Here is a 114,446-nt window from a genome sequence, read left to right as displayed (position 1 = left end):
TCCGGCTCGCAGTCATTCTGTGCCTGGTCCGGCCAAACTTGCGGTGAGGCCGAATGCCATCACTTTATCGGCTGCGGAGAATGCAGCGTTTCCTGGGAGAATCAAGTTTATGGCCTATCTTGGCGATCACGTGGAATACGAAGTCGAGACGGAATCTGGCACGCTCTTTGTCGTCGATCCGGCGGTAGATCAGCGCTTGGAACCAGGGACCAATATTAGCATCGGATTTCACCACCGTGGCATAGCACTCATCAATAGTTGAGCGACCACTATTTATATCAGGGGAACAGATAATGACATCGCATGCCGCCCATCTTGAAGACCGCTTGGATTTGGCCCGAAAGATGGCAGTTGAAGCCGGAGTGCTTGCACTGAAATATTTCAATGCGCGAGAACAGTTGATTGTCGAGACAAAAGCCGATCCTCAAGATGTGGTGTCCATCGCAGATCGGGAAGTAGAAGAGCTTATCCGGTCCCGGATTATCGGAAGCTTCCCCGATGACGCTATATTGGGCGAAGAATACGGTGTTAGCTCCGGTACATCTGACTATACGTGGGTTATCGATCCGATCGATGGTACCAGCCCATTCGTCAATGGCATGCCTAGCTGGTGTATTTCGATTGCTGCGCTCCACGGCGAAGAAATCGCCATCGGCGTAATCTATGTTCCATGCAATGACGAGCTATATGCGTCAGCGGTGGGAATGGGCGCGCGACTGAATGGCAAGCTGCTGACGCTTAATGGCGAGCGAACAATCCGTGACGCGGTCACAGGAATAGGTGCGAACCATCATGTGAGCCCGGCAAGTGTCGCTCTTATTGTCGAAAAGCTACTGGATGCTGGTGGAAACTTCATCCGTAACGGTTCTGGTGCGCTGATGCTTGCCTATGTGGCAGCCGGTAGACTGGTAGGCTATTACGAACCCTACATGCACGCTTGGGATTGTATGGCTGGATATTGTCTCGTTAAAGAGGCTGGTGGCTGGCATCATCCATTTCCGGTCAAGGGTGACGGGCTTACAAAGGGAGCGCCCGTCCTTGCCGCTGCCCTGGGCGCCGTTAATGATTTGCGGGAAATTGCAAACCTGTAAGCGATTCGATGCTCGTTAGTTTTCCTGAATGGAAATCCCGCTCTCATTGATCTTAAGCTCGATGCCATCGGGCTTTGACTCTTTGTCGTAAATGTAAAATCCCAAACCTGCGACCAGAACGATCAGCCCGCCGATGACCAGTAAAAGCATATTGCGATTCATGAATATTCCTTCCTGCCACAATTATAGATCATCCGACTGTTATGGTGGCAATAGCACCCGCCCTCAAATTTGAAAGCATGTCGCCATGAAGATGTGTTATTGGTCTGACATTAGGCAGGTGATACGCTCAAATAGGCACAAAAACCTCTTTAGATGAAGTAATTCTGCCTTCAAATTGAGCACGTTAAAAAAGTACGGTTTCATGATGCGCGCATGGGGCGCAAATCATTGACTTATCACGGCGAATAACATCGATTAATGTTGGTGTGTGGGTCACCGGTTTTGGAAAAGCTGGATATCATGAAGTTTGTGCGGGATTTACTTTGGGCGCCGACAATTGGCCTCTCTTGGCTTTGGGGATTGGGATTCTTTTATTCCATTCATGTCACGCTGACATATGGCTGGCTGGGCTTCTTTGGATTTGCAATAGCCAATGTCGGGGGGCTTTGGTTATTCGGTTATATTCTAGGGCGTACCAAACGCTCGCCGGACCAGATTATCAAAGATATTGAAGGCCGCTATGCGGGCGTTTTCCTCCTGTTTCAGATGGCCGCGCTGGTTGTAACAATCTTCGGATTTGTCGCCTATCTCTGGCAGCCCGTCGTTGGTGAAGGTTCCGGTCTTGGTGTCGCTCTTCTGCTTCTGTTTGCCTGCGCTATTGGCCATGCACTGAACTTGCAGCAATTGAAGTTGCTGCACATTGTTTATACGGGGGTTGGTGTGACCGCCGGCATAGTGCTTTACTTGGGGCTGGCAAAAACCTCGTCTTATCCTGGCGTTCCATTGCAAAGTTTTGATGCGCGTTTCTATGGCCTGATTATGCCAACGCTGATCGGCTTTTTACTCGGGCCATGGTTGGATATACAGCATTGGCAACGTGCTGTGACTATCAAGCGCGAAGGCGGAAATGTTGGCCTCGCTTATGGCATGGGAGCCTTGCTCTTTTTTGGGTTTCTGTTTCTCAATGCACTGACGGCGTCAGCCGTAGGCCCTATTGGCAGCATTCTTTCCATTGATGGTTTGCCAAGCGCGCAAGGGGCAGTTTCAGCAGCAACGGTACTGGCTGCTGAAAATGGCCAGCCCTATCTTGCAGTGGCCTTCGTGATTTGGACAACGATAGCCATGGCGTCGACCGTTGACAGCTTTTACTGTGCAACTTCGTGGTTTTTGAAGGGAAAAAACCTGCGTAGTAACAGTCCGTTGCTTGCGCTCATTCCGGACAACATTGCGTCTTCACCGCTCTGGCTGCTGATTGGAGCAACATGGGTTTCCTATGCTGCCGTGCCAGCAAATTTTTCGCTGATGTATTTTATGATGCCGTTTGCGACACTGTTTGTCAGCGCGTCGGCAAATCTTGTTTGTGAGGCTTTGGGAGCGAAGGCGCGCTTTGATCCGGTTTTGAGTTTCATGATTGGATGTGGATCATCGTTGATTTTTGTAATTGGCTATGTCGAGCCAATTCCGGGTTTCTTGGTGATATCGCCATTCATTGGTCTTATCGGTGCTCTTCCAGTTATTATCGAGCTGGTCGGGCCGCGCTCTAAAGCCATCCCCGTGGACATTGTCGATCAACCCTTGCGTATGGCGATGTCTGCACCTTTGATGTCGTCGGGTAATGAAGAAACAACACCTTCACATGGCTTCGATGGGGAGTGGTTCGTTATGCAGCTTGTTCCGACCTACGATGATACCAACTCGGTCGGTAATGTATATTTTGCAAATTATGTACGCTGGGTCGGCAAAGCGCGCGAGTTGTTTTTCAATGTCTGCATGCCGGATTTTGATCTTGCTACCACTCGCTTCTATATTCTTACCCGTTCCTTCACGCATGATTACCGGCGGGAGTCGAAAGAGTTCGAGCAGATCACTGTCAGGATCAAGATTGCTCGTCACAATCGAAAGTTCGTGACTTTAAGTCACGAGATTCACAGCCGTTCGCAAGGCCTTCTAGGGCATGGCGAGCAATCATTGATGTTTGTTGACAGGGACAATTATAACCCGCTCGACATACCCGGAGAGGTCATCAAGGGCTTTTTGGCATACTGGCCAAAAGACTCGCGTCTGTCACCTAGCTACCACCCGAAAACGATTGAACAGTCAAAGCGACAAGCCTGATATCGAGCGTGCCCAATCAGGATCGATCCATGTACTCTAAGAAAAATTTGCTCTAGCTTGCGACCTGATATCTTTCGCGATCAAATTCGAGCAGGGCAAAGGTTTTCTCTACCGGCTCGGCTGGGCTGAAAAGGAAGCCTTGCACCTGATCGCAGCCCTCCTTTTGAAGGCATGCAAGTTGCTCGCGCGTCTCGACACCTTCAGCAGTAATCTTCATGCCCATGCTTGCCCCCAGACCCATGACCGCTCTGATAATTGCCAAGCTACCGCGATTATGTGGAAGATCGCGAACAAAAGACTGATCGATTTTGATTTTGTCGAAGGGCATTTTTCGCAGGTAGCTCAGGCTGGAATATCCGGTACCAAAATCATCAAGCGCAACGCTGACACCCATGGCGCGGAACTGCCGGAGCAGCGAAATAGCAGCGACATTTGCTTCTAGAAATACGGATTCCGTGATTTCCAGTTCGAGCCTGCTGGGATTAAGTTTGTTCTTTGTCAGCGCATCGCGCACAATCGAGGCAAGATCGGAATGGCGAAACTGGATCGCCGAGATATTGATTGCCACATGGATATCGGCGGGCCAATCGACCGCTGTCCGGCACGCTTCCTGAATAATCCATTCCCCAAGCGGAATAATGTTACCGGTTTCCTCTGCTATGGGAATGAAGACCGTTGGCGAGATAAATCCGTGAACGGGATGCTTCCATCGCAACAGCGTTTCAAACCCGACAGTCTTGAGCGTTGAGGCCGAAACAATTGGCTGGAAGTGCAAGATGAATTCGTTGCGGGCCAAAGCACCGCGCAGGTCCATGGCGAGCGCACGCTTGGCTTCTATCCGAGCATCCATTTCTACTTCATAGAACCGATAGCTGTTACGGCCTTCATTCTTGGTACGGTAAAGCGCCAAATCTGCACAGCGCATAATATCATTGACGCTATCGGTCGGGGCAATCGCAATGCCAATGCTGATATGGATGTTGATCTGGATGCCGTCGATCCAAAATGGCTGCGAAATATTGTGTACCAGTTGATGGGCAAGTTCCGTTGCAGCGGCGTGGTCGGCGCCATTTGCCAATATGGCAAACTCGTCTCCCGACAAACGAGCAACGGTGTAGGTGGACGGCGAACTGCCCCGAAGACGGTCGGCGACCTGTTTCAGCAATTGATCGCCAATGCCGTGGCCGAAACTGTCATTAACGGTCTTGAATTCATCAAGATCTATACAGAACACAGCGAAGCTGCGCAGGCCGTGTTCCAGGTTCTTTGTCGCCTCGCTCAGTTGATCGTTGAACAATGTACGGTTGGGCAAATCAGTCAACACGTCATAGCGCGCCAGATAAGACAATTGGTCTTCGGATTGTTTTGCCGCAGTTACGTCCGACCCAACGCCGCGATATCCGACGAATTGGCCGGCATTATCGAAAATTGGTTTGCCCGTAAGCGACCACCAGCGTGTTTCGCCCTTGATATTCACCGGCAGGATATGGTTGCGGAAAGTTGTTCGGTTTTCGATTGCCTGCCAGATCGAACCGACTTTTATCGCTGCGTCTGCATGCGATTGGTCTATCTTGAAAAGCTGCGCGAAAGGCATGCCCTGCAGGTCGCGCATTGCTTTCGCGGAAATCTGAGCAAGGCGAGGTGATGTATGCTGTAGTTTGAGATCAGCATCAGTTTCCCAGATCCAATCACTGGCATTTTCTTCAAAATCATAGAGTAGCAGGCTGATAACCTCTTTTTGCTGCTCCACCTTGATCTGATCGAGAGTCCTCATAACAATGAGATTGCTCATGTGAACAATGGTGAACAAAATGAAAAGCGCGTAGAAGGCCAGCAAAATTGCGATGAAAAGGAAAAAATCCTCGCCGGTGGAGGCTAATGCGAAAAAGGAGCCGGTGATGATCGTGCCGGAATAAGCGATCGCTGCAAGCGGCACGACGGCTACCCCAATGCCCGTCGCCATCAGACCCGCGGCGGTACAAGCTATGAGGAGCCGGTGATAGGCGTCGGCATCCAGGAAAAGCATCAGGGGTATGCTTCCAAGGCAAATGCCATAGAGAGCAGATACGATGATGAGGTACTTTATGGCATCAAAGCCCAGTTCCTTTACTTTCGGAACATTATACCATTGCCAGCAGGCAAATAGGGAAACGGCGGTCATGAAAGCAACGACCAACGCCAGGCCAGCCAAATAGGGGCGGGGGCCGAGGTCCCAGAAAACGTAAGTGACAACGAACACAACACACATTGCCACCAGAACTGTGAAAGGCGCCAGCCTGAGCGCAACGTCCATCTGCTCCGCGTAAACACGGCGTTTTACAACGGGATTTATGTTTCCGCGCATGCCGAACATCGATCGGACAGCGTCAAAAGTATGGAAGCTTGACAGTCGCACGCGGAGCCTCGGCAAGATAAAACGGACCAGTCAGTCTTATCCGTTTTGAGTTCTGTATTCGTTAAAATACTTCACATTCTTTATATTAGTTACCAATGTCTTTAAGGCAGAAAAATCTAGACAATTGAGGATAGATGTCAAGTGCAACATATGTATCATTGGTTGGAATCTAATTGTTGACTGCATATATCGGCAAAATAACAATTTATTATTTATTATCGTATACTTCCTGCGCAAAGTATAGTCTTTATAGAATTCACTCTTGTTTGACTTGTTGATAAGCGGAATTTGGCTTGAAGCATCCATCCCTTTAGGAAATGTGACGGCTCAAGCTGAAGTTTGGGGCTCAAATATTTGGCGTGGCATTGAGAATTGCCGTCAGTAAGCCAGGGAAAACGTTCTCCAGATCATGTGATCGCAGCTCGTTCATATGGGATGTCCCTTCGTTGCGGGTTTTTACAACGCCCGACTCCCGCAGAATACGGAAATGATGGGACATGCTTGACTTGGGGCGACCGCCATCAAGCGCGGCACATGTGGCTTCACCTTCACGGGCCAATTGCCGGACAATTGAAAGTCTAACCGGGTCGCTCAAAGCGTGAAGTACGGATTCAAGCCGAATATCCGACGAAGAAGGATGCACAAACTGTCTCATGATTCCTTGATAACACAAATTTTTGTGTATTGCTATTGTTCGAATAATATCGAACAATCGAACAATTGCAGTTTGGAGAAGACCTATGACCACTCTTTTTGAGCCCTTTACCCTTAAGGGCGTCACGCTACGTAATCGCATCGCAGTATCACCAATGTGCCAATATTCCGCGGTCGACGGTGTAATCAATGATTGGCACCACGTACATTTGGGCGGTTTGGCCAGAGGAGGTGCTGGCCTTGTTATCGTGGAGGCTACGGCCGTCACTCCGGAAGGCCGGATTACTCCGGCTTGCTCTGGACTATGGAACGATACCCAAGCAGCAGAATTGGCTAAGGCGGTCAAAACGATCAAAGCGGCGGGAGCAGTTGCAGGTATACAGATCGGACATGCCGGACGTAAGGCAAGTGCAAATCGGCCATGGGAAGGTGACGATCACATCGCTTCCGATGATCCGCGCGGTTGGGAAATTATTGCGCCTTCCGCGATAGCTTATGGCGGCGGCTTATCGAAGGTGCCTCGGGAAATGACGTTGGCCGAAATAGAAGGCATAAAAAATGCTTTCGTTGACAGTGCAACACGGGCTCTTGCGAGTGGCTTCGAGTGGTTGGAACTACATTTTGCGCATGGTTATCTTGCCCAAAGCTTCCTGTCCAAACATTCCAACCAACGTACAGATGCCTATGGCGGCAGTTTCGAAAACCGCTCGCGCTTTCTTCGTGAAACGCTGCAGGCAGTACGCAAGGTCTGGCCGCAGAACTTACCCCTGACAATGCGCCTTGGCGTGATTGAGTATGATGGCAATGATGAAGAAACAGTGGCGGAAGCAATCGAGCTGATAAAACTGCTAAAGGCCGATGGATTGGACTTCATCGACGTCAGTATGGGCTTCTCCGGTGGCAAAGCCAATATTCCTTGGGGCCCTGCTTTCCTTGGTCCTCTTGCTGCCCGTGTTAAAAATGAAACCGGCCTGCCGGCATCAACATCCTGGTACATCAGCACCCCGCAACAGGCGGAGGGTCTTTTGCGTGATGGATCGGTTGATCTTGTCATGCTTGGTCGCCCGCTGCTCGACGAGCCTCATTGGCCTTATCGCGCAGCCAAAGAACTTGGCGTTGAAAAGCCGTCATGGATTCTGCCACCAGCATATGCCCATTGGTTGGAGCGATACCGCGCTGCAGCATAATAAATTAGATAACAGCCTAATTGGCTACGATAGCCGCGATCTTTAGAACAAGATTCCGTCCCGCGTTAAATTTGAGAAATATCTTGCGTGTCGATTTCGGCAGGCATCACCTATGTTGATGGCAACGGCACATAGCTGCCATCAACAATCCGAAGTTGAAATGTTCATGTCTGTTGTCAAGGCCTATCGAAAATCGCAGATCGTCTATATAGACGGTCGCAAACAGACAACAGGGCGGTTGTGCGAGCGCCGCAAATGAATATGGCAGTTATGAATAAAACGGCACAAAGCCCCCTCGATCTGCGGCCAGGCGATGGATCGACCGCCAAGCCTATGGTTGAGTTTCAACAAGTATCAAAACGTTTTGGCGCTGGCAGTAGCGGAGCCGAGGTTGTTGCACTGGACGATGTCGACCTCATCGTTCCTCGTGGCTCAGTAACTGGCATCATCGGCCGTTCGGGGGCAGGTAAATCGACGCTTATCCGCTTGGTTAATGGTCTTGAAAAACCTACCTCCGGTCATGTCCTGGTTGATGGTACGGATGTAGCAGGTCTGGATGAAAAGAACCTTCGCTCCGTACGGCGCTCGATTGGCATGATTTTCCAGCACTTCAATCTTCTGTCTTCCCGGACTGCCTTTGATAATATTGCGTTGCCTTTGGAAATTGCCGGTATCGACAAGCAGACGATCGAGAAGAGGGTAACCCCTCTGCTTGATCTGGTCGGGCTTTCCGATAAACGTAACCGCTACCCGTCTGAACTGTCTGGCGGTCAAAAGCAGCGTATCGGTATTGCCCGCGCCTTGGCGACGGAACCCAAATTATTGCTTTCGGATGAGGCGACCTCGGCGCTCGATCCGGAAACAACGCGCTCCATCCTCGCGCTTTTGACGAAAATCAATCGCGATCTGGGGCTTACAGTTCTTTTGATCACGCATGAAATGGAAGTGATCAAAACGATAGCCGCTCATGTGGCCGTTATTGATGGTGGCCGCATTGTCGAGCAGGGTGCAACATTCGATGTGTTCACCGGCCACAAGCATGAAACGACACGGGCACTTCTCGGCGGCTTGGCTGGAATGCATCTTCCCGAGTTTCTCACCAGCCGCATGACCAACGTTGCCACACCTGGCTCGCATACCATCTTGCGAGTTATCTTTAAGGGGGAGAACGCAACGGAGCCTATGCTTGCGCGGCTTGGCAGTGATCTGGGTATTGAGGTCAATATCATGGCTGGAGCAGTCGACGAGATTGCAGGCAGACCCTTCGGCATGCTGGTTGTCTCGCTCTTGGCTGATCTGGAAAAAATAGATTTAGCACGCAATTTCCTCGCCGATCATGGCCTGTCATCGGAGGTGTTGGGCTATGTCCGCTGATATTCTGGCTCTTTTATTCAAGGCAACAGGACAGACACTGTACATGGTTGCCGTGGCCGGCCTGATAGGGTCGTTATTTGGCATTCCGCTTGGAGTTTTTCTGGCAACGAGCGGTCGCGGCGAACTATTTCCAGCTCCTTCAATAAACAAAGCGTTGGGACTTGTCGTCAACGCCACTCGGTCCACGCCGTTTATCATTTTGGTTGTAGCCATCATTCCATTCACGCGGGCTATTGCAGGCACCTCCATTGGTACAACCGCCGCGATTGTTCCGCTGACCATTGCAACGATACCCTTTATTGCCCGCTTGGTTGAAACGGCGATTCGTGAGGTCGATCCCGGTCTTACTGAAGCTGCGCGTGCTATGGGTGCTAGTCCGATGCAGATCGTTTTCAAGGTTCTGCTTGCCGAAGCCCGGCCCGGTATCGCTTCAGCCCTGACGCTTACGATCGTCAGCCTCATTGGCTATGCAGCCATGGTCGGCGCAATCGGCGGTGGCGGACTAGGCGATCTTGGTATCCGATATGGTTACCAACGTTTCATGCCGGATGTGATGGCCATCGTCGTGGTCGTCCTCATCGTGCTCGTGCAATTGGTGCAGAGCGCGGGTGACCGGCTAGCTCGTCAATTCGACAAGCGTAATCGACCAAAGTAATCATTCTTGAACAGGAGTATAAAATGCTAAAAAAGATTCTTGGCGTCGCCGCCTTGGCAATAAGCCTAAGCGCGACTGTGGCTTTGGCCGAAACAATCAAGATTGGTGTGACACCGGGCGAGCACGCGCAAATTCTGGAAAAGGTTGCGGAAGTTGCAAAGCCCAAGGGTCTTGATATCGAGATATTGGAATTTTCCGATTATGTCGTGCCAAACCAGGCACTGAACGATGGCGAGCTCGATGCCAACTCTTTCCAACATAAGCCATATCTCGACAATCAGATTGCAGATCGCAAATTCGACCTTGTTGACGTCGCTTACACGGTAAATTTTCCGATGGGCATCTATTCGAAAAAAGTGAAGAGTTTCGATGAGTTGGCGGACGGAGCTACAATTGCGATTCCGAACGATCCGACCAATGGCGGACGTGCTTTGCTTATTCTGGCTGACAAGGGTGCAATCAAGCTGAAAGACGGCGTGGGCTTGAAAGTTAATCCAGCCGATGTGACGGAAAACACCAAGAACTTTAAATTCGTTGAACTCGATGCCGCTCAACTGCCACGTTCCATTGATGACGTTGATGCAGCAGCAATCAATACCAATTACGCGCTTGAAGCCGGTCTTGATCCGATGAAGGATACGATCTTGAAGGAAGGCGAGAAGGCACCCTACATTAACCTGATTGCAGTCCGCACCGCGGATAAGGACAAGCCTTGGGTAAAGACCTTGGTCGAGTCCTATCACTCGGAGCCTGTAAAGCAGTTCATCTTGGACAAGTATAAGGGCGCTGCCGTTCCAAGCTGGTAATTAATATTGCCAGCCCGAATGAAAACCTCCCCCGTAAACGGGGGAGGTTTTTTGCTTTCAGATACGTTTTCCGGCCTCATTAAAGAGATGCAGCTTTTCCTTTGGAATTATCACGCGCAGATGATCGTCAGTCTGTGAGGTAGAGCGTCCGGACACACGGACAACGACACGTTCACCGCCAATAATGCCATAAACATAGCTCTCCGCGCCGACTGGTTCTACACCAAGAACCTTCAGATCAAGCGCCAAACCACCGATATGAGTGTTGGTTCCGGCTGATACTTCCAGATCTTCAGGACGGAAGCCGATGACAGCGCCCGATGTTGGAACCGCCAGACCTTGAGCACCAATACGCGTGCCATCCTTGAGGATGAGTCCCGAACCATCGGCCGTGACAGGGACGAGGTTCATGGGCGGCGCGCCAATAAAACTTGCGACGAAGGTGCTGGCCGGTTTCTCGTATATATCCAGCGGAGCTCCGATTTGCTCGACCGCACCGCCGTTCATGACTACGAGTATGTCTGCAAGCGTCATTGCTTCCAGCTGATCGTGGGTAACGTAAACGCTGGTCACGCCCAGTTGGCGTTGCAGGTTTTTAATTTCCACTCGCATCTGGCCACGCAGTTTTGCATCCAGATTGGAAAGCGGTTCGTCAAAGAGGAACACTTTCGGACTGCGTACAATGGCGCGCCCCATTGCGACACGCTGACGTTGGCCACCGGAAAGCTCCTTGGGGCGTCGCTCGAGAAGCTGAGTCAATTCAAGGATTTGTGCGGCGTCCCTAACGCGTTTGTCGATTTCGTCTTTAGGCATGCCGCGGTTACGCAGCCCGTATGCCATGTTATCGTAGACCTTCATATGCGGATAAAGCGCATAATTCTGGAAAACCATGGCGATGTCCCTTTCAGCGGGACCGAGATTATTAACGACTGTGCTATCGATTTTTACAGTGCCGTCCGTAATGGATTCCAAGCCGGCAATCATTCGAAGCAGAGTAGATTTTCCGCAGCCCGATGGACCGACCAGCACGCATAGCGCACCGTCATTGATAGAAATATTTACGCCCTTTACCGCTTCAACGGAGCTTCCATAGACTTTGCGGACATCGGTTAGTTCTACACTTGCCATATTATTTCTCCGTTTCAACCAGTCCGCGCACAAACCAGCGTTGCATCAAAACAACGACCAGAATTGGGGGCAGGATGGCGAGAATGCAGGTGACCATCACCAGATGCCATTGTGTGTTGGCGTCTGTGAAGTCGATCATTTTGCGCAGCCCAATGACGATGGTCGCCATATCGTTGCGATTGGTCATGAGCAATGGCCAGAGATATTGGGTCCAGCCATAGATGAAGAGGATGACGAACAGGGCCGCGATATTGGTCTTCGACAAGGGCAGCAGAATATCCTTGAAGAAGCGCCACGGGCCAGCCCCGTCCACGCGGGCTGCTTCAACCAGCTCGCCTGGAATTGTCATGAAGAATTGTCTGAACAAAAGTGTGGCCGTAGCCGAAGCCATGAGGGGAAGGATAAGGCCTGTATAGGTATCGATCAGTCCAAGGTCGACCATAATTTTGTAGGTGGGCAGAATGCGCACTTCGACGGGCAGCATCAGCGTTATAAAGATGAACCAGAAGAAAAACATGCGTCCCGGAAAGCGGAAAAATACGATCGCGTAGGCGGACAAGATGGAAATGATGATTTTGCCGATGGCAATGCCGAGCGCCATGACAAGCGTGTTGAGCAAAAGACGGTCAACGCCAACGCCGCCGATCTTGCCGATGCCACCGAAAAGAGCGCTGGAATAATTCTCCCAGAAATGACCTCCCGGCAACAACGATAGTGGCGGACGGATAATATCCTGCAATGTCTGGGTTGACGCTACAAAGGTGTAGTAGATTGGAAATGCAACGATCAAAATGCCGACAATCAAAATGATATGGGCGATGATGCGGCCTATGGGGTTGTTTTGAATCATGATTCTGGTTCCCCTCAGCCGTAATGGACTTTGCGCTCGACATAGCGGAATTGTACCGCTGTCATAGCAATGACAATTACCATCAGAATAACGGATTGCGCCGCCGAGTCGCCAAGGATCAGGTTGACGAACCCGTCATTGTAGACCTTGTAGACCAGAGTTTCTGTTGCTTTTCCCGGACCGCCCCCTGTAACGGCATGAATGATGCCGAACGTATCGAAGAAGGCGTAAACCGTATTAACGACCAGCAAGAAAAATGTTGTTGGCGCGAGAAGCGGGAATATAATGGTCCAAAAACGCTTTGTTTCTCCGGCGCCATCAATGGCCGCAGCTTCGATCAGCGATTTAGGAATGGACTGCAGGCCCGCAACGAAAAACAGGAAATTGTAGCTAATCTGTTTCCAAGAAGCGGCAGCAACGACAAGCACCATCGCCTGATCACTATTAAGCAGCGGATCCCAATTATATCCCGTCGAGCGAAGGAGATATGCCAATGTACCCATTGAGGGGTTGAATAGAAACAGCCAAAGCATGCCGGCAATCGCAGGAGCTACGGCATAGGGCCATATCAGCAATGTCCGGTACACGCCTTTGCCACGTATGACTTTATCGGCCATCACCGCAAGCAACAGTGCAAAGGCCATGGCAATCAAGGCCGTGGCAATCGAGAATATCACAGTCACCTGAAGGGAGTTCAGATAATTGGGATCGTTCAGAACGCGTTTGAAATTGGCTAGCCCGACAAATTGCGTCGACAATCCAAATGGATCCTCCCGCAATACGGACTGCTGAATGGCTTGCGATGCAGGCCAGTAAAAAAAGACGGCCGTGATTGCCAACTGAGGTGCCAGCAGAAGGTAGGGCAGAAACTTGTTGGGAAAAGTGACACGCGTTGACGATGCCATGATGCCTCGCTTTAAACAAAGCCCGCCCGTATGAGATTATACGGGCGGGTATCTTTGACGGCTTAGTTACTGGCCAATGGCCTGCTTGATTGCTGCGTTGCCACGCTCAACGGCCTTATCAAGTGCCTGTTGAGCGGTCTGCTTGCCAGCGAGCATGTTCTCGTATTCTTCGTTCAGAATATCGCGGACCTGCGGCAGGTTTACGAGACGAACACCCTTTGAGTTTTCGGTCGGTGCCTTGCCCATCATCTGCTTGATCGGAATTTCACGAGCAGGATTCTTTTCGTAGAATCCGGATTTCTTCGTGTCTTCATAGGCAGCCAGCGTAACTGGCAAATAGCCCGAAACCTGATGCAGCCTTGATTGGATTTCAGTCTTAGACAGGAAGTTGAAGAAGGCAGCCACACCTTTGTACTGTTCGTCTGATTTGCCGGCAAACACCCAGAGGCTCGCGCCGCCCGGTATGGTGTTTTGTGGCGCGTTTTTGGATTCCGGTTCATAAGGGAGCTGACCGGTACCATAATTCATGCCGGACTTGATGATGTCGCCAAGGCCGCCCGACGAATCATTGTAAATGCCGCATTCACCAGACGTGAATAGCTGCTTGGCTTCAGATGTGCGTCCGCCATAACGGAACGTGCCATCTTTCGCCAGATCAGCAAGTTCCTGGAAATGCTTGACGAAAAGAGGCGAGTTGATCTTCAGCTCAACATCGACGCCGCCGATGCCATTTTCATTGCTGCCCCAGGAAATATCATTCCATGCAGCATAATTTTCTGTATGAATCCAAGTCATCCAAGCTGTTGTGTAACCACAATTAGCGGCGCCGCTTGTCTTGATTTTCTTCGCAGCTTCCCAAACTTCTGGCCAAGTTTTTGGAGGAGTATTCTCATCCAAACCAGCCTTTTTGAATATATCTTTGTTGTAATAGAGGATTGGCGAAGAGCTGTTATAGGGGAATGACAGCATAGTGCCGTCCGGCTTTGAATAATAAGCCACGATGCCCGGCAGATAGAGGCTCTTGTCAAACTTGGTTTCGCCCATCGAAAGGATGTCGGCAACTGGTTTGATCGCGCCTTCCGCTCCCATCATAACGCCTGTACCGGCATCAAAAACCTGAAGGATATCTGGAGCTTGTTTTGCACGGAAGGCGGCAATGCCAGCATTGAGCGCTTCCGGATAGGTACCTTTGAACACAGGCACAACTTTGTATTCGCTTTGGCTTTCGTTGAACTCTTTTGTCAAAGCCTGCACGACTTCGCCGTTGGCGCCAGGCATTGCATGCCACCAGCTGATTTCGGTAACAGCAAACGATGCAGATGATGAGGCCAACAAAATGCCGAAGGCCACGGTGAGTTTGGTGCCGTGATTAGTCATTATAATCTCCCATAGTGAGGCGTCGTCTTTAGCGCGCTTGGGCTAAGTATCCTCATTATGTGACAGAGAAACAACAGTTATTTGACTTTGGGCAAATGATGCAGGTCAGCCTGTGGAAAAAATGCGCAGCTGTTCACTTTTTTGCTCTAAATCAGCGTGACACCGGCTTTGCGCATTGTGATGGTCATTGCTGCGAGCGAACCACCAAGATCGATTGCCCGGCAAGAGTCAAGTAAGACTTCTGCGGAAAATCCTTGGGCGGCGGCATCAAGGGCGGAGTAAGCCACACAATAATCTGTAGCGAGACCCACAAGCGTCACATGAGTGATTCCACGCTCTCGCAGATAACCAGCAAGGCCAGTTGGCGTCACATGGTCGTTCTCATAAAATGCCGAATAGCTGTCAATGTGCGGGCGAAAGCCTTTTCGAATGACAAGCTCGGCTTTTGTCCATTCCAGATCAGGATGAAAATCGGCGCCATTTGTGCCCTGTATGCAATGATCCGGCCAAAGAGTCTGCTCGCCGTAGGGCATGGCAATGGTTTCAAAGGGCGCTTTTCCTGGATGGCTTGATGCGAAGCTCGAATGAGCTGGTGTGTGCCAGTCCTGCGTCAGGATAACTCTGTCGAAGCGGAGTATCAGCTTGTTGATGATCGGAACAATTTCGTTGCCACCAGACACGGCTAGGGCACCGCCTTCGCAAAAATCGTTCTGAACATCGATGACGATCAATGCGTCCTTGGCCATGATGCACTCCTGTAGAATGGCGTGGAGTCTATGGTCAATTAGAGCCGGACGTCAACGCGCATAGTGAAGGTCACCGCCAATCCAGACGTGATCAACGTCAAGATTCTCAGTTAAATGGACAATATTTGCCTCATAGCCCGGCAATAAGCGGCCATGAGTGTGATCAATGTGAATACTCTGGGCAGGATAAAGCGAGGCCATGCGCAATGATTCATCAAGCGTAAGCCCCAATTGCTGGTGCACGAAGCGAACGGCCGAGATCATATCAAGATCGGCACCAGCAAGTGTGCCGTCTTCAAGCGTCAGGCGGCCACCGGCGCGCGTTATGGTTCTGCCGTTAAGGGTGAATGACGTGATATCCGTGCCTATTGTAGACATCGCATCAGTCACCAGAAATATCTTCGCCGGGCCTTGTTTGGCTCGCAGCGCAATCGACATGGACGCTTTGTCGACATGAAAACCATCGGCAATCAGTCCGGCTGACAATTCTCCCGATTGCAAAGTCGCACCGACAACGCCCGGGCTGCGGTGACCAAGCTGGCTCATTGCATTGAAAAGGTGCGTGACCATGGATGCGCCAGCCGCTTGCGCAGCCAAGGCTGTTTCATATGATGCCCCGCTGTGACCAAGGCTAACAATGACGCCTGCGTCGACCATTGCCTTGATTTTTTCCGGCGATACCGTTTCGGGGGCGACGGTGGTGAGAAGTACCGGAATCTCCTGAACAGCTTCGATAATTGCAATCAAATCTGCATCGTCCATAGGCCGGATCAGCTTGGGATCGTGCGTGCCTTTGTGGCTAACAGACAGATGAGGGCCTTCGAGGTGGAGACCAATAAACCCAGCGACTTTTTCCTGTGCCGCTGCTTTACTCGCCGCAATAGCCGCTGCCGTCGTTTCCGGCGTATCTGTAATCAGCGTTGGCAGCAGAGCAGTTGTGCCAAAAGCAAAATGTGCATCGCAGATGGTCCGGATAGCGTCGATACTCGGCCCGTCATTGAGCAATACCCCGCCACCGCCATTCACCTGAACGTCGATGAACCCGGGTACAAGTTTTCCCCCGTTCATCTCAACCCGGCGAATATCCGCAGTTAGAACGCTTGTAGCTTCGATGCTTTTAACTGTGCCGTGTTCCACAACCAGTGCGGCGTTTTCGTGCCAGTTTTCTCCATCGAAAATGACGGCACCGGTAATGGCGTAGACGGTACTCATATGGTCTCCGTCACTTTTCGCAAGTGAGGCGGTTCATCGGGATTAAAGCCACGGCTACGGGCAAACCCTTCTACAAATGCGTAGAATGAAACGAGCAGCGCCAGCGGATCGGTGAGTGGATGCGATGTAGCGACAAAGGGCAGGGCCGTTGCCTTTGACGGCTTGTTTGATGTCAGGAAGACAGCAGCACCCTGATCGGCAAGACGATCGGCGGCATCGACGAGCGATGCTTCTGCGGCGTCCCTTGCGGCAAGCACCAAAACTGGAAAGCCTTCGCCGACAATTGCCTTTGGCCCATGCATCACTTCTGCGGCGCTGTATGATTCCGCGTGAACACCGCTGGTTTCCTTGAATTTCAAGGCAATCTCATTGGAAATGGCCAGAGAAGGTCCGCGCCCAAGAATAAAAAGCGAGTTTTCGTTTTCCAACGCCGCTGCGAATGGCGACCAGTCGCACATCACGGCCTTCGCCATTGCCGAAGGAAGGTCATCGATGGCAGCAAGCAGCTTTTGATCGTTGGTCCAATGCCCGATCAAAGCAAGGCCTGCAACTGCGGAACTCACGAAGGATTTTGTCGCCGCAACACTACGCTCTGGACCGGCAAGTATATCAATTGGCAGATCGCTTGCATTGGCAAGATCGGAATTAATTACATTTGTAATTGCGATGGTAAGTGCGCCGCTTTTGCGCGCTGCCTTTGTCATGCTGACAATATCGGGGCTCTTGCCGGATTGCGAGATGGACAAAGTGGCCGCGCTACCCAGTTTCAAGGTTATGCCGTAAATGGAAGCGACCGATGGCCCAAGTGATGCAACTGGAATACCTGCCGTTAACTCGCTGGAATATTTCAGGAATGCCGTGACATGGTCTGACGACCCCCGTGCTATGGATGCCAGAAATGGTGGATTTTTTTCGCGCAGCTTTGCACCAGCTGCGGCAAGCGTGGCGCGGGAGCTATCCAGAAAACGAGTTGTCACGTCGGGAATCGACAATATCTCTTCCCGCATCAATGTTGCCTTGTTCAAAGTACTGCTCCTGATATTTCCGAACTGTCGCCGAGTTTCAGCTCAGCAACAAACTCATAGGCGTCTGCGCGATAAATGGACCGGGTGAACTCAATCACTTTTCCCGAATCAAGATAGGAGATTCGCTCAATATTCAAACTGGCCGAACCGACAGGAACCTCAAGCAATTTTGCATCGTTCTCTTTAAGTATTGCCGCCGAGATACGCTGTATCGCGCGAACGGGACGATTGCCGCTGGCGGCCAGCACTGCATAAAGCGACAGAGTAACTAGTTCCGGATTGGGCAAAACATGCACGGACAAAGCGGCTCTCTCGATTGCCATAGGCGTATCATTGGCAACACGCAGGCGGCTGATCCGGGATACTCTTTCGCCAGAAGTCAGACCCAGCGTCACCATTTCCTCAGGCGAGGGTACATAGATGCCACGATCAAGCCATGTCGAGCGAACAACCATGCCTCGCCGCGCCATATCTTCCGTAAATGATGTCAGATGTGTCAGCGATTGCTCTACCCGAGCAGAGCGAGGTGCGACGAATGTGCCGGAGCCGTGACGCTGTATGAGTAAACCATCACTCACCAAACCCTGAACGGCTTTGCGAACAGTTACGCGAGAAATATCGGCAATTGCGGCAAGCTCGCGTTCCGGCGGCAATGCGTCTCCGGGTTTCAGTAAGCCATCAAGCACGGCATTTTCAATTAGCCGCTGCAATTTTACATAAAGAGGGCCACCGGCAATCGATCCGTCATTGAGGGTCGGAAGAATATTAATCAGGCCGTCAGACATGAATATACTCCGCCGATTTTGAAGCGAAATTCAAAACTGCGAGTTGCACCGCTCCGGCAAGAGCGTCGTTCAGCGGTTTTTGCAGCTTCTCTTGATAGCGCGCTGACAGGCGCTTTTCATAGAGCGGACCAAGGCCGCCCAGAAGGGAAAGGCGTGTCTGTCGTGCTGACATGATAGTGTCGAGACCCTGCTCAATCTGGTCTATGGCGATTTGTAGGATAGCAAGAGCAACCGCATCTTCGACGGCAGCATAGTCGAAGATTATCGGCACGAGCGTTCCGAAGTCGCTCGGAGTTGCCGCATGCGCAAATCGTACAATGTTATGCGGGTTGTTTTCATAACGCTGCATGACGGCTTGTGTAAGTTCGGATGCAGGGCGGAAACGATCATATGCTAAAAGCGTTTCCTCGAGCAGATGTCGACCTAAACGTGCGCCGCCGCCGAGATCGCCGACCTTGAATCCCCAACCGCCCGCGAACTGGACCTTATCTCCTTCGCGCGCAATAAAGAGCGAGCCCGTTCCCAGAATGACGACTGTACCGTCATTATTGCCTATTGCGCCCTGAAGCGCGATCAAGCCATCTGATAAAACCAATGCATCCTTGAACGGGAGTGAGGCTTTCAAGTTTGCAGCGTTGTCGCCAACATTTGCGCCGGCGAGCCCCAACACTGCGGACAGAGAACCTACGTGTGACTTATCGATGCCTGCGCTGGCAAATGCAGCATCGGTGGCGTCCATTATATTGCCGCGCGCCATATCCATATCGGTCATGACATTGGCGGAGCCGCTCTTGCCTATACCAAGGATGCGGCCGTTCAGATCAGCCAATGCCGCTCTGCAACCTGTTCCACCGCCATCGATTCCTAGGAGATAAGTCACGACAAATAGCCCTCCGTAAATAGAATACCAATAAAGTACCAATAGCCAAGCGTTAATTTACGTATTTTCAAATTTTTCTATAATGCATTGTTATATATGCATAAAATTACACCGATGCAAATGACTGCAGGATTTTTTTAAGATTTACTGGACAAGTGGTATTTTTTTGGCATTAATTATAAAAACGAGGAGAGCAGAGTGGAACCTAGCCGCACCGAGCAACGCAATGATAGAGCGACCGGTCTTGACGAGAAGTCGCCGGACGTTGTTGTACGTTTGCTGCTTGATGCGCAAATCGCTGCTGCAGAAGTCGTCGCCAATGCGTTGGAACCAATTGCGGAGGCGGCACAGATCGCTGCTGAAACCATTTCGGGTGGCGGCAGGTTGGTATATGCAGCTGCAGGAAGTTCAGGTCTCATGGCTCTGGCCGATGCGCTGGAAATTCCTGGCACCTATGGTATCGCCCCGGACAGGATTGTCATTCTGATCGCTGGAGGTATTGCCAGCCTTAATCGTCTTGCCGGAACCTATGAGGATGACGTTAGTCAAGCTGCCAAAGACATCGCCGAGGCAAGCTTGAGGGCAGGCGATTGTCTGATAGCGGTGTCGGCAAGCGGTACAACGCCTTATGCTCTGGCAGCAATTGACGAAGCCAGGAAGCGCGGGCTTAAAATCATTTCGATTGCCAATAATCGTAACGCACCGATCTTTGACGGTGCTGATGTTGCCATTGCATTGGAAACTCCGGCGGAAATGGTCGCGGGGTCGACCAGGATGGGTGCCGGTACGGCGCAGAAAATCGCCCTTAATTTGTTATCTACCCTGATGGCGATCCATCTTGGGCATGTGCATGACGGCTACATGGTCAATCTGGTGGCGGACAACATTAAATTGCGCGAGCGGGCGGTTCGGATTGTCTCGGCAATAAGCGTTTGCGATCCGGGTGAAGCTGCAAAATGGCTTGATGCAAGCGGAGGCTCAGTAAAAGAGGCGGTACTACTCGCTGCCGGCGCAAAAGATGCGAACAAAGCAACAAGGATTCTCGAAAGCAATCAACAGAGGCTTCGCCCGGCGCTTTCGGAACTGAAAGAGATCCTTGGGTCCCGCTAGGGGCCCGGGCTCTCATTAACGGCACTACTCATGAGGGTGCAACAGGAGACTAAAATGGGAAGCAAGACACTAAAATCACTGCTAATGGCGACAAGCATCCTGGCAACAGCCGGTTTTGCTCATGCCGCTGATACCGAGCTTACAATTGAAAGCTGGCGTACGGATGATCTTGCCATCTGGCAGGAAAAGCTGATCCCAGCGTTCGAAGCAAAGAATCCCGGCATCAAGGTTAAGTTCGCGCCAACACCGCCCACCGAATATGATGCCGCCCTTGGTGCGCGTTTTGATGCAGGCAGCGCTGGCGATATCATCACTTGCCGTCCGTTTGACAAGTCGCTTGAACAGTTCAAACGCGGCAATCTCGCCAGCCTCACTGATCTCCCCGGCATGAAAAATTTCTCCGACGTTGCCAAGGCTGCGTGGACGACTGACGATGGCAAGGACGCATTCTGCGTACCAATGGCCTCGGTTATTCATGGGTTCATCTACAACAAGGATGCCTTTGATAAGCTTGGCATTGCTATTCCGACGACCGAAGCTGAATTCTTTGCAGCGCTAGACAAGATCAAGGCCGATGGCACCTATATTCCAATGGCAATGGGTACCAAAGACCTTTGGGAAGCCGCAACCATGGGCTACCAGAATATCGGCCCGACATATTGGAAGGGTGAAGAAGGCCGCGCCAAGCTGATTAAGGGCGAGGAAAAGCTGACGGACGCCCCTTGGGTCGAGCCTTACAAGGTTTTGCTGAAGTGGAAAGATTATCTGGGCGACGGTTTTGAAGCTCAGACCTATCCGGACAGCCAGAATCTGTTCACCTTGGGTCGTGCTGCAATCTATCCAGCTGGTTCATGGGAAATTGGCCTTTTCAATACGCAGGCTCAGTTCAAAATGGGGGCATTCCCGCCACCCGTGAAAAATGCTGGCGATGCATGCTACATCTCGGATCATAACGATATTGGCGCGGGTCTGAACGCCAAGAGCAAACATCCGGAAGAAGCGAAGAAGTTCCTCGATTGGGTCGCTTCACCCGAGTTCGCCGACATCTATGCCAATGCGCTGCCTGGGTTCTTCAGCCTGAACTCGACGCCGGTAAAGATGCAGGATCCATTGGCGCAGGAGTTCGTTTCCTGGCGCGAAAAGTGCAAGCCAACGATCCGTTCAACTTACCAGATATTGTCGCGCGGCACACCTAATCTCGAAAACGAGACATGGGTAGAATCTGCTAACGTGATCAATGGTACCGACACGCCTGAAGCAGCAGCCAAGAAGCTGCAAGACGGTCTGGACAGCTGGTACAAGCCTGCCAAATAAGCACTGATCATAAACGGGGCATCGCCTGATGCCCCGTTTATGCTTTGAGTAAAACGTCGATTATTCGACTTGATGGTTTTCCACGGCAGTCGCACGCCGTTTTATGATGCGGCCAAAACCAAAAGCAGGGGTTCTGTTATCCATGAGCACAGTCGAGCAAGCATCGGCCGACCGCCGGCAACGATAAGCGTCCTTGGCGCTGGCACATATTGGTATTTTTGACACCAGCTTTGCTCGTCTACACGGCGGTGATGATCCTTCCGCTCATCGAAACACTGCGTCTTTCGCTGTTCAACGTCAAAGATGGCCAAAGCGTCTTTGTGGGCTTGGACAATTTTGCTGTGCTGTTTGGAGATCCGCGTTGGGCGGCAAGCTTCTGGAACGCACTGAAGAATAACTTCATCTTCTTTTTCATTCACATGGTCGTGCAAAATCCAATCGGGGTTGCATTGGCAGCGCTTCTATCCGTGCCAAAATTGCGCTTTGGTGCCTTCTACCGCACCGCTTTGTTTCTGCCGACGCTGCTTTCATTTGTCATTGTCGGGTTTATCTGGAAGCTCATTCTTTCACCGATATGGGGCGTCTCGCCATTCCTTTTGGATTTGATTGGCCTCAAATCACTTTTCTCGCCATGGCTCGGTAAGCCCGGTTCAGCATTGATTGCGGTGTCACTGATTTCAGTGTGGCAGTATGTCGGCATACCGATGATGTTGATTTACGCGGCGATGCTGAACATTCCGGACGAAGTTCTGGAAGCAGCAGAGTGCGACGGTGTTACCGGATGGAGCCAATTCTGGAAGATCAAGCTTCCGCTGATATTGCCCTCAATCGGCATCATCTCGATCCTTACTTTTGTGGGCAATTTCAACGCGTTCGATCTGGTTTATACCGTGCAAGGTGCACTGGCAGGGCCGGATGGAGCGACCGATATTCTCGGAACGTTGCTTTACCGTACATTCTTTGGCTTCCAGCTTCAGATCGGTGACAAGTCCATGGGCGCAACCATTGCGACGGTGATGTTCCTCATCATCCTCTCTGGCGTTTGCCTCTATCTGTTTGCCATTCAGCGGCGCATGCGCCGGTATCAGTTTTAGGATTGCGATCATGGCAAAAACCACGACATCCCCAGTTCGGACCGGTCTCGTCCACCTCGCGTTGATAACTTACACGCTTATCGCGTTATTCCCCGTGTTCCTGACTGTCATCAATTCTTTCAAGGATCGCGCCTCTATTTTCCGCGATCCTCTGGGGCTACCTACTCCATCGGTTTTCAGTCTCGTTGGTTATGAAACAGTGCTGAAGCAAGGCGATTTCACACTCTATTTTCAAAACAGTTTTATCGTTACCGCTGTATCGATCTTTTTCGTTCTGCTGTTTGGTGCGATGGCTGCTTTTGCATTGTCGGAATATCGTTTCCGCGGCAACACCCTGATGGGACTTTATCTTGCACTTGGTATCATGATCCCAATTCGGCTGGGCACAGTAGCGATCCTGCAGGGAATGGTAGCGGCCGGTCTGGTGAATACGTTGACCGCGCTCATTCTGGTTTATACTGCACAGGGTCTTCCACTAGCCGTATTCATCCTTACTGAATTTATGCAAACGGTTTCCGATGATTTGAAGAATGCCGGACGTATCGACGGCCTTTCGGAATATTCCATATTCTTCCGTCTTGTTTTGCCGTTGATAAGGCCAGCCATGGCAACTGTCGCTGTCTTTACCATGATACCGATCTGGAACGATCTCTGGTTCCCGCTGATCCTTGCGCCCAGCGACGCGACCAAGACGATTACGCTTGGCAGTCAGGTCTTTATCGGTCAGTTCGTGACTAACTGGAATGCTGTTCTTGCTGCACTTACTCTGGCGATTGTGCCGGTGCTTGTCCTTTACCTTATCTTTTCGCGGCAGTTGATCCGCGGCATCACAGCAGGAGCCGTGAAATGAGCGAACAAAAGCCGATCCGCGTTCTTGTTGCCGGGCTTGGCAATATGGGCCGCAGTCATGCGCTCGCCTACCATAATAATCCGGGATTTGAGATCGTTGGGTTGGTAAACAGATCTGTCGTGCCCTTGCAGCCGGAACTTGAAGGGTACACGATTCACCAATCATTTGAGGCAGCCTTGGCGGAACTCAAACCGGAACTGGTGTCCATCAATACCTATTCCGACAGCCATGCAGACTATGCTGTGGCGGCAATGAAAGCGGGGGCGGATGTCTTCGTTGAAAAGCCATTGGCTACAACAGTTGCCGATGCGGAGCGTGTGGTAGCTGCCGCCAAGCAATATGGCCGTAAACTGGTGATTGGTTACATATTGCGCCACCATCCGTCATGGGTTCGGCTGATTGAAGAGGCCCGAAAACTCGGCGGACCTTATGTTTTCCGGATGAATCTCAATCAGCAATCCAGTGGTGCAACTTGGAACACGCATAAGGCGCTTATGCAGACAACGTCTCCAATTGTCGATTGCGGCGTGCACTACCTCGATGTGATGTTGCAAATCACCGATGCAAAGCCGGTTCAGGTACGCGGCATGGGCGTGCGGCTATCGGATGAGATTGCGCCAGACATGTACAATTATGGTCATCTCCAGGTTCTGTTCGATGATAGGACTGTGGGGTGGTATGAGGCCGGCTGGGGTCCGATGATTTCGGAAACCGCCTTCTTCGTGAAAGACGTCATATCTCCCAATGGTTGTGTCTCCATCGTGATGGATCAGAATGCCAAATCAGATGACATCGATTCCCATACCAAGACGTCAACGATAAAGTTGCACTCAGCAGCAATGGATGCAGATGGTCGTTTTACCAAGCAGGACGAATTGCTGAATATGGCTGGTGAGCCTGGCCATCAGGAGCTGTGCGATCTTGAGCAAGCCTATGTCCTCAAGGCAATCCGGGAAAATATTGATCTTACACGTCACATGCAGGATGCGGTGCGCTCTTTGAGCGTGTGTCTTGCAGCCGACGAAAGCGTTCGTACCGGTCAGCCAGTAAACCTATAAATTTATCCAAGAAACGGGAACAAGACATTGGGTTCTTTGAAGATCGAAAATATCGTTAAGTCTTTTGGCCATGTGGACGTACTGAAAGGTATTGACCTTGAGGTAGAGGACGGCGAGTTCGTCATTTTTGTCGGACCATCGGGCTGCGGTAAATCAACGCTGCTGCGTATCATCGCTGGTCTGGAAGACGCGACGGCTGGCGAAATTCTTATTGATGGCAAGAAGGTCAATAATACGCCGCCAGCCAAGCGGGGCATTGCGATGGTATTTCAGACCTATGCGCTTTATCCACATCTGTCGGTTCGCGACAATATGGGTCTTGGGTTGAAACAGGCCGGAAAACCCGCAGACGAAATAAAGGAGCGCACCAAAGTCGCATCCTCCATGTTGTCGCTTGACGATTATCTTGAGCGTCGTCCTTCAGAGCTTTCAGGCGGGCAACGCCAACGTGTTGCTATCGGGCGTGCCATAGTGCGCGAGCCCAAGCTGTTTCTTTTTGATGAGCCATTGTCAAATCTTGACGCGGCCCTACGCGTAAATACACGATTGGAGATCGCTCGACTTCATCGCCAACTTAAGGCGACCATGATCTATGTGACACATGATCAGGTTGAGGCAATGACGCTCGCCGATAAGATCGTCGTGCTGAACAAAGGTAAGATCGAGCAGGTAGGTTCGCCTATGGAGCTTTATAATGCTCCGCAGACCGTATTCGTTGCCGGCTTTATCGGATCGCCGCAGATGAACCTGATTGACGCGGCAAAGCTTGGCCATACCGATGCGAAAACTATTGGTATTCGCCCGGAGCATATTCAGGTCAGCAGCACATCTGGAGAATGGAAGGGCTCGGTCATCCATGTCGAACATTTGGGTGCTGATACAATCATCTATCTCCAAACGGACTTTGGACCTTTGACGGTCAGACTGTTCGGAGAGCATCAGTACGAAGTTGATGGCATTCTATATGCAACCCCAGATGCCGGGCGCACTTATCGCTTTGACAACGAAGGACAGGTCATCAAATCGTGACGATTCATGTCATGACATCATAGACTGTTTGGGTCATAGTCGCCGCCGCGCAGAGTCTCTTCGTGCGCGGCATACTTATTGACGAGAACAGGATCGATGTTATGGGCTATATCCCGGATTCCAAGCGCTACGACACTATGAAGTACAATCGCTGTGGTCGCAGCGGCCTAAGACTGCCAGCGATTTCTCTCGGCCTTTGGCACAATTTCGGCGATGACACACCCCATAATCTCAAACAGGCAATTTGCCGTCAGGCATTCGATCTCGGCATTACCCATTTCGATCTTGCCAATAATTACGGACCACCTCCCGGTTCTGCCGAGACAGCTTTTGGCGAAATCCTGCGTACGGATTTCAGAGCCCATCGCGATGAGTTGATTATCTCTTCCAAGGCAGGATATGGCATGTGGCCAGGCCCCTATGGCGAATGGGGTAGCCGGAAATATTTGATTGCCAGCTGCGACCAGAGCTTGAAGCGTCTGGGCCTCGACTATGTCGATATTTTCTACTCCCATCGTTTCGATCCAGATACGCCGCTTGAAGAAACGATGATGGCCTTGGACCATATTGTGCGGTCTGGCCGCGCTCAATATGTTGGGCTTTCCTCGTATAATTCTCATCGCACGCGCGAAGCGGCTGCCATTCTTGAAGAACTTGGCACGCCATGCCTTATTCACCAGCCAAGCTACTCCATGATTAACCGCTGGATCGAGGAAGATGGTTTGGTTGATACTTTGGAAGATCTGGGAATTGGCTCGATTGTATTTTCGCCGCTGGCTCAAGGAATGCTGACAGACAAATATCTCAAAGGTGTTCCTGAACAGAGTCGTGCTGCACAAGGAAAATCACTCAATCCTGACTTTCTTAGCGATCAGAATATCGCCAATATCCGTTCACTAAACGAGATTGCTTCGCGCCGCGAACAAACGCTCGCTCAAATGGCGTTGGCGTGGGTTTTGAGGAAAGGTCGTATTACGACGGCTTTGATTGGTGCGAGCAAGCCGCAGCAGGTCATTGATTGTGTAAAAGCGCTCGACAATCTTGAGTTCAGCGACGAGGAGTTGGCTCAGATTGATACCTATGCGAACGATGCCAATGTCAATCTTTGGGCTGCTTCGGCCGAACGCAAAGGGCCAGAGCGCAAGCCGGTCAAATTGGACTGACACGTCAGACAGAACAATGCTTCGGCGGCGGAGTAGGTCGCCGGGCATGTAAGCAATTGGCAGAACGCGCCAATTGTGCGAAATGTCTGCGGCAGAACAGAAATAGCCTGAACAAGCGGAATGGAACTTTTCAATGAAGATTGCGATGATCGGGACCGGATATGTCGGTCTGGTGTCGGGAGTGTGCTTTGCCGAATTCGGCTTCTCTGTCACATGCGTTGATAAAAACCCGGCTATTGTCGAGCGCTTGCAGGCGGGCGAAGTTACCATTTTCGAACCTGGCCTCGATGAATTGCTTGCGCGCAATGCGCGCGACGGCCGCCTGACATTTACCACCGAACTCGCTGAGACAGTTGCAGATGCCGACGTGATATTCGTAGCGGTCGGAACGCCATCGAGGCGCGGCGACGGCGAAGCAGACCTGCAATATATCTACGCGGCAGCCGATGAGATCGCTGCGGCGATGAAGCCAAATGCTGTCATTGTGATTAAGTCCACAGTGGTGGTCGGCACCAATGCCATCGTGCGCGACCGCATCTCCAAGGCCCGGCCCGGTGTGCCGTTTTCCATGGTGTCCAATCCGGAATTTCTTCGTGAAGGTTCAGCAGTTGAAGACTTTCTTCGACCGGACCGCGTTGTCGTCGGTGTTCATGACGATGCGGGAGCAGCTGCCATGAAGCGCGTTTATCGTCCGCTTTATCTGCGTGAGACGCCAATGATTGTGACCACTTTGGAAAATGCTGAAATCATCAAATATGCGGCCAATGCCTTTTTGGCCATGAAGGTCACCTTCATCAACGAAGTGGCAGACCTTTGCGAAAAGACAGGCGGAAATGTGCAGGATGTTGCCCGTGCCATCGGCATGGATAATCGCATCGGCTCAAAGTTCCTGCATGCCGGTCCGGGTTTCGGCGGTTCGTGTTTCCCGAAGGACACACGAGCTTACGCTGCAACGGGACGCAAGATGAATGCGCCTCAAACGCTGATCGAACAGGTTGTCACTGTCAATGAGCAGCGCAAACGGTCAATGGCTGAGCGGATTGTTGAAGCTGCGAAAAAGAGCGGGACCAAATCGATTGCCGTGCTTGGCATCGCATTCAAGCCGAATACGGATGATATTCGGGAGGCTCCAGCACTTGATATTATTCCAGCCTTGCAGAATGCAGGTCTTGCCGTGCGGGCGCATGATCCGGAAGCGCGCAGCGCTGCCGAGCCGGCTCTGCCCGGTGTTATCTGGTGCACCTCTGCCTATGATGCGATTGAAGGCGCCGGCATTACCGTGTTGCTGACGGAGTGGAACGCATACCGCGCACTTAATCTGAAAAAAGTCTCAGAATTGATGAGCGGCAATATTCTCTTCGACCTGCGTAATGTCTTTAATGAACAGGAACTCGAAGGCTCGGGCCTTGAATATTATTCAGTCGGCAGACCGCTTGTTGGGTAAGCCACCGCTTACACATCTTGAGTGAGTGCTCGCTTTTCATTGGCGATCAGCCAAAGGTTGCGGATATAGACAAATAAACCGAAGCCTTGGCCAGCTATGAATACAGGGTCCTTGCGGACGATCGCATAGACAAAAAGCAGCGCTCCGCCAAAAAGCGAAAAAAACCAGAAGGCTACAGGCATTACGCTTTTCTTTGCTTTTTCGGACGCGAGCCACTGGACGACGAAGCGCATGGTGAAACATCCCTGAGCGAAAAAGCCCAGCAAAATCCAGGCGTCAAACTGTTCGATAAAAACCGTATGCAGCCAATTGGAAAATGCTTCGGCCATTGCTGGTCTCCATATTATTCAGGGAGGGCTTTCCCTCTCACGCGGGCTCAATATCACTGAATGACGCTCTGCACCATTGGGATTATGTGCGGTTGCGGATGTCACTCAATGATTTGGCCGGAGTGATCGCTTCCGGGTCCAAACGAATTTCGATGATCGCAGGCTTTCCGCTTTGTACCGCGCGTTGCCAAGCCCCTTCAAACTCACTGGTAGCTTCCACGGTTTCGCCATGACCACCATAGGCTCTTGCCAGCATTGCGAAGTCAGGATTGGTCAGGTCCGTGCCTGACACACGTCCAGGATATTCGCGCTCCTGATGCATGCGGATAGTGCCATAGATGCCATTATTGATGACGAGAACAATAATGGGCAGGTTGTACTTCACCGCAGTGGCGAAGTCCTGACCGTTCATGAGAAAGCAGCCATCGCCGGCGAAACATACTACCATGCGTTCAGGATGAATTTGTTTCGCAGCAACCGCCGCGGGTAGGCCATAGCCCATTGATCCTGATGTAGGGGCGGCTTGCGTTGCGAAACGGCGAAAACGATGGAACCGATGCAGCCAGGTCGCATAATTGCCGGCACCATTGGTCATGATCGCATCATCAGGCAATACTGTTTCAAGATAGGACATGATCGGTCCCATTGCGACTTTGCCCGGTCCGCTCTGTGGCGGCGTTGACCAGGCGAGATACGATTTATGCGCGATATCAGCTTGGTCCGGCCAATTGATATGAGACGGCGGGGCGAGATGCTCGACCACCTCAGCAAATGCATCTGGTGCCGAATTGATGGAAAGGGTTGGCCGGTAAACCCGCCCCAATTCATTTGCATCCGGATGGATATGGATGAGGGTTTGCTTGGGATACGGGCTGTCCATGAGTGTGTAGCCGGAAGAGGGCATTTCACCAAACCTTCCGCCTACAAGAAGTAAAACATCAGCTTCTTTCACCCGCTTGGCCAGCGCCGGATTAATGCCGATTCCGACATCGCCTGCATAGTTGGGATGTAGATTATCGAACAGCATCTGCCGCCTGAAGGAGCAACCCACGGGAAGGTGCCACTTCTCGGCAAAACGGGTGATTGATGCAACGGCATCTGCGCTCCAACGGGACCCCCCCAATATCATGAATGGTTTGGAAGCAGCCTGTAATATGTCGGCAAGCTTTTCTATGCTGGCGGCGGACGGGCCGGTTTCTACGGGTTGCCATGCTTGTGCCGTCACGGTTTCTACCATGTCCGTGAGCATATCTTCAGGCAAAGCAAGAACAACCGGGCCTGGCCGTCCGGAGGTCGCGACAGAAAATGCACGGGTTACGAATTCGGGAATACGCCGGGCATCATCAATCTCTGCGACCCATTTCGCTGTATCGGCAAAAAAGCGGCGGTACTCTACCTCCTGAAATGCCTCTCGTTCGCGGGCATCACGCTGAACCTGCCCGATGAACAGGATCATTGGAGTTGAATCCTGCATGGCGATATGTATGCCGGGTGAAGCATTCGTCGCGCCAGGTCCGCGTGTGACAAAGCAAATTCCAGGCTTTCCTGTGAGCTTGCCCCAAGCCTCCGCCATCATGGCGGCCCCGCCTTCCGCGCGGCAGATCGTTATGCCGATCTTCGCGTCATAAAGCGCGTCCAACACAGCCAGATAGCTTTCACCCGGTACGCAAAAGAGACGCTCCGCACCATTTGCGGCCAAAGCTTCAACGATCAATTCACCGCCCGTCTTCATTCGGATGCGTCCTTCAACTGTTGGAGTATATCGGCAGTGTGTTCGCCTAAGCGAGGCGAGGGCCGTGTGTAGGTCAATGGTGTTTGTGACATGATGATCGGCGTTCGCACAGAAGGGATAGAACTGCCATGGGAGTCTTCCAGGTCAAGTCGCAATTGCCGCGCCACGATCTGCGGATCGTCGAACATCTCACCAATCTTGTTGATCGGTCCCGCTGGCACCGCATTTTTGGCACAGGCGTTCAGCAGCTCAGCCCGGGTTCTTTTTGAGGTTTCCGTGCTGATGAGCGTTGTTAGTATCGTGCGATTTTCAAGTCTGGATCGGTTTGTGAGAAACCGCTCATCGCTCGCCCATTCCGGATGCTCGATGATTGAACAGAATCTGGCGAATTGCCCATCATTGCCGACGGCAAGGATCAGGTGTCCGTCAGATGTGGGAACAACCTCATAAGGGGAGATATTCGGGTGTGCATTGCCCATACGGTTCGGGCTTTTCCCCGTAGCCAGAAAATTCATTGCCTGATTGGCCATAACAGCTGACTGGACATCGAACAGCGCCATATCCACCATTTGACCTTGACCGGTCTTAGCGGCATGGGCAAGGGCTGCCTGAATGGCAATGACCGAATAGAGTCCGGTAAATACATCCGCGACTGCCAAACCTACTTTTTGAGGCTGGCCATCAGGGTCGCCCGTCACCGACATCAGGCCGGACATTCCCTGAATGATAAAGTCATAACCAGCCTGCGATGCATATGGGCCGGTCTGGCCGAAACCTGTTATTGAGCAGTAGACTAGTCTCGGGTTCTCAGTGCTTAGGCTGGCGTAATCCAGTCCGTATTTTGCCAGTCCGCCCACCTTGAAATTCTCAAGCACAACATCAGCTGTTCGGCAGAGCGCTTTTACGGTTTCTTGTCCCTCAGCGGTTGTAAAATCAACCGTGATGGAGCGCTTGCCTCGGTTGCAAGAGTGAAAATACGCTGCGGAAAGGTTCTCGCCTTCTGCGCTGGTGATGAAAGGGGGCCCCCAGCCGCGTGTCTCGTCGCCGCCGGAGGGATTTTCCACCTTTATGACATCGGCTCCAAGATCAGCGAGAACCTGTCCGGCCCATGGACCAGCCAGCACTCGGGCTAGTTCAATAACGCGTATGCCTTTAAGCGGGGCTGCCGCTTGCTCAGCAATCATCGGCTTGCCTTTGACGCTGTGCGGATGGCCCAATTGGCAAATTCGCTCATGATGAGTTCACGGTTGATTTCGTTAAGGCCCTCATGGCGCGTATCGGGATATATTTTGGTCGTAACGTCTATAAAGCCGAGCTTGCGCATTCTATGGTCCAGATGATTGACGGAAGTGCCTTGTGCTGTCGCCGGATCTTTGGCACCGCCAACGAGGTTGAAGGGTAGGTTGCGACGCAATTTACTCAACAAGCTATCCTTTGCTCCGGTGAATACCAAATCGAATGTATCACGCCACATGCTCACAGTAGGGCTCCAGCCGCAAAGGGGATCCTTCACGTACAAATCGACCTCAGCAGAATCCCGCGAGAGCCAGTCAAAATCCGTTCGCGGATTGGCTACACTGCGATTCCATTCCTGAAATGTAAGTTTTGGCAACAGCATGCTTGGGACATCAGAACCTAAAAACATACGTTCAGCCAGTAATAGGCATTGGGCGAACCTTCCCAACATTCCGGCCGAAAAATTTGCGTTCCAGACTGCAGCCGCATCCACTTTTTCTTGATGTTTGAAAACGTAATTAAGCGCGACAAGTCCGCCGAGGGAGTGCCCGAAAATGATCAGGGGTAAATCCGGATAGCGTAGGCGCGCTTCATTGTTGACCGCATCAACATCGCGCAACACGGCGTCCATTCCATCTTTTGCAGCAAAGCGTCCCGCCGGTGCGTCTTGTGCTCTCGTCAGGCCATGCCCCCGATGATCATGTGCATAAATGTGAAAACCATGCTCGCTCAGAAATCCTGCAAAACGTTTGTAACGCAAAGAATGCTCGGCCACTCCGTGATTTATTTGAATGATCCCGCGAACCTGACCCTTTGCGGGCATGTGTCGTATTGCAAGGGCTGCACCAGTACTGGTGGTCAAAACGTCGGTATCATCAAAACTCATGGCAACCTCTTTGCGAGAAGCCCAGTTGAGAGGGTGCCGTAAAATTAGTCAATGTGGAAAACAATCTACAAACTATTCTTAATTTTGGACTATTGTGCTCAATTATTAGTCAGGCGATTTGGTGTGCAATTTTATTTTGCAAAACCCCTTGCAAACCCATTAAACTTGCCGCAGAACTTTAAACCAGAAGCATATGAGTTTCGCGGGCATTGCAATTTTTCGGTGTAATCGCGAATCGGATGATGTTGTCGCAATGACGAAACGTATTTCGTCTAGTTAGTTTACATGGCCGCTACTGGGAGAAGAGGACGCTTCCTGTTGCGGCACCAGAGGGGAAACCGGGTGACGGAAATATCCGCGCCCGGTTTCGCTCGTTTGGCGAAGTCCGAAAATCATGGGCATCCATTGCCACGGCTGAGGCTTTCGCCTACATACGGCGCAAATTCATTCAAAAGAAATCCCGAGCATCGGAGTGACGCGCGTTATGGCACGCCAATTCATCTATCACATGTCCGGCCTGAACAAGGCATATGGAACCAAGAAGGTTCTTGAGAATATCAACTTGTCCTTCTACCCAGACGCCAAGATTGGTATTCTGGGTCCAAATGGCGCCGGTAAGTCTACAGTTCTGAAAATCATGGCTGGTCTGGATAAGGAATATACAGGCGAGGCTTGGTTGGCGGATGGCGCTACCGTTGGCTATCTGGCGCAGGAACCTTATTTGGATCCAGCCAAGGACGTTATGGGCAATGTCATGGATGGCGTTGCCGACAAGAAGGCCATTCTCGATCGCTACAATGAATTGATGATGAATTACTCCGACGAGACCGCCGATGAAGGCGCCAAGTTACAGGATGTCATCGATTCTCAAAACCTCTGGGACCTTGAATCGCAAGTTGAGATGGCGATGGAAGCACTTCGTTGCCCACCCGGCGACAGCGAAGTAACCAATCTTTCCGGTGGTGAGCGCCGCCGTGTTGCTTTGTGCCGCTTGCTCCTGTCACAGCCTGACCTTCTTCTGCTCGACGAACCGACCAACCATTTGGACGCTGAAACGACCGCCTGGCTTGAAAAACATCTGCGCGAATATAAGGGCTCCGTGCTTCTGATTACGCATGATCGCTACTTCCTAGACAATGTGACCGGCTGGATTCTCGAACTCGACCGTGGGCGCGGCATTGCTTATGAAGGCAATTACTCTGCCTATCTTGGTGCCAAGTCCAAGCGCATGCTGCAGGAAGGCCGTGAAGATGACTCCCGTCAGAAAGCTCTCGAGCGCGAACGCGAGTGGATTTCCGCCAGCCCGAAAGCACGTCAGGCAAAATCGAAGGCACGTATCAAGGCCTATGATGCGCTCGTTGATGCCGCTAACGACCAGCGCCCCGGCGATGCCCAGATTCTGATACCGGCGGGTGAACGGCTGGGTCAGGTGGTTATCGAAGCCGAAAATCTCACCAAGTCTTTCGGTGATCGTGTGCTGATCGAAAACCTGACTTTCAAACTGCCACCCGGCGGTATTGTTGGCATTATTGGTCCGAACGGTGCGGGTAAAACCACTCTGTTCAAGATGATCACCGGTCAGGAAAAGCCGGATTCCGGCACTATTCGCGTCGGCGAGACTGTTAACCTCGGATATGTCGATCAGAGTCGCGATCACCTGAAAGCCGACAAGAATGTCTGGGAAGAAATTTCCGGCGGAACTGACATCATCAAGCTTGGCAAGCATGAGATGAACTCCCGCGCTTATGTTTCAGCATTCAACTTCAAGGGTACCGACCAGCAGCAGAAAGTTGGAAATCTTTCTGGTGGTCAGCGTAACCGCGTGCATCTGGCCAAGATGCTTCAGTCCGGTGGCAATGTTTTGCTCCTCGACGAACCGACAAACGATCTAGACACGGAAACCTTGGCAGCACTTGAAGATGCCTTGGAAAAATATGCAGGTTGCGCTGTGATCATCAGCCATGATCGCATGTTCCTTGACCGTCTCGCGACGCATATCCTGGCTTTCGAAGGCGATAGCCATGTCGAATGGTTTGAAGGCAATTTCGAAGATTATGAAAACGACAAGATTCGTCGTCTCGGTCCCGATAGCGTCAATCCAAAGCGTCCAAGCTACAAGCCTCTGACACGCTAAATATAGATGGGGAACCGCAAGGTTCCCCGTTGTCTTTGCTGGTGTAATCGCCAGATAATTTGCCGCTTTTCTAAAGCAGGGAACTCTTTGAAGCAAATGATGACTGACCTGTTCGGTAATCGTGACGAAATAGTCCCTTCGCGTAAGGTCAGTGGTCGTGTGATCGGGCTATTTGAGGCACTCGACAGGGATTTTGTCACTTCTCCAACAGATTCACTGGAACTGACTTTTGACGGTATTGTCGGTGACTTTCACGCGGGTCAGACGCGTCGCTCTGGCGGACGTGAGCCTTGGTATCCGCGTGGCACCGAGATGCGCAACGAACGCCACCTTTCCATTCTGAGTGCCGACGAGCTTGACGAGATCGCAGCAGGCATGGGCTTGCCTCAGCTGAAAGCTGAATGGATCGGTGGAAACACGGTGATTTCCGGTATTCCATCCCTTTCGATGCTACCACCCAGATCGCTGATGTTTTTTGAAGGTGGCGTGACGTTGAAAGTCGATGGGCAGAATGCGCCCTGCAAGATTGCTGGTCGTTCTATTGCATCGCATGCGGGTACTCCTGACGAAACCACCACTGCATTGGATTTTGTACGCGTGTCCAAGCGCTCGCGGGGTATCGTCGCTTGGGTTGAAAAGCCCGGGATCATACGCGCCGGTGAAAAAGTTGATATTCGTATTCCCGAACAGTGGATTTACAGGGTCTAAGGCTTGCGCCAAGTGCCTTTTCATGGCGAATAGAAAACAGGTCCGGTGCCAGCAATTTAGACGATTGCGGAGAATCGGGAAGCCGGTGAAAATCCGGCACGTGCCCAGCGCTGTAAGGGGAAGGACCGTGCATTATGCCACGGTGGCCGAGAGGCCACAGGAAGGCGCACGGTTCAGCTGAACCCAAGTCAGAAGACCGGCCGGACCCCATAGCCCAAGCTGCGCGGACGGCGGCGAGGGCCTCAAGCGTTGTTAGGAGCAAACAATGCACGAAGCTTTTGATAGTCCGGTTCCAGCGGGTGATTTTACTGACGATGAGCGTGCGGCCGTTTATAAGGCGATTTATACCCGGCGAGACGTCCGCGATCAGTTTTTGTCAAAACCGATCGCCTATGATGTTTTGATGCGATTGCTCGATGCGGCGCACCATGCTCCATCTGTAGGCTTCATGCAGCCTTGGAACTTCATCACAATTCGCGATATGGCCCGCAAGAGGCAAGTGCACCGCGCTTTCGCCAAAGCCAACGAGGAAGCCAAGGCCCTGTTTCAAGATGAACGCCGGGCGCTGTATGCCTCTCTCAAATTGGAAGGCATCCTTAAAGCGCCGGTCAATTTATGCATCACCTGCGACCGGACACGCGGTGGAACGGTCGTGCTCGGTCGCACCCACAACCGCCAGATGGATGTCTATAGCACCGTTTGTGCAGTCCAAAATTTGTGGCTTGCTGCCCGTGCTGAAGGTATTGGCGTTGGCTGGGTGAGCATCTATCACGACAATGACATGCGCCAAATATTAGGTATTCCGGATCACGTTGAGATTGTTGCCTATCTATGCCTGGGCTATGTCGACGAGCTTTTTGATGCACCGGAGCTGGAAAAAAAGGGCTGGCGCAAAAGAATCCAATTACAGGACCTTATTTTTGAAGAAGGCTGGGGCCAGCTCAGCTCGGATCTTCCTCATCCGGATCCAGAAGACGTGTCGCCCGCCATTCCGTCAGTTTGCGATTAATCGCATCAAGCACGAAGAAACGAGCGGACTCTTTGTCATAGCCTTCGTCGCGCAGCGCATCATAGTCTGTATGTTGATGCCGCACATGGGCAATAGCGGCCAACCATACGGCAATCGGCGGCGGCAAGGTCTTCATATGGGGCGCACCTGCGGCCGCGCGTATTGGTTCCGAATCGGAGTAGGGAACGGCGGGTAAAAGCAAGGTCAGCGCTTTGTTGATTGAACGCTGACGGTTCGTTCCTGCACTCATTGATGTCTTTCTAATTTGATTCTGGCGCCTATTTCAGACGCGGCAGAAATTGTCGTCAATGGCAAAAACCTCTTGCCAATCGTCGCGTCATGACATAAACATATCTTTATATCTTTTGAGGATTGGTTATGGACCGGCACAATCTTAATCTCGACCTGATGGTTGATACGTTGAAAGCGGCAGCTGAGCCTAGTCGGCTACGCATTCTTGCTTTGTTGTCGCGTGGTGATCTAACCGTTTCCGACCTCACATCCATTTTAGGACAATCTCAGCCGCGAGTGTCACGACATCTGAAATTGCTCTTTGAAGCAAGTCTTATCAACCGCTATCAGGAAGGCTCCTGGGCCTATTTCCGTTTGGCGGAATCATTGATTGTGGGAGATATTGCCCGTTCCCTGCTAGATCGCCTGGATTGTTCTGATCCCCTGCTGGAGCGTGACCTTGAACGTCTTTCCTCTGTGAAGCTTCAGCGCCGTGAACGTGCGGCTGCCTATTTTAGCGCGAATGCTTCAAGCTGGGATGCTATCCGCTCGTTGCATGTTCCAGACGGCGCTGTGGAAGAGGCCCTTACCAAGATCATAGGTGCAAGACCGTTTCAAGCGATGCTCGACGTCGGTACGGGTACCGGGCGCCTGCTTGAGCTCTTTGCTCCGCTCTACTTGCGCGGTGTCGGTATCGATATCAATCGCGACATGTTGACGATTGCCCGGTCAAATCTTGAGAAGTCCGGCATTGCCAACGCGCAAGTCCGTCAAGGTGACGTCTATTCCTTGCCGGTAGACAGAGAGTCTTTCGATCTGGTGACAATCCATCAGGTCTTGCACTTCCTTGATAATCCGGCCGAGGCCATTCGTGAAGCTGCGCGTGCCTTGCGTCCTTCCGGCCGAATGTTGATCGTCGATTTTGCTCCACACGAACTTGAATTTCTACGCGACAGACATGCCCATTTGCGCCTCGGTTTTCATGACGGACAGATTAAAGACTGGCTGACGGAAGCCGGACTGACGCTGGAACAGAGCATGGAATTACAACCAAAAGATAAAGACAAACTGACTGTTAAATTGTGGCTGGCACGCGACCCACGCTTGCTAATTGCCGATCCTGTTTCAACCTCCCGCGTTACGGAGAGTGTCTAATGAGTTTTTTCCGCCAATCCCGCCGTGCCGATCTTGGTAGCAATATCAAGGTTTCATTCGAGTTCTTCCCGCCAAAGACCGAGGTGATGGAAGAGCGTCTCTGGGAGACTGTAACGCGTCTGGCTCCGCTTAATCCCGAATTTGTCTCTGTGACATATGGGGCAGGTGGCTCCACTCGTGAACGCACAGCCCGCACGATCAAGCGCATCTTAACCGAAACCGATGTGAATGCAGCGGCACATTTGACCTGTGTTGATGCCACGAAGGAAGAGGTGGACACGGTAATCCGCGAATTTGCCGCCATGGGTGTCAATCGCTTTGTCGCCTTGCGCGGCGATCCGGCAAGCGGCGTAGGTGCTCATTACAAACCGACGCCGGGTGGGTATGAAAACGGTGCCGAACTTGTCGCTGGATTGAAAGCTTTCGCTGACTTCGATATTTCGGTTTCTGCATATCCCGAAAAGCATCCCGAGAGCCCGGATTTTGCTACCGACATCGATATGTTGAAGCGCAAGGTCGATAATGGCGCGACGCGTGCCATCACGCAGTTCTTTTTCGAGAACGACCAATATGAGCGCTATGTTGAAAAGGTGCGTCGTGCCGGAATCTATATTCCGATTTTGCCTGGTATACTTCCAATCCATAATTTCACCCAGGTTACCAATTTCTGCTCCAAAGCTGGTACTCACATACCTACATGGCTGGCAGAGCGGTTTGATGGATTGCAGAATGACGAGCAGACTCATGCTCTGGTAGCTTCAGCCGTCGCAGCGGAACAGGTTCTTGATCTGGTCGAACGTGGCGTGCAGGATTTCCATTTTTACACGATGAACAGGGCTGATCTCGCCTTTGCGATCTGTCATCTCATTGGTATTCGTCCGGAAGCTGTAGCACTCCAATCCAATCTGGCCGGTGCAGCAGCTTGATAACAGCTTGTTAAAAGTGAAACGGCCCGGTTGCTATAACCGGGCCGTTTCTTTTGTTTCACTCACTTAACGGTCAGAGACCATATCCGTAGCGCTCATATTTCAATTCAAGGTATCAGTCCTACGACCATTGCACCAATAAATGCGAACGCTGCACAGATCATAAGGACATTCATCGATCGAGTTAGTCCCATCGCTTGTCTCCTGCAGTTAACCCCCATAACATAGCGCAAATTCGCCACAGAAAAAGCCCAAATATTACCGAACGATGACAAAGAGTGTAGAAATTTTTTCTACAGCAACGATAAGTTTTTGAAACTAAACGTATTTAAACGTTTGAAAATGTCGAAAAAATCGAAAAAATTCTTTGCTGGCGGTAAAATTTTGCAGTGCGATAAAATTATCGCAGTTCTCGTTAGCGTGTTGCTTTGCCACATTTCGAACAGGATTAAGCCTTGGAGTTTCGGGCTAACTACAGAAATTTTATGACAATTCTATCTATTCGGCTTTCTGGAAAGCGCTAGAATACGGCCATCAATGATCAGCAGACCCAAAGCGATGAGGGCCATTCCGGCAATGTCTTGCACCGCCAGTTTCTCGCTAAGAAAAATTGTTCCAAGTAAAACGGCGCTGACCGGAACAATCAGGGTGACGAGGGAGGCATTGGTTGCTCCCGAAGCTTTCACGATTGAAAAGAACAGGATATAGGCGAAAGCTGTCGATAGCAGCCCCAATCCGAGAATGGCGGACCAGACGCCCAGGCTAATCCCATCCAAATGCGGCATGCCGTCATGGAGGAGTACGACAGGGACCATGATAAGAGTGGATGCTGTCATCTGTCCGGTTGCCGTTACTGTTGGCGGGATGCCTTTAAAGCGTTTGGCTAGGATGCTCGCGAAGGCGTAGGATATAGTTGCGGTTATGACAGCAAGCTCGGCCCATAGCGGCCCGCCAAGGCCAGTCAAAATTCCAGGCCCGATCATGACCACAATACCCACGATACCCATGAAAATGCCGGCAAGCTTGGCTGCCGTGACCTTTTCGTCGGCGGTCAGTATGGTCGCCAATATGACCGTCCAGATAGGGGTCGTTGCATTGAAGATAGAGGCAAGACCAGCACCTAGCGCTGTTTGCCCGATGAAAAGCAAAGAAAAGGGAATGACATTGTTCAACAGGCCGAGTCCGGCAAAACCGAGCGCGTGGCGACGATAGTCCCAGAAATTAACACCGCGGCTTGCAAGATAAATATGCAGCGCCAGGGCTGCTATGACAACGCGAAACAACACCAGCGTGAGGGGTGGAACGACTTGTACAGCGATGCGCGCGAAGAAGAATGACCCACCCCAAATAGCACCTAGCAACAGCAATTGCAGCCAGACAAATCCGGACATGGAAAGGGGCGGCGGCACTTTGGCATCAGCTACGGACACGGCAATTACCCTTTCATGGTAAGCAGATTGCAAATCCTTAGCCATTTTATGGCGAGTCGCCACCCGATTCTTGCAACAAGTCGCGACTTTCATCCGTCACTTTCCCTTGCTAAGAGTCTGGAATGACGCGAGACACACAGATGCAACGATTCGCCACCGCCCGTGATGCAGCGCTTGAATTGCGCCCGGATCAACCGGTTTATTGCTTCAGGCCTCAGGTCCTCATCGAAGACGCTCATAACTTCATGAAGATGTTTCCGGGCGAGACCGCGTATGCGGTTAAAACCAATGGTGAAAACCTGGTACTGGAAACACTCGCCCGTAACGGTATCAACACGTTTGATGTAGCCTCGCCGGGAGAATTCGCGGCTGTTCGAAAAGTGGCGCCCAATGCGCATATGCTCTACATGCATCCGATCAAAGCGCAATCGGACATCCGTCTGGCGCTTGAAACCTACGGGATACGTATCCTTGCCGTAGACCATGAAGATGAGATCGCCAAGGTGACCCGCATTGTGCGGGCTTTGGATATCGATCCGGGCAGCATAACTCTCTACATTCGGTTGCAGACAAAGGGACATGCAGCATACGAGCTTTCAAAGAAATTCGGTGCTGCTCCGGCCCATGCCGTGGAATTGCTGCAGCGTTCAGAAAAAATTGGCTACAAAGTCGGCCTTTGCTTCCATGTTGGCAGTCAGATTGAAGATCCCGATACCTACGAACGCGCATTGCGCGCTGCCGATTGGGTCCGAAATCGCGCTGGCGTGACACTGGCCGGGCTTGATGTCGGCGGTGGTTTTCCTGCTGAGTATGGTCATGATCCCAAGCGCAAACAGGTCGAAATGCCCTCGCTCGGGCAATTAATGTCGCGATTGCGCGGTGACATCAACGAATATGGCTTTGGGGATTTGCCGCTGGTTGCCGAACCCGGACGGGTTATTGTTGCGCGGGCCTTTTCGCTGATTGTTCGAGTGCTTCTGCGCAAAGGCAGACGGCTTTACATCAATGATGGTATCTGGGCATCGCTTTCGGATTCCTGGACTGGAAAAATCACTTTGCCAGCCCGGTTTATCCCAGACCCTGCCAAGAAACATCGCAATGGCAATCCTGAAACGATTGTGCCTTTCCGTGTTTGCGGGGCAACTTGCGATTCCGTTGATATTTTGTCCCGCCCATTCTGGCTGCCGGAAACCGTGGATACCGGCGACTGGATCGAGATTGGCAATATCGGTGCCTATTCTCTGTCGTTGCGTACCCGGTTTAACGGTTTCTACCCCGATACATTTGTCGAGGTGGAAACACCGTTTGAGGCGGGCGGACGGCCGGAAGGTTTTGCTTCGCTGGAGACGATGGAATACGCGTCACAAGACCTATAGCTTGTTCAGTAGTTCCGGTGTTGGCCAGGAATCGGCTGGCAGGCCTAGTCGCATTTGTTCCTCGCGAACGGCGTCGCGGGTAAGAATGCCGAACACGCCATCAATTTTCGGGCCCATATCGTGGCCGCGCGCTGCCAGCTTGTTCTGCAGTTCTTTCATCTGTTCAGGGTTGAGACCCTGTTCAGGTGTGGTTTGTTCCAGCGGACCGGCTCCAGCCAAGCGTGTGGCAAAGTAAGCGGCCGTGGTCGCGTAGATGATGGACTTATTCCATTCTACAAAGATATCGAAGTTTGAATAGGAAAGGAAAGCTGGACCCTTTCGGCCCATCGGCAATAATAGCGATGCGTCGCCATCATCCGGGCCAAGCGGCCCCTTTAGGCCGGTTACACCCCATTCAGCCCATTTGGAGTGTGGCAGACGATTGGTGCGGATGGCGTTCTCCCATGGGAGTTCTTTGGTGAGTTTGACCTCTTCGAGCCATGGCTCGCCTTTGCGCCAGCCAAGATCGCGCATAACACGGGCGGCGGTCATGATCGCATCGGGTGCGGAGCCTTTCAGGTCAACCTTGCCATCACCGTCGCCATCAACGCCACGCTCAAGATAATCGGTTGGCAACATCTGCATTTGGCCAATTTCGCCAGCCCACGCACCGGTCGTCTTTGCATCAACAACGCCGCTGTCAAATAGCTTGAGCAGTGCAATCAATTGCGGGCGGAAAAGTTCAGGCCTACGGCAGTCGAAGGATAGCGTCAGAAGGGCATTCAGCGTATCGAAATCGCCCTGGACGGCACCAAAATCCGTCTCGAGGCCCCAAAAGGCCGAAATCACAGGACCGGGGACACCATATTCGGCCTCGGCTTTGGCAAAAGTATCGGCATATTTCTTCAGATTGGCTGCGCCCTGTTTCAGGCGGTAATCAGCAACCATGCGAGATGAAAACGTCAAAAATGTCTGGCTGAAAACGCCCTGCGCACGGTCGCGTTCCAAAACCTTGTCGTCCATCGAAGCCTTGAAAAGCTCGCTGATGCCTTTATCGCTGACACCCGCTGCCTTTGCTTCGGCGATCAAGCCATTGAACCAGGGTTCAAGTTCGCCTCCACAGGCGGGTTTGGCGACAACAGGTTGAGCTGGTGCAACCTGATCCAGAGCTTGAGCACTGGAAATGGTAAGCAGACTTGCGGCGATGGCGATCGATATTTTATTCATTGGGAAATCTCGTTGATGACGGGCGCGCCAAGGCACGCACACTTTCCCTGCTAATGCACGATAACCGTCGTCAGGTGAAGTCACAGAATAGAGAGAACTGTTCGACTCAAAGCTTTATCGAACCTTGTTGCGCGCCAGCCACTGTTTCCAGGCGCTTTCGCTGCCGGCAAAAACATTGATATCGGCATCTCCGCGTATGCCGGGGATGGAACCCGTTCCGGTATATTGCCAGAAGGTCCAAGGATGCGGTCCATATTTCTCATCAGGATGCCCCGCAACCGAGCGAAGCCAGAAAGGATAATCGGCGAGTTGGCGCAAATCATTGTCATCAAAGAAATCGACAGTGGTATAAATGATGGGGCGCTTGCCGTAGTGACGCTGTACGATGTCAATGAAGGTGCGCATCTCGCTGCGAACAATTGCTGCATTCGGTCTCAGCTTGCAGGTGGGTGATGCGGCGTTCCATTCCATATCCAGTACTGGCGGCAGGGCACCCGGGTCATTCGGCACATTGCGGATGAACCAACGGGCCTGATCGGCGGCAGAGCGGCAGAAATAGTAAAAATGGTAAGCACCACGCGGAACACCTGCAGCTCTTGCTGCTGCCCAATTTTCTGCAAAGCGGTCATCGACCCGGTCACCACCTTCCGTGGCCTTGATAAAGGCAAAAGAGATGCGGCTCGAGCGTGCAGTCTGCCAGTCTATGGTGGATTGATATTTGGAAACGTCCGTGCCGTGTATCGGATAATGCCAAGGTGTTTTTCCGGTCCATTCATGTGGATCGCTATCACCGTAGCGCGGTGCCTTGACATTGCCGGAGGGCGCATCCATCTGGCGTGTCGCGGAGGGTTTCCTGGCGTCCTCAAAATTATAGTCGACGGTCGTACAGCCGGTTAAAACGAGTGTCATCAAAGCGGCTGCAAGACGTTTCATATAAAATTTCCGCGGCTAGATCATTGTTCGGCATTGGTGCGATCTTACAGATGCACTATTATGCTTAACAGATCATGAGCGGTCGCGCTGACCCACGTGGGATCGAAATTACATACCGTTCCGGCGTATAGTCGTTATCCAGGCAAATCCGCGATAAAGCCGTTGTTTCTGCACCGTGGCATTGTTTTTCAATGCAATGGATTCGGCAATATCGAACAGATCATTGCGCGGCGTGACATGATACCAGTCCAGCCACTTATAGAGTGCTTTGCGGGAAACGGACGGCAGATCGGCCAGATCACCGAAGTCAACAATATGAAGAGAGCCGTGCGGAGCAAGGTGGCTGACCGCTTCATGCATTACCAACTGCCATTGCGGGATCATTGAAACGGCGTAGGAGATAAAAATTCGGTCAAAATGCCGACGCGCGAAAAGAGCTTGGGGATTAAAGTCGGCTGCGTCTGCATAGGCGAGCTTGGCCCGCTTACCAAGACCGGCTATCTCTATTTTCTTATGCGCGGTTGCGAGCATTTCGTTCGAAATATCAATGCCGTAGAGGGAAGTCTTTGGATAAGCCTCGCCAGCAAGAATCAAATTCCGGCCTGTTCCGCATCCAATCTCGAGGATCGAGCCGCGTTCTGGCGGATTGAGACCGGCAATCATGGGGTCGCGGCCCAGCAGATAATATTTACGTGTCACATCGTAAAAATGGCGTTGATGCCGATAGACGCGATCCATGAGAGGACCATGTTCGATCTTCGTAAACATGATTCAGCCTCGGAATGTGTACAAATGAAATCCGCCATAAATAGAAGATCGGTCGCGCGCATGAAGCGTTTTCGACTGATCTTCCTTGTATTCCCACTGCGCTAGCGTTGCGTCATCGACACGGCCCGGCAAAAGAGAGGGCTCGGCGGCTGTGCGGAAGATTACCCGCGCGCCGGGAGCAGCTGTGCGGGTAATTTCAGTCCAAAGCTCATTGAGCTGCGTATCGTTCATCCAGTCTTGAGCATCCAGCAATATGAAGCGATCCACTGAGTTTTCAGGCTTTGCGCTCAGAAACTCCGTGTAGGACGCATTGACGACGCTCATTCGGCCGGCACGTTCACGCACTGCCGCAAAATTGTTGCGGGATAAATAAGGCGGTAGCGGACCGGTCTCCGCATTGTCGCTATAGCCGCGGCCAAAGGCTTGCCAAGCAAAATAGTTTTCTGAAAGCGGAAAACCGCAGGCGAGTTTTTCAAGGCGCCCACGCAATACCTCAGCCATATCGCCGTTTCCTGCAGTTGCAAGGGCATCATACTGCTGTGGTGGAATTCCGAGGCCAAAAAGCGAAGACTTCCGTGCGGTCGCCCAGCGGATCATGCGTTTGTCAAAGAGCGGGGCGAGGGCGGTGTCGAAATAAACCCGTTGTTCGGCAAGTGTCGATGCCTTCAGAATATCGCGCGGGTCAATACCGTAGAGTCTGGCAACGCGATGCCCCATGCCGATAAACAGGCCAAGCAGGCCATGGCGGTAAAGGTCGCGCGAAAAAATGGAGATACGCCGCCGGCCGGACACCATCCGCTTCTCCCAATAGGAGCGGCTGGTTGCATCAAGGTGCGGCCGGATGAAGCGTTCATAGGCCGTTAGATTGGATTTGCTGTCGGCAGTTCCATAGAACCGATAAAACGCATCGTAATTGGGAAGATTGACGACAGCAGCAAGCTTGAGGCGGTTGAAGGCAACGTGAGCCGTATTGAGATCAACGGCTTCAACGCTGGCAGGATCAGCCGTCAAATAGGACATGGCATTACAGCCGCCGGATGCAATCGTAACAATTCGATGACCGGCACCAATCTGCAGGGCCTCCATATCAACTTCCGGATCTTCCCATATTTGCGGATAGACCAGTCCCTTGAAAACGTGAGCAAATAGTCTTTCAGACAATCCGGCGCGTGATAGAAGCCGGTTTTGCCGAACAGCCCTGTTCAGTTTTTCATTGCTGATATGCGAGCGAGGAGGCGGCGTATTTGCAGACTGTCGAGCAACTGGCATCCAAACGAATCCCCTTTATTGGAAATTCCTGCTCGCCTAGCACCCGCATGTAACAAGTTGGTGACGCCGCTGTGACGTAATGGATGACGCTGATGACAATTTGATTCAAATTTTATTGATAAGTATTGGTTTTCGAATCTGATTCTTCCGCCTTGTGCTGACGCTGTCAGCGTTGGGGCGGTTCAGTTCGTACCACCACCGACATTCCGGGGGCGAGATATTGTGCCAGGTCCTGTCCTGGATCGACTGATATGCGTACAGAGATACGTTGCGCGACCTTTGTAAAATTTCCGGTGGCGTTGTCAGGTTTGATTACGCTGAATTCAGAGCCGGCTGCCGGTGCAAATCGTTCAACCTTGCCGGACAGTCTTTTGCGATTGAGAGCGTCGACTGTGAACGTGATCGGCTGCCCCAGTGCAATATTGCTAAGCTGCGTTTCCTTGAAGTTTGCGATAATCCAGACGTCGCTGGGGACAATTGCCATGAGCTGCGTTCCGGCACTGACATATTGGCCGAGCTTGACACCAACTTCGCCAAGCGTGCCATCCCGTGGAGCTACAATTTTAGTGTTCGACAAATCGATATCAGCCAGTTCAACGGCTGCCTTTGCGCCTGCGACTGCTGCTTCCAACGAACCGCGACTGACCTTAATGGTTTCAAGATCCTGATTGGACACTTCCAGTGCTGCTTTGGCCTGAGTTACAGATGCCTGGGCTTGCTCCAATGCTGTTTCACTTTGCTCTGCGTCACTCTTTGTCAAAACACCCTGACGGGCCAATGGCTCGATGCGGGCCCAATTGGCCTGTGCTCGCCGCAATACAGCCTCGGCGCTGTCGAGTTGTGCCTGGCTGGATCCAATGCGTGCCTCGGCGGCACGTTGCTGCTGTGTTGAGTTGTCAAGAGCGGCTTGCTGACTGGCGAGAGTCGCTTTTGCCTGATCCAGTTTTTGCGCAAAAATCCGGTCGTCAATTTTGGCCAGAAGTTGACCCTGTTTGACCTTGTTATAATCCTGAACCGGAACATCAACGATATAGCCGCTCAACTGCGGACTAATCAGAGTGACATAGCCCTTCACATAGGCATTTTCTGTTATCTCGATATCGCTCTGAAATGGTGGCAGGCGCCAGGCATAAAGCACAAGCACGAGCCCGGAAATTCCAATAAGGATGGCAATTATCGTTGCCGAATGGCGCATATATTTAGACATCATCTGATCAACTCGTTTGAATGGCGAGAACGGTTTCCCGGTTGCGGAAAAGTGCGCGCAGGGAGACGTGCGTTAAAAGAATAATGAGCGCGAAAAGCGAAATACCGGCAATGAGCAGAAACGCATCATTATAGGCGAGGATATTGGCTTCACGCGTCGTTTGTTGGGAAAGCAGCGCTATTCCTTCTGCGTTTAACAGGGTGCCGTCGGTAATCGATCGGCTATAACCCGCTGTCAGTTGCCCAACACGCTGAACCACAAGCGGATTAGATAGGACAATGCTTTCTGCCAGGATATTGGAATGGAATTTCTCGCGTATCGTTATGAACGTACCGAAAACCGCTTGCCCGAAAAGCCCCCCAAGACTTTGTGTGGCTAGAAACACGATAATGAAACTGAGAATGTAGTTTGGCCCGCGTTTCAACGCTGAACTTAGCCCGACGGACATGGCTGGCGGCAAGAAGAGAGCTGTGGCAGCGGCTATGCAAGCTTGACTCGCATACATTTGCGCTGGGCGCGTGAGGTTCGTTGATTGGCTGTCCATATAGGAGCCGGCAATAAGAAACATCAAGGCAACGGCATGGATCGCAGGCACTCTTTCGGGTGTCATCACTGCGGCACATGAGAGGCCCGCTACAATCATTGCCGCCATGGAGACCATATAGATCATGCTGATTTGATCGTTTAACAGGCCCAGATTTTGAAAGAAATTATTGGCGACGGTTGATTGTTCGGAGACGACAAGCCTGAAAAGCAGAATTGTTCCGGCGAAATGAACGATCTCCTTGCTGGCAATCCAGCGGATATCGAGGAGGGGTTTTTCCCGGTTGAGCTCAATAATGACCGCAGCCGTAATGGTGACAACTGCAATAGCCAGAAGCACACCAAGCCAAGGGGCTTCAAACCACCAATAGAGCCTACCGGTAACGAGCGTCACGGCGATACAACCGAAACCGATGGCTATCAAAAGATAGCTGATAATATCCAATTTCTCGATGACCTTTGCCCTTGGTATGGGTGTCAGAGGGAGAAGATAGATAACGCCAAATGCGATAAGGGCGAGAGAAATTTCGAACGTATATAATCCGCCCCACTGGCCGATATCCAACAGCGTGGGCGAAAGCAGGCGAGCCAGAGGCGAGGCCAGCGATATATTCGTTAGCACCAGACATATGGCTATTGTCATCTTGCGCGCCGGTGTGAACGCCTCAAGCATGTAAAGGAAGGCAAGACTCGACAATGGAGCTGCGGCAATGCCGCTGACAAAACGAATGATGATGGCCGATTGCAAATCTGTGACCACCAGATGCAGCAGCGATACAAGCACGAAAATTGCCAAGCTTAACTGGGCAAAATTTCGCAAGCCATACTGATTTCTGATCTTGATAAGTGCAATCGACAGGCTGACATTGGGTGCCATATAGGCAGCGATCAGCCAGGTGGTTTCGGTGTTTGTTGCACCGAGATAGCCCTGAATCTGCGGGATATTTGTAGCGATCAGATTCATTCCAAGGCCCTGCGTCATCGATAGCAGAGTTGACGCGCCAATATAGGCAGCCGAGCGGAGCGGATGCATAGGAACGGGCGCCGCAGGGGGAGGCGGTGCAGTCTTGATCGGATCATAACCGACAAACTCAGCTTCGGGGAGCATGTGGCTCAGTCCCTCTCGTCGAGTTCGTTGATATTGCGGTTAATTGACCGAAGGACATCTACTGTGTTCTGCAGGTCTTCGCTCTCGATACCCGCCAGGACATCAGCGCGCAGCTTTTGGGCAAGATCATTGACCTTTTTTGCTAATGTCCTGCCGGTCACCGTGATGTGAATTTCCTTGGCGCGCCGGTCCCCTTCTGCCTCTTTGCGTTGAATGAATCCCTGACTCTCAAGACCGTCAAGCAAGCGCACCATGGTGGGTGTTTCTATATCCAGCTCTTCTGCAAGCTCCTTTTGATTGAGCACTGCAAGCCTGTCGAGCAGCAACAATGTCCGCGCTCTGGCTTGTGTCAGTCCTAATTCTTTCACACGCGAATCAAAATGCGTGCGCAGCTTTCGGCTGGCTCTGCCCAATTCGTCCACAAAAATGAAATGTAAGCCACGATGTGCCATAAGATAGCTATATAATAAGTAGGTTGCTAATTATTAATGTGCGATATAACTCCAAATGGATTGGATTTCAAGGTCGTGTCAACGTAGATCGAGACGCAGGAGTTCGTCCGTATAAGATTTGCCGTCGATACGCAGGGCATCCTTCTCCACGCCGAACACCTCAAAACCCAAGCTGAGATAGAGCGTGCGGGCTGTAATATTGGCAGCCATGACGGTCGCGTGTAATGTATCAACGTGATTTCGAGCGTAATCGATAACTGCCAGCGTCAGTCTTTTTCCGAGCTGATGCCCGCGCCATCTCTCATCCACATAAACACCCCAAAGCAAACCCTTGTGTTTTTGCTTTGTCTTGGAGTTTGCGGCAAAGCCTGCAACGCCGATCAGTTCACCTTCAGCAAATGCACCGAAAACGGCGTTTGGCAGAGCGTCAAGGCGGCAGCGAATTTCGGCCATGTCGAGATCGGCCTCTTCTTCATAGCTTGAGCCGAATGCTTCCGGCGCCGCTTGCAATCCATGTAAGCGCAGTCGCTGGAATTGCTCTGCATCCTTCCTGTTCAATACCCGGATCGAAATATTCATATTCGGACTCCAAATATCACATCATGACAGGCAGATGACGAATGTCGCCATGTTTACAAAGAGATATCCACATAAGAGTTGAATGAAAATGAAAATAGAACTCCATTCCGCCTTATTTCAGATAGAGTGGATTCGAGGGGCCACTTGAGTACCTAGGAGAGGATTAAAACACATGAAGAATAAATTTGTTATCGCGTTGGCAGCTGTATCGTTGTTTGCTTTGGCTGGCTGCGGTGAAAGCGAGCAGAAGACCGAAACGCCACCTGCTACAACTGAAGCACCAGCTCCAGCACCGGCGCCGGCTCCAACAGCGGTTGAACCAGCAAAGCCAATGACTGCTCAAGACGCGATGAAGACCATTAAAGAGCAGGCTGCAACCATGACTGCTGAGCAAAAGCAGGCTGCCGTCGAAACCGCCCGCAAGGCAGCTGAAGAAGCCGCAAAAGCGGCGGGACAAACAGCCGATCAGGTTAAAGCCGCTGCCGACGCAGCTGAAAAAGCCATCAAGGACGCGCTTGGCGTTCAATAAAATTCAATTGGCAGGTCCGGCAGGCCTCATGTTTGCCGTACCTGCGCCCATCTATGTCAAACAGTTTTGATGCATAATTATCTCTCTCGCAATTGCGAAAAACTTTGAATAAAATAGAGCCATGTCTATTTGGCGCCGCATCAGCGATTTCATCACCACCACAGCAGTCGATGCATTCTCCAGCATTATCGAGGCTGTACGTACCGCATTTGAAGGCGATCCCGAAACGCGGCGACGCGTTGCGTTTTCGATAGCAATGATTGCCTTGTCGGCCAAAATGGCCAAGGCAGATGGCATTGTATCGCAAGCCGAGGTTAATGCGTTCCACGACATTTTTCATGTGCCTGAGCAGTATCAGGACCAAGTCACCAGATTATATAATCTGGCAAAGCAGGATGTCGCGGGTTACGAGGCCTACGCAACGCAGTTGGCTTCACTTTGCGGTTCCGGTCACCGGAACTGTCAAATGCTGGAAGATGTTCTTGATGGGCTTTTCCATATTGCCAAGGCCGATGGCGCATTGCACGACAAGGAATTGACATTTCTCGGCACGGTTGCGGAAATCTTTGCCCTTGATGAGGAAAAGTTTGACCGTGTCCTTGCGCGGCATGTCGGGCGTGGACAGGCAGACCCATATCTGGTCTTGGGTCTGGCGCGGAATGTAAATTTTGAGACTGCGCGCAAGCAGTATCGCGCGCTGGTTAGAGAAAACCATCCGGATATGTTGATTGCCCGAGGTGTGCCGGAAGAATTCATAGCTATCGCCAATCAACGTATAGCGGCTATCAATGCGGCTTGGGAACAAGTCGAAAAAGACCTGAAGGCATATGAACGCGTTTAAGCCCGATCATTTAAACGTGGCAGTTCACGCGTCGCCAAATTTCGGTCCCCGCAAGGATGGCAAGCGCCCGCATATTCTTATCCTGCATTATACTGGCATGGAGACGGGCGAAGCTGCCGAAAACTGGCTGGCAAACCCGGAAAGCGAAGTTTCCGCGCATTATGTCGTGCATGAAGACGGCAGGATCGTGCAATTGGTTTCCGAAAGTGAGCGCGCTTGGCATGCCGGAAAGGGCTCGTGGAAGGGCGAAACGGATATTAATTCTTGCTCAATCGGGATTGAAATCGTCAATGGCGGCCCGCTACTTGGATTCCCGGTGTTTCCGGGCGAACAGATCGACGCGGTTATCGACCTCTGCAAAGGCATAATCTCGCGCAATGGAATTCGCCCTGAAAATGTCCTTGCTCATTCAGATGTCGCACCTGCACGCAAGATCGATCCCGGCGAGAAATTCCCTTGGCCAGTGCTATTTAATTCCGGCGTGGGGCATTGGGTCGATCCGGCTCCGGTGCGCGGTGGTCGGTTCTTTTCTGCTGGTGATCAAGGGCAGCCAGTGGAGGCTTTGCAGTCCATGCTGGCTCTTTATGGCTACGGCGTACCTATTGATGGGGTCTTCGGAAATGCGACCGAATTGAGTGTTTTGGCCTTCCAGCGCCATTTTCGGCCGGCAAAAGTGGACGGAGTCGCGGACATGTCAACCATTGAAACGCTGCACAAGCTACTTTCTGCACTCCCGGCATTGTCAGCATAACGTATTGAACGTTAAAGCCTTTTCTGAGGGAAATTGTGCGATGCAGCATATATATTACAATGGGTTACACAAAGTTATTTGATGTATCAATATTCGGCTGCATTGGGCCGTCACATCCTAGCCCAGTGTTTCGGGCAGCCCATTTTGGATTTTTGGGCTCGGAACGTTCCCGGCGCGCATCTTTCGTGCGGCCCAAGAAATTAAACGGAAAACGATGACAAATAGATTTGGTATGATTTGCGCCCTTGTTGGGGCGGTGGCTTTGTTTGGTTCAAATTCAGCATTCAGTAAACCGGTCGAGGCCCAGCCGACAAACCTGGCAGATTATCTGAAGGCAAAGCGTGTTGAAGCCGACAAGAAAAAAACGACCGAAAAAACTGCAAAGAAGGTTGATGGAAAGAGCCAGGGCAAGAAGGTAAGTGCCAAGGTTTCATCCGGTAAAAAGGCTGCAGTAAAAACTCAGCGTATCTCAAAAAAGATTTCTGGTTCCAAGCGTCCGGTCGTTCAGGCAAAAGCCCGTTTCAAGACCACGACGGTAAACAGCCGCATTGATACAATGACAACCGGCAGCATTGCATCTGCCGCCTCTGCTGGTGGTTCGACCAAATATTCCAGCATCATCTCTTCTTACGCAGCGTCTTACGGTGTTCCGATTGCACTTGCTCATGCGGTCGTCCGCGTGGAAAGCAACTACCGGGCTGACATGACTGGCCGTGCTGGTGAGGTTGGTTTGATGCAGATCAAATATTCGACGGCAAAGGGCTTGGGCTACACAGGTAGCCGTCAGGCGCTCTATAATCCCGATACGAATATTCGTTGGGGTATGAAGTATCTTGCCGGAGCCCATAAGCTTGGCAATGGCACGACTTGCGGCACGATCCTGCGCTATAATGCAGGGCACGGCGCCACCCGGATGAATCCGATTTCGGCCAATTATTGTGCCAAGGTCAAACTGCAAATGGCGGCCAACTAAGCATTCGCTTGTTGCTTTGAGGAAGGCTGGATGACTATCCAGCCTTTTTTCATTTGCCTTTTCTGGAAGATAGGCATTTATACGGGCGCCAGCTGGCCGGGCAGCCGCGCATGTCATAAGCCGAAAGGCGGCATGTGAGGAAAGTCCGGGCTCCAGGGAAACACGGTGCCGGATAACGTCCGGCGGGGGCGACCCTAGGGAAAGTGCCACAGAAAGGAAACCGCCCCGTCTTTCGTTGTGCCGCGTCTATAATGGATGGGACACAAGGAATGACGGGGTAAGGGTGAAAGGGTGGGGTAAGAGCCCACCGCGCAACTGGTAACAGGGGCGGCAAGGCAAACCCCACCGGGAGCAAAACCGAATAGGGACGGCGTGCCTGACGAAAGTCAGGCGATCAGTTTCCGGGTCAGTCGTCCGGGTAGGTTGCAGGAGGCGGATGGCAACATCCGTCCAAGATGAATGGCTGCCGCGCCGGATGCAAATCCGGCCATACAGAACCCGGCTTACAGGCCAGCTGGCACTTTAAACTCTGCGATTATTTATCATTCTCCCCGTAAGGGAGGGGACTGGTTTGCGATTCCTAACGCTTCATTAAGCTTAATGATGGATAAATTCAGAATCGCCGGAAGTGTGCTTGGTTTTGCCAGCTACTTCCATCCTGTGTACTCTAATCCCATTGACGCCCATAGTGCCCCATGATATCGATTGATTTCATCAGTAGCGTTCAGTCGACACGGTGTTTCCCGACATTGGATCTTGCCATGCAGGGCCGGCATTTCGCCGGAGTTTCGACGCGCGCTTATGAGATTCTGTCTCCTCGGTTGCAGGGAGAGGCAGGGGCAGAACGATCAGAGACCCTTGAGGTCAGAACGGCGGGATTAAGCTTTGAACCGGTTCCTCGGGCATATGACGAACAGGATCGACGCAAAGGGGCGGGTTTCCGTTCCGGCTCAGTTTCGTCTGATTGTGCAGTCCGCCGGTCATACGGAGCTTTATGCCCTGCGCTCTCTTCATCTTCCTGCTCTGGATGTGGGCGGACCGGAACTGTTGACCCGATTCGACAAAAAGCTGGAAAGCGAAGATCCGTTTGCGGAGACAGCGGACGATATGTCGTTTTATCTTCACGCGGACGGCGGCTTCCTCAAATTGGACGCAGATGGGCGGATTACGGTGACGGATTTCCTGCGGGAACATACGGGCATCTCCACAGATGTGACCTTTGCGGGGGCGAATACGCATTTTCAAATGTGGCAGCCGGATCAATTCGAAGCGCATCGCAAAACAGTTCGGGCCCGGCTCGCGGAAAAACGCCGTCTGGAGGCGAATTGATGACCGGTTCTGACGCGGATAATGGCTCAAAAAACGCAGATGATCGTCATGTCCCGGTTCTGCTTGATGAAGTCATTGCTGCCTTGCAGCCGGAAAAAGGCCAGCGAATTATCGATGGAACCTTTGGAGCTGGTGGTTACACCAAGCGTATTCTTGAAACGGGCGCTGACGTAACGGCAATTGATCGCGATCCCTCTGCGATCGAAGCTGGCCGTGCCCTGGAAAAAGACTACGCGGGAAGGCTGACCCTCGTTCAAGGCACCTTTTCGACGCTGGATCAGGTTGCTCTTCTGGGTGCTCCCGATGGCATTGTTCTTGATATCGGTGTTTCGTCCATGCAAATTGACGAAGCCGAGCGTGGCTTTTCTTTCCAAAAAGATGGACCACTCGATATGCGCATGTCGAGTTCGGGTCCGAGTGCTGCTGACGTGGTCAATCGTCTCAAAATTGGCGACCTCGCGCGCATTTTCAATTTTCTTGGCGAAGAGCGTAACGCGGGCCGTATCGCCCGTATGATCGACAAGCGGCGTGCGACGGAGCCGTTTCATCGTACCCGCGATCTGGCCAATGCAATCGAAGCTCTGGTTGGTCGAAATCCGAAAGTTCCGATTCATCCGGCGACGCGTGTCTTTCAGGCGCTGCGTATTTTTGTGAATGATGAGCTCGGCGAATTGGTGCGCGCATTGCACGCGGCTGAACGTGTGTTGAAGCCCGGCGGACGGCTCGTTGTTGTAACATTCCATTCGCTTGAAGATCGCATCGTTAAACGCTTCTTTGCAGATCGTTCAGGCGCAGGCGGCGGCTCGCGTCATTTGCCGCAGGTCGAGCAGCGCCGCGCCACATTTACCCCGGTTGGCAAGGGGATCGTTGCGCCGACAGAGGCGGAGGCGGCGCGCAATCCGCGGGCACGTTCCGCCAAGCTTCGCGCAGGCATCCGCACGGATAGTGCGCCGCTTGTCGAAGATCATGCGATTTATGGTTTGCCTAATCTGCCCATATTTCATGAAACCCAGTCTCAGAAGAAAATGGGGAGTTGACCAGTGCTGCGTACCTTCGACATCATTTTGATCGGGTTGATGATAGCGGCGGCGTCGATAACCTATAAGATCAAGCACGACGCCGAGAAGCAGATGAATCAAGTGACGAAGCTTGAGCGCATGATCTCGGATGAGAACGATACGATTGATCTCTTGAAGGCTGATTGGAGTTTGCTCACCCAGCCAAACCGTTTGCAAAAACTGATAGAGACCTTCCAGGGTCAGCTTGATCTTCAACTCGTTGAAGCCAATCAGATTATAGACATCAATGATCTGCCCCAACCAAAGCCGGTTGTTTTTGACTCTGTCGCAGACATCATCACCGAAGCCAGCGCCAAGGACTTGAAGCCGGATTCTACGTTGACCGGCAGCGTGGCAAAAAAGGCTAATCCCGCACCAAAAGGAGCTGCACAATAATGGCTGCTGTTTGGATCAAGCGGAAGAAGATCGATCTGGAGTCTGGAACTGCACCGGCCTTTGCCGTGGATGCAAAAAAGAAGAAATCAGGCAATCGCGCGCGCAACCGTGTTGTCATGGCCATTGCTTGCTTCATAGGCATATATAGCGTCATCGGCGGAAGACTGATCTATTACGGGATTCAGGAAGATACGACCGGATATAATGGCCCAACTGGTACGGTGCTGGCTGCGCGACCGGATATTCTTGATCGAAATGGCGAAGTCTTGGCAACCGATATCAAGACGAATTCGCTTTATGCTGAACCGAAGAAGATCATTGACCCTGATGAAGCCATTGAGCTGCTTTCGACAGTGCTTCCTGATCTCAATTTCGAGCAGACCTACAGCCGGCTGAAAAGCAAGGCAGGATTTGCCTGGTTGAAACGTGGCCTGACGCCACAGCAAAAGAGCCAGATCATGGCTCTGGGCATACCTGGCATCGGTTTTCGCACGGAGAAGGCACGGTTCTATCCAGGTGGTCCTACCGCTTCGCATATTCTCGGTCTCGTAAATATCGACAATCAGGGCATTGCCGGTATGGAGAAATATATCGACGAACATGGCCTGTCGGATCTGCGGGACGCAGGACTTGCAGACAGCCGGTCGCTTGAGCCCGTCAGGCTTTCGATTGATCTGCGTGTGCAGCATGTGGTGCGCGATGTGGTTGTTCAGGCCATGCAGAAATATAGCGCCATCGCCGCTGGTGCAGTCGTATTGAACGTCAAGACTGGCGAAGTTCTAGCCATGGCATCGGCCCCGGATTTTGACCCGAATAATCCATATAATGCTCTGGAAAAAGACCGGCTTAACCGCATGTCTGCCGGTGCCTTTGAGATGGGTTCGACAATCAAAAGCTTTACCACGGCAATGGCGCTGGATTCCGGCAAGGTCAATTTGCAAAGCACATTCGACGCGCGCCGCCCGATCACTATTGGCCGCCAGACGATCCGGGATTTCCATGGCAAGGGCCGGGTTCTTACCCTGCCTGAAGTGTTCATTTACTCATCCAATATCGGGTCGGCAAAAGAGGCCGATGTTGTTGGCATTGACGGTCATCGTGAGTTCCTGCACCGCATGGGCCTCCTTGACCGTATGGTGACAGAGCTGCCGGAAGTGGCCCGGCCAATGGAGCCAAAAGTCTGGAAGAAAGTGCATTCCATCACTATCGCATTCGGTCATGGTATGGCGACGACACCCTTGCAGACTGCGGTTGGAGCGGCTGCTCTCATGAATGGCGGTCGCCTGATGCCTCCGACATTCCTGCCGCGTACCATGGAAGAAGCCAATAAAGTCGCCAAACAGGTCGTGAGCGAAAAGACCAGCGAAGATATGCGTTATCTGTATCGCCTGAATGCTGAAAAAGGTTCCGGTGGTTCGGGTAATCGCGCAACGGTGCCTGGCTATCGCGTTGGCGGTAAAACCGGGACAGCGGAAAAAGTCGTCAATGGACGGTACTCCAAGGATGTCAGGTTCAACGCGTTTGTCGCCGCATTTCCGATCGATAAGCCTGAATATGTGGTGTTGACGATTGTAGACGAGCCGAAGGCCGAGGCAGGTAAAATCGGCGCTACTGCCGGTTTCAATGCAGCGCCTATGGTTCAGGAAATCATCCGCCGTTCAGCCTCTTTCTTGGGCGTGCAGCCGGATTTCAACGAAGAACAAATATCTGCTCCAATGATGGTGAACTTTAACCAATAACACTCGGAAAACGAATCAATAAGAGGCGTTTTTCAACCGAACTCATGGGAAAGAACAGGTTCCGGTCCGGCCATGAAATTGAAAGAATTGAACGGCATCCCTGCCTTGGCAATCTCCGAATTTGGGGAAAGAGCCATCACTGGTCTGACATCGGACTCCCGACAGGTTCAGAAGGGATACGTTTTTGCCGCCCTCAAAGGGGTAAAGGCTGACGGGATAGCCTATGCTCAGGATGCTGTAAAAAGAGGCGCGTCGGTTATCATCGCGTCGAGTGGCGCCAAGCTTGGAAATATTGGTGCGCCGATCATTTATGTTGACGATCCGCGCCGTACACTGGCGCTTGCCGCGGCGAGTTTTTATGGAAGCCAGCCTGATGTGATGGTCGCTATCACCGGGACGAGCGGGAAAACCTCTGTTGCCTCCTTTACGCGGCAGATCTGGGCGCAGGCAGGTTTCGCATCCGCCAGCATTGGCACTACAGGCGTCATCTCGCCGACACGCGATGATTATGGTTCTCTGACAACGCCGGATCCGGTTGAACTCCACAAGCTGTTGAGTGAACTTGTGGAGGAAGGCGTTACCCATGCGGCTATGGAAGCGTCATCTCACGGTCTCGATCAGCGCCGTCTTGACGGTGTAAAGCTCACAGCCGGTGCGTTCACCAATCTCGGCCGGGATCATATGGATTACCACCCCACGGTCGAAGAATATCACGCGGCCAAGCTGCGGCTTTTCACAGAACTCCTGCCGAAAGATGCGCCCGCGGTCATTTTTGCCGACGATCCTTTTTCCAAGGCGACAATCGCCGCAGCGGCGGAAGCTGGCTGCAAAGTATTGACTGTCGGTCGCAAGGGCGAATTCATATCGCTGAAGCGGGTTGAACATGAACGTTTCCGCCAGCACGTTGAAGTGCATATTGCGGGCGAGATTTATGAAATAACATTGCCGCTCGCTGGTGATTTCCAGGTCGCCAATGGGCTCGTTGCTGCGGGTCTTGCCATCGCAACGGGCGTTCCGGCAGCAGCGGCGATGCGTGGCCTTGAGCGCCTCAAGGGCGCTCCGGGACGGCTTGATCTGGTGGGGGCGACGGAAGAAGGCGCGCCCGCCTATGTTGATTATGCGCACAAGCCTGATGCGCTTGAAAATGTACTGACGTCAGTGCGCCCATTTACGACTGGCCGCGTTATCGTGGTCTTTGGTTGCGGTGGTGATCGTGACAAGGGCAAGCGTCCGATGATGGGCGAAATCGCTACGCGGTTAGCAGATGTCGTTATCGTTACGGACGACAATCCACGCTCTGAAGTGCCCGCAACCATACGCGCCGAAATTCTCGCGGCTGCTCCCGGAGCCCGCGAGATCGGCGACCGGCGCGAAGCTATCCGCGAAGCCGTTGCAATGATGAAGTCGGGCGACACCTTGATCGTTGCGGGAAAAGGTCATGAAGAAGGCCAGACTGTCGGCGACGTCGTGCTGCCATTTTCGGACCACGTTGAAGTAGCTCAGGCATTGAAAGACCGTATACCACAGGAGGGCGGTATATGAGTCTTCTATGGTCTTCCGATGCCATGATCGCCGCCATGAATGGCAGGCCGGTCGGTAAACTTCCGGAGGGCATCACCGGCATTTCCATCGATACGCGGACATTGCGCGATGGCGAGGCGTTTTTCGCAATCAAAGGCGACGCCTTGGATGGTCATGACTATGCCACCGCCGCAATTGCAGCGGGTGCGGCGCTTTTGGTCGTTGCAGAGGCCAAATTGCCTGCTCTTGGCAAGCTGAAAGCTCCTATGATTGTTGTGGACGATGTTTTGGCCGCCATGACGCGGCTTGGCATTGCCTCGCGCGAGCGCTCTCACGCACAGATTATTGCGGTAACTGGCTCCGTCGGCAAGACGACAACAAAAGAAGCACTGCGTCACGTTCTTTCCGAAGTCGGTAAGGTTCATGCCTCGGTTGCATCGTTTAATAATCATTGGGGCGTGCCCCTGACGCTTGCACGCATGCCGCAGGACACGGATTACGGCGTCTTCGAAATCGGAATGAACCATGCCGATGAGATTCGTCCGCTGGTTAAAATGGTGCGCCCACACGTGGCGATCATTACATTGATTGCTCCGGCACATCTTGGCCATTTCAAAAACCTTCAGGAGATTGCGACAGCCAAGGCGGAAATTTTTGAGGGCCTGCTGCCCGGTGGCTATGCTTTGCTCAATCGCGACGACAAGCACTACAAGTTTCTGGAGAAACTTGCGCTTGAAGCCGGTGTCGAGCACATCAAATCCTTTGGTGAGAATGCCAGGGCTGATTATCGGCTGATGAAGCTCAAACTGCACGACGCCTGTTCGTGCATGACTGCGCGGCTTGCCGGCGAAGAGGTTGTCGCAAAAGTTGGCGCACCTGGCCGCCACATCGTTCAGAACGTTCTGGCGGTGCTCGGTGCTGCACATCTCACAGGCGCTGATATGGCCAAAGTTGCCTTGGCGCTTTCATCGCTTCGCGCTGAAAGCGGACGTGGTGAGAGACACACGCTTGAGATCGCAAAGGGCACATTTACGCTAATTGACGAGAGCTATAATGCAAATCCCGCATCAATGCGCGCAGCTGTCGAACTTCTCGCGTCTGCAACCCCGACAGGCAAAGGGCGCCGTATTGCCGTTCTAGGCGATATGCTGGAACTGGGAAAACAATCGCCCAGGCTGCATGCCGAGCTATCGTCAGTTATTGCGGCAAACAATATCAACATGGTTTTTCTCGGCGGACCGGAGATGGCGGCGCTGAAAGCAGCCATGCCGGTTGAAATTCGTGCCGAATACAGGCAGAGCGTGGAAGAGTTGCAACCGCAATTGCTGAATACGATCAGAGCTGGTGACGTGATCATGATCAAGTCGTCCAAGGGGACCGGCTTCTCCCAGATCGTCAAAACGCTCTTGCAGAAATATAACACCGCCGAACCTCTCGCTCCTGCCGAGTGAGCCTGCGGGGGATGGGGAAAGGGCACTAATCAATGCTTTATTATCTTGCCGGCCTGGCGGAACAGCTACAGTTTCTCAACGTGTTTCGTTATATCACGTTCAGGACCGGCGGGGCGCTGATTACCTCCGCGCTCATTGTTTTCCTTTTCGGGCCACGGATCATTGATTCCTTGCGCGTCCGTCAAGGTCGCGGCCAGCCAATACGCGCAGATGGCCCACAGACCCACTTCAAGAAGGCCGGTACGCCAACAATGGGCGGACTGATGATTATGACGGGCATTATCATTTCATCATTACTCTGGGCCAACTGGTCCAATATTTATGTATGGGTTGTGCTGCTCGTCGCCTTGGGTTTCGGTGCAATCGGCTTCTATGATGATTATCTGAAGGTCAGCAAGCAGGCGTCCAAGGGTTTTTCCGCCCGCGCGCGTCTTGGCATCGAATTCCTTATTGCAGCCATTGCCGGTCTGACGATCATGTGGGCAGGGCAGGAGCCTTTCTCCTCGTCACTCACATTTCCTTTCGCCAAAGAGTTTATACTCAACCTTGGAATTTTCTTCGTTCCGTTTGCAGCCTTCGTCATGGTTGGCGCGGGCAATGCAGTGAATTTCACCGACGGTCTTGATGGTCTGGCAACAGTCCCGGTCATGATTGCTGCTGCCTCCTTCGGCGTCATTGCCTATCTGGCGGGTAACGCGATTTTCGCGGACTATCTGCAGATTCACTTCACTCCCGGCACGGGTGAACTCGCCGTAGTGCTCGGTTCTGTAATCGGAGCGGGGCTCGGCTTCCTCTGGTTCAACGCGCCGCCTGCTGCGATTTTCATGGGTGATACAGGTTCGCTGGCCCTTGGCGGATTGATCGGCGCTGTCGCTGTCGCTACCAAGCACGAGATCGTGCTTGCCATTATCGGCGGCGTTTTCGTCATGGAAGCCATGTCCGTGATCATCCAGGTTGCCTCGTTCAAAATGACGGGAAAGCGGGTTTTCCTTATGGCGCCGATCCATCACCATTTTGAAAAGAAGGGCTGGACCGAAAGTCAGGTCGTGATCCGTTTCTGGATTATTGCCGTGATCCTCGCGCTCATCGGTCTTTCAACTCTGAAACTGAGGTAGGGCTGCAAGTATGATATCTGCCCACTCCATGAAGGACAAAACCGTCGCGCTCTTTGGGCTCGGCGGTTCGGGCATTGCAACGGCCCAAGCCATTATTGCTGGTGGTGCGAGGGTTATTGCGTGGGACGATAATCCTGACAGCGTAATGCGCGCCCAAGCCGCAGGCGTTACAACCTCTGATTTGCGTAATGTCGATTGGAAACAGTTTTCCTCTTTTGTCTTGTCCCCAGGGGTCCCATTGACCCATCCGCGTCCGCATTGGAGCGTTGATCTTGCGCGGGCAACCGGGGTCGAGATTATCGGTGACATAGAATTATTCGTGCGGGAGCGTAATCTTGTCCTCGCAGATAGCCCGGGTGCGGAGATACCGTTTATCGCCATCACCGGCACGAATGGGAAATCCACTACTACTGCTCTTATCGCCCACATCATCAAATCATCGGGTCGCGACGTGCAACTTGGCGGCAATATTGGCACAGCAATCATGACGCTGGATCAACCGGAAAACGGGCGTATCTATGTGGTTGAATGTTCTTCATACCAGATCGATCTGGCGCCTTCGATCAATCCGACTGCGGGTATTTTATTGAACCTTACACCGGATCATCTGGATCGCCACGGCACCATGCAGCACTATGCCGAGATCAAGGAAAGACTGGTGGCGGGAAGCCAAACTGCGATTATTGGCGTTGATGACAGTTTTTGCGCTGCAATTGCCGACCGGCTGGAACGCGCTGGAAAACGTGTCGCGCGGCTTTCCAAGCGTATGCCCATAGCGGAAGGTTATTTTGCTGAAGGAAGCCAGTTGTTCCATGCCCATGACGGTGTGACGACGGCAATTGCTTCGCTTGAAGGGATAGGGTCGCTGCGCGGCGAGCACAATGCGCAAAATGCTCTTGCAGCTTTTGCCGCGTGCCGTGCGGCTGGTCTGTCGGCTGAAGAGATCAATGCTGGTCTGAGAACGTTTCCTGGTCTTGCTCATCGCATGGAGCAGGTTGCCAAGCTAGGCTCGACACTCTTCGTCAACGACTCCAAGGCGACAAATGCCGAAGCTGCAGCGCCTGCATTGTCTTCCTTTCCACGTATTTACTGGATCGCTGGTGGGCTGCCTAAAGAAGGCGGCATCGCTTCGCTGTCGGGTTTCTTTCCGCGTATCGCTAAAGCCTATCTCATCGGCGAAGCTGCCCCGCAATTCGCGGCAACCCTTGGTGATACCGCACCTTATGAGATTTCCGGTACAATTGACGTTGCCGTTCGACATGCTGCATTGGACGCAAGCAAAGACGAAGCCGGCGAGCCTGTGGTTCTGCTGTCTCCTGCCTGCGCCAGCTTCGATCAGTTTCAGAATTTTGAAAAACGCGGTGAAGCTTTCCGCTCTGCCGTTCTTGCGCTTCAGGGCGCATCACCTATTGGGGGTCTGTAATGGTAAGTCGTATTGACCGTGGTCCCGTTGCTGAGTGGTGGTGGACGATTGATCGCTTTCTTCTGGCTGCATGTCTGAGCCTGATGGGCCTTGGCATTTTGTTGTCTTTTGCCGCAAGTCCCGCTGTTGCCGAACGCATCGGGCTTGAGAGCTTTTATTTCGTCAAGCACCAGTCCATGTTCATGGTTCCGGCTGTGATCGTCATGTTTGCGGTATCGTTTATGGCGCCAAGAACGATTAGGCGATTTGCGATCATCCTGCTCGCCGGTGCGATATTTGCCATGGTGCTTGCCCTGTTTTTCGGCATTGAAGTCAAAGGCGCACGCCGCTGGATTTCGCTCGCGGGCATATCGGTGCAGCCGTCCGAGTTCATGAAACCGGCATTTGTGATCGTTTGTGCCTGGCTTTTTGCCGAAAACGAACGCCGCAAGGATATCCCTGGCAATTTCTTTTCGATGGTTCTGTTCGGCGTTGTTGCTGCCTTGCTGATTGCTCAGCCCGATCTTGGTCAAACGATCCTGACTGCGGGTACATGGGGTGCCATGTTCTTCATGGCTGGTGTTCCGTGGATATGGATCATTGCTTTGGGCGGTCTTGGTGTGGCCGGGTTCTTTGGCGCTTATACGGTTTTTCCGCACGTTGCCGGCCGTATTGACCGCTTCATGACGGGCGAGGGCGACACGTTTCAGGTTGATGCCGGACGTGAAGCCATCATCCGCGGCGGCTGGCTCGGCCAGGGCCCAGGTGAAGGAACCATCAAGCGTATCATTCCGGACAGTCACACCGACTTCATTTTCTCGGTGACTGCCGAAGAATATGGAATCGCGCTCTGTCTCTTGATCGTTTTGATTTTCGCTTTCATCGTTATTCGCGGTCTGTCGATAGCCTTGAAGGAGCGTGATGACTTTACACGTCTTGCTGTGTCCGGGCTGGTGATCCTGTTTGGTTTTCAGTCCATCATCAATATTTCGGTCAATCTGCATCTTATGCCTGCCAAGGGTATGACGCTGCCATTTATCTCCTATGGCGGTTCTTCGCTTATCTCCGTGGCGATCTCGACCGGATTATTGCTGGCTTTGACCAGGCGCAGGCCAGAGGGGCGCCGCTCCGCAACTTTGGGAAATTCGCAGAGACCTGCCATGATGGGTGCAGGATAGCCAATGACTAAGGGAGTTATTTTTCTTGCCGCCGGTGGTACCGGCGGCCATCTTTTTCCGGCTGAATCGCTAGCTCACGATCTGATCGAAAGAGGTTGGGATATTCATCTTGCCACTGATGACCGTGCGCAGCGTTTTACCGGCCACTTTCCGGCAAGTCAGATTCATGTTGTTCGTTCCGCGACAATTGGCGGGCGAAACCCGGTCGCTTTGGCGCAAACATTCTGGAAGCTTTGGCTTGGCAACCTTGATTCCCGCAGATTGTTTCGCTCTTTAAAGCCCAAGCTTGTTGCCGGTTTTGGTGGCTATCCGACATTGCCGCCACTTTACGCTGCAACCGCGCTGAAAATTCCGACGCTCATTCATGAGCAAAATGCCGTGATGGGCCGTGCCAACAAAGCGCTTGCCACGCGCGTCAATGCCATCGCCGGAGGGTTCCTGCCCGATCACGGTGGGGCTTTTTCAAGCAAGACAATTGTTACTGGAAATCCTGTGCGCCCTGCCGTGCTCGCGGAGGTAGGCAAGCCGTACAAGGCATCGCAGGCACATCAGCCATTTCACTTTCTGGTTTTTGGTGGCAGCCAAGGTGCCCAGTATTTTTCGACGGCGATACCGGCAGCTATAAGTTTGCTTGCGCCGGATTTGCGGGCTCGCCTTGTCTTGACCCAGCAGGCCCGCCCGGAAGATGAGACACAGCTTCGCGCCGCCTATCAGCAGGCGGGGATCAAGGCTGATGTGGCGGTGTTTTTCACCGATATGGCACGCCGCATATCAGAATCGCACTTTGTTCTGTCCCGGTCTGGTGCTTCCACTGTTTCCGAAATCGCCGCTATCGGGCGGCCAGCCATCCTGGTGCCATTCCCGCACGCGCTCGATCACGATCAAGCCGCCAACGCGGCTGCGCTGCAGGCGGCAGGCGGAGCTGATGTCATCAAGCAGTCGGATCTTTCGCCGGAGCGTATTGCAGCGATCCTGACAAGCGCCATGAACGAGCCGACGCGTCTGGCATTTATTGCCGAAAAGGCACGTTCAACAGGCAAACCGGACGCGGCAAGGTTGCTTGGCGATCTCGCAGAGGCTATTGCAACCGGCCAAAGCGTCGAAGAATTCAAAAAAGGAGTGCGTCCATGAAGATGCCGCTCAATATAGGTCTGGTCCATTTTATCGGTATCGGTGGTATCGGCATGAGTGGCATTGCCGAAGTGCTGCATAACCTTGGCTATAAGGTCCAGGGGTCCGATCAGTCTGATAGTGCCAATGTGCAGCGTTTGCGTGAGAAGGGCATAGAGATATTCATCGGTCACGCAGCGCCCAATATCGGCGATGCAGAAGTCGTCGTGGTTTCGACAGCTATCAAAAAATCCAATCCTGAACTCATGGCGGCGCGCGAGAAATTATTGCCGATTGTCCGCCGTGCAGAGATGCTGGCCGAGTTGATGCGGTTCCGTCAGGCCGTAGCTATCGGCGGCACCCATGGCAAGACGACTACAACTTCAATGGTGGCAACGCTGCTTGATGCCGGCAAGCTCGATCCAACGGTGATCAATGGTGGTATCATCAACGCCTATGGTACTAATGCGCGCATGGGTGCTGGCGACTGGATGGTCGTCGAGGCTGATGAAAGCGATGGCACATTCCTGAAATTGCCGGCAGACATTGCAGTTGTCACTAATATCGATCCAGAACATCTTGATCATTACGGCACATTCGATCGGGTGCGTGAAGCATTTCGCCAATTTGTTGAAAATGTTCCGTTTTATGGCTTCGGCGTCATGTGTCTTGACCATCCGGAAGTTCAGTCTCTCGTCTCGCGTATCGAGGACCGGCGCGTTATCACCTATGGTGAAAATCCACAGGCCGATGTGCGTTTTGTCAATCTGGTTGTCGACGGCGCGAGTTCACGTTTCGATGTGCATATCGCCAAACGCAAGACCGGCGAAGTAACCGAGATCACGGGACTACATTTGCCGATGCCGGGCAGGCACAATGTATCAAACGCCACGGCGGCTATTGCTGTGGCACATGAACTGGGCATTTCATCGGCTGATATTAAAAAGGGCCTGTCATCATTCGGCGGTGTAAAACGGCGCTTCACGCATACCGGTTCCTGGAATGGCGTCGACATTTTCGACGATTATGGTCACCATCCGGTCGAAATCAAAGCGGTGCTGAAAGCCGCACGCGATTCCGCCAAGGGCCGCGTTATCGCTATTGTCCAGCCGCATCGTTTCACACGGCTTGCCAGTTTGTTCGATGAATTTGCCTCATGCTTCAACGATGCCGATACAGTTATCGTCGCTCCGGTTTATACCGCTGGCGAAGATCCTATCGAGGGCGTTACATCGGAAACATTGGTTTCGCGGATCAAGACAGCAGCGCACAGAGACGCGCGCTACATCAATGGCTCGCAGGAAATTGCTCCGTTGATCGCTGATATCGCCAAGCCGGGCGACTTTGTGATCTTTCTTGGGGCTGGCAACATCACACAATGGGCCTATGCCTTGCCAAAAGAACTGGCGGCGCTCTAGATTTGGCAGTTGCCCTTGAGAGGGTAGAGCTGCTGAAAGGATAAAATGTCTTCACTTGTTGATGGAGAAGCCCTGCTTTCGAAGCTGGGAGACCGTTTTGCTGGTTTGCGTGGACGGCTTACGCCCAATATGGGCATGGAGAAAGTGACCTGGTTTCGCGCAGGCGGGCCCGCTGAAGTCATGTTTCAACCCGCCGACGAAGAAGATTTGGCCGCGTTCCTGAAAGCAGTTCCAGAAGAATATCCGATTCTGACCGTGGGCATCGGCTCAAATTTGCTCGTGCGGGATGGTGGCATTCCGGGTTTCGTTGTGCGCCTTTCGGCAAAAGGTTTTGGTGAAGTAGAGCGCGTGGGCGAAACGCAACTGCGTGCCGGTACGGCGACGCCTGACAAGCGTGTCGCCTCTGCCGCTTTGGACGCGGGCATTGCCGGGTTCCATTTTTATCACGGCATACCCGGCGGAATTGGCGGCGCGCTGCGTATGAATGCCGGCGCCAATGGCGTTGAGACCCGTGAGCGTGTGGTTGAGGTGAGGGCGCTGGATCGCAAGGGCGAGTTGCATATCCTTTCCAATGCCGACATGGGTTATGCCTATCGTCATTCCGGTGCCGCCAGTGATCTGATTTTTACCTCTGCTCTTTTCGAAGGAATGCCGGGTGAGCGGCCGGAAATTCAGGCCGCGATGGATGCCGTCCAGCATCATCGTGAAACCGTGCAACCCATCCGCGAGAAAACAGGCGGCTCTACGTTCAAAAACCCTGAGGGCTCATCTGCCTGGAAGGAAATTGATGCGGCAGGCGGTCGTGGCTTGAGGATTGGCGGCGCTCAAATGTCGCCGATGCATTGCAATTTCATGATCAATACCGGTACGGCCAATGGCTATGAGCTGGAGACCTTAGGCGAAACGATCCGTTCGCGTGTCCTCCAAAACTCCGGAATTCGCCTGCATTGGGAAATAAAGCGGCTTGGTCTTTTCCGTCCGGGTCAGGAAGTGCACGAATTCATGGGGCAATTACTCTAGCCTGGTTCGACAGGGCTCACAATGAGGAAGTTGGTTGGATTGCATATTAGTCGCTGCCAACCTCGCAGGAAATAAACCTCCTGCAAATAATAACCTCCCTCATGGTGAGCTCGCGCGGCCTGAATCGCGCTCCTGACACATTTTTTTACACGAAATATCATTGTTGAATCATTGGGGACTTGTCAGCGAATCAACTCTCTGATTCTTTAGGGGCAAGCGTTAACTGATTTGAGTCGGCTGGTTCTGCCAGTCTTGGGTATCTGCGGTCCTGGCCGCCGGATGTGCGACGACTCATGCCTTTTTCCGCCCGCGCATGGCTGTGAGAATTTCGTGGGTTTTTAGTTTCCGGTCATGCGTCAGATGGGGATGTGTTTGAGGGGATGCCTTAATGGCGAAAAAGCATGTTGCGGTGCTGATGGGCGGATTTTCTTCGGAACGTCCCGTTTCGCTGTCGTCAGGCAATTCCTGCGCCGATGCCTTGGAGGCTGAGGGCTACACAGTCACCCGTGTAGATGTATCCCGCGATATCGCCAATGTTTTGCAAGAACTTAAGCCCGACATTGTGTTTAACGCCCTTCATGGCCCGTTTGGCGAGGATGGTACCATTCAGGGTATCCTCGAATATCTACAGATTCCCTATACCCATTCGGGTGTGCTTGCTTCCGCTCTGGCGATGAACAAGGAGCAGGCAAAAATCGTTGCCAAAGCCGCGGGTGTGCCTGTAGCTGAAGCGAAGGTGATGGATCGTTCCGAATTCACAGCCAAGCATCCGATGAAGCCGCCTTATGTCATCAAGCCAGTGAGCGAGGGGTCGAGCTTTGGCGTCGTTATCGTCAAGGAAGATCAGTCGCATCCGCCGCAGGTCGTTACCTCCGATGAATGGAAATTTGGCGGCTCGGTGATGGTCGAGCGCTACATTCACGGGCGTGAGTTGACATGCGCGGTGATGGGCGATGTTGCCATTGGGGTCTGTGAAATCATCCCGGTTGGGCACCAGTTCTACGATTATGATTCAAAATATGTTGCAGGCGGATCAAATCATGTGGTTCCCGCAAAAATTTCACTAAAAATTTACCAAAAAATACAAACACTGTCTCTCAAGGCGCATCAGGCAATTGGATGTAAAGGGATCAGCCGGTCGGACTTTCGTTACGACGACCGGTTTTCCGAAGATGGCGAGCTTATTTGGCTGGAGGTGAACACTCAGCCAGGCATGACTCCCACATCACTTGTACCTGATATCGCCAAAGCTGCGGGGCATACCTTCGGTGAATTGTTGAGTTGGATGGTGGAGGACGCATCGTGTTTGCGTTGAAGGGCAAAAATACGCACCGCCGCGGTGCTGCGCCGATGTCTTCGGACAGGTCGGTGGCTTTTGGCCGTTTTCGCATGGTCCTGCCAAAGTTTCTTCGCAAGCCCGTCCGTGTTTTCTTGCGGGTGGTAGATGGGGAAGTTTCTGTCCCGAATCACATCGGCACAATCGGAGCGGTCGCTTTCCTTGCATTGACCGGAGCCTATGGCGCGATCCTGGGTGGTCATGCGCCGGAAGTCGTCAAGGTTACGACATCCACGTTCGGCTTTGCCATCGAAGATGTAAAAGTTGTCGGCAATAAAGAAACATCCGAGATCGATATTCTCGGTGCACTTGGCCTTGACGGCGAAACATCACTGGTCGGTTTGAGCGCTTCTGATGCGCAGGCAGCTGTCGCTGGCCTTCCTTGGGTTGAGAGCGTGGATGTTTTCAAGGTCTACCCGAATACAATCCAGATCTCGATTCATGAGCGCACGGCATTGGCTGTCTGGCAGAATGGTACGGAACTGAACGTTATTGATGCCGATGGGCGGATCATTGTTCCTTTCACCGGCGGACGCAGTGCGCTCTTGCCGTTGGTCATCGGTGCGGGTGCCGATCAGCAGGTAAAACTTCTGATGGCGCAGATGGCTGCCTATCCGAAGATTGCCCAGGATGTTCGAGCCTATGCTCGTGTGGGTGATCGCCGCTGGGATCTCGTTCTCAAAAATGGCGTAACGCTTATGCTGCCTGAGCACGGCGTTTCTGAGGCCTTGGCCGATATCGCGGGCATGGAAGCAAAGGCAGGTCTGTTGTCTCGCGACATTGCCTCTGTCGATTTGCGGTTGGATGACCGCGTTGTTGTAAAGCTGACACCGGAAGCCATGGTGCAGCGTGTTGAGTATCTGAAGGCGCGCGATAAGGCGCCCAAGCGTTCGGAGAAGCGTGTATGAGTATTCTGAACGGAAAAAGCGCATCATCAGGAACGTCTTCCGCAAAACGGACGCGTTCCTTGACGGTTTTGGACATAGGTTCGAGCAAGGTGTGCTGCATCATTGCTCGTCTGCGTCCGCGCGAGGAAAGTGCGCATTTGCCGGGTCGCACACATCGCATTGAAGTTTTGGGTATCGGCCATCAGAAGTCGCGTGGCATCAAGTCTGGCGTCATTGTCAATCTTGACGCCGCAGAGCAGGCTATCCGCCTCGCTGTCGATGCGGCGGAGCGTATGGCTGGCCTGACGGTCGATTCGATGATCGTCAATATCTCGGCGGGGCGCCTGAAGAGCGAAAGCTTTTCAGCAAGCATCAATCTTGGCGGTCATGAGGTCGATCAGGCTGATATTCGCCGCGTGCTTGCTGCCGGTGCCAAGCAGGCTTTGGCAACAGAGCGTCATCTCGTTCACTCGCTGCCGATCGCTTACGGGCTTGATGGCGAGCGCGGTATCCGTGATCCGCTTGGCATGATTGGCGATACTCTTGGCGTTGATATGCATGTTCTGACCGCAGATGCGGCTCCACTGCGCAATCTTGAGCTTTGCGTCAATCGCTGCCATCTGTCCGTCGAGGCAATGATCGCCACGCCCTATGCAAGCGGTCTTTCTGCTCTTGTTGATGATGAAGCAGAGATGGGCGCTGCCTGCATCGATATGGGTGGCGGCACAACGACGATTTCGGTCTTCTCTGAAGGCAAATTCATTCATGCTGATGCAATCGCCATTGGCGGCAATCACGTGACCATGGATGTGGCTCGTGGCTTGTCGGCGCATATGGATGATGCGGAGCGCTTGAAGGTCATGCATGGTTCGGCGCTTCCAAGCGCTGCCGACGACCGTGATCTCATCAGCGTTTCGCCGCTTGGCAATGATGCCCGCGATGTTCCCAATCAATATCCGCGCGCAGTTTTGACGCGCATCATTCGTGCCCGTGTTGAAGAGACACTGGAACTGGCGCGCGACCGCCTCAATCAATCCGGTTACGGCCAGATTGTCGGCAAGCGCGTTGTTCTGACGGGCGGTGCAAGTCAGCTGGCCGGGCTGCCCGAAGTCGCCCGCCGTATTCTGGCTCGCAATGTACGAATTGGCCGTCCCCTGGGCGTTACGGGTCTTCCCGAAGCGGCAAAGGGTCCGGCTTTTTCTGCAGCGGTTGGTCTTCTGATCTATCCGCAGGTAGCAGGTATTGAAGAGCGTTCTGTAAAGGCCGGTTCATCATCGCTGATGACAGGTACGGGTGGGCGTTTTCAGCGTATCGGCCAGTGGCTGAAAGAGAGTTTTTAATTAATCGGGGAAACCCAAAAGAAATTACCGCAGCGGCGACGCGGTAAAGACAAAAAGGAACGGACAAATGAGCATCAATCTGCAAAAGCCGGACATTACCGAGCTTAAGCCCCGGATCACCGTTTTCGGTGTTGGCGGCGGCGGCGGCAATGCGGTCAATAACATGATCAATGCCGGCTTGCGCGGTGTTGAATTCGTTGTAGCAAATACAGACGCACAGGCATTGGCGCAGTCCAAGGCAGAGCGCCTGGTTCAGCTCGGCGCTTCGGTTACCGAGGGTCTGGGTGCCGGTTCGCAGCCCGAAGTTGGCCGCGCTGCCGCTGAAGAGTGCATTGACGAGATCAATGATCATCTTCAGGGTACGCATATGTGCTTTGTTACTGCCGGTATGGGCGGCGGTACCGGTACTGGCGCTGCCCCTGTCGTAGCTCGCGCTGCGCGGGAAAAGGGCATTCTGACAGTTGGTGTTGTTACCAAGCCGTTCCATTTCGAAGGTCAGCGCCGTATGCGCACCGCAGATATGGGCATTGAAGATCTGCAGAAGAATGTCGACACATTGATTGTCATTCCGAACCAGAACCTCTTCCGCATTGCCAATGACAAGACGACTTTCGCCGATGCTTTCGCGATGGCCGATCAGGTTCTTTATTCTGGCGTTGCCTGCATCACCGATTTGATGGTCAAGGAAGGCCTGATCAATCTCGACTTTGCTGACGTCCGTTCTGTCATGCGCGAAATGGGCAAGGCAATGATGGGCACAGGCGAAGCCTCCGGCGATGGCCGCGCAATGGCCGCTGCTGAAGCTGCGATTGCCAACCCGCTTCTGGACGAGACGTCCATGCGTGGTGCCAAGGGCTTGCTCATCTCGATCACCGGTGGTCGCGACATGACCCTGTTTGAGGTTGATGAAGCTGCAACTCGTATCCGCGAAGAAGTTGATCAGGATGCCAATATCATCCTCGGCGCTACTTTCGATGAAAGCCTTGAAGGCATCATCCGCGTTTCGGTTGTTGCCACTGGCATCGACAAGCAGGTTGGAGATGCGGCGCCAGCACCGATCGAGTTTCGCCAGCCGCTAAAGCCAATGCCAAAGCCGGCACCACAAGTAGTGGCCAAGGTTGAAACAGTGGCTCGTCCGCCTGTTCAGCAGTCGGTATCACCGGTCGCCGAGGCGGTGCGCAATGCAGGGCTTGATGTAGCGCAGCACGCACCACAGCCTGTCCAGCAGGAATTCCGTCCGCAGAGCCGCATTTTCCAGGCTCCTGCTCCGGAAGTATTTGATGCACCAGTCGCAGCAGCACCACAGGCGCCAGTCTATCAGCCAGCACCTCAGCCTGCACCGCAAATGGCTGAACCTGCACCGCAGCCAGTTGCACCACGCATGCCGAATGTTGCTGATTTCCCGCCGCTGGTTCAGGCTGAACTCAACGCCCGTGATATGGGGTCGCGTGACCATTCCCGTGATCAGGCTGCTCACGAAGCCCACGAAGACCGTGGCCCGATGGGTCTGCTCAAACGCCTTACCGCTGGTCTGACACGCCGCGAAGATGAGACTGCTCGTCTCGAGCCAGCTCAGCCTCGCGAACCAGCAATGCGCCCGGCAGAACCACGCCGTCCGCTTTCGCAAGATGCTTCCATTTATGCACCTCGTCGTGGACAGCTTGACGAACAGGGCCGCGTACAGCCGCAGGCGCGTCAGTCTTCGGAAGACGATCAGTTGGAAATTCCCGCATTCCTTCGCCGTCAGGCCAACTGATCTGACTGCAGTCATCTTCAAAACTCAAATTCCGCCATTGTCTCAATGGCGGAATTTTTCGTTTAATTCATTGAAAAATACTATAAACGACTTAGCTGATAGCCAGGCGCCGCACAGATGCGATGGATGACTACGAGGGTTTGTATTGCAGGATTTCCAGACCACGATTGCGAAACGCATTTCTGTCTCGGGCGCAGGTGTACATAGCGGCGCCCCGGTCACGCTTTCCTTTTTGCCTGCGGCAGTCAACACCGGCATTGTTTTCAATGTGATTGACAGCGCAGGTGTCCGCCACCCAATCAAAGCGCTGGTTTCGGAAGTTGGCGCAACAGACCTTTCGACCAAGTTGGCAAATGCTGAAGGTATCACCATCAGCACCATTGAGCACGTGATGGCGGCCATTGCAGGTTCTGGCATTGATAATATGGTGCTCGAGATTGATGGACCAGAAGTGCCCATCTTCGATGGATCATCAGCCGCTTTTCTGGAAGCCTTTGATGAAGCGGGGTTGAGCCAACAGTCGGCCAAGCGCCGCTATATCCGCATTCTTAAACCTTCGCGCGTAGAATCCGGCGCATCATGGGCGGAGTTCATTCCTTACGAAGGCACACGTTATGAAGTCGAAATTGACTTTGAAACGCCTGTCATAGGTCGTCAAAAGTTCGCGGGCGACATGGATGACGCGGTGTTCCGCAAGGAGATATCGCGCGCGCGGACATTTGGATTCATGCGAGACGTAGAAAGGCTCTGGGCCGCTGGCCTCGCGCTTGGATCATCGCTTGATAACTCCTTGGTCATTGGTGACGACAATACCGTCATCAACCCCGGTGGATTGCGGTATCCGGATGAGTTTGTTCGCCATAAGACATTGGATGCGATCGGAGATCTATCGCTGGCGGGCGCACCCTTTATTGGCTGTTTCCGCTCCTATCGAGGCGGGCATCGTCTCAACGCGAGCGCTGTGCGTGCTTTGCTCGCCGACCCGTCGGCTTTTGAGATTATAGAGATGCAGCACAGCGGTCCTGTGGGTGCAAGCAAGGCAGTCAGTGCTGCTTCAACCGTATAAATCATTTTTTTTGCGGTATTGAGTTGATGGATTGCAGCAGAATGGCCGCAAGCCGGGCTGTGGCTGGCTCAGGCTGCGCCTCTGACCGATGAAGCATCAAGCCGAGCGAGGGCAGGGATGGCAGCCCGTCCTCCTGCGGTCCCAGACGCTGTACCGTTGTTGGTAGTCCAAATGGCGTTCGTATCGTCACGCCCAGACCTGCAGCCGTTGCGGCCCACAATCCGGTCAGGCTTGGGCTGATAAATGACAGACGCCAGGGAATGCCGGCGCGATCCAGAGCGTTGACAGCGGCCGTGCGCAAAAGACATGGTGCTTCAAGCGAAATTAAAGGTAAGGGATCTCCGCCATTCTGCCAGTTTCTGGATTCTCCAGCCGGACCTATCCAGCACATTGGCACATCCAGGACATGTTCGTAATGCGGTGTTGTAGAGGCCCCGCTGCTCCATGCCAACGCGAGATCAAGACGTCCTGATGTAATCCGATCCAGCAGGTCGGCATTTCGTGTTACGCGCGCCTCAATGCGCACTTTAGGATGTGCTCGGGCAAATTGGCCAAGAACGTCGGTCAGCAGGCTTTCGCCAAAATCCTCCTGTAAGCCAAGCCTCACCCAGCCTTCGAGTTCACTTCCATGGACAGCCGTAATTGCCTCATCATTCAGATCAAGCATGCGGCGCGCATAACCGAGCATGGTTTCGCCAGCTTCGGTTAGGGCAAGTCCACGACCGGCTTTGACGAAGATGGCTGTCTCGGCTTGTTGTTCGAGCTTCTTTAGCTGAGCGCTGACTGCTGATGTCGAACGGCCAAGGCGCTCCGCTGCCTTGGCAAAACTGCCCAACTCCATCCCGGTAGAGAAGGTCCGCAGCACGTCCAGATCAAGTGTGATCTTTCTCATTTGAAACAATCCACATTTTTAGGACTATTAGTCCTGAATAATCTGATTTTCAGGATCATTGTGGGAGCTTATTGATATGGCGTCAAGCAATTCATGAAAGGAAGTCAAATGCCCTTTACCCGCATCTCCCTGCTGGAAGGTAAATCTCCTGAGTACCTCAAGGCGCTGTCGGACAGTTTCCATCAGGCAATGGTCGAAACATTCAACGTTCCCCTGACTGATAAATTTCAGGCCATTCATCAGCACCGGCCAAACGAACTCATCATTGATCCAACTTACTTCAGCGATGGTCGCTCGGATGATTTCGTTATCTTTACAATAACGATTGGCAAGCCGCGCGATACAGCTACCAAGCAAGCTTTCTACAAGCGCGTCGTCGAGCTTCTGGGTAAGTCGCCCGGTATTCGGCCGCAAGACATTATGATTGTGGTCAGCACATCGACACGCGACGAGTGGTCATTCAGCAATGGCGATACGCAAATGGTTGAGCCAGCTTGAGCGAGGTTAGCGAGATTATGAACAGTCCAAAGCGCTGCCCGCAGCAAATGACCGTTCGTCGGGCAGGCCAATCCATCGCACCGGCCCCCGCCAATATTTCCACGGCTCCCTTCTGGGCACAGATGTTGCTGGAAAGCGATGTGGATGGCGAAAATAATGTCATGCAAGCCTATGTCGAACCTGGTGTCATCACCAATTGGCACACACATCCTCGCGGACAGTTCCTCTATGTTCTGTCCGGCGTTGGGTTTGCCCAGTGCGACGGCGGTCCCATGGTTGAATTGCGCGCGGGAGATTGTGTCTGGTTTGCGCCGGATGAGCGCCATTGGCACGGAGCAAGTCCGACCAGCACTTTTTGCTACATCAGCATTCAAGCAACCCAGGATGGGACCGCTGTATCCTGGCTTGAACCCGTTATTCGCGAGGAGGCCGCGCAATGATTGCGATGCAGTATAGTTTTACGCTGCCTGCCGATTACGACATGGGCATTATCGATCGGCGCATCGCAGAAAAGGGGCCGTTGCTGGATAATTTCCCCAATCTTGCATTCAAGGCCTATCTGACAGCGCGACGCGACGACGAACAACAAATTCGTGAAAACCTCTATGCCCCGTTTTATGTGTGGCGGCACGAAGCTGGATTGAACGATTTTGTTTGCGGCAATGGCTTTGATGCGGTCAGCCAGTCATTCGGGCGGCCAAGCATTAAGACATGGATAGTATGGCAGGCAGAAATATCAGCTGCAATATCATCGGCTGCTTTCGCCACAAGGGAAATACTGCCGATAGAACCCTATTCATCGCTTGCGGATTTGCGATGCCGCGAAGCAGAAAAGGCTTTGGCCGATGTTGAAAAGGGCGGAGCGCTCGCTGCGGTTTCGGCTTTTGACCCTACTTGCTGGACGCAGATACGTTTTCGATTATGGAAAGAAGAGCCGAAATCAACAATAAAATCAGGCTTTCAAGCCTATAAAGTCGGTCATCTTTCTCTGCCAAAGGTCGACTAATTCCCGCTCCGCCACAAATTTGGACGATTGCATGGCAATAACATTGCTGATTCCTGTCGCTTGTGGTTTATGAACGCCCAACCGACGGTAAGATTGTCTATGTCTAGAGCATGGCGCGAAAACGTGATATCGGGTTTCGCGACAATGCTCTTAAATTATAATGTGGGGCCGGAGACAGCATGGCGAATAGCAGAACGCTTATCAGCGCAAGGTTTGGAAACGCAGGGTTTGGCGGAAAGGTCCGTGCAGCTCTTCTTCTTTTTCCGATTGCCGGCGCTGTTGCAATCTCGGGTTGCGCATCCAAGGATGATGATCTTGATCTTTCTGCCTATGTGGACACGATTGAGCCTGCCGACGTGCTTTACAATCAGGCTCTGGCAAATTTGAATTCGGGTCGCCTTGATGAGGCAGCCAAGAAGTTTGATGCGGTCGACCGTCAGCATCCTTACTCTGAATTTGCACGTAAATCTCTGGTCATGGGCGCGTTCGCTAATTACCGCAGCGGTAAATATGACGATGCCATCGCCATGACGAAGCGTTATATTGCCCTTTACCCGACGCAGCCCGAAGCTGCATATGCTTATTATATAACCGGCCTTTCCTATTACCGGCAAATTCCGGACATTACGCGCGAGCAGAGCATGACCCGCAGGTCGATTGCCGCGTTTCAAGAGGTCGTGCAAACCTATCCTGACTCTGAATATGTTGAAGACTCAAAAGCAAAGATCCGTTTCGGCCGCGATCAGCTCGCAGGCAAGGAAATGCAGGTCGGCCGCTACTATCTGGAGCGCAAGGATTACCTCGCATCGATCAAGCGTTTCCGTGGTGTCGTTGAACAATATTCCAATACCCGTCACATCGAAGAAGCGCTCGCGCGTCTCGTTGAAGCCTATTACGCGCTCGGCTTGACGAGCGAAGCCCAAGCTGCTGCTGCCGTTCTTGGTCAGAATTATCCTGACAGCGATTGGTACAAGGACAGCTACAAGCTGCTGCAAAGCGGTGGTCTCGAGCCGCGTGAAAATGCAGGCTCATGGCTTTCGAAAGCGGCTACAGCAATTACTGGCGGCAAAGAAGGCGCTTAAACTAGAACTCAACCTGAGCCATCATGCTTTCGCATCTGTCGATCCGCGATATTGTCCTGATTGAACGGCTCGACATCGAGTTCGGCGAAGGTCTGTCCGTGCTTACGGGCGAAACTGGCGCCGGCAAGTCCATCCTGCTTGATGCCTTGTCACTGGCGCTCGGCGCACGGGGCGATGCGTCTTTGGTCAGGCACGGTGCCGAGCAGGGGCAGGTTACCGCAGTTTTTGACGTCGCGGGCAGTCATCCGGCTCGTCTGCTTTTGCGTGAAAATGACATTGACGATGATGGCGATATCATTTTGCGGCGCGTGCAGAATGCGGATGGTCGTAGCCGGGTTTTTATCAATGATCAGGCCGCCAGCGTTACCATGCTCAAAGAGCTTGGACGGCGGCTCGTCGAAATTCATGGCCAGCATGATGATCGCGCGCTGATCGATATCGATATTCATCGCACATTGCTTGATGCCTTCGGTGCTTTGGAAACAAAAGCAAATCTGGTCCGGTCGCTGCACAAGAAATGGCGCGAGGCCGAACATGCTCTGGTTCGCCATCGGGCCAAGGTTGAGGCAGCGGCACGTGAAGCCGACTATCTGCGTGCTTCGGTGGAGGAGCTTTCCAAGCTCGATCCGGAACCGCAGGAAGAAGAGATGCTGGCGATAAAGCGCACAGAAATGATGCGCTCGGAAAAAATTGCCGGTGATGTCAATGAGGCCAATGATATTTTGTCAGGCAATGCCTCGCCGGTACCATCGCTTGCCAGTCTTGTTCGGCGGCTTGAGCGTAAAGTACCCGAAGCGCCGCATTTGCTTGAACCAGTCGTCAAAGCCATTGATGAAGCGCTGAATTTTCTGGCCGAAGCGCAAAATGGTATTGAGCAAGCAATTCGCGCGATCGACTTCGACCCGCGTGTTCTGGAGCAGACGGAAGAACGCCTGTTTGCGCTGCGTGGTGCGGCGCGTAAATATTCGGTGGCAGTGGATGATCTATCGGCACTGCGGGATCGCATGGACGGAGATCTTGCCGATATTGACGCCGGAGCCGAACGTCTGGCAGCACTGGAAAAAGAAACCCTTGCGGCACGGGATGCCTTTGATGAAGCTGCCCTGTCGCTCTCCGCTCACCGTCATGAAACAGCCGAACATCTAAAACAGGCCGTCATGGCCGAGCTTCCCGCCCTCAAGCTTGAACGGGCGGAGTTCATTGTCGAGATGACGACGGATGTGAATAATCGCACAGCAGATGGAATTGATACGGTTGAATATTGGGTGCGAACCAATCCTGGCACGCGCGCAGGGCCGATGATGAAGGTTGCATCGGGCGGCGAGCTTTCACGCTTTCTGCTTGCGCTCAAAGTGGCGCTGGCAGATCGCGGATCAGCTCCAACACTGGTTTTTGACGAGATTGATACGGGTGTTGGCGGTGCCGTAGCCGATGCAATCGGCCAGCGGCTTCGGCGCTTGTCCGGCAATGTGCAGGTACTGTCGGTCACTCATGCGCCGCAAGTTGCGGCTCGGGCCCAAACGCATTTTCTCATCGCCAAATCCTCTGCGGGTAATGATCGCGTGGCTACATCGATCCGGGCAATGGAAACGGATGATCGTCAGGAAGAAATTGCGCGCATGTTGGCCGGTGCAAGTGTCACCGATGAGGCGCGCGCTGCCGCGGTGCGATTGCTTCGGGAAAACGCTGCTTAGTTCAACGCTAAAATATAAGGATAGATCGTTAATTACGCCCGGCGATCTAGACAGTGCCAATTTGGGGTTTTTCGGCTAATCTCCCGCCGAATCCAGCAGTAGGCAAATCATGGCAGATAAAGCAGTAGAAAAACTGACCGAAGCGGAAGCAGCCGAGGAACTTGGTCGGCTTGCAGCGGAGATTGCTCAACACGATTATCGTTATAACACCGAAGATGCACCGATAATTTCTGATGCGGAGTACGATGCCCTGCGTCGACGCAATCTGGCTATTGAGCAACGCTTTCCGCAACTGAAACGCGAAGATTCACCATCCAACAAGGTTGGCGCCAGTGTTTCGGAAAAGTTCGGCAAGGTCACCCATTCCATCCCGATGCTGTCGCTGGACAATGCATTTCATGACAGCGACGTGGAGGATTTCGTAGGTCGTATCCGTCGCTTTTTAAAACTGGGTACCAATGCGAGCGTGGCTATTACTGCCGAACCAAAAATTGACGGGTTGTCGCTCTCTCTGCGCTACGAGCTGGGCCGGCTGGTAACTGCCGCCACTCGCGGTGATGGAACGACTGGCGAGAATGTCACGCTGAATGCGCGTACAGTTGCCAGCATTCCCAATGTGCTTGATGGAAATCCGCCCGAGGTGCTCGAAGTGCGCGGTGAGGTTTATATGAGCCATGCCGATTTTGCAGCTTTGAACGAGCGCCAGGCCAAGGATGGCAAACAGATCTTTGCCAATCCGCGCAACGCCGCTGCCGGCTCGTTGCGCCAGCTGGATTCCACCATTACCGCCTCGCGGCCTCTACAGTTCTTTGCCTATGCATGGGGTGAGGTGAGCGAAATGCCTGCTTCCACACAAATGGGCATGGTGGAGGCTTTCAAATCCTATGGTTTTCGCGTGAACCCGCTGATGCAGCGTTTCGAAAGCGTTGAAGGCCTGGTCAAACATTATCACCAGATTGAAGAGCAACGCGCGCTCCTCGGCTATGACATTGATGGCGTGGTCTACAAGGTCGATGATTTAGCGCTACAGCAGCGTCTCGGTTTCGTCTCACGCAGTCCGCGCTGGGCAATTGCGCATAAATTTCCAGCTGAACGCGCCATGACGATTTTGCGCGGTATCGATATTCAGGTGGGTCGCACAGGCGCTCTGACGCCTGTTGCCAGACTTGAGCCTGTTACAGTTGGCGGCGTTGTGGTGACGAATGTCACACTGCATAATGAAGACTACATCAAAGGCATCGGCCAGAACGGCCAACCGATCCGTGAAGGTCGCGATCTGCGCGTCGGCGATACGGTGGTGGTGCAGCGCGCAGGCGATGTCATCCCGCAGATCGTTGACATCGTGGCGGATAAGCCCCGCGGAAGCACGCCCTATATATTCCCTCACACATGCCCGGCGTGCGATTCCCATGCAGTGCGCGAAGAGGGGGAGGCCGTGCGCCGCTGCACCGGGGGATTGATCTGCCCTGCACAGGCCGTCGAACGCCTCCGTCATTTCGTTCAGCGCAATGCATTCGACATTGAAGGTCTTGGTGAAAAACAGGTCGAATTTTTCTTCAAGTCGGATGATCCGGCGCTGCATATCGGCACGCCCGCCGACATTTTCACTCTAAAGAAACGCCAGGCAGGCTCGTTGGCCAAGCTTGAAAATATTGATGGTTTTGGCGCAACTTCAGTCAAGAAACTCTACGATGCCATCGACGAGCGTCGTGAGGTTTCGCTCAGCCGCTTTATCTTCGGTCTTGGTATTCGTCATGTGGGCGAAGTGAATGCCAAGCGGCTGGCAAAGGCTTATCGCTCCTATGAGGCGCTTGCCAATGCCGCAATCGCAGCCGTTCCCCCGAAGGACAAAGGGGACAAGGGTAATGATGCCTGGCGGGAATTGAACGATGTTGAAGGCATTGGCAGTATTGTCGGGGAGGCGCTGGTCGATTTTTATGCGGAGCAGCACAATCGCGATGCGCTTGCAGCGCTCCTCAATGAAGTCACGCCTCTTGATGAGGAAGTGCGTATCGTCAGCGACTCGCCCGTGGAGGGAAAAACTATTGTGTTTACCGGCTCATTGGAGCGCATGTCCCGTGATGAAGCTAAAGCTATGGCAGAGCGTTATGGCGCCAAGACCGCAGGCTCCGTTTCAAAGAAAACCGATCTTGTTGTTGCCGGTCCGGGCGCGGGTTCGAAACTGACACAGGCACAGGCATTGGGCATTGAAGTCATTGATGAAGACGCATGGTTTGAACTGGTGGGCGCATGAGCGAGACTGTTTTCAAGGGATTTGGCGACAAAGCACTGCCTTTTCTCAAGGCGTTGGATTTTCATCAGAATCGCGAATGGTTTCTGGAAAACAAGGATCTGTTTGAGGCACATCTTTACGAGCCTTTGGGAGATCTCGTCGATGATCTGATTGTGCGGTTTGAAAAAGCCGGACTGCCATTTAAAGGAGATCGCAAAAAATCGCAGTTCCGCATCAAGCGCGATACGCGCTTTGCCAAGGATAAAAGCCCCTATAACCGGCATCTTTCAGCACTGCTTTCTCCTGATGGAAGCAAATGGAGCGAGAGCGGTTGTTTCTACGTGTGTGTCGGTCTCGAAGAATACAGGGGTTGCTACGCCGCCGTCGCGTTCTGGCAGGGAAAGCCCGAGCTTTTACTTGCGATGCGCAAGGCAATCGTCGCCAAACCGGAAAAATATCGAGCAATGGTCAAAGCCCTTGCCAGTAATGGTTTGGAGCTTCGGGATATTGACCGTCTGAAGCGCACCCCCCGTGGGTTTGAGGAGGTGACGGATGCCGATCTTATTGAAGCATTGCGCAACCGGCATTTCATGGTGCGCCATACGATTGAACCTGCGAGAATTACATCTCCGGAGCTGGCGGATGACCTGTTTGATTTTGCATTGCGCGCCAAGCCGCTTATTGATTGGGGCAGGGCAATTCAAGGCACGCTCCCTGCTTAAAAAGCTTGTTGCAGTTAGCAATTGTGTCCTTCTTGTCACATATGTCTCCTCGCTGAAACATATGGAAATATTCTGTGCAATTAATCTTGACTTAAATGGTAAAGTTTAAGTAGCTAGCGCCAGTTGCACGTAATTGCGTGCATTATTCGCTCAGCAAGCCACCGACATCTCGCGATCGCCTATCGCAGGTCCAGCCAGCCAAGCATTCTCTCGCGGGGACTTGTTATGGTTTTGGGTAAGATTCTGTTTGCACGCCTTATGTGTGGTAGCGCCGGTACGATTTTGGCGCTTGGATTGGGCTCGGGGATTGCGGCGGCGCAGACCGCTCCAGCTGATGGCGAGAATATCACGCTTGCACCCATCGTTCTTAAAAACAAACCGGGCGGCGACGAAGCGACTGTCCTGACAAATACAGTTGACCGCGAAGTTATCCAAAACCGTATGGTCCAAGACTTTGAAGACCTCGGCCGACGGGTTGATGCAGGTGTTAATTACAATTCCACCTCCAAGAGTATCAACCTCCGCGGGCTGGATCAGAATCGCGTATTGACCACCCTTGATGGAATTCGTGTGCCATGGATTTCCGATCCACGCAGCACGCAAGGCGGGCTGGATACGTTCGGCTTTGACGGCCTTTCCAAGATCAACATCACCAAGGGTACCGATTCCAGCCGTTATGGCTCTGGCGCACTTGGTGGGGTTATCCAGATACACACGCTGGACCCTGCCGATATTATTGGTGAGGGAAAGAATTGGGGTGTCTGGACCAAGGGCACCTATGATGATTCAAGCCGCAGCTGGCGGACAAATATTGCGGCTGCAACGCGCATCAATGACACTGAGTTGCTTGTTCAGGGCGGCTACACGACAGGTCATGAAAAGGACCGCATGGGTGATATTGGCGGTTACGGCGCCGGACGCACAGAGCCGAATCCTCTCGACGTCGACCAACGCAATTTGCTGGTAAAGCTCTATCAGAACGTCGAGGGTGGCCATCGTTTTGGTTTGACTGGAGAAATCTCCAATCGCGAACAGGACGGCGAGAACTTCATTGGCACAACGTCTTCCTATGAGCGTGGGAAATTCCAGTCGGGCGAAGAGTCAGAGCGTATCCGCATTTCGGGCAGCTATGATTATGTCGCGCCGGATAAAACCGGCTGGCTCGATGAGGCGCACGCCATCGCTTACTGGACCCGGCAGACTCTGAATAATACCACTGATGCAATTCGCCTGCGGGACAGCAGAGCGTCCATCATACCGCGTGATCCTTTCCGCTATGGCTATCCTTTCGGCATCTATAAGCGCGACAATGAGTTGGAGCTTGACGCTTACGGCTTTACCGGCAATGCGAGCAAGACTGTCGAGATTGGCAGCATTGAGCACAAGTTCCGTATTGGAGCGGAAATTTACCGCCAGGATCTCCATCAATATTCAGCGGGTGTGGACAATTGTCCGGATGTTGATTGGACAAGAATTCCCTCACCATTCGGCCCGCAATCGTGCAAAATGCTGCACTCGAATGCGTCCGATATGCCTGATGTGGAAACAACTGGATTTGGCCTCTATGTCGAGGACGATATCGAGCTTCTCAACGGCAAGTTGACGCTGACGCCGGGTGGTCGTTTTGACTGGTATGAGCACAGCCCGCAGTCGACAGCAGCTTACGAGAGGGGGCCGAATTATGATGGCGGCTTGCCTGCGTCAAACAGCGATTCCCGCTTCACGCCCAAGCTTCGTGCGACATGGCACGCAAATAATAATCTCGATTTCTATGCTCAATGGGCGCAGGGCTTCCGCATGCCCTCGGCGATGGAGCTTTACCAGAATTATGGCGCTCCCGGTTCCTATGCGAGAATCGGTAATCCGGACCTGAAGGCAGAGACCAGCAATGGTTTCGAAATTGGTACCAAATATGATGATGGCACCTATGCGCTGTCAGCCAGCATATTCAACAATTACTACCGCAACTTCATCCATGACGTGACTATCGCACCTCCCGGTGGCGAGTATCCGGTTGGTGGTATTACGGGCTATGAGAACCTTAGCCGCGTACAGATTTATGGTGCGGAACTGAGTGGGCGCGTGAACTTCGCTAATAATTGGACGACATGGACATCCATTGCGTTTGTTGAAGGCAAGGACACCAAGACAGATGAGTATCTGAACTCTATTCCACCAATCCGCGCCATTGTTGGTCTTGGCTATGCGGCTGATAGCTGGGGCGCCGATGTGTCCCTGACCATGGCTGCCAGACGCGACAAGGTAAGCCAGGGTGGTTTTGTTGCCCCAGGTTATGGCATTGTCGATACAACTGCCTATTGGGAGCCGAAATTTGCCAAAGGCATGAAGCTGCAAGTTGGTGTATTCAACGTATTCGACAAGAAATATTGGTCCGCAACCGACGTACCAGACAGCATCAACCTTGCTATAGCAGACCGCTATTCCGAAGTTGGCCGTAGCTTCCGTGTGTCGCTGACACAGAAATTCTGATTAAAATTGGCATGGCTCCCTGCCCAGGCGGGGAGCCGTACCGCATAATTAAGCTACTCCAGCCATTCAGTGACGAACACTTCATTGGCGTGAATATCGATCGTTTCCAGCGCGCCTGGTCCCAGATTTTTGAAATTGTGCGGCGTGTTCGCCGGACACACCACGATTTGCCCTTCCTCGGCATCGATTATTTCCTCCCCCACCGTGAAGCGCGCCCGCCCTCTGCGTATGATGAAGGTTTCAGTATAGGGGTGTTTATGCAATCGCGGTCCGGCGCCGACGCGTTCCTGATTGTTGAATATAATCGACACATTGGTGCCATAGGGCTTGCCGGTAATTTCCCCATGCCAGCTTAGCGGGAGATCTTCCCAAACTTCCCTATTAATAATATGCGCCATGATTTCTCCTCCGCTCTTCAACTGGAAATCTAGAGAGCCGAGACATCACCGACAAGATGCGACCGTGTCTGAGATTGATGATAGCCATCAACAAAACTAACGTGACAGAATAAGCTCGGTGGCCTAGATGGGGGACATGGATGAACATATATATCTGCAGAAGCCATCGCAGGCTGTTCCAGTGAGCAAAAGCACGCAATTTTGGGAAGGGTTTGCCAAAGGGCTGCCGATCATGATTGCGGCCGCGCCATTCGGGGTATTGTTTGGTGCACTTGCGATTGATCAGGGCTTTTCCCTGTTCGAAACTGTACTCATGAGTGCTGCCATATTTGGCGGTGCCAGCCAAATGGTCGGAATTGAGCTGTTTGGACAGCATATCCCTGCTTGGCTCATCGTCTTTTCCATCTTCGCGGTTAATTTCCGACATGTTCTTTATTCGGCAGCGGTTGGCCGTCGTATCGGACATTTCAAGCCATTAGAAGCAATGCTCAGCTATTTTTTGCTGACTGATCCGCAATATGCTGAAACCGAAAAGCGTGCAGAGTCCGGAAAGCCGGTAACCTTCATCTGGTATCTCGGCGTTGCTACACCGATCTATGTAATGTGGGTCGTTGAGGCTTTTATTGGCGGGCTTTTTGGTAATCTCATTGCGGATACGCATGCGCTGGGTATCGATATGCTGCTTCCCATTTACTTCCTTGGATTGGTGATGGGGTTCCGCAAACGGACCAATTGGGGACCGATTGTCATTACCAGTGCCATTGCATCAATCATTGCCGCAAAAACCATTGGATCGCCCTGGCATGTCAGCATAGGTGCCGTCGCGGGTATCCTCATGGCGGTCATTCTTGCCAAGCCTGAGCCGGCAAAGGAAAAACGCTGATGTCATCGATTTTCTGGATCATTATTGCGGGCGCGGTTGCCACTTTTCTAACCCGCATAGGCGGCCATCTCGTGCTTTCGCGCTTTGAGCGGGTGCATCCACGCGTTGAAGTCGCGTTGAATGCAGTGCCGGCAGCGGTCTTGACGACGCTTGTTGCGCCCGCCGCGGCCAATGCCGATTGGCGAGGTCTTGTGGCACTTGCCATTGCCGGACTTGTGTCACTGCGCTTCAATGCGCTGACCATGTTTTTGATTGGCGCAGCAGTCATCATCCTGCTGCGCCAGTTTACCTGAATTATCCTTCGTGGCCGAATGGTTCTGTCGCATTGACGAGCCATTCGCGCGCTTCACCGCTGGTGTGAGGCAGTAATTTTTCCCGGACCTTGGCATGGTAGGCATCAAGCCATACCAGTTCTTCGCGAACAAGCAGGCTTGTATCGATGAGCCGCTTGTCGATGGGGCACAGGGTAATTGTCTCAAACCCCATCATCGGCAAATCGCCACCTTCAGGCACTTGTGGCTCCGTAACAATCAGCAGATTTTCTGTGCGTATGCCATAGCCACCCGGCTTGTAATATCCAGGTTCATTGGAAAGAATCATGCCCGGCAAGAGTTCCTGTGTGCCCCGCTTCGAAATATTTTGCGGGCCTTCATGCACGGAGAGGAAAGAGCCGACACCGTGCCCTGTGCCGTGGCCGTAATCATAGCCCTGTTTCCACAAAGCAATGCGGGCAAGAACGTCAATGTCCATGCCGCGCGTTCCTTTCGGAAAACGTGCGGTTGAAATGGCAATCATGCCCTTCAAAACCAGTGTGAACTTCTTTTTCATATCCGCTGTTGGCGTGCCAACCGGCAATGTCCGGGTAATGTCGGTTGTACCATCGCGATACTGGCCGCCACTATCAATCAAATAGAGCTCGCCATCCTGCAGCTTGCGGTTTGACTCCGTGTTGACGCGATAATGCGCAAATGCGCCATTTGGACCGGCACCGGAAATGCTGTCGAATGACAGATTCTCGAGCGGCATCTGGAAGCCTTGAGCAATCTCGTGGCGCGTTTCTTCGAGTTTGGTCGCAGCGTCGATTTCGTCAATCGTGCCCGGTGCTTGATGGTCAATCCATGACAGGAAGGACACCATGGCCACGCCGTCACGCTCATGCGATTTGCGTGCGCCTTCCAGCTCGGTTTTGTTTTTAATGGCACGCGGCAGGCGCGCGGGGTCGAGACCTTCGACGATTTTGCCGCCAGCTTTTTCGACGATCAGCCGCAGCTTTTCCGCTGCCAGCGCCGGATCGAGCATGACAGTGTGACCCTGTGCAGCAAAATCGGCAACGTCATTATCGAGCGCTGACGGCGCGCGCAATGTGGTGAGCTGGGTCAAATAGGCTTCTGTTTCCATTGGCAGCTTGCGCTTGTCGATGAAAAGCAAGGGCTCGCCATTTGCGGGGATGAGTGCAAAGGCCAAGGGCAAAGGCGTATTGCTCACATCATTGCCGCGAATGTTGAACGCCCACGCAATGGAGGATGGGTCTGTCAAAATGGTTGCATCCGCTTTGGCTTTGCCGACAGCATCCGCCAATTCCCGCAGTTTCACCTTGGCAAGCTTGCCGGCATATTTTTCCGGCTGGATCGTCACTGCTTCAAGCGGCGGGGCAGGCTGATCGTCCCAGATAAGATCGACAAGATTATCCTTTACGGCGACGAGGCTGCCGCCATTTTTCTCCAGCGCTTCGCGCAAGGCTTTTGTTTCGCTGATTGTGTGCAGCCATGGATCAAAGCCGATGGTCAGCGGACGCTCAATACTGCGCAGCCAGACCGCAGGCGGCGTATCGATAAGGCTTTCAATCGTAAAGACGGAAGGGTCGGTTTGATCTGCCGCCTGTAAAGTGTAACGCCCATCGACGAAAAGATGCGCCCTGTTCTTCAACACCAGAACAACGCCCGCAGAACCGGTAAAGCCCGTCAGCCAAGCCAGACGTTGCGCGCGGGCAGGAACATATTCACCCTGATGCTCGTCAGCGCGGGGCACCAGAAAACCATCCAGCTTCAGGGTTTCGAGTTCAGCTCGTAATTTTGCAACACGCGGTGCGCCGGTAGCTGGATTGCTGGACACCTCAAACGACTGGAACATGATGATATCGACCTCTTTTGTTTGGGTCGAAACCTATCTTCCCCATTTGCTCTGCGCAATGGAGCATTGAATTTAGCAACCGGTTTAATCGCTCGAGGTGTTTTAGTCTTTGAGTTCAAGCGGAAAGGGTGTGGGCTCCCAGTATTTTCGATATTTGAGACTTTTAATAGTTATGGCCTCTAATTCATGTAAGATTTTTGCCAATTCACGCCGGTCGCCTGCAATCAAAGCGGGATAAAATGTCGGGTTCCAGTACATCATGTCTTTGCGAAGCTCGACCTGTCGGTAGTCCGGTCCATCCATAATGCGTATAGCTTCTTCAAAGTCACCAAGAGCCGTAGCCATCATCAAGCGGGCATAATACTTAAATTCAAATGGTGTAAAATTATTCTCGTTCCGAGAAGCGAATTCGACCACTTCCTCCAGTTTTGTTATTTTGCGCAAAGGCACCAAGGCATCTTCAATGACACTCAGCATGATTTCCATATTTTCGGGGTTGTCAAAATGCCAGCCGCCAAAGAATGGCTTGATATCCATCTTGATAATAGCTTGTGCCCGCTCGTTGGTATCACCTTTAAGGTTGGAAAAAATTGGGTGAATAAGTCTTGTATTGCCCCAGCCATAGTGAAATCGGTCGATGCCCATAAAAATTATACCAACATCGATTGTTGGCGCAAAGATTTTTGGATTTCCGCTGCGAGCCAGATATACGCCACGGGTGAAGTGATTGATCGGCGTAAGTACGAGATGACGCCCTGCCAACGCCAGATCTGAATGGCGCTGGAGAAGCGGTTTAAGGGCCTGACGTACTTGTGCAACTGTCGTCATTCGAATGGTTTCATCCCGATAACAAAGAACTGAACGCCTTCACCATAGTTCCGAGCAACCCCGTCGGCAATTTCATCCATGCGCGGTACGGAGAAATCATATATTCCAGTTTTTGCATCATAGACACAGATTAGACTTTCAGATGCTTTGGCATGTACGTCTATCCGCACAGTAAATTTTTTACCATAATCTGTCTCACCAGGAAGTTTGTCAGATCGATTTGAGTACCATGGAAGTACTTGTTGATCAGTCTCGATCAGTGCAGCATAGGCGGATTTGTAGAAAGATACTTCGGTTCGCAAGTTTGGGTTGTTCAAACTGTCCACTTCATTCTTCAACAGCGTGTGGATCGCAGTGCCACGCAGTGCCGAGGAGCCAAAATTGGAGAGGGGGCCTGCGGTTCTGGCAGCCTTGTCCAACAATTGTTGAACAGTCAAAAAATTTGGACAGTATTTTATGACCTCTTCTCGGGAAAGTGCAGCCACTGCAGTTTTAACTCCAGCCTTTTCTTTGGTATAGGAACGAGCACGTGATGAAATGATCGGTATGATACTGGTGTCATTGCCAATATCTGCGACAAGTTTATTATACTCCTGTAGGTGATTGTCGATGCTGTCGGTCCATCGCATGCTGCCAAGGACTTCACTCATTGTGGCAGCCCCCGGAATACGTCTGGTCAATGATCGCAAGGTTTCAGTGGTGCCGTTGATCCAAGGGTTGGTTCCAGTCGATCTACCTGTGCCATTCACAGTTGCATTATTTGCGGTGGTGGCGCCGACAAGAATAACACGAGGCTTTTGTTCTGTTCGGGAAAGGGAGCCGCTGCCGACCCCATCCGTCCATTGTCCTCCGTCTGAATGGCCTGCAGGCACGCGCGGCTGATTGGCATTGAATTTCCGTTCAGCTGCTTCGAGAAAGCGTAACCGTGACTTGCGGGAATCGAGCCCCAACTCAAGCTGGCGAATTTGCATGCGGGGAAAGGTATTAAGTGGAGCCAGCTGCATATGTTTAAGATTGGCGCTATCTGCTGCGACTTGGTTTCTGAGGTGGTGGATTTCAGTCAGATAGGGAAATAATGCGCTCATGAAATAAATCCTCGTTAAAGGTATATATTCCTATAGCGAGATAAAGCTGTCAATTATACCAAAGAAGCATTTAGCCCATGGGTTAGTAAGTTGCGCGCGCTTTCAAATGCAGCGTTACCCAGCCTTCGCGGCGGAGGGTCTTCACGTGGAAAAGCCCCTGCACACGATAGGCGGCGAGTACTTTTTCGCGTTGGGTTTCCAGAATACCCGAAAGGATCAGCGAGCCGCCCCAGCCAAGATGTTTGCGCATTTCGGGCGCGAGCATCATCAATGGCCGTGCCAGAATATTGGCGACAATCAGGTCGAAGGGCGCCGAACCGCGCATCGCCGGATGATGGAAGCCGGTTGCTGTTTCGGTGCGAACCCGCGAAGCAACACCGTTCTTCACCACGTTTTCCCGTGCAACAGCAACAGCGACAGGATCGATATCTGTCGCCAGAACGGGAATAGGCGCGAGCTTTGCAATGCCGATGGCCAGAACCGCACTTCCTGTTCCAAGATCAAGCGCATTGCGTGGGTGTTCGCGGCGGATCACTTCGCCGATCATATCAAGACAGCCGGATGTCGTGCCGTGGTGGCCGGTGCCAAAGGCCTGTCCAGCATCAATTTCAATGCCGAGATCATTGATACGGCGCTTGTGGCGATCATGAGAGCCATGCACAAAGAATCGCCCGGCGCGCACCGGCTTCAAGCCTTCCAGTGAATGCGCAACCCAATCAATATCGGGCACCTGTTCGCGCTCGACGGGCCAATTCTTGCCAACGGTGTCGATCATGCGAGTTTCAATTTCTTCCGGTTCAAACGTATAGACCGAAACTTCATATATCTCGCGATCCTCATCGATCTCCGCTGAGGAGATTGGCAGGCCATCATCTTCGAAAGCATTTTCCAGCAAGATAAACAGCCGCTCGGCTTCGGCCTTGCCGGCAGTAATGAAAAGGCGGGTCTGGGTCGTCATGGGCGTTTGCTTTCGGAAAGGCATGTGTCGGCTACCCCTATCAGGATTTTCGCCATAGGCAACGGTGCATCATTTGTGCAAAAGAATTGCACTAACCTGATCCGGGAAACCGCAATGACTGAAACTGATGATCCTCGCTTTCTCAACCCGCAGCCGCGCATCCATCCGAGCGCGCATCTGAAGGGCGTCAAGCTTGGCAAATATGCAGAAGTGGGCGAGCGCGTCATCCTACGCGACGTTACCATGGGGGATTTTTCCTATATTGAGCGTCACAGTGAGGGCATATATGCCGATATTGGCCGGTTCTGCTCCATTGCTCCCAATGTGCGTATCAACGCTCTCGAACATCCTATGGAGCGGGTGACAACCCATAAAATCAGCTATCGTCCCAATGAGTTTTTCAAATTTCAGGGCATAGACGCTGATTTTCGTGCGCGCAGACAAGGCAAGCGCGTCAGCATTGGTCACGATGTGTGGATCGGCCATGGCGCGGTTATCATGCCAGCAATTACTATTGGCCATGGCGCGGTCATTGGTGCCAATGCCGTCGTTACCAAAGATGTCGCGCCCTATATGATCGTAGCTGGTAATCCTGCAAGGCCCATTCGACCGCGCTTTTGCCAAGAGATAGCCATCAGCCTGATCAAGCTTGCCTGGTGGGATTGGCCGCATACGGTTCTGTTTGATGCAATTGCTGATATCCAGTCACTGGGCATCGAGGATTTTCTCGCCAAGTGGGAACGTTAGCGGTCCATCCTCGTTCTGGTTGCATTCCACCTGCTCAGTCCCCAACTGAGGCTTATGAGTTCTGCCACAATTTTCTGGAGATTTCGATGAAGCGTAGTCTTGCTGCCCTGGCTCTTTTGGCCGCCTCTACATTGCCCTCCCATGCGGAAGAGGTGGGTAAAGTCGGCGTCGATTGGCTGGGCAATGATATTGTCATTGATGCTGTGACGGATCCGAAAGTGCAGGGCGTCACCTGCCATCTCGCCTCGTTCTCACGCGGGGTCATTGATCGGCTGCAAAAGGGGAACTGGTTCGAAGATCCGTCCAATGCCTCTATTTCATGCCAGCAGACTGGTCCGGTCGTGATCGGTGATATTGAACTGGATGAGGGCGGCGAACGTGTGTTTTCGGAGCGCACCAGCCTGATCTGGAAGAAGCTCATTATCACCCGCATTTATGACAAGGCGAACAACACGCTGATTTATCTGGCTCATGCCAGTCAGGTTCAGGATGGTTCGGCCAAAACATCCATATCCACAATCCCGCTATTTGCAGGCAATGCTACCTGGACAAAGGGCAAGCCGGAATAATCAGAAAACCTGAAAGGTGCCGCTACGAGCGGCATCTTTTTCATTGACGAATAGGAATTAAAACTTATTATATGGATACTCATATTGTTTTGAGGAATTTTTTCATGAATTTCGCGGTTAAAAGCCACAGACTACATGTCGGATCCAGTGCGATTCCCTTCATCCCATCGCCCAATATTGGTGGGCAGCTTTCCCCGAAATTTCTGATCATTCACTATACGGCCAGCGGTCCTGACTCGGATATTGCCAGCTATTTCGCTAGAAAATCGGCTAATGTTTCGGCCCATCTAGTTATCCGTCGTGACGGGACTGTAAAGCAATGTGTTCCATTCAACAGGGTGGCGTGGCACGCGGGCAAAAGCCAATGGACGGGGAAAAATGGCGTGTTCTATTCCGGCTTGAACAATTCCTCGATTGGCATAGAAATGGAAAATTGGGGGCCACTCAAGAAAATTGAGGACCGCTGGATTTCATGGACGGGCGTTGATGTTGTTCGTTCCAATATTATCGAGGCGCTCCATAAATTCGGTGTGCCGGATTGTGGCTGGGAGGTTTTCACCAAGGCGCAGATTGAAACAGCGCAAGCGGCATCGCGGGCAATCTGCGCCGCCTATAAGATCCAAGATATCATAGGCCATGACGATATTGCTCCCGGGCGCAAATCAGACCCCGGACCCGCTTGGGACATGGCAGCGTTCAAAACGAAGGTTGGTTTGGTCAGTCTCTAGAGCGTTCTGCGCTCTGATAGATTTAAAACGACGCTCTAAGTCTTTGTTTTACGCAATTCCGGACGGAAAACTGCTACACACTTTTCCGGGAATTGCTCTAATCGTAGCAATCGCTTGTTTGGGCATTTCGAAAAGGTACAGTGGGATAATTGAAGTCTATTGCATTTTATAACTATTGGTAATAATTGTAATGAGAAATATTGCATATAGCAAAGAATCGTCGCAGTTGCTGCGACGAATCCCGAAGAACGAAGCTGAAAAAATTATGAGGAAAATCCGTGCTTATGCGGATGATCGTGCAAGTTTGAAAAATAATGTGAAAACCTTGCAGGGCTTGGGGCTAAAGCGCCTTCGGGTTGGTGAGTGGCGCGTTATTTTTGATGAGGATGGAAACGTGCTTACAATCGTTAAAATCGGCCCGCGGAGTAGTGTCTATGATTGAGGCAAAAATGGGTGAATTGAAGGTAAGCTATATAATGCCTCCGGGCAGTGATCAGCGTTATGCGATGATTTCAGAAGACGATTTTCTCGCTTTGAAAGCAATTGTCACCCGTTTGGATGATGTCTCGCTTGGCAAAGATAGTCATTCCATAAAGGAACTTGTGGAAGCATTGAACATTCGAGATGCTATCGCAAGGGGCGATGAAGAAACATTTCCCGAAGATGTGGTGTTCGCTCTCGTGCAAGGTGAGAATCCGGTAAGAGTTTTCCGGAAGTGGCGCGGCATGACAGCCGTGGCGCTGTCGCAGGCAGCAGGAATTTCGCAACCATATCTTTCCGAAATTGAAAATGGTTCAAAAGATGGATCATTATCAGTGATGAAACGTATTGCGACGATATTAAATGTGACACTTGATGATTTGGCAGGATAATCGTTCAAATCCCCTTCACGAAACTATCCAGCACGCGTTTTTGTCCGGCCTTGTCGAAGTCGATCGTCAGCTTGTTGCCTTCGATGGATGAGACATTGCCATTACCGAATTTGATATGGAATACACGGTCGCCAACATCGAAATTTGATGGCGTTTCACTGACGGATTTGGCGACGAGTTCACCATCAATCATGCGTCCTTTAACCGAGCCGCGCCCTGCGCCATGGCCGGAATCCGTCTCGCCATAGCCTATTCGCTCCACACGTGCGCCCGAGCGCGAGCCCCAATTATTGCGTGTGGCGTCAGAACGGTTTTGCTGGGCTCTTTGCCAACCGGGCGTTGAGTAGCTGTTTTCAAACGGGTCGGCGCGATCAAAGCGCGATTGGCCGTAGCCGCCGCGCCCGCCATATCCACCATAGCTATCGCCACCGGCGATTACTTCAACATGCGCTTCGGGGAGTTCTTCAAGGAAGCGGGAAGGGATGGTGGATTGCCACAGACCATGGATACGGCGGTTGGAAACAAACCAGATATGCAGGTTTTTCTTGGCGCGCGTCAGGCCGACATAGGCAAGACGGCGCTCTTCTTCCAGCCCAGAGCGTCCCCCTTCATCCAGCGCACGCTGATGCGGAAACAGACCCTCCTCCCAGCCGGGAAGAATGACCGTTTCAAATTCCAGCCCCTTTGCCGAGTGCAGCGTCATGATGTTTACAGCATCAAGATTTTCGTTCTGCTCAGCATCCATGACCAGCGCGACATGCTCAAGGAAAGAGCGCAGTGATTCATATTCTTCCATAGAGCGGATAAGCTCTTTAAGGTTTTCGAGGCGACCCGGCGCTTCGGCTGAGCGGTCTGCCTGCCACATGGCGGTATAACCGGATTCGTCGAGAATCTTTTCCGCCAGTTCCGTGTGGGGTACGGAATCAATTTGCGACTGCCAACGCCGGAAATTTTCCACCACTTCGCGTAAAGCCGAGCGCGGTTTGGGCTTCAACTCCTCAGTTTCAACAAGATCTGCGGCTGCATCAAGCATGCCGATGTCCTTGGCGCGGGCATAATCATGCACCTGCCGGATTGCAGCTTCGCCAAGTCCGCGCTTGGGATTATTGATAATGCGCTCCAGCGCCAGATCGTCGGAACCCTGCGCAACAACGCGGAAATAGGCCAGTGCATCGCGTATTTCCATGCGCTCGTAAAAGCGTGGACCACCGACAACGCGGTAATTCAGACCTAGCGTGACAAAGCGGTCTTCAAACTCGCGCATCTGAAAGGAAGCGCGCACAAGAATGGCAATATCATTGAGATTGTGGCCTTTGCGCTGCGCTTGTTCGATCTCTTCGCCGACTGCCCGAGCCTCTTCCTCGGAATCCCAGCCGGCATGCACATTGACCTTGGCATCTTCCGGGTTTGGGGCATCGGTGAAAAGCGTTTTGCCAAGCCGTCCCTCATTATGGGAAATGAGATGTGATGCGGTGCCAAGAATATGCGCGGTAGAGCGATAATTGCGCTCCAACCGGATCACGACTGCGCCCGGGAAATCCTTTTCGAAGCGAAGAATATTGTCTACCTCTGCCCCGCGCCAGCCATAGATCGATTGGTCGTCGTCGCCAACGCAACAGACATTCTTCGATCCCTGTGCAATCAGGCGCAGCCACATATATTGGGCGGTATTGGTGTCCTGATACTCGTCGACGAGGATATAGCGGAACTTGGCGTGATATTCCTTGAGGATATCGGGATAGGCGCGGAACATGCGGATCGGGTGACACAGCAAATCGCCGAAATCACAAGCGTTCAATGTCTTGAGGCGGTTCTGATAGGCAGTATAAAGTTCGCGGCCCTTGCCATTGGCAAATGACCGGGCATCGCCTTCGGCAATTTCAGACGGTCCAAGGCCTTTGTTTTTCCAGCCATCAATCATCAAGGCAAATTGCTTGGCGGGCCAGCGCTTGTCGTCCAGCCCTTCCGCCTGAATGATCTGCTTGATCAGCCTTATGACATCATCCGTATCCAGAATGGTGAAATCGGAGCGCAACCCCACGAGTTCCGCATGGCGGCGCAATAGTTTGACGCCGATGGAGTGGAACGTGCCGAGCCATGGCATGCCTTCGACAGCACCGCCGACGAGAACGCCAATGCGCTCCTTCATCTCGCGTGCTGCTTTATTAGTGAAGGTGACGGCGAGTATCTGGCTTGGCCAAGCTTTGCCGAGCGAAAGGATATGCGCAATACGGGAAGTCAGAACCCGTGTTTTGCCAGTGCCAGCACCAGCCAGAACGAGTACGGGTCCCTCGGTGGTTTCAACCGCCAGTCGCTGTTCAGGATTGAGACCATTGAGATAAGGTGGCGCACTACGCGCCTGCATGGCGCGTGCAGCTATGCCCGAAGGCTGGCGGGGCGCATCAGGTTCGTCGAAAAAAGGAATATCGTCAGGTAATCCAGACATTTGAACCCAATGTAGTGATTCGGTACCGAAAAACCAGAAAAATGCGATACAAAAAGAGAACAATTGCAATTAGCCCCCCACTTTCAATTGAAGTGGGCGGTTGAAATATCAAGTCAGGATATTGCGTCACTCGATTTATGAGCCTACCCATTTTGATTAATGACTCGTGACTTCAAGGTTTTGACAGCCGATGGCAACATTCGTCGCCTCATGTCAGGATCATCTGGTTTTGATTGAGATCGGAAAGGGACTTTCCTCATGGCAATCACTCTCACGGCACTCGTTTTCCTTCTCATTGGCGCGGCTCTTGGCGTCGGCGGTGTATGGCTCGCTGTCCTGGGCGGCAGTTGGTATTATATCATTGCTGCGCTTGCGTTCCTTGTGGTTGCTTTTCTGCTCTTCCGTAGGCGGTCATCCGCTCTGCTGCTTTATGCTCTGCTGGTGGTAGGAACGCTTGGCTGGGCCATTTGGGAAATCGGCTTCGACTGGTGGCAGCTTGCGCCACGCGGCGGCGTCATCATGATCCTTGGCCTGTGGCTGCTTACACCATGGATCAGGCGGGGCTTGAGTTCATCTGCAAGCGGTGCTGGTTCTTCCTCCGCTGTTCCGGCTCTGTCGTTGTCCGTTGCTGTTGTTGTGGCGCTGGTTGTTGCAGGCTATTCGATGACCCAGGATCCTTTGCAAATTACGGGTGAATTAAGCAGGGAAATTGTCTCGGATACTGTCGATCTGGGCGGCAATATGCCGGAGGGCGATTGGCACCAATATGGGCGTACGCCCTATGGTCAGCGTTATTCACCGTTGAAGCAGATCACCACCGAAAACGTTGACAAGCTGCAAGTCGCCTGGACCTATCAGACTGGCGACGTCAAGTTGCCGGAGGATGTTGGCGAGACCACTTATCAGGTCACGCCGCTCAAGGTTCGCGATACACTTTTTATCTGCACGCCGCACAATTGGGCCATCGCGCTTGATGCGGCAACAGGCAAGGAAAAGTGGAAGTTTGATTCCAATTCCGGCATGAATCCCGATCGTCAGCACCAGACCTGCCGCGGTGTTTCCTATTATGCCGATCCTGCTGCCACGCCAGGCCAGCCTTGTGCCGAACGCGTCTATCTGCCGACGTCCGACGCGCGTTTGATTGCGCTTGATGCGGCCAATGGCCAGATTTGCTCGTCCTTTGCTGACAAAGGCACGCTGCATCTTGAAAAAGGCATGCCCTATAACCCCGCAGGCTATTACTATTCCACATCGCCGCCCGTTGTTGCGGCGGGAAAGATCATAATCGGTGGCGCGGTCAATGATAATTATTCGACGAAGGAACAGTCCGGTGTCATCCGCGCTTTCGATATCAATACTGGCGCGCTTGTGTGGAACTGGGATTCCGGCAATCCGGATGTAACGACACCTTTGCCGGATGGACAGACCTACACGCATAATTCTCCCAATAGCTGGTCTGTTTCCAGTGCCGATGAAAAGCTTGGTCTGATCTATGTACCTCTTGGAAATCAGACACCTGACCAGCTTGGTGCTGGGCGCTCCGCAAATGTGGAGAAATTCTCGTCCTCAATCGTTGCGCTTGATCTTAATACCGGTCAGATGCGCTGGGTGCGCCAGACTGTCCATCATGATCTTTGGGACATGGATGTTCCTGCACAACCAACGCTAGTTGATATCAATACGGTCAATGGCACAGTGCCGGGACTGGTAGGACCAACCAAGCAGGGCGATCTCTATGTTCTCGACCGCCGTACGGGCGAGCCGATCATTCCGATCAAGGAAATTCCCGCGCCGACAGGCGCTATCGAGGGTGACTTTACCTCTCCAACGCAGCCGATTTCGGACCTGACATTCTCGCCGCCACCTTTGACGGGCAAGGATATGTGGGGCGTGTCCATGTTCGACCAGCTCGTCTGCCGGATCGAATTCCTGAAATTGCGCTATGAAGGGCGCTATACTCCGCCATCATTGCAAGGATCACTCGTCTATCCGGGTAATTTTGGCGTGTTCAACTGGGGCGGCGTCGCAGTTGACCCGGAACGGCAGATCATGTTCGGCATGCCGACATATCTTGCCTTTACCTCGCGTCTTGTGCCACGCGCCGATGTGCCTCCGCCCGGAGTTGGCACCAAGGGTAGCGAGCAGGGGCTTAACCGCAATGAGGGCGCTCCTTACGCGGTGGTGATGGGTCCATTTGTTTCACCGCTTGGCCTGCCTTGCCAGTCGCCGCCATGGGGCTATGTCGCCGGTGCCGATCTGCGCACGGGCAAGATCGCTTGGAAGCACCGCAATGGCACTGTGCGGGATTCCTCGCCAGTGCCATTGCCATTCAAGGTTGGGGTGCCGGGCATTGGCGGTCCGATCATCACAGCCGGTGGCGTTGCGTTTCTCGGGGCCGCGGTTGATGATTATCTGCGCGCCTATAACGTGACTGATGGCAAGCAGCTTTGGGAGGCTCGCCTTCCTGCCGGTGGCCAGTCAACGCCGATGACCTTCTCCTTGGATGATGGCAAGCAATATGTGGTCATTGTTGCGGGTGGCCATGGTTCGGTCGGCACAAAGCCGGGGGATTATGTCATCGCCTATACTCTGCCAAAATAAGATTGACGGTAATCCGAAGCAGGAATATTGCTGCAAGCGGCTGATACAGCCAGCCGCTCGCGGCCTTCGGGTTACGGTGAATGTATCGAATAAATAAGCTTGGCTTCATCCTTTGAAAGGTGAACTGGTCGGCAATGCGAGCACTGACTTTCCAGATTCACCGACGACGAAGGAATGATTATGCGTACTTTCAATGACGCCAAGGCTATTGCCAAATCGCTGCGCAACGCTCTGGACGAAAAGAATATCAAAATTTCTCACGGTGAGGGGCTTGAACTCGTCGCAGCCGGTTTCGGTTTCGATAGTTGGAATGTGCTTGCGGCCAAAATTGCCGATGAACCAGCCCCGAAAGAAGGTATCTCGTTCGGACCTGCCAATCCCATCCTCCGTATCTTTGATGTTTCTAAAGCCCGGGAATTCTATCTCGATTTTCTTGGCTTCACGCTCGATTGGGAGCATCGGTTTGGAGACAATTTTCCGCTTTATTGTCAGGTATCACGTTCCGATCTGACACTGCATCTTAGCGAGCATTCAGGTGATGCCAGCCCCGGCGCGCGGGTCTATGTCCGCATGACAGGCATTGAGGCTTTCCATAAGGAACTGCATTCCCAAGACTACCGTTTCATGAAACCTGGTCTTGAAGAAGCACCCTGGGGACGAGAAGTCACCGTTACTGACCCGTTCAGCAATCGGATTACCTTCTGCGAATCCTGATTCAGCGCTGCGGTAGTTTCAAGGGACTGTTGGTCTTGATTGTGCGAATGGCAAAGTTTGAGCGAATGTCCGATATGCCGGGCAGGACCAGCAGTTTTTCCGTAAGAAACCGCTCATAGGCGGAAAGGTCTTCCACCACCACCTCAGCAAGAAAATCCGCGGTTCCTGAAATAAGGAACGCGCCGGTCACTTCCGGCATGGCGATCAAAGCCGCTTGCTGAAGTTCGGAGTTTGCCTTGCTGTGCTGTCCCACCTTTATTTCCACGAAGACGGTCAGTCCAAGCCCGACTTCCTTGCGATCAATATCGGCGCGGTAACCTCGAATGACGCCGGACTTTTCCAGATTTCGGATGCGCCGCAGGCAAGGAGAAGGTGACAGATTCACCTTTTCTGCAATCTCGACATTTGTGGCCCGCGCATCGCCTTGCAGTGCCTCAAGAATACCAATATCGAATTTATCAAGATTTGGCATATTCTGCCTTTAACAAGGTTGAATCTTATCGAAAGTAGCTGAAATCATAGGTTAAGTGGCATCAACTTGCAAGGACATGCCAGAGACATTCGCTCTATATTGCTCCCATGGAAACGCATTCAGACTAATCTGAAAGGATATTTCAATGGTTGCGATCTCACCCGAAATCAACAAATCCGCCTCTCTGGCTCCCGGTTATGCCGGCGCTCTGGTTACGGTCTTCATCTGGGCAACGTGGATCATTGCCACCCGCCATTCCGGCGGTACGCATCTTGGTACTATCGATCTTGGGCTCATTCGTTACGGTCTTCCCGCGCTGGTGCTGGCGCCGGTCTGGCTGAAGACGGGCTTGCTGCCCCGCAATGTTCCCTTGGCGTTGCTCGCAATCATGGTTTGTGGCGCGGGCGTATTGTTCTTCCAGATCACCACCTTCGCCATTCATTCGACGCCCGCCGCCGCCGTAGGCGTGCTGCTCGGCGGTTCAATGCCCCTTGCAGCCGCACTGATCGGGGTTGTCCTGTTCGGCGAACGCCCGGATGCCGCACGCTGGCTTGGCCTTGCTGCCATTGTTGCCGGGCTTGCCATTCTGCTGACGCTAGCCATCGGCAGCCATCAGATTTCATGGGTAAGCTTTGTGTTTCTGCCATTCGGCGCATTGCTATGGGCTGGTTATACCCACGCTTTCAAGCGTTCAGGTCTGACTGCTCTACAGGGTGGCGCTTTGATTGCTGTCTGGTCATTCATCATCCATCTGGTGCTGGCTGCTTTTTTCGGCACAACGATCATGGATGTACCGCTGTCTGAAATCGGCTTGCAGTTTTTGAGCCAGGGTGTGCTCTCCGGGCTGGCTGCTATGCTTGCCTACGGAATAGCCGTTCGTTCGCTTGGTGGCAGTCAAGCTGCCGCGTTCAGCGCGCTCACTCCGGTGCTTGCTGCTGTGGGTGGCTCCATCTTCCTTGACGAGGCGCTCGGTGTCTGGGAAATTGCGGCAGCAATTATCACGGGACTTGGTGTTGCTCTTTCTACCGGCATCCTGTCGCATCGTGTCAGGACTTGATTGGAGGAGGGCGGCTCATTTCCTCTAAAAGGATTGTAAAATGAGCGAACCAACAAAGCATCCGAATATTACCCAGGCGATGGTCGACGCGTTTGATGAGTATACTCACCTGACGCTCGACCGCCGCTCTTTCATGGACAAGCTCACAAAGCTTGCAGGTTCGGGCGCTGCTGCGGCAGTTATTGCTCCCATGCTCGCAGCAAATTCTGCTCAGGCTGCAATCATCGCACCAGAAGACAAACGGCTCTTCACCAAAGATCTCGTATTTGCAGGGCCTTCCGGCGATATCAAGGCTATCTGGCTGTTCCTGCCGATGCGTCTGGTAAGCTTCCAGCAGTTGTCGTCATCCACGAGAATCGCGGGTTAAACGGCCATATTCGCGACGTTGCCCGGCGTATGGCCCTTGAAGGTTTTGTGGCAATGGCGCCGGATCTTCTGTCATCAGCGGGCGGGACGCCCGAGGACGAGGAAAAAGCCCGTGGCATGATAAGCGCGCTCGATTCAAAAACCGCGATTGCAGAGGGCGTCGCCTCTCTGGACTATCTTGCCAAAATCAAATCATCGAATGGCAAGGTTGGCGCTGTTGGTTTCTGCTGGGGAGGTGGCATGGTCAACGATCTTGCTGTCAATGCGCCACAGCTTGGGGCAGGCGTAGCCTATTATGGTCGTCAGCCGAAATCGGAAGACGTGGCAAAGATCAAAGCCCCCCTGCTTTTGCAATATGCGGGTCTCGATTCACGGATTAATGCCGGAATTGAGGATTACAGGAAAGCGCTTGAAGCCAATGGAAAGACCTTTGAGATTCATGTCTATGAAGGTGCGAACCATGCTTTTAACAACGACACCTCTGCTGCGCGCTACGACAAGAAGACTGCCGATCTTGCATGGAGCCGCACGGTTGAGTTTTTCAAGAAGAATTTGAGCTGAGAGCAATTCAACGCAGCTGTACGAATGGTCGACCGGACTTGCGAAACCAATCGCTTGCCGGATCGTTCTGTGCTTACTATTTGTGCGTTAATAAAACAGGATTTGATAAATGCAGTTTGTTGGACGGGTCTTCGGCCTCTTGTTTGTTTTGTTGGTGATCGCCCAACCCGGATTTGCGCAAGAAGCGGTTTTTCCAAGTGGATCAGGTATTGGCTTGGTTCCGCCAGCCGGTTTGGTACCATCTTCCAGTTTCAGCGGTTTCGAAGACCCAGCCAAGGGCACATCTATCGTCGTGACCGAACTTCCCGTTGATGCCTATGCCACAATCGCTGCGGGGTTTAATCGGGAAGGCCTACTGGCTACGGGTATAGAAACCATATCCGGGCCTGAGGAATGGCCGGTGCAGGGCGCTGTTGTTTCAAAACTGATCCGCGCCAGTCAGGTGGCAGCTGGCGTCAAATATCGCAAGTGGATTGTGCTTGTCGGTGCCGAAAGCACAACTGCAATGGTGACGGTCCAGATACCGGATGGTGCCAAAGGTGCGTTGTCGGATGCCGATGTGGAAAAAGCTCTGCGTACTTTGGTTGTTCGCGCGCCCGCAAGCTTGCCGGACCAGATTGCGTCTTTGCCCTTCAAAGTTGCAGATACGTCCGGTTTTCGCCCCGTGCGTGTTATTGCCGGAGCCACCTTGCTTTTGACCGAGGGGCCAAATGATGTTGCCATCAACTCGATGCAACCAATGGTGATTATTGCTTCAAACCTGAATACAGCGCCTGAGGCCGCCACGCGGCTGGAGTTTTCGAAAAAGGCCTTCGCATCGCTAACCGGAATCAAGGATGTCCAGTCCGATAATGAGACAAGCAGCGAGGTCGATGGCGCGGAATGGATCGAAATCGATGGAACAGCGACAGATTCCGCCAGCGGCGATGCGCTTTACGTGGCCCAGATCGCGCGGTTTGAAACCAATCGCTATGTGCGCGCCATCCTCATCGTCAATGCTACGGAAAAGAGCAAATATGCTGACCGCTTCCGGAAGCTAGCCAAGTCCATGACGATCAACTAAAATCGGCTATGGATAAAAGTTACCGACTCACCAAGGAAGAAATACGGCCACTGATACGCAATTATGGTGGTTGCATTGCGACTGACACGATAACGATTGACGGCTATCCAGTGCGTTTCATGTATCGCGAAGATCCTGATAATGATCTTGATAGTGGTTGGCGCTTCCTCTCCGGCTTTGAGAGCGACGACTATATGGAAGATCCCGAGAATAGTGGCATCTTCGACGTTAATACCATCGCAAACTATGATCCGAGTATTATTCCTCTTCTGGATTCGCCCGTTGGCAGTGTTTTTGAAAAAACTGGTGAGCAGGAACGCTTCGTTGCAGTAACCGACTGGTCACCTGGTGAAGACGATGATGATGATGATGATGACGACGAAGATTAAGGCGCGGAAGAACCGACGCCTGCGGCCTTTCGTGTAACGCAGAGTTACAACTAGACAAGGCCCGTGTATTGCCTAAAAATACCATTCTGAAGAGAATCCAACAAAAGGCTGGAAACTGGAATGGCATTGGCAGACGCAGGTGCATTGCTGCGCAACGAAAACGGTATTGCAACCGTAGTATCCATCCTCAAAAAGCGCTTCGGCGATAATGCCCAAGGCGGAAAATCCATCCGCGAGCAGCACGCCCATACCACAAGTTATGTGCCTAATCAGGCACCTGATCTGGTTGTATTTGCCGAGTCTATCGAAGACGTGCAGGAGGTCGTCCGCCTCTGCGGCGAATGGCAGGTGCCTGTTATCGCATTTGGAACTGGAACTTCGCTCGAAGGCCAGGTGAATGCGCCGGCCGGTGGCATATCAATCGATCTTTCGCGGATGAACCGTATTCTCAAAGTCTATAATGACGATTTGAATGTCGTTATAGAGCCGGGCGTCACACGCAAAGAGTTGAACGAGTATCTGCGTGATACTGGTCTGTTCTTTCCTATTGATCCTGGTGCAAATGCTAGCCTTGGGGGCATGGCTGCAACCCGCGCGTCAGGAACAAACGCTGTCCGCTACGGTACGATGCGGGAAAATGTCTTGGCTCTTAAGGCCGTGATGCCGGACGGCAGGCTTATTACAACGTCGAAGCGGGTGAAAAAGACGTCTGCCGGTTACGATCTGACGAGGCTTTTGATTGGTTCTGAGGGAACGCTTGGTATTATCGTTGAGCTGACGTTGAAATTATACGGCATCCCACAGGCCATTTCGGGCGGCATTTGCGCTTTTCCTGATCTGGAAAGCGCCTGCAATACGGTTATTGAGACGATCCAGATGGGCATTCCCGTTGCACGCATCGAACTTGTCAATGAGCTCGAAATGACGGCAATGATTGCCTACTCCAAGCTGGATTATGATCCTGCGCCTTATCTGTTCCTAGAGTTTCACGGCAGCGAGACGAGTGTGGCGGAGCAGGCGGAGTTGTTTGGAGAGATTGCAGCTGCCAATGGCGGCGGCGAATTCAAGTGGACTGCTAATGTTGAGGAGCGGGAAAAACTTTGGGCCGCCCGGCATAATTCCTACTTTGCCTGCATGACATTGGCGCCCGGCAAGCAATCGCTGTCCACTGATGTCTGCGTGCCAATTTCTCGTCTGGCCGAATGCATCGTCGAAACCGAAAAGGATATTGAGAAGAGCGGCTTGATTGCACCTATCGTCGGTCATGCTGGTGATGGCAATTTCCATGTTCTTGTGCTTTTCGATGAGAAGAATCCAGCTGAAATCGAAAATGTGGAGGCATTTGTGGAGCGCCTCAATCTTCGTGCTATCGCGATGGATGGAACGTGCACCGGCGAACATGGGATCGGGCAGGGGAAGATAAAATTTCTTCGCGCTGAACTCGGCGGTGCCGTTGATGTCATGGAAACGATCAAGCGGGCTATCGATCCGGGGAATATCATGAATCCCGGCAAGATCTTACGCCTTTAGGTTCGCATTTTGATTCCGGGTGTTAAAGCATGGTGTAAGCATTGCAAATCGCGCATAGAAACGGTCATGTCTCGGCACTGCCATAAAGTCGTTTCTATGGTGATTGGCGCGAACCTATCGGAGTAAGACACTGGCACGTTTGTTTGTTTTCATCGGCGGATTGTTGGTACTGCTGCTGACCGCAGCGCTGGTTGTGCCATATTTCGTCGACTGGGCCGGCTATCGCTCTTCGTTCGAACGTGAAGCATCCACATTGCTTGGCCGTCCCGTGACTGTTGCCGGAAGCGCGAGTGCGCGGCTTTTGCCGTTCCCCTCCGTTACCTTTTCGGATGTTCGTGTCGGTGACCCGGGCGTTGAACCGGTAATGACCATCGAGAAATTCTCCATGGATGCGGAGCTTGCTCCCTTTCTGCGCGGTGAGATTCTCATATTTGACATGCGGCTGGAAAAACCGGCTGCAACAGTGCGGATAAGTGAAGGGGGCGTAGTCGATTGGGCAATCCGGCCGCGCACTCCTTTCCAGAAAACGCAGGTCAAGCTGGAGAATTTGCAGATTAGCAATGGTTCGCTGATCATTCGCGATGCTTCGACGGGGACAACGCGCTCAATCTCCGATTTGAATGCCACCATGTCTGCTGACGATCTTTCCGGACCATGGAAATTCGACGGGAACTTGTTCTTCAACGGCAAAAAAATCTCCGTTTCCTCTTCGACCGGCGCATTGAAACCGGACGGATCGTTGCAAATGCACGCGCGTGTCATTCCGGACAATATTCCGGCTGCGATGGAAACGGACGGCCAGATAACGCTCGATCAGGGTGCGTTGAAATATGCCGGCCGCATCGACATTCGTTCTCGCGACGAAGTCGCTGATAAATCAGGAGAAAAAGCAGGATCGGCAGACAAGCCGCTGCTCTCCAGTCTTCGCCTGTCCGGACAATTTGAAGCCGATCATGCCAGGATAACCATACCGGAGTTTCATATGGAGCAGGGGCCGGTGGCGGACCCCTATGTGGTCAATGGCAACGCCCATTTTGACTATGGCGATAATCCGCGATTTGAGGTGAAAGCCGATGGTCAGCAAGTAACATTCGGCAATCAGGAGGCAGAGCAGGCAAACGCCAAAGCAAACCCTGAAACCGCGGCTCAGCGCCTTGGTATATTCCGGCGTTTGATGGATCAGCTTCCTGTGCCGACCATGCCCGGAAGAATAGATTTGAAACTGCCTGCTATCGTCGCCGGCGATACGACAATTCGTTCGGTAACGATTGATGCAGCACCCGCAGCCGGTAATTGGGTAATAAATCAGCTCAAGGCGGAATTGCCAGGACGTACGCAATTTGAAGCAAAAGGCGTCTTGCAGGTTGGCGATAATTTCGGCTTCGATGGCAAATTGCTTGTCGCATCGCGCCAACCTTCCGGACTTGCCGTCTGGCTGACAAACACAGTGGACGATTCCATTCGCCGTATTCGCGGTGCCGGTTTCTCCGGCGATGTGAGCCTGCATGATGAATTGCAGAAGGTCGATAATCTTGAGCTTGCGCTCGGCGGTGCCTCGTTGAAGGGAACGCTGGTTCGTAGCGCCAAGGGCGATTCACTGCCGCTGACGCAATTGAAACTGGAAGGCGGGGCGCTCGATGCAGATGCGCTGGAGGCTTTCGCGGCATTGTTCGGCAGCAATGCATCAAATGGCAGTTCCGCAATATTAAACGGGCAGGACCTTGATGTTGACCTAAAAGCAGGACCGGTCGCCCATGGCGGATTTGTCGCTGAAACGGTGGATACGGCGTTCCGTCTGCGCGAAGGTGTGTTCGATATTGATCGCCTGACTATTGGCAGTGTCGCTGGCACCACGATCACCGCCACCGGCAAGCTGGAGCCCTTCAAGACGGAGCCATCAGGGTCGGTTGACGCAACATTGCTGTCGGATGACATGGCGCCCTTTGTCGATGCGCTTTCACAGCGTTTCCCGGACTTCCCGTTTCTCGTTGCCATGAAGGAGCGGTCATCACGCTTCCCAGGTCTCTTCGAGGACACCCAGATGAGTGTCCTCGCCAATACGCTGCATGGAAAGTCTGGAACAAATGAGTTTTCGTTGAGTGCCGCGGGAAAGTCGGGTGGGATGAACATCACTCTTTCCGGCACAAGCACCATGAATGAGGAGCAATTGCGCACACTCGAACTGACCATGAATGCGCGTACCGATCATGCCGAAAGGCTGATGGCCTTTATTGGCCTGCCAGCATTGCCGCTTGGTCTTGCCGGAGAGTTGGAAGCCGATATCGCCCTTAAAGGAAACCAGAATGCCGGATTTCAGACGCAGCTCGCTTTGAAAGCGCCGGACGGTCGCGCATTACTGGATGGTAGTTTCCGCTATGCGGATGGTAGCCTGAACGGGGAGGGACGGGCATCGCTCAAGAGTAGCGATATCGATGCCTATCTCGCAACGGCAGGCTATTCCGTGCCAGGCTTCGGGAACGGCACGCCGATTGATGCAGCCAGCAGCTTTTCCCTTAACAATGGCAAACTCATGCTGCCCGATCTGAGCGGGCAGGTGAACGACACAAAAATTGGAGGGCACATCGGCTTCGTGCTCGACAACGGCGTGCCAAATGCGCAAGGCGATCTCACGCTCGCTCAGATTAATCTTGATGCCGTCACGCAATTTGTTCTTGGCACAGGCAGTACGGATGGCGATGGCAAGTCGCAGTGGCCGCAACAACCATTTCTTGCCAGCCCGCTTTTCCCGATGGGCTTTGACCTCAAATTGCGCGCAGAAACTGCCGATACGGGGATTATAGGCGAGATAGGCAATTTTCAAACCAGTGCTACGCTGAAAGACGGTGCTTTGCGCCTTGATGATGTCAAGGGTAACCTTTTCGGCGGCAAATTGGCTGGCATGTTCGAGCTTCGCAATACAAGCGGTACCGGCTTGGCGACGGGCCAGTTCACGCTTGATCAAGCGGGCATTGACGAACTCTATCAGCCGGAAACGGGTATTGCTGCTGTTCAAGGCAAGGCAAAAATTTCGGCGTCCGTCAATGCAACGGGCACGTCGATGGCAGAATTGGTCAAATCCATCGCTGGCTCTGGAGTCGTGGCGGTAAGCGATCTTACGATCAACGCGCTTAATCCGGCAGCGTTGGTGCCGATTTTGGCGGATGTCGACGCCATGGAAGGGCCCGTTACAACCGCCACCATCGATGCGATCATTGGTAAATATCTGAATGCCGGAGCGTTGAAGGCAACTGCCTCTGAAATTCCCTATACGATTGCTGGAGGAGTGGCGCGCACATCGACATTCCAGTTAAACAATGGGGATGCCCGGCTTTTTGCTGATTTGCGGATAAATTTCCCGGAAATGATGGTGGCTTCCCAAGGCAAACTGACATTTGAGCCCGGAAAGACCGTTGTCGTCGGTGCTGACCCCGTAGTCGAGTTTACGCTGGATGGCCCATGGCATGGCCCTGCGGTCACCTTTAATCGCCAACCGCTTGAGCAGTTCCTGACCCAGCGCGCGCTAGAGCGCGAGCAGCAGCGAGTGGAAACACTGCAGGCATCGCTGGTGGAAAAGCAGCGTTTGCGTCGCGAGACGCAGTTATTTCAGGCGCTTGCGGAAGAGCGGGTGAGGGTCGCGCGCCTCAAGGTTGAGCAGGAAGCGCGCGAGGCGGCGGAAAGAAAAGCGGCCGAGGAAGCAGCGCGCAAAGCTCTTGAGAACCCACCTGCCGCCCCTCCGCCAGCGCAGCCGCAAGGCGCCATTGACCGGCAGTCGCTCGATGAGTTTTTGCAAACCATCGAGCCGAATGCCGTTCCGCAGTGATCTTTACTCGCCCCTAAAAGCCGCTTCCAGCTTGCTGATGTCGAGCTTGTGCATTTGCAGGAGTGCTCCCAAAAGGCGGTCAACCTTTGTCTGGTCCTTGTCTTGCATCATTTGACCAAGCACCGAAGGCACGATCTGCCATGACAGGCCAAACTTGTCCTTTACCCAGCCGCATGGGCCGATTTCACCGCCATTTGCAGTTAACTTCTCGGTGAGCTCATCTATTTCAGCCTGGGATCCACAATCGATTATAAGAGAGATGGCCTCGTTGAATTTGAATTCCGGACCGCCATTCAGCGCCAGATATTCCTGACCGGCGATTTCAAATCGAGCGGTCAGCAAAGACCCTTCCGGTCCCATGCCGCCTTTGCCCCAATAGCTCTTTTCCAGAATCTTTCCATTTTCAAAGATGGAAAAATAGAACTCCATCGCTTCTTCGGCATTGCCTTCGAACCACAAGCATGGAGTAATTTTTTGTTTGATTGGCATGTCATTCCCTTTCATTGCGATTTGAACTGCCTGAAAGACGAAGGAAGACTGACCAATCCTACATGATGCCGGAATTATTTTTGCGTAGACATGCCGCCACTTTGCACCCAAGCCAATACGTATAATCGCAATGCGGATGAAAGGCTGGAGTCGCGATCCCGGTCTTTGTCGACCTGTGCGATAAGTGCCGCCAGCGTCATTTGGCGGGTTTGTGCAATGGAGGTGATAATTTCATAAAAGGGATCTTCGAGCGAAAAGCTGGTGCGGTGCCCGTGAATTGTCACCGAGCGCTTCTGGACAAGACTCACTTGTCGTCCAAGGGCTTTTCCAGCCGGCTATCGTCCAAAAACCGCTCTGCTTTAGCGGTTAATGCAGTTTCGAACTTCTTCTCAGTCTTGGTGCGCCCGAACAAGATGCGGTTCTGAGCCGCAACCTGTTCTTCAGCATCTTTGGCTTTGCGCTTCCTGACCTGCCGCAGGTTGACGATCTCGGCCATGGAGGTCGTTATTTCTTCTTGCGGAAGGAGTCGAGCGATACCACCGAAGCAGAAGCTTTCTCGCCATTATCGTCTGAGCTTGCATCCGCTGCCGCTTCCGACTTTCCGGATGGCTTGGCCGGTTTCTTGGCGGATTTCGCCGGAGGCTTTGGCTTGGCGCTGGTCGAAGCGAGCTTGGGACCGTAAGTAATGTCGGTTGGCGCTATGCTGGTGATACCCTGGTCATTGTCGCCAACGGTTTCTTCAACCTCCACATCGAACTCCAGCTCGAAGTTTACAGAAGGGTCATAGAAACCGCGAATCGCGGAGAATGGCACGACGAGTTTCTCCGGCACATCGCCAAACGATAGGCCGACTTCAAGATGGGTGTCTGTGACCTGCATGTCCCAGAATTGATGTTGAAGGACAATCGTCATCTGTTCCGGATATTTTTCGTGAAGCCGCGTCGAAATACGCACGCCGGGTGCGCCGGTCAAAAAGGTGACGAAAAAATGATGGTTGCCCGGCAGGCCTGCTTTGGCAACTTCGCCTAGCACCTTACGGATAACGCCGCGAAGCGCTTCCTGGGCAAGTATATCGTAACGGATCATATCTTGTGGCATGCACTCTTATCCCATGGATTCCCCCCTGCCTGTCAAGCGGAGATAGAAATCGTATCCGACCATTATGGCGCATCGCTAATGCATTTGCGACCGATTGTCAGCAATGGGTGCAAATATATCCAGCAAACAGGATATCGATGTCTGTGAAGCGCATTATCAAGAGTATTTGCGGCAAATTTTACAGCGGCTTGGCGTCAGACAACCAAGGACCACAATAAATGAGCAAATTGTACTTTGCTGGTAGACGCTTTCGCAATTCAAATGTGGAAGTCAGCTGACAGCCATCAGGACAGGAGCCGGTTGGCTGCTGGTTTCCTGTACGCGCGGACCATAGGCTCGCAAGAAAGTTTCAACGGCATTTTTGGCAGCGGTCTGCAGTTCTTCTTCTGTCGGTTTGCCACCAAACAGATAAATCATTTGGAGATCGGCATTCACCAGCGCCAGAAATTGGCGGGCGGCAAGGTCAAAATCATCGATTCGCAATGCACCCTTGTGGGCGAGCTTTGCAAACAGCGCGCCAAGCGTCGTGCTTATTTTGCATGGACCGTGCTGGCGCCATCCTTCGAACAAATGCGGATATCTCTCGCCCTCGGATTGGACAAGCCTGCGTAGGAACTTTCCGTCATCGTTGCACAGGCAATTTTTTGTCAGCCTTATGGCGAAATCGGCCAAATCTTGTTGCAGATGATCGGGCTTGTCGGGAAAGGTCGAAAGTGTAGAGAAAAGCATGGCGTTTGCCCGCTCCATAACATCTTCGATCACTGCGACAAACAGCGTTTCTTTTTCGCGGTAGTGGTTATATATTGTCTGGCGCGAGACGCATGCTTCAATCGCAATTTCATCAATACTGGCTCCGGAAAAGCCTTCCCGGCAAAAAACATTTGCTGCGGCATCCAGAATAGACACACGTTTTGAACATTGACCGCGTTGTGTGGGACCGGTGTCTTTGCGTGCAGTTGATGGTCGGCTTAAAGCCATCGCGTGATTTTTCATAGGCCCAAGATAATGCGTCTTGACGTGTTAGACAATAGTGTCTAATTTTACACCTGTGTCCAAATATATTGACGCAGTATTTTCCATGAGCGCCATGCTCCTCCCAAGCAGACGCCTTCATGTTTAGCGCAGTGCCCAAAACCGGATTTCTGGCTGTCCGGGGGAAGCTGCGAAGAAATTTCGGATAGGGCAGGGTGTTTCATCAAATTGAGACGGCCCTGCTCTATCAAGACCGTTCAATTCGTAAATGCAACGCGCTCCTGTGCCGCGATTGCTTGAAAGAGCATCACCATGAAGTCCTCCTTCCTACGTTATGCAATCATCCTTGGATTGCTGTCGGCCATCGGTCCTTTTGCGATCGATATGTATTTGCCTGCGCTTCCATTCATCGGTGCCGATCTGGCGGCGGGTGAAAATGCCGTGCAAATGAGTCTTTTGGCCTTTTTCCTGTCCTTTGCCCTCTTCCAGATCGTCTATGGTCCGCTCTCGGATATGTGGGGTCGCAAGCTACCTCTCTATATGGGGATCGGTCTGTTTACGGTAGCCAGCATTGGCTGCGCCCTGGCAACAAATATTGAGACGCTGGTCGCATTCCGCTTCCTGCAGGGAATTGGCGGTGCAGCAGGTATGGTCATTCCACGCGCTGTTGTACGTGACATGCATACTGGCGTTCAGGCCGCTCGCCTTATGTCGCTGCTGATGCTGGTGTTCAGCATTTCTCCTATTCTAGCGCCGTTGACAGGCAGTGCGGTTATTCACTTTTTTGGATGGCGCGGCGTATTCTGGGCCGTAATGATTGCCGCCCTTATCGGTCTGGTTTTGCTGTCAACACAGCTTGAAGAAACCCGGCCAAAGGAAGCGCGTGCGGAAAGTAGCTTGCGTAGTGCGCTCACTGCTTACGGAATTCTGCTGCGTGATCGCAACTTTATGGTCTTGTCGATGATTGGCGGTTTTGGCATTGCGAGCTTCCTCGTCTATCTTGCCAACTCGCCTTTCGTCTTGATTGACCACTACGGCCTGACACCAACGCAATATAGTATTGCTTTCTCGATCAACGCGGTTTCGTTTTTCACCGTGTCGCAATTGACCGGTTGGCTTGGCAGCCGCTTTGGTCTGGTGCGTGTCATGCGTATGGCAGTTACGGGCTTTGGCATAACATTGGCCGCCATGGTTGTTGTCATGGGCGCCGGCTTTGATCAATTGCCGGTTCTGGCTGCATTCCTCTTTGTCGGCTATGGCTTCCTCGGCCTTGTTATCCCTACAACCGGTGTTCTTGCATTGGAAGAGCACGGAGAAATTGCCGGTTCCGCGTCGGCTCTGTTGGGTACTTTGCAGTTCGTGATATCGATCATTGCCATGATTGTTGCGGCGCTTTTCTTCACAAGCAAGCCACTGCCGATGGCCGCCGGTATTGCCATGTGCGCCGTGATAGCTTTCGCCGTCACACAACTGACGATCGGCCGCCGTCCTGTTGAAGTCGGTGCTGCTGCCGAGTAATTCTGAGTTTCAGATCTGCAAAAAGGCCCGGATGCAAATCCGGGCCTTTTTCATGATAGGTGCTCAAGGATAAAGTCGGCCCGGTGACTGGCTGGCAATCGAGGCACTTCGATCAGGTCATAGCCAAAATGCCCATAGGCTTTCACCATGGCATGATAGGTCCGGACAGCCTCCGCAAATGTTTGTTTGCGTTCCCTATCTTGCTCAAAGATCTCTTCCCAAGGGGGCAGTATGAAAGCCAGCGGGTTATACCGGTATTGTTCGGCAGCGTTTTGAACATGTGCGGGCACCGCAAGCTGCGATAGTTGCAGATATCCTGCGATGTCCGGGATGCCGCGATCGAAAAAGATCATCCCATCTACTTCTTGTGCAATCTCGTAAGATCGCAGTTCCCAACAAAGCATCAGTTCGGAGAAAAGGGCAGGGTCTTTCCAAGGCAGCGCTGGTCCTTCAATGCTTGTTTGCTGCTGGATAATCGCTCGCCCAGCTTCGACCGAGGCGGCGTGACCGCGTTGTTTCAGCTCTTCAATGAGAGTTGTTTTTCCTGAGCCCGGGCCGCCTGTGAGGACGACAAACCTTTCATTTAGAATGTGCATGGATAGCTCCTGCTGACGCGCGCTCACGGCTATCAGCTTCATGGATTTACGAACAGCAGACGCGGAACGCCGCTGGCTTTAAGGGAATTTGGGGGGGAGGGTTTTGGCGCTTGATCAGCGAACCATGTGGATGATTTAACCAACCATATCGAAGAAACTCAAGCGAATTTCATTGTCCGGAGGATTTTTTATAGCTCGCATCAGTTAGCTGGATGGGTTTGGCTCCATTTGCTGGCACGCCGCTGCAAATGGGCTGCGCGAGAATTTCAGCCAGTACAGAACGCTCATTATTGGCGGCCCTGTTGAAATAGTGCCGGACATGCTCTGCCGCGAAAGCTGAGCCCACAATCACGGTGATGGACGCGATGGCATAGGCAAGGAGGCGCAGCCGCCGGGCGAGAATGTTTTTCAAACTCGCCCGGGTTGCGGTTGCCATTGCGATGCACAGTGCAATGAGTGTGCAGCACATGGTGCAAAGTCAGCTATGTGTCGAACAAGCGCATGCAGCGGCTTGCTCGTGGATTGGCGCCGGCGGATTGCTGGTCCGGCCATTGGTGTTTTTCAGCCGCGCCCAATCGCCAAGATTGAAATGCGGACCATTTTCATTGCGGCCCTTAGGCATGATGTCGAAATAGGCGTAGACACCAAGGAATTGCTCATCACCGCGGCCAAATGCTGAATAGGTATGATAGATCTGGCCGTCTTCATCCTTGTAGAACACGCTGCCGCCCGACAAATCGTCAATCCCCGGGTCGCCATATTCATAATTGTAGAATGCCGTGCCTTTCTCTCTTTCCTCCGCAGTAAATGACACGTCAAAATCATAGTTGAAGTCGTTATTGAAAGACGACACCCAGGGAAAGTTCCAGCCCATGGATTTACGGGCAGCTTCGATTTCAGCAATTGGCGCCCGCGCAATGGCGACATAAGACACGTCATTATTTGCCAGATGCCGTAAAATGCCTTCCACGTGATCCACAACGAGGCCGCAACCGAAACATGGTTTTTCCTGACCGGGTGCCAACATGAAATGCTTGATGAAAAGCTGGCTGTGTCCGTTGAACAAATCAGAGAGCGTTACCTTTCCTGAAGGGCTA

Annotated in this window: 107 protein-coding genes, 1 other RNA gene, 1 pseudogene and 1 riboswitch (1 of these 110 running past the window's edge); of the genes and pseudogenes, 67 read left to right on the top strand and 42 right to left on the bottom strand. The window is 52.7% G+C overall.

Going from position 1 to position 114,446, the window contains the following annotated elements:
• Both QFZ34_RS07870 and QFZ34_RS07865 read left to right on the top strand, forming a co-directional pair.
• A protein-coding gene (locus QFZ34_RS07870; protein ID WP_307279318.1) for an ABC transporter ATP-binding protein crosses the window boundary here: on the top strand, positions 1–262 show its 3' end. The gene continues 803 nt to the left of window position 1, outside the view; 262 of the gene's 1,065 nt are visible here — the last part of the coding sequence; the start codon falls outside the window, past its left edge; the stop codon is at positions 260–262.
• A gap of 31 nt (positions 263–293) precedes the next feature.
• Complete coding sequence (locus tag QFZ34_RS07865) at positions 294–1,091, top strand: inositol monophosphatase family protein (RefSeq protein ID WP_115052497.1); 798 nt, start codon at positions 294–296, stop codon at positions 1,089–1,091.
• 15 nt (positions 1,092–1,106) lie between these two features.
• Here QFZ34_RS07865 and QFZ34_RS07860 read toward each other — a convergent pair whose 3' ends face one another.
• Positions 1,107–1,253: a hypothetical protein gene (locus QFZ34_RS07860; RefSeq protein WP_307279315.1), complete on the bottom strand. Its 147-nt coding sequence runs from the start codon at positions 1,251–1,253 to the stop codon at positions 1,107–1,109.
• Positions 1,254–1,553: 300 nt separating this feature from the next.
• Here QFZ34_RS07860 and QFZ34_RS07855 point away from each other — a divergent pair, with 300 nt between their 5' ends.
• Positions 1,554–3,368: an acyl-CoA thioesterase gene (locus QFZ34_RS07855; RefSeq protein ID WP_307279312.1), complete on the top strand. Its 1,815-nt coding sequence runs from the start codon at positions 1,554–1,556 to the stop codon at positions 3,366–3,368.
• 52 nt (positions 3,369–3,420) lie between these two features.
• Here the strand turns inward: QFZ34_RS07855 and QFZ34_RS07850 are convergent, their stop codons facing one another.
• Positions 3,421–5,712 (bottom strand): putative bifunctional diguanylate cyclase/phosphodiesterase, encoded by a 2,292-nt coding sequence (locus QFZ34_RS07850; RefSeq protein ID WP_307279308.1) that lies wholly within the window; start codon positions 5,710–5,712, stop codon positions 3,421–3,423.
• A 397-nt stretch (positions 5,713–6,109) separates the two neighbouring features.
• A complete protein-coding gene (locus tag QFZ34_RS07845; protein ID WP_115052498.1) occupies positions 6,110–6,418 on the bottom strand; it encodes an ArsR/SmtB family transcription factor in 309 nt (102 codons plus the stop codon).
• Positions 6,419–6,503: 85 nt separating this feature from the next.
• On the opposite strand from QFZ34_RS07845, the gene QFZ34_RS07840 reads away from it, so the two are divergent.
• From QFZ34_RS07840 to QFZ34_RS07825, 4 genes are all read left to right on the top strand, one after another.
• Positions 6,504–7,604: an NADH:flavin oxidoreductase/NADH oxidase gene (locus QFZ34_RS07840; RefSeq protein ID WP_115052499.1), complete on the top strand. Its 1,101-nt coding sequence runs from the start codon at positions 6,504–6,506 to the stop codon at positions 7,602–7,604.
• A gap of 333 nt (positions 7,605–7,937) precedes the next feature.
• The gene (locus QFZ34_RS07835) at positions 7,938–8,978 is read left to right on the top strand and encodes a methionine ABC transporter ATP-binding protein (RefSeq protein WP_162802500.1); all 1,041 of its coding nucleotides are present in this window, start codon (positions 7,938–7,940) and stop codon (positions 8,976–8,978) included.
• Positions 8,968–9,633: a methionine ABC transporter permease gene (locus QFZ34_RS07830; protein ID WP_115052501.1), complete on the top strand. Its 666-nt coding sequence runs from the start codon at positions 8,968–8,970 to the stop codon at positions 9,631–9,633. The genes QFZ34_RS07835 and QFZ34_RS07830 overlap by 11 nt, the downstream gene beginning before the upstream one ends.
• A gap of 23 nt (positions 9,634–9,656) precedes the next feature.
• The gene (locus tag QFZ34_RS07825) at positions 9,657–10,439 is read left to right on the top strand and encodes a MetQ/NlpA family ABC transporter substrate-binding protein (RefSeq protein ID WP_307279298.1); all 783 of its coding nucleotides are present in this window, start codon (positions 9,657–9,659) and stop codon (positions 10,437–10,439) included.
• Between the two features lie 57 nt (positions 10,440–10,496).
• Here the strand turns inward: QFZ34_RS07825 and QFZ34_RS07820 are convergent, their stop codons facing one another.
• The 9 genes from QFZ34_RS07820 to QFZ34_RS07780 all read right to left on the bottom strand — a co-directional run bounded on the left by QFZ34_RS07820 (position 10,497) and on the right by QFZ34_RS07780 (position 19,347).
• Positions 10,497–11,567 carry a sn-glycerol-3-phosphate import ATP-binding protein UgpC gene (locus QFZ34_RS07820; RefSeq protein WP_307279296.1) on the bottom strand — a complete coding sequence of 357 codons (1,071 nt, stop codon included), beginning with the start codon at positions 11,565–11,567 and terminating at the stop codon, positions 10,497–10,499.
• Between the two features lies 1 nt (position 11,568).
• Positions 11,569–12,417 (bottom strand): sn-glycerol-3-phosphate ABC transporter permease UgpE, encoded by an 849-nt coding sequence (gene ugpE / locus QFZ34_RS07815; RefSeq protein WP_115052503.1) that lies wholly within the window; start codon positions 12,415–12,417, stop codon positions 11,569–11,571.
• A gap of 14 nt (positions 12,418–12,431) precedes the next feature.
• A complete protein-coding gene (gene ugpA / locus QFZ34_RS07810; protein WP_115052504.1) occupies positions 12,432–13,322 on the bottom strand; it encodes a sn-glycerol-3-phosphate ABC transporter permease UgpA in 891 nt (296 codons plus the stop codon).
• Positions 13,323–13,388: 66 nt separating this feature from the next.
• Positions 13,389–14,699 (bottom strand): sn-glycerol-3-phosphate ABC transporter substrate-binding protein UgpB, encoded by a 1,311-nt coding sequence (gene ugpB / locus QFZ34_RS07805; RefSeq protein WP_115052505.1) that lies wholly within the window; start codon positions 14,697–14,699, stop codon positions 13,389–13,391.
• A gap of 146 nt (positions 14,700–14,845) precedes the next feature.
• A complete protein-coding gene (pncA, locus tag QFZ34_RS07800; protein WP_307279283.1) occupies positions 14,846–15,445 on the bottom strand; it encodes a bifunctional nicotinamidase/pyrazinamidase in 600 nt (199 codons plus the stop codon).
• A 51-nt stretch (positions 15,446–15,496) separates the two neighbouring features.
• A complete protein-coding gene (nagA, locus tag QFZ34_RS07795; RefSeq protein WP_307279279.1) occupies positions 15,497–16,657 on the bottom strand; it encodes an N-acetylglucosamine-6-phosphate deacetylase in 1,161 nt (386 codons plus the stop codon).
• Entirely contained in the window at positions 16,654–17,664 is a 1,011-nt protein-coding gene (locus tag QFZ34_RS07790) for an SIS domain-containing protein (protein WP_307286169.1), read from the bottom strand. Before QFZ34_RS07790 ends, nagA begins: the two co-directional genes overlap by 4 nt.
• Positions 17,665–17,678: 14 nt before the next feature.
• Positions 17,679–18,467 carry a GntR family transcriptional regulator gene (locus QFZ34_RS07785; RefSeq protein WP_115052508.1) on the bottom strand — a complete coding sequence of 263 codons (789 nt, stop codon included), beginning with the start codon at positions 18,465–18,467 and terminating at the stop codon, positions 17,679–17,681.
• The gene (locus QFZ34_RS07780) at positions 18,460–19,347 is read right to left on the bottom strand and encodes a glucosamine kinase nucleotide-binding domain-containing protein (RefSeq protein WP_307279273.1); all 888 of its coding nucleotides are present in this window, start codon (positions 19,345–19,347) and stop codon (positions 18,460–18,462) included. Before QFZ34_RS07780 ends, QFZ34_RS07785 begins: the two co-directional genes overlap by 8 nt.
• A 198-nt stretch (positions 19,348–19,545) precedes the next feature.
• On the opposite strand from QFZ34_RS07780, the gene QFZ34_RS07775 reads away from it, so the two are divergent.
• The 8 genes from QFZ34_RS07775 to QFZ34_RS07740 all read left to right on the top strand — a co-directional run bounded on the left by QFZ34_RS07775 (position 19,546) and on the right by QFZ34_RS07740 (position 28,409).
• The gene (locus QFZ34_RS07775) at positions 19,546–20,457 is read left to right on the top strand and encodes an N-acetylmuramic acid 6-phosphate etherase (RefSeq protein ID WP_307279270.1); all 912 of its coding nucleotides are present in this window, start codon (positions 19,546–19,548) and stop codon (positions 20,455–20,457) included.
• 54 nt (positions 20,458–20,511) lie between these two features.
• Positions 20,512–21,771 (top strand): ABC transporter substrate-binding protein, encoded by a 1,260-nt coding sequence (locus QFZ34_RS07770; RefSeq protein WP_115052511.1) that lies wholly within the window; start codon positions 20,512–20,514, stop codon positions 21,769–21,771.
• A gap of 206 nt (positions 21,772–21,977) precedes the next feature.
• On the top strand, positions 21,978–22,865 hold the full coding sequence (locus QFZ34_RS07765) for a carbohydrate ABC transporter permease (RefSeq protein ID WP_307286166.1): 888 nt from the start codon (positions 21,978–21,980) through the stop codon (positions 22,863–22,865).
• A gap of 10 nt (positions 22,866–22,875) precedes the next feature.
• A complete protein-coding gene (locus QFZ34_RS07760; RefSeq protein WP_307279263.1) occupies positions 22,876–23,715 on the top strand; it encodes a carbohydrate ABC transporter permease in 840 nt (279 codons plus the stop codon).
• A complete protein-coding gene (locus tag QFZ34_RS07755; RefSeq protein WP_115052513.1) occupies positions 23,712–24,773 on the top strand; it encodes a Gfo/Idh/MocA family protein in 1,062 nt (353 codons plus the stop codon). The genes QFZ34_RS07760 and QFZ34_RS07755 overlap by 4 nt, the downstream gene beginning before the upstream one ends.
• Before the next feature lie 27 nt (positions 24,774–24,800).
• Positions 24,801–25,802, top strand: a complete 1,002-nt coding sequence (locus tag QFZ34_RS07750) for an ABC transporter ATP-binding protein (RefSeq protein ID WP_115052514.1) — start codon at positions 24,801–24,803, stop codon at positions 25,800–25,802.
• A gap of 101 nt (positions 25,803–25,903) precedes the next feature.
• Positions 25,904–26,965 (top strand): L-glyceraldehyde 3-phosphate reductase, encoded by a 1,062-nt coding sequence (gene mgrA / locus QFZ34_RS07745; protein WP_307286163.1) that lies wholly within the window; start codon positions 25,904–25,906, stop codon positions 26,963–26,965.
• 133 nt (positions 26,966–27,098) lie between these two features.
• Positions 27,099–28,409, top strand: a complete 1,311-nt coding sequence (locus QFZ34_RS07740) for a UDP-glucose dehydrogenase family protein (protein WP_307279257.1) — start codon at positions 27,099–27,101, stop codon at positions 28,407–28,409.
• 8 nt (positions 28,410–28,417) lie between these two features.
• On the opposite strand, the gene QFZ34_RS07735 is transcribed toward QFZ34_RS07740, so the two are convergent.
• The 4 genes from QFZ34_RS07735 to QFZ34_RS07720 all read right to left on the bottom strand — a co-directional run bounded on the left by QFZ34_RS07735 (position 28,418) and on the right by QFZ34_RS07720 (position 32,592).
• Positions 28,418–28,738, bottom strand: coding sequence for a lipid-A-disaccharide synthase N-terminal domain-containing protein (locus QFZ34_RS07735; protein WP_115052516.1), 321 nt, complete (start codon positions 28,736–28,738; stop codon positions 28,418–28,420).
• 82 nt (positions 28,739–28,820) lie between these two features.
• Complete coding sequence (locus QFZ34_RS07730) at positions 28,821–30,470, bottom strand: thiamine pyrophosphate-binding protein (protein WP_307279254.1); 1,650 nt, start codon at positions 30,468–30,470, stop codon at positions 28,821–28,823.
• On the bottom strand, positions 30,467–31,654 hold the full coding sequence (locus QFZ34_RS07725) for a CaiB/BaiF CoA transferase family protein (RefSeq protein WP_115052518.1): 1,188 nt from the start codon (positions 31,652–31,654) through the stop codon (positions 30,467–30,469). The genes QFZ34_RS07730 and QFZ34_RS07725 overlap by 4 nt, the downstream gene beginning before the upstream one ends.
• Positions 31,651–32,592: an alpha/beta fold hydrolase gene (locus tag QFZ34_RS07720; RefSeq protein WP_307279250.1), complete on the bottom strand. Its 942-nt coding sequence runs from the start codon at positions 32,590–32,592 to the stop codon at positions 31,651–31,653. Before QFZ34_RS07720 ends, QFZ34_RS07725 begins: the two co-directional genes overlap by 4 nt.
• 484 nt (positions 32,593–33,076) lie before the next feature.
• On the opposite strand from QFZ34_RS07720, the gene ettA reads away from it, so the two are divergent.
• The 3 genes from ettA (at position 33,077) to bluB (ending at position 36,443) form a co-directional block, all read left to right on the top strand.
• Entirely contained in the window at positions 33,077–34,726 is a 1,650-nt protein-coding gene (gene ettA, locus QFZ34_RS07715) for an energy-dependent translational throttle protein EttA (RefSeq protein ID WP_115052520.1), read from the top strand.
• A 99-nt stretch (positions 34,727–34,825) separates the two neighbouring features.
• The gene (locus tag QFZ34_RS07710; RefSeq protein WP_307286160.1) at positions 34,826–35,434 is read left to right on the top strand and encodes an MOSC domain-containing protein; all 609 of its coding nucleotides are present in this window, start codon (positions 34,826–34,828) and stop codon (positions 35,432–35,434) included.
• A gap of 26 nt (positions 35,435–35,460) precedes the next feature.
• Positions 35,461–35,653, top strand: a riboswitch (cobalamin riboswitch).
• A 46-nt stretch (positions 35,654–35,699) separates the two neighbouring features.
• Positions 35,700–36,443 (top strand): 5,6-dimethylbenzimidazole synthase, encoded by a 744-nt coding sequence (bluB, locus tag QFZ34_RS07705; RefSeq protein WP_115052522.1) that lies wholly within the window; start codon positions 35,700–35,702, stop codon positions 36,441–36,443.
• Here bluB and QFZ34_RS07700 read toward each other — a convergent pair.
• Positions 36,376–36,693 carry a DUF2293 domain-containing protein gene (locus QFZ34_RS07700; RefSeq protein ID WP_307279245.1) on the bottom strand — a complete coding sequence of 106 codons (318 nt, stop codon included), beginning with the start codon at positions 36,691–36,693 and terminating at the stop codon, positions 36,376–36,378. The two genes, bluB and QFZ34_RS07700, sit on opposite strands and share 68 nt — an antisense overlap.
• A gap of 128 nt (positions 36,694–36,821) precedes the next feature.
• Here QFZ34_RS07700 and QFZ34_RS07695 point away from each other — a divergent pair, with 128 nt between their 5' ends.
• Positions 36,822–37,829 (top strand): ArsR/SmtB family transcription factor, encoded by a 1,008-nt coding sequence (locus QFZ34_RS07695; protein WP_115052524.1) that lies wholly within the window; start codon positions 36,822–36,824, stop codon positions 37,827–37,829.
• Complete coding sequence (metF, locus tag QFZ34_RS07690; protein ID WP_115052525.1) at positions 37,829–38,755, top strand: methylenetetrahydrofolate reductase [NAD(P)H]; 927 nt, start codon at positions 37,829–37,831, stop codon at positions 38,753–38,755. The genes QFZ34_RS07695 and metF overlap by 1 nt, the downstream gene beginning before the upstream one ends.
• A gap of 494 nt (positions 38,756–39,249) precedes the next feature.
• Here the strand turns inward: metF and QFZ34_RS07685 are convergent, their stop codons facing one another.
• Complete coding sequence (locus QFZ34_RS07685; RefSeq protein WP_370878724.1) at positions 39,250–40,185, bottom strand: DMT family transporter; 936 nt, start codon at positions 40,183–40,185, stop codon at positions 39,250–39,252.
• Between the two features lie 140 nt (positions 40,186–40,325).
• Here QFZ34_RS07685 and QFZ34_RS07680 point away from each other — a divergent pair, with 140 nt between their 5' ends.
• Entirely contained in the window at positions 40,326–41,561 is a 1,236-nt protein-coding gene (locus tag QFZ34_RS07680) for an alanine racemase (RefSeq protein ID WP_115052526.1), read from the top strand.
• Here the strand turns inward: QFZ34_RS07680 and QFZ34_RS07675 are convergent.
• The 8 genes from QFZ34_RS07675 to QFZ34_RS07640 form a co-directional block, all read right to left on the bottom strand.
• On the bottom strand, positions 41,556–42,767 hold the full coding sequence (locus QFZ34_RS07675) for a lytic murein transglycosylase (RefSeq protein WP_307279239.1): 1,212 nt from the start codon (positions 42,765–42,767) through the stop codon (positions 41,556–41,558). The genes QFZ34_RS07680 and QFZ34_RS07675 overlap by 6 nt on opposite strands.
• Positions 42,768–42,881: 114 nt before the next feature.
• The gene (locus QFZ34_RS07670) at positions 42,882–43,700 is read right to left on the bottom strand and encodes a glycoside hydrolase family 25 protein (RefSeq protein ID WP_115052528.1); all 819 of its coding nucleotides are present in this window, start codon (positions 43,698–43,700) and stop codon (positions 42,882–42,884) included.
• A gap of 108 nt (positions 43,701–43,808) precedes the next feature.
• Entirely contained in the window at positions 43,809–44,468 is a 660-nt protein-coding gene (locus tag QFZ34_RS07665; protein WP_307279235.1) for a class I SAM-dependent methyltransferase, read from the bottom strand.
• Between the two features lie 3 nt (positions 44,469–44,471).
• Complete coding sequence (locus QFZ34_RS07660; RefSeq protein WP_307279233.1) at positions 44,472–45,737, bottom strand: BtaA family protein; 1,266 nt, start codon at positions 45,735–45,737, stop codon at positions 44,472–44,474.
• Positions 45,738–45,903: 166 nt separating this feature from the next.
• A complete protein-coding gene (locus QFZ34_RS07655) occupies positions 45,904–46,944 on the bottom strand; it encodes an HlyD family secretion protein (RefSeq protein WP_115052531.1) in 1,041 nt (346 codons plus the stop codon).
• A gap of 7 nt (positions 46,945–46,951) precedes the next feature.
• Positions 46,952–48,595 carry an MFS transporter gene (locus tag QFZ34_RS07650; protein WP_370878723.1) on the bottom strand — a complete coding sequence of 548 codons (1,644 nt, stop codon included), beginning with the start codon at positions 48,593–48,595 and terminating at the stop codon, positions 46,952–46,954.
• Between the two features lie 5 nt (positions 48,596–48,600).
• Complete coding sequence (locus QFZ34_RS07645; protein ID WP_370878722.1) at positions 48,601–49,047, bottom strand: MarR family winged helix-turn-helix transcriptional regulator; 447 nt, start codon at positions 49,045–49,047, stop codon at positions 48,601–48,603.
• A 78-nt stretch (positions 49,048–49,125) separates the two neighbouring features.
• A complete protein-coding gene (locus QFZ34_RS07640; RefSeq protein WP_307279226.1) occupies positions 49,126–49,626 on the bottom strand; it encodes a GNAT family N-acetyltransferase in 501 nt (166 codons plus the stop codon).
• 172 nt (positions 49,627–49,798) lie between these two features.
• Between QFZ34_RS07640 and QFZ34_RS07635 the strand changes: the two genes are divergently transcribed.
• The 22 genes from QFZ34_RS07635 to lpxC all read left to right on the top strand — a co-directional run bounded on the left by QFZ34_RS07635 (position 49,799) and on the right by lpxC (position 73,842).
• On the top strand, positions 49,799–50,155 hold the full coding sequence (locus QFZ34_RS07635) for an antifreeze protein (protein WP_115052535.1): 357 nt from the start codon (positions 49,799–49,801) through the stop codon (positions 50,153–50,155).
• Positions 50,156–50,276: 121 nt separating this feature from the next.
• Positions 50,277–50,996 (top strand): J domain-containing protein, encoded by a 720-nt coding sequence (locus QFZ34_RS07630; protein WP_115052536.1) that lies wholly within the window; start codon positions 50,277–50,279, stop codon positions 50,994–50,996.
• Positions 50,983–51,747 carry an N-acetylmuramoyl-L-alanine amidase gene (locus QFZ34_RS07625; protein ID WP_115052537.1) on the top strand — a complete coding sequence of 255 codons (765 nt, stop codon included), beginning with the start codon at positions 50,983–50,985 and terminating at the stop codon, positions 51,745–51,747. The genes QFZ34_RS07630 and QFZ34_RS07625 overlap by 14 nt, the downstream gene beginning before the upstream one ends.
• 214 nt (positions 51,748–51,961) lie before the next feature.
• Positions 51,962–52,720: a lytic transglycosylase domain-containing protein gene (locus tag QFZ34_RS07620; protein WP_307279221.1), complete on the top strand. Its 759-nt coding sequence runs from the start codon at positions 51,962–51,964 to the stop codon at positions 52,718–52,720.
• Between the two features lie 88 nt (positions 52,721–52,808).
• Positions 52,809–53,242, top strand: an RNA gene (rnpB, locus tag QFZ34_RS07615) — RNase P RNA component class A.
• Positions 53,243–53,605: 363 nt separating this feature from the next.
• Entirely contained in the window at positions 53,606–54,049 is a 444-nt protein-coding gene (gene mraZ, locus QFZ34_RS07610; RefSeq protein WP_115052539.1) for a division/cell wall cluster transcriptional repressor MraZ, read from the top strand.
• Positions 54,049–55,086, top strand: a complete 1,038-nt coding sequence (gene rsmH, locus QFZ34_RS07605; RefSeq protein ID WP_307279216.1) for a 16S rRNA (cytosine(1402)-N(4))-methyltransferase RsmH — start codon at positions 54,049–54,051, stop codon at positions 55,084–55,086. Before mraZ ends, rsmH begins: the two co-directional genes overlap by 1 nt.
• 3 nt (positions 55,087–55,089) lie before the next feature.
• Entirely contained in the window at positions 55,090–55,503 is a 414-nt protein-coding gene (ftsL, locus tag QFZ34_RS07600; protein ID WP_115052541.1) for a cell division protein FtsL, read from the top strand.
• A complete protein-coding gene (locus QFZ34_RS07595; protein WP_115052542.1) occupies positions 55,503–57,242 on the top strand; it encodes a peptidoglycan D,D-transpeptidase FtsI family protein in 1,740 nt (579 codons plus the stop codon). The genes ftsL and QFZ34_RS07595 overlap by 1 nt, the downstream gene beginning before the upstream one ends.
• A gap of 72 nt (positions 57,243–57,314) precedes the next feature.
• Positions 57,315–58,784 (top strand): UDP-N-acetylmuramoyl-L-alanyl-D-glutamate--2,6-diaminopimelate ligase, encoded by a 1,470-nt coding sequence (locus QFZ34_RS07590; protein WP_307279210.1) that lies wholly within the window; start codon positions 57,315–57,317, stop codon positions 58,782–58,784.
• Complete coding sequence (locus QFZ34_RS07585) at positions 58,781–60,214, top strand: UDP-N-acetylmuramoylalanyl-D-glutamyl-2,6-diaminopimelate--D-alanyl-D-alanine ligase (protein ID WP_307279209.1); 1,434 nt, start codon at positions 58,781–58,783, stop codon at positions 60,212–60,214. The genes QFZ34_RS07590 and QFZ34_RS07585 overlap by 4 nt, the downstream gene beginning before the upstream one ends.
• A 32-nt stretch (positions 60,215–60,246) precedes the next feature.
• Positions 60,247–61,329: a phospho-N-acetylmuramoyl-pentapeptide-transferase gene (gene mraY, locus QFZ34_RS07580; RefSeq protein WP_115052545.1), complete on the top strand. Its 1,083-nt coding sequence runs from the start codon at positions 60,247–60,249 to the stop codon at positions 61,327–61,329.
• A gap of 10 nt (positions 61,330–61,339) precedes the next feature.
• Positions 61,340–62,752, top strand: coding sequence for a UDP-N-acetylmuramoyl-L-alanine--D-glutamate ligase (gene murD, locus QFZ34_RS07575; RefSeq protein ID WP_307279203.1), 1,413 nt, complete (start codon positions 61,340–61,342; stop codon positions 62,750–62,752).
• Positions 62,752–63,909 (top strand): putative lipid II flippase FtsW, encoded by a 1,158-nt coding sequence (gene ftsW / locus QFZ34_RS07570; RefSeq protein WP_307279196.1) that lies wholly within the window; start codon positions 62,752–62,754, stop codon positions 63,907–63,909. Before murD ends, ftsW begins: the two co-directional genes overlap by 1 nt.
• A 3-nt stretch (positions 63,910–63,912) precedes the next feature.
• On the top strand, positions 63,913–65,040 hold the full coding sequence (murG, locus tag QFZ34_RS07565) for an undecaprenyldiphospho-muramoylpentapeptide beta-N-acetylglucosaminyltransferase (RefSeq protein ID WP_307279192.1): 1,128 nt from the start codon (positions 63,913–63,915) through the stop codon (positions 65,038–65,040).
• Positions 65,037–66,437, top strand: a complete 1,401-nt coding sequence (murC, locus tag QFZ34_RS07560) for a UDP-N-acetylmuramate--L-alanine ligase (protein WP_307279189.1) — start codon at positions 65,037–65,039, stop codon at positions 66,435–66,437. The genes murG and murC overlap by 4 nt, the downstream gene beginning before the upstream one ends.
• 45 nt (positions 66,438–66,482) lie before the next feature.
• Positions 66,483–67,457 (top strand): UDP-N-acetylmuramate dehydrogenase, encoded by a 975-nt coding sequence (gene murB / locus QFZ34_RS07555; RefSeq protein WP_115052550.1) that lies wholly within the window; start codon positions 66,483–66,485, stop codon positions 67,455–67,457.
• 388 nt (positions 67,458–67,845) lie between these two features.
• On the top strand, positions 67,846–68,772 hold the full coding sequence (locus QFZ34_RS07550; protein ID WP_307279183.1) for a D-alanine--D-alanine ligase: 927 nt from the start codon (positions 67,846–67,848) through the stop codon (positions 68,770–68,772).
• Positions 68,760–69,701 (top strand): cell division protein FtsQ/DivIB, encoded by a 942-nt coding sequence (locus QFZ34_RS07545; protein ID WP_307279181.1) that lies wholly within the window; start codon positions 68,760–68,762, stop codon positions 69,699–69,701. Before QFZ34_RS07550 ends, QFZ34_RS07545 begins: the two co-directional genes overlap by 13 nt.
• Positions 69,698–71,020 carry a cell division protein FtsA gene (gene ftsA / locus QFZ34_RS07540; RefSeq protein ID WP_115052553.1) on the top strand — a complete coding sequence of 441 codons (1,323 nt, stop codon included), beginning with the start codon at positions 69,698–69,700 and terminating at the stop codon, positions 71,018–71,020. Before QFZ34_RS07545 ends, ftsA begins: the two co-directional genes overlap by 4 nt.
• 67 nt (positions 71,021–71,087) lie before the next feature.
• Positions 71,088–72,776 (top strand): cell division protein FtsZ, encoded by a 1,689-nt coding sequence (ftsZ, locus tag QFZ34_RS07535; protein WP_115052554.1) that lies wholly within the window; start codon positions 71,088–71,090, stop codon positions 72,774–72,776.
• Between the two features lie 145 nt (positions 72,777–72,921).
• Positions 72,922–73,842 (top strand): UDP-3-O-acyl-N-acetylglucosamine deacetylase, encoded by a 921-nt coding sequence (gene lpxC, locus QFZ34_RS07530; RefSeq protein ID WP_307279172.1) that lies wholly within the window; start codon positions 72,922–72,924, stop codon positions 73,840–73,842.
• Position 73,843: 1 nt separating this feature from the next.
• On the opposite strand, the gene QFZ34_RS07525 is transcribed toward lpxC, so the two are convergent.
• Entirely contained in the window at positions 73,844–74,734 is an 891-nt protein-coding gene (locus QFZ34_RS07525; protein ID WP_307279170.1) for a LysR substrate-binding domain-containing protein, read from the bottom strand.
• Positions 74,735–74,842: 108 nt separating this feature from the next.
• Between QFZ34_RS07525 and QFZ34_RS07520 the strand changes: the two genes are divergently transcribed.
• The 8 genes from QFZ34_RS07520 to QFZ34_RS07485 all read left to right on the top strand — a co-directional run bounded on the left by QFZ34_RS07520 (position 74,843) and on the right by QFZ34_RS07485 (position 84,459).
• Complete coding sequence (locus QFZ34_RS07520; RefSeq protein ID WP_115052557.1) at positions 74,843–75,232, top strand: tautomerase family protein; 390 nt, start codon at positions 74,843–74,845, stop codon at positions 75,230–75,232.
• Between the two features lie 17 nt (positions 75,233–75,249).
• On the top strand, positions 75,250–75,672 hold the full coding sequence (locus QFZ34_RS07515) for a cupin domain-containing protein (protein ID WP_115052558.1): 423 nt from the start codon (positions 75,250–75,252) through the stop codon (positions 75,670–75,672).
• Complete coding sequence (locus tag QFZ34_RS07510) at positions 75,669–76,238, top strand: DUF4865 family protein (protein WP_307279164.1); 570 nt, start codon at positions 75,669–75,671, stop codon at positions 76,236–76,238. The genes QFZ34_RS07515 and QFZ34_RS07510 overlap by 4 nt, the downstream gene beginning before the upstream one ends.
• A gap of 179 nt (positions 76,239–76,417) precedes the next feature.
• Entirely contained in the window at positions 76,418–77,320 is a 903-nt protein-coding gene (locus QFZ34_RS07505; protein ID WP_115052560.1) for an outer membrane protein assembly factor BamD, read from the top strand.
• 23 nt (positions 77,321–77,343) lie between these two features.
• Positions 77,344–79,014, top strand: coding sequence for a DNA repair protein RecN (recN, locus tag QFZ34_RS07500; RefSeq protein ID WP_115052561.1), 1,671 nt, complete (start codon positions 77,344–77,346; stop codon positions 79,012–79,014).
• A 109-nt stretch (positions 79,015–79,123) separates the two neighbouring features.
• Positions 79,124–81,268: an NAD-dependent DNA ligase LigA gene (gene ligA, locus QFZ34_RS07495; RefSeq protein WP_307279158.1), complete on the top strand. Its 2,145-nt coding sequence runs from the start codon at positions 79,124–79,126 to the stop codon at positions 81,266–81,268.
• The gene (locus QFZ34_RS07490; RefSeq protein WP_115052563.1) at positions 81,265–81,969 is read left to right on the top strand and encodes a DUF2461 domain-containing protein; all 705 of its coding nucleotides are present in this window, start codon (positions 81,265–81,267) and stop codon (positions 81,967–81,969) included. The genes ligA and QFZ34_RS07490 overlap by 4 nt, the downstream gene beginning before the upstream one ends.
• Positions 81,970–82,194: 225 nt before the next feature.
• Positions 82,195–84,459: a TonB-dependent hemoglobin/transferrin/lactoferrin family receptor gene (locus QFZ34_RS07485; RefSeq protein ID WP_307279154.1), complete on the top strand. Its 2,265-nt coding sequence runs from the start codon at positions 82,195–82,197 to the stop codon at positions 84,457–84,459.
• Between the two features lie 53 nt (positions 84,460–84,512).
• Here the strand turns inward: QFZ34_RS07485 and QFZ34_RS07480 are convergent, their stop codons facing one another.
• The gene (locus QFZ34_RS07480; RefSeq protein WP_115052565.1) at positions 84,513–84,857 is read right to left on the bottom strand and encodes a cupin domain-containing protein; all 345 of its coding nucleotides are present in this window, start codon (positions 84,855–84,857) and stop codon (positions 84,513–84,515) included.
• Between the two features lie 136 nt (positions 84,858–84,993).
• On the opposite strand from QFZ34_RS07480, the gene QFZ34_RS07475 reads away from it, so the two are divergent.
• Positions 84,994–85,740 carry an AzlC family ABC transporter permease gene (locus QFZ34_RS07475; protein WP_307279151.1) on the top strand — a complete coding sequence of 249 codons (747 nt, stop codon included), beginning with the start codon at positions 84,994–84,996 and terminating at the stop codon, positions 85,738–85,740.
• A complete protein-coding gene (locus tag QFZ34_RS07470; RefSeq protein ID WP_307279148.1) occupies positions 85,740–86,033 on the top strand; it encodes an AzlD family protein in 294 nt (97 codons plus the stop codon). Before QFZ34_RS07475 ends, QFZ34_RS07470 begins: the two co-directional genes overlap by 1 nt.
• A gap of 1 nt (position 86,034) precedes the next feature.
• Here QFZ34_RS07470 and QFZ34_RS07465 read toward each other — a convergent pair whose 3' ends face one another.
• The 4 genes from QFZ34_RS07465 to QFZ34_RS07450 form a co-directional block, all read right to left on the bottom strand.
• The gene (locus tag QFZ34_RS07465) at positions 86,035–87,873 is read right to left on the bottom strand and encodes an aminopeptidase P family protein (protein WP_307286143.1); all 1,839 of its coding nucleotides are present in this window, start codon (positions 87,871–87,873) and stop codon (positions 86,035–86,037) included.
• A 99-nt stretch (positions 87,874–87,972) separates the two neighbouring features.
• Positions 87,973–88,698 (bottom strand): hypothetical protein, encoded by a 726-nt coding sequence (locus QFZ34_RS07460; protein ID WP_307279145.1) that lies wholly within the window; start codon positions 88,696–88,698, stop codon positions 87,973–87,975.
• Positions 88,695–89,783 (bottom strand): hypothetical protein, encoded by a 1,089-nt coding sequence (locus QFZ34_RS07455; protein ID WP_307279143.1) that lies wholly within the window; start codon positions 89,781–89,783, stop codon positions 88,695–88,697. Before QFZ34_RS07455 ends, QFZ34_RS07460 begins: the two co-directional genes overlap by 4 nt.
• Before the next feature lie 82 nt (positions 89,784–89,865).
• On the bottom strand, positions 89,866–90,741 hold the full coding sequence (locus tag QFZ34_RS07450; RefSeq protein ID WP_115053243.1) for a 50S ribosomal protein L11 methyltransferase: 876 nt from the start codon (positions 90,739–90,741) through the stop codon (positions 89,866–89,868).
• A 114-nt stretch (positions 90,742–90,855) separates the two neighbouring features.
• On the opposite strand from QFZ34_RS07450, the gene QFZ34_RS07445 reads away from it, so the two are divergent.
• The 5 genes from QFZ34_RS07445 (at position 90,856) to QFZ34_RS07425 (ending at position 93,657) form a co-directional block, all read left to right on the top strand.
• A complete protein-coding gene (locus tag QFZ34_RS07445; RefSeq protein WP_307279138.1) occupies positions 90,856–91,488 on the top strand; it encodes a DapH/DapD/GlmU-related protein in 633 nt (210 codons plus the stop codon).
• An 86-nt stretch (positions 91,489–91,574) separates the two neighbouring features.
• Complete coding sequence (locus QFZ34_RS07440; RefSeq protein WP_307279136.1) at positions 91,575–92,057, top strand: CreA family protein; 483 nt, start codon at positions 91,575–91,577, stop codon at positions 92,055–92,057.
• A 104-nt stretch (positions 92,058–92,161) separates the two neighbouring features.
• A complete protein-coding gene (locus QFZ34_RS07435; protein WP_307279133.1) occupies positions 92,162–92,785 on the top strand; it encodes an N-acetylmuramoyl-L-alanine amidase in 624 nt (207 codons plus the stop codon).
• A gap of 190 nt (positions 92,786–92,975) precedes the next feature.
• Complete coding sequence (locus QFZ34_RS07430) at positions 92,976–93,227, top strand: type II toxin-antitoxin system RelE family toxin (protein WP_307279130.1); 252 nt, start codon at positions 92,976–92,978, stop codon at positions 93,225–93,227.
• The gene (locus tag QFZ34_RS07425) at positions 93,220–93,657 is read left to right on the top strand and encodes a helix-turn-helix transcriptional regulator (RefSeq protein ID WP_307279127.1); all 438 of its coding nucleotides are present in this window, start codon (positions 93,220–93,222) and stop codon (positions 93,655–93,657) included. Before QFZ34_RS07430 ends, QFZ34_RS07425 begins: the two co-directional genes overlap by 8 nt.
• Before the next feature lie 4 nt (positions 93,658–93,661).
• Here QFZ34_RS07425 and QFZ34_RS07420 read toward each other — a convergent pair whose 3' ends face one another.
• Positions 93,662–96,103 carry an ATP-dependent helicase gene (locus tag QFZ34_RS07420; protein ID WP_115053246.1) on the bottom strand — a complete coding sequence of 814 codons (2,442 nt, stop codon included), beginning with the start codon at positions 96,101–96,103 and terminating at the stop codon, positions 93,662–93,664.
• 258 nt (positions 96,104–96,361) lie between these two features.
• Between QFZ34_RS07420 and QFZ34_RS07415 the strand changes: the two genes are divergently transcribed.
• Both QFZ34_RS07415 and QFZ34_RS07410 read left to right on the top strand, forming a co-directional pair.
• Positions 96,362–98,704, top strand: a complete 2,343-nt coding sequence (locus tag QFZ34_RS07415) for a glucose/quinate/shikimate family membrane-bound PQQ-dependent dehydrogenase (RefSeq protein WP_307279123.1) — start codon at positions 96,362–96,364, stop codon at positions 98,702–98,704.
• 180 nt (positions 98,705–98,884) lie between these two features.
• Positions 98,885–99,418 (top strand): glyoxalase superfamily protein, encoded by a 534-nt coding sequence (locus QFZ34_RS07410; RefSeq protein ID WP_115052575.1) that lies wholly within the window; start codon positions 98,885–98,887, stop codon positions 99,416–99,418.
• Position 99,419: 1 nt separating this feature from the next.
• Here the strand turns inward: QFZ34_RS07410 and QFZ34_RS07405 are convergent, their stop codons facing one another.
• Positions 99,420–99,890, bottom strand: a complete 471-nt coding sequence (locus tag QFZ34_RS07405; RefSeq protein WP_115052576.1) for an Lrp/AsnC family transcriptional regulator — start codon at positions 99,888–99,890, stop codon at positions 99,420–99,422.
• 145 nt (positions 99,891–100,035) lie between these two features.
• Here QFZ34_RS07405 and QFZ34_RS07400 point away from each other — a divergent pair, with 145 nt between their 5' ends.
• From QFZ34_RS07400 to QFZ34_RS07375, 6 genes and pseudogenes are all read left to right on the top strand, one after another.
• The gene (locus QFZ34_RS07400) at positions 100,036–100,947 is read left to right on the top strand and encodes a DMT family transporter (RefSeq protein ID WP_307279115.1); all 912 of its coding nucleotides are present in this window, start codon (positions 100,036–100,038) and stop codon (positions 100,945–100,947) included.
• Between the two features lie 40 nt (positions 100,948–100,987).
• A pseudogene (locus QFZ34_RS07395) lies at positions 100,988–101,874 on the top strand (dienelactone hydrolase family protein).
• 109 nt (positions 101,875–101,983) lie between these two features.
• Positions 101,984–102,937 carry a hypothetical protein gene (locus QFZ34_RS07390; protein ID WP_307279111.1) on the top strand — a complete coding sequence of 318 codons (954 nt, stop codon included), beginning with the start codon at positions 101,984–101,986 and terminating at the stop codon, positions 102,935–102,937.
• 8 nt (positions 102,938–102,945) lie between these two features.
• Positions 102,946–103,326, top strand: a complete 381-nt coding sequence (locus QFZ34_RS07385) for a DUF2185 domain-containing protein (protein ID WP_307279108.1) — start codon at positions 102,946–102,948, stop codon at positions 103,324–103,326.
• 120 nt (positions 103,327–103,446) lie between these two features.
• The gene (locus QFZ34_RS07380; protein WP_115052581.1) at positions 103,447–104,856 is read left to right on the top strand and encodes an FAD-binding oxidoreductase; all 1,410 of its coding nucleotides are present in this window, start codon (positions 103,447–103,449) and stop codon (positions 104,854–104,856) included.
• Positions 104,857–104,959: 103 nt separating this feature from the next.
• The gene (locus QFZ34_RS07375) at positions 104,960–108,676 is read left to right on the top strand and encodes an AsmA family protein (protein WP_307279102.1); all 3,717 of its coding nucleotides are present in this window, start codon (positions 104,960–104,962) and stop codon (positions 108,674–108,676) included.
• 3 nt (positions 108,677–108,679) lie between these two features.
• Here QFZ34_RS07375 and QFZ34_RS07370 read toward each other — a convergent pair whose 3' ends face one another.
• The 5 genes from QFZ34_RS07370 to QFZ34_RS07350 form a co-directional block, all read right to left on the bottom strand.
• The gene (locus QFZ34_RS07370) at positions 108,680–109,165 is read right to left on the bottom strand and encodes a VOC family protein (protein ID WP_115053247.1); all 486 of its coding nucleotides are present in this window, start codon (positions 109,163–109,165) and stop codon (positions 108,680–108,682) included.
• Positions 109,166–109,239: 74 nt separating this feature from the next.
• A complete protein-coding gene (locus QFZ34_RS07365; RefSeq protein ID WP_115052583.1) occupies positions 109,240–109,473 on the bottom strand; it encodes a ribbon-helix-helix domain-containing protein in 234 nt (77 codons plus the stop codon).
• Positions 109,470–109,661, bottom strand: a complete 192-nt coding sequence (locus QFZ34_RS07360; protein ID WP_115052584.1) for a DUF4169 family protein — start codon at positions 109,659–109,661, stop codon at positions 109,470–109,472. Before QFZ34_RS07360 ends, QFZ34_RS07365 begins: the two co-directional genes overlap by 4 nt.
• A gap of 8 nt (positions 109,662–109,669) precedes the next feature.
• Positions 109,670–110,263 carry an SspB family protein gene (locus tag QFZ34_RS07355; RefSeq protein WP_307279094.1) on the bottom strand — a complete coding sequence of 198 codons (594 nt, stop codon included), beginning with the start codon at positions 110,261–110,263 and terminating at the stop codon, positions 109,670–109,672.
• Positions 110,264–110,533: 270 nt separating this feature from the next.
• Positions 110,534–111,241 carry a TetR/AcrR family transcriptional regulator gene (locus QFZ34_RS07350; protein ID WP_307279091.1) on the bottom strand — a complete coding sequence of 236 codons (708 nt, stop codon included), beginning with the start codon at positions 111,239–111,241 and terminating at the stop codon, positions 110,534–110,536.
• A gap of 306 nt (positions 111,242–111,547) precedes the next feature.
• On the opposite strand from QFZ34_RS07350, the gene QFZ34_RS07345 reads away from it, so the two are divergent.
• Positions 111,548–112,753 (top strand): multidrug effflux MFS transporter, encoded by a 1,206-nt coding sequence (locus tag QFZ34_RS07345; protein WP_307279088.1) that lies wholly within the window; start codon positions 111,548–111,550, stop codon positions 112,751–112,753.
• A gap of 50 nt (positions 112,754–112,803) precedes the next feature.
• Here the strand turns inward: QFZ34_RS07345 and QFZ34_RS07340 are convergent, their stop codons facing one another.
• The 3 genes from QFZ34_RS07340 to QFZ34_RS07330 form a co-directional block, all read right to left on the bottom strand.
• Positions 112,804–113,349: an AAA family ATPase gene (locus QFZ34_RS07340; RefSeq protein ID WP_307279085.1), complete on the bottom strand. Its 546-nt coding sequence runs from the start codon at positions 113,347–113,349 to the stop codon at positions 112,804–112,806.
• 169 nt (positions 113,350–113,518) lie between these two features.
• Positions 113,519–113,785 (bottom strand): hypothetical protein, encoded by a 267-nt coding sequence (locus QFZ34_RS07335; RefSeq protein ID WP_307279082.1) that lies wholly within the window; start codon positions 113,783–113,785, stop codon positions 113,519–113,521.
• 42 nt (positions 113,786–113,827) lie between these two features.
• Positions 113,828–114,446 (bottom strand): DUF899 family protein (locus QFZ34_RS07330; protein WP_307279079.1); only part of this gene is annotated, 619 nt, incomplete at its 5' end.

The organism is Phyllobacterium ifriqiyense, assembly GCF_030817885.1.
Classification (GTDB): Bacteria; Pseudomonadota; Alphaproteobacteria; order Rhizobiales; family Rhizobiaceae; genus Phyllobacterium; species Phyllobacterium ifriqiyense.
The sequence above is the reverse complement of the archived record's forward strand: the minus strand, read 5'-3'. Positions and strand labels throughout refer to the sequence as shown.

What these genes read in the sequence shown, in the direction of transcription:
- QFZ34_RS07865 (WP_115052497.1), top strand. Translation starts at nt 294, where the DNA reads ATGACATCGCATGCCGCCCATCTTGAAGACCGCTTGGATTTGGCCCGA.
- QFZ34_RS07860 (WP_307279315.1), bottom strand. Translation starts at nt 1,253, where the DNA reads ATGAATCGCAATATGCTTTTACTGGTCATCGGCGGGCTGATCGTTCTG.
- QFZ34_RS07855 (WP_307279312.1), top strand. Translation starts at nt 1,554, where the DNA reads ATGAAGTTTGTGCGGGATTTACTTTGGGCGCCGACAATTGGCCTCTCT.
- QFZ34_RS07850 (WP_307279308.1), bottom strand. Translation starts at nt 5,712, where the DNA reads ATGCGCGGAAACATAAATCCCGTTGTAAAACGCCGTGTTTACGCGGAG.
- QFZ34_RS07845 (WP_115052498.1), bottom strand. Translation starts at nt 6,418, where the DNA reads ATGAGACAGTTTGTGCATCCTTCTTCGTCGGATATTCGGCTTGAATCC.
- QFZ34_RS07840 (WP_115052499.1), top strand. Translation starts at nt 6,504, where the DNA reads ATGACCACTCTTTTTGAGCCCTTTACCCTTAAGGGCGTCACGCTACGT.
- QFZ34_RS07835 (WP_162802500.1), top strand. Translation starts at nt 7,938, where the DNA reads ATGGTTGAGTTTCAACAAGTATCAAAACGTTTTGGCGCTGGCAGTAGC.
- QFZ34_RS07830 (WP_115052501.1), top strand. Translation starts at nt 8,968, where the DNA reads ATGTCCGCTGATATTCTGGCTCTTTTATTCAAGGCAACAGGACAGACA.
- QFZ34_RS07825 (WP_307279298.1), top strand. Translation starts at nt 9,657, where the DNA reads ATGCTAAAAAAGATTCTTGGCGTCGCCGCCTTGGCAATAAGCCTAAGC.
- QFZ34_RS07820 (WP_307279296.1), bottom strand. Translation starts at nt 11,567, where the DNA reads ATGGCAAGTGTAGAACTAACCGATGTCCGCAAAGTCTATGGAAGCTCC.
- ugpE (WP_115052503.1), bottom strand. Translation starts at nt 12,417, where the DNA reads ATGATTCAAAACAACCCCATAGGCCGCATCATCGCCCATATCATTTTG.
- ugpA (WP_115052504.1), bottom strand. Translation starts at nt 13,322, where the DNA reads ATGGCATCGTCAACGCGTGTCACTTTTCCCAACAAGTTTCTGCCCTAC.
- ugpB (WP_115052505.1), bottom strand. Translation starts at nt 14,699, where the DNA reads ATGACTAATCACGGCACCAAACTCACCGTGGCCTTCGGCATTTTGTTG.
- pncA (WP_307279283.1), bottom strand. Translation starts at nt 15,445, where the DNA reads ATGGCCAAGGACGCATTGATCGTCATCGATGTTCAGAACGATTTTTGC.
- nagA (WP_307279279.1), bottom strand. Translation starts at nt 16,657, where the DNA reads ATGAGTACCGTCTACGCCATTACCGGTGCCGTCATTTTCGATGGAGAA.
- QFZ34_RS07790 (WP_307286169.1), bottom strand. Translation starts at nt 17,664, where the DNA reads ATGCGGGAAGAGATATTGTCGATTCCCGACGTGACAACTCGTTTTCTG.
- QFZ34_RS07785 (WP_115052508.1), bottom strand. Translation starts at nt 18,467, where the DNA reads ATGTCTGACGGCCTGATTAATATTCTTCCGACCCTCAATGACGGATCG.
- QFZ34_RS07770 (WP_115052511.1), top strand. Translation starts at nt 20,512, where the DNA reads ATGGGAAGCAAGACACTAAAATCACTGCTAATGGCGACAAGCATCCTG.
- QFZ34_RS07760 (WP_307279263.1), top strand. Translation starts at nt 22,876, where the DNA reads ATGGCAAAAACCACGACATCCCCAGTTCGGACCGGTCTCGTCCACCTC.
- QFZ34_RS07755 (WP_115052513.1), top strand. Translation starts at nt 23,712, where the DNA reads ATGAGCGAACAAAAGCCGATCCGCGTTCTTGTTGCCGGGCTTGGCAAT.
- mgrA (WP_307286163.1), top strand. Translation starts at nt 25,904, where the DNA reads ATGGGCTATATCCCGGATTCCAAGCGCTACGACACTATGAAGTACAAT.
- QFZ34_RS07740 (WP_307279257.1), top strand. Translation starts at nt 27,099, where the DNA reads ATGAAGATTGCGATGATCGGGACCGGATATGTCGGTCTGGTGTCGGGA.
- QFZ34_RS07735 (WP_115052516.1), bottom strand. Translation starts at nt 28,738, where the DNA reads ATGGCCGAAGCATTTTCCAATTGGCTGCATACGGTTTTTATCGAACAG.
- QFZ34_RS07730 (WP_307279254.1), bottom strand. Translation starts at nt 30,470, where the DNA reads ATGAAGACGGGCGGTGAATTGATCGTTGAAGCTTTGGCCGCAAATGGT.
- QFZ34_RS07725 (WP_115052518.1), bottom strand. Translation starts at nt 31,654, where the DNA reads ATGATTGCTGAGCAAGCGGCAGCCCCGCTTAAAGGCATACGCGTTATT.
- QFZ34_RS07720 (WP_307279250.1), bottom strand. Translation starts at nt 32,592, where the DNA reads ATGAGTTTTGATGATACCGACGTTTTGACCACCAGTACTGGTGCAGCC.
- ettA (WP_115052520.1), top strand. Translation starts at nt 33,077, where the DNA reads ATGGCACGCCAATTCATCTATCACATGTCCGGCCTGAACAAGGCATAT.
- QFZ34_RS07710 (WP_307286160.1), top strand. Translation starts at nt 34,826, where the DNA reads ATGACTGACCTGTTCGGTAATCGTGACGAAATAGTCCCTTCGCGTAAG.
- bluB (WP_115052522.1), top strand. Translation starts at nt 35,700, where the DNA reads ATGCACGAAGCTTTTGATAGTCCGGTTCCAGCGGGTGATTTTACTGAC.
- QFZ34_RS07700 (WP_307279245.1), bottom strand. Translation starts at nt 36,693, where the DNA reads ATGAGTGCAGGAACGAACCGTCAGCGTTCAATCAACAAAGCGCTGACC.
- QFZ34_RS07695 (WP_115052524.1), top strand. Translation starts at nt 36,822, where the DNA reads ATGGACCGGCACAATCTTAATCTCGACCTGATGGTTGATACGTTGAAA.
- metF (WP_115052525.1), top strand. Translation starts at nt 37,829, where the DNA reads ATGAGTTTTTTCCGCCAATCCCGCCGTGCCGATCTTGGTAGCAATATC.
- QFZ34_RS07680 (WP_115052526.1), top strand. Translation starts at nt 40,326, where the DNA reads ATGCAACGATTCGCCACCGCCCGTGATGCAGCGCTTGAATTGCGCCCG.
- QFZ34_RS07675 (WP_307279239.1), bottom strand. Translation starts at nt 42,767, where the DNA reads ATGAATAAAATATCGATCGCCATCGCCGCAAGTCTGCTTACCATTTCC.
- QFZ34_RS07670 (WP_115052528.1), bottom strand. Translation starts at nt 43,700, where the DNA reads ATGAAACGTCTTGCAGCCGCTTTGATGACACTCGTTTTAACCGGCTGT.
- QFZ34_RS07665 (WP_307279235.1), bottom strand. Translation starts at nt 44,468, where the DNA reads ATGTTTACGAAGATCGAACATGGTCCTCTCATGGATCGCGTCTATCGG.
- QFZ34_RS07660 (WP_307279233.1), bottom strand. Translation starts at nt 45,737, where the DNA reads ATGCCAGTTGCTCGACAGTCTGCAAATACGCCGCCTCCTCGCTCGCAT.
- QFZ34_RS07655 (WP_115052531.1), bottom strand. Translation starts at nt 46,944, where the DNA reads ATGTCTAAATATATGCGCCATTCGGCAACGATAATTGCCATCCTTATT.
- QFZ34_RS07650 (WP_370878723.1), bottom strand. Translation starts at nt 48,595, where the DNA reads ATGCTCCCCGAAGCTGAGTTTGTCGGTTATGATCCGATCAAGACTGCA.
- QFZ34_RS07645 (WP_370878722.1), bottom strand. Translation starts at nt 49,047, where the DNA reads ATGGCACATCGTGGCTTACATTTCATTTTTGTGGACGAATTGGGCAGA.
- QFZ34_RS07640 (WP_307279226.1), bottom strand. Translation starts at nt 49,626, where the DNA reads ATGAATATTTCGATCCGGGTATTGAACAGGAAGGATGCAGAGCAATTC.
- QFZ34_RS07635 (WP_115052535.1), top strand. Translation starts at nt 49,799, where the DNA reads ATGAAGAATAAATTTGTTATCGCGTTGGCAGCTGTATCGTTGTTTGCT.
- QFZ34_RS07630 (WP_115052536.1), top strand. Translation starts at nt 50,277, where the DNA reads ATGTCTATTTGGCGCCGCATCAGCGATTTCATCACCACCACAGCAGTC.
- QFZ34_RS07625 (WP_115052537.1), top strand. Translation starts at nt 50,983, where the DNA reads ATGAACGCGTTTAAGCCCGATCATTTAAACGTGGCAGTTCACGCGTCG.
- QFZ34_RS07620 (WP_307279221.1), top strand. Translation starts at nt 51,962, where the DNA reads ATGACAAATAGATTTGGTATGATTTGCGCCCTTGTTGGGGCGGTGGCT.
- rsmH (WP_307279216.1), top strand. Translation starts at nt 54,049, where the DNA reads ATGACCGGTTCTGACGCGGATAATGGCTCAAAAAACGCAGATGATCGT.
- QFZ34_RS07595 (WP_115052542.1), top strand. Translation starts at nt 55,503, where the DNA reads ATGGCTGCTGTTTGGATCAAGCGGAAGAAGATCGATCTGGAGTCTGGA.
- QFZ34_RS07590 (WP_307279210.1), top strand. Translation starts at nt 57,315, where the DNA reads ATGAAATTGAAAGAATTGAACGGCATCCCTGCCTTGGCAATCTCCGAA.
- QFZ34_RS07585 (WP_307279209.1), top strand. Translation starts at nt 58,781, where the DNA reads ATGAGTCTTCTATGGTCTTCCGATGCCATGATCGCCGCCATGAATGGC.
- mraY (WP_115052545.1), top strand. Translation starts at nt 60,247, where the DNA reads ATGCTTTATTATCTTGCCGGCCTGGCGGAACAGCTACAGTTTCTCAAC.
- murD (WP_307279203.1), top strand. Translation starts at nt 61,340, where the DNA reads ATGATATCTGCCCACTCCATGAAGGACAAAACCGTCGCGCTCTTTGGG.
- ftsW (WP_307279196.1), top strand. Translation starts at nt 62,752, where the DNA reads ATGGTAAGTCGTATTGACCGTGGTCCCGTTGCTGAGTGGTGGTGGACG.
- murG (WP_307279192.1), top strand. Translation starts at nt 63,913, where the DNA reads ATGACTAAGGGAGTTATTTTTCTTGCCGCCGGTGGTACCGGCGGCCAT.
- murC (WP_307279189.1), top strand. Translation starts at nt 65,037, where the DNA reads ATGAAGATGCCGCTCAATATAGGTCTGGTCCATTTTATCGGTATCGGT.
- murB (WP_115052550.1), top strand. Translation starts at nt 66,483, where the DNA reads ATGTCTTCACTTGTTGATGGAGAAGCCCTGCTTTCGAAGCTGGGAGAC.
- QFZ34_RS07550 (WP_307279183.1), top strand. Translation starts at nt 67,846, where the DNA reads ATGGCGAAAAAGCATGTTGCGGTGCTGATGGGCGGATTTTCTTCGGAA.
- ftsA (WP_115052553.1), top strand. Translation starts at nt 69,698, where the DNA reads ATGAGTATTCTGAACGGAAAAAGCGCATCATCAGGAACGTCTTCCGCA.
- ftsZ (WP_115052554.1), top strand. Translation starts at nt 71,088, where the DNA reads ATGAGCATCAATCTGCAAAAGCCGGACATTACCGAGCTTAAGCCCCGG.
- QFZ34_RS07525 (WP_307279170.1), bottom strand. Translation starts at nt 74,734, where the DNA reads ATGAGAAAGATCACACTTGATCTGGACGTGCTGCGGACCTTCTCTACC.
- QFZ34_RS07520 (WP_115052557.1), top strand. Translation starts at nt 74,843, where the DNA reads ATGCCCTTTACCCGCATCTCCCTGCTGGAAGGTAAATCTCCTGAGTAC.
- QFZ34_RS07515 (WP_115052558.1), top strand. Translation starts at nt 75,250, where the DNA reads ATGAACAGTCCAAAGCGCTGCCCGCAGCAAATGACCGTTCGTCGGGCA.
- QFZ34_RS07510 (WP_307279164.1), top strand. Translation starts at nt 75,669, where the DNA reads ATGATTGCGATGCAGTATAGTTTTACGCTGCCTGCCGATTACGACATG.
- QFZ34_RS07505 (WP_115052560.1), top strand. Translation starts at nt 76,418, where the DNA reads ATGGCGAATAGCAGAACGCTTATCAGCGCAAGGTTTGGAAACGCAGGG.
- recN (WP_115052561.1), top strand. Translation starts at nt 77,344, where the DNA reads ATGCTTTCGCATCTGTCGATCCGCGATATTGTCCTGATTGAACGGCTC.
- ligA (WP_307279158.1), top strand. Translation starts at nt 79,124, where the DNA reads ATGGCAGATAAAGCAGTAGAAAAACTGACCGAAGCGGAAGCAGCCGAG.
- QFZ34_RS07490 (WP_115052563.1), top strand. Translation starts at nt 81,265, where the DNA reads ATGAGCGAGACTGTTTTCAAGGGATTTGGCGACAAAGCACTGCCTTTT.
- QFZ34_RS07485 (WP_307279154.1), top strand. Translation starts at nt 82,195, where the DNA reads ATGGTTTTGGGTAAGATTCTGTTTGCACGCCTTATGTGTGGTAGCGCC.
- QFZ34_RS07480 (WP_115052565.1), bottom strand. Translation starts at nt 84,857, where the DNA reads ATGGCGCATATTATTAATAGGGAAGTTTGGGAAGATCTCCCGCTAAGC.
- QFZ34_RS07475 (WP_307279151.1), top strand. Translation starts at nt 84,994, where the DNA reads ATGGATGAACATATATATCTGCAGAAGCCATCGCAGGCTGTTCCAGTG.
- QFZ34_RS07470 (WP_307279148.1), top strand. Translation starts at nt 85,740, where the DNA reads ATGTCATCGATTTTCTGGATCATTATTGCGGGCGCGGTTGCCACTTTT.
- QFZ34_RS07460 (WP_307279145.1), bottom strand. Translation starts at nt 88,698, where the DNA reads ATGACGACAGTTGCACAAGTACGTCAGGCCCTTAAACCGCTTCTCCAG.
- QFZ34_RS07455 (WP_307279143.1), bottom strand. Translation starts at nt 89,783, where the DNA reads ATGAGCGCATTATTTCCCTATCTGACTGAAATCCACCACCTCAGAAAC.
- QFZ34_RS07450 (WP_115053243.1), bottom strand. Translation starts at nt 90,741, where the DNA reads ATGACGACCCAGACCCGCCTTTTCATTACTGCCGGCAAGGCCGAAGCC.
- QFZ34_RS07445 (WP_307279138.1), top strand. Translation starts at nt 90,856, where the DNA reads ATGACTGAAACTGATGATCCTCGCTTTCTCAACCCGCAGCCGCGCATC.
- QFZ34_RS07440 (WP_307279136.1), top strand. Translation starts at nt 91,575, where the DNA reads ATGAAGCGTAGTCTTGCTGCCCTGGCTCTTTTGGCCGCCTCTACATTG.
- QFZ34_RS07435 (WP_307279133.1), top strand. Translation starts at nt 92,162, where the DNA reads ATGAATTTCGCGGTTAAAAGCCACAGACTACATGTCGGATCCAGTGCG.
- QFZ34_RS07430 (WP_307279130.1), top strand. Translation starts at nt 92,976, where the DNA reads ATGAGAAATATTGCATATAGCAAAGAATCGTCGCAGTTGCTGCGACGA.
- QFZ34_RS07425 (WP_307279127.1), top strand. Translation starts at nt 93,220, where the DNA reads ATGATTGAGGCAAAAATGGGTGAATTGAAGGTAAGCTATATAATGCCT.
- QFZ34_RS07420 (WP_115053246.1), bottom strand. Translation starts at nt 96,103, where the DNA reads ATGTCTGGATTACCTGACGATATTCCTTTTTTCGACGAACCTGATGCG.
- QFZ34_RS07415 (WP_307279123.1), top strand. Translation starts at nt 96,362, where the DNA reads ATGGCAATCACTCTCACGGCACTCGTTTTCCTTCTCATTGGCGCGGCT.
- QFZ34_RS07410 (WP_115052575.1), top strand. Translation starts at nt 98,885, where the DNA reads ATGCGTACTTTCAATGACGCCAAGGCTATTGCCAAATCGCTGCGCAAC.
- QFZ34_RS07405 (WP_115052576.1), bottom strand. Translation starts at nt 99,890, where the DNA reads ATGCCAAATCTTGATAAATTCGATATTGGTATTCTTGAGGCACTGCAA.
- QFZ34_RS07400 (WP_307279115.1), top strand. Translation starts at nt 100,036, where the DNA reads ATGGTTGCGATCTCACCCGAAATCAACAAATCCGCCTCTCTGGCTCCC.
- QFZ34_RS07390 (WP_307279111.1), top strand. Translation starts at nt 101,984, where the DNA reads ATGCAGTTTGTTGGACGGGTCTTCGGCCTCTTGTTTGTTTTGTTGGTG.
- QFZ34_RS07385 (WP_307279108.1), top strand. Translation starts at nt 102,946, where the DNA reads ATGGATAAAAGTTACCGACTCACCAAGGAAGAAATACGGCCACTGATA.
- QFZ34_RS07380 (WP_115052581.1), top strand. Translation starts at nt 103,447, where the DNA reads ATGGCATTGGCAGACGCAGGTGCATTGCTGCGCAACGAAAACGGTATT.
- QFZ34_RS07370 (WP_115053247.1), bottom strand. Translation starts at nt 109,165, where the DNA reads ATGCCAATCAAACAAAAAATTACTCCATGCTTGTGGTTCGAAGGCAAT.
- QFZ34_RS07360 (WP_115052584.1), bottom strand. Translation starts at nt 109,661, where the DNA reads ATGGCCGAGATCGTCAACCTGCGGCAGGTCAGGAAGCGCAAAGCCAAA.
- QFZ34_RS07355 (WP_307279094.1), bottom strand. Translation starts at nt 110,263, where the DNA reads ATGCCACAAGATATGATCCGTTACGATATACTTGCCCAGGAAGCGCTT.
- QFZ34_RS07350 (WP_307279091.1), bottom strand. Translation starts at nt 111,241, where the DNA reads ATGGCTTTAAGCCGACCATCAACTGCACGCAAAGACACCGGTCCCACA.
- QFZ34_RS07345 (WP_307279088.1), top strand. Translation starts at nt 111,548, where the DNA reads ATGAAGTCCTCCTTCCTACGTTATGCAATCATCCTTGGATTGCTGTCG.
- QFZ34_RS07340 (WP_307279085.1), bottom strand. Translation starts at nt 113,349, where the DNA reads ATGCACATTCTAAATGAAAGGTTTGTCGTCCTCACAGGCGGCCCGGGC.
- QFZ34_RS07335 (WP_307279082.1), bottom strand. Translation starts at nt 113,785, where the DNA reads ATGGCAACCGCAACCCGGGCGAGTTTGAAAAACATTCTCGCCCGGCGG.